The organism is Acinetobacter yuyunsongii, assembly GCF_041021915.1.
Lineage (GTDB): Bacteria > Pseudomonadota > Gammaproteobacteria > Pseudomonadales > Moraxellaceae > Acinetobacter.
Genome location: NZ_CP157435.1, coordinates 346,030 through 461,372, shown reverse-complemented (window position 1 = coordinate 461,372; position 115,343 = coordinate 346,030). Strand labels below are relative to the sequence as shown.

Below are 115,343 nucleotides of genomic sequence, written 5' to 3'. Positions count from 1 at the left end.
AGTGAATTGTAATCAAAGTCACTAAGTCTTGATCGGGTGTCTTGTCAATTTCTGATATCGAAATTGGGTCAAGTACATATTCTTCTAAGAACTCCCCAAGAGCACCGTGTTTACGTGCCAATTGCTTGACCAAATCAAAGTCTTTAACACGGCGTGACCAATCTTTCGTTTTATAGTTATTTTCCAGTTGTTCCGTCAAGGCATCCAACGCCAAGCCAATACAGACTTCAACATGCTGCTGCAATACATCGAGCTGCATCAAAATTAAAATCGCCTGTTGCGGTACTTTGCCATGTCGCTCTAAACGTTGGCAACGGGCTTCGATATCAGGTAATTGAATCAGCTCTTGCGCCAACTTACTGGCACCCACATCGCCCACGCCATCCCAAAGCGTCAGGAAACGCATCCAGGCTAAATCATCTTGTGGGTTAACGCTGACCCGAAGTAAGCTCAATACGTCTTTAACATGTGCAGACTCAAGCAGTTTTACCCCGCCAATAAAACGATAAGGGATATTGGCTGCAATTAAAGCACCTTCCAAATAACGCCCACTAAAGCCCGAACGCAACAGAACCATGTGTTCCGCCCACGCTGCACCCTGTGTATAACGCTGATTCAAGTCTTGAATAATCCAATTGGCTTCTTCAAACTCATTACTCAAGATATGCAGTTGTGGCTTTAAACCTTTACCTCGATAGGCCTGTAGATGCTTGTCATATTCAATTTGGCTCTGCTCCAGCAACCAATTGGATAAATCTAAAATGTCTTGGGTCGAACGATAATTCATCTCCAAAGTCAACACTTCGGCATCAGGCACACGTTCTTTAAAATGGTGAATATTCTCAAAATCCGCTCCACGAAAGCCATAAATCGATTGGGCATCATCCCCGACACAAAACAGTTTTACTTTGCCAACTAAAGGCTGAAGCAAAGCCCATTGCAAGGGATTGGTGTCCTGCATTTCATCGACCAATAAGGCGGAACAAAAACCAGTGACCCATTGCACTAGCTCTGGTGAACTTTGCAGATGTACGGCAACAATAGATAGGATGTCATCATAATCCAGAAAATTACGTTCTTGCTTGCGTTGCTCATAGGCTTTCATCAATTCAGCAATTTGGGCTTTATACTCAAGCGCTTGGGGTAGCTGCTCAACTAAAGCATCCGATAGTTTGGTTTTGGTATTACGAGCATAGGAATAGAGATCACACAATTCGGCCGCTTTAGGTAAGACATTGCCCTTATCATTGCCTCGTAGTAAACGAAACATCAGCAATTGATCATCCCGATCAATAATACTGAACTGGGTTAGACCAAACGCACGTGGATTACGACGTAGTAAATACATACAAAAAGTATGAAAGGTTGATGCGCGTAAACCTTTGGCCTGTGCGCCCATATGCTGCTCAACCCGCGTCACAATTTCACTTGCTGAACGTCGGGTAAAAGTTAGAATCTGAATTTGTTGTGCTGGCAAACCTTGATCAATTAAGTATGCTGCTCTTGCCACAATGGTTTTGGTTTTACCACAACCTGCTCCAGCCAAGACCAGACAATTTTGTGCTGTCGTTGTTGCTGCTTGTTTTTGTTGTGGATTCAGTTCATCAATTAGCTTGGCAAGCGTCATACAATCGGTCAATTAAAAGCGAAATGCTATTTTAGCAGACTCAAGCCATTGAAATGTTTCTCGCTACAAAAACAAAAAGAGCATGTAAAGACATGCTCTCTCACTCTCAGCCTGACCCGTTAGATGGTAGTTGAACTATGGGGTAACTGCTTAATTGCACTCGCAAAGGTTAGATAGTTAATTCCTTGAAATAAAATATCAATTGCAAGGAACATTCCCAATACCCAGAACGGTGAATCAGGTGATGATAAGATCAGGGCACCTGTTAACAGGGTGAGTATGCCCGAGAAGAGTACCCACCCCCAACCTGAAATTGGTCTCAGGATAAATGCATTTACGCTACGAATAATCCCCGCAATAATTAATGCAATCGACAAGAAACTGGTGAGCATCACTGCAGTAATCACAGGTGTGGTAAAAGCAAAGTAACCAGCGGCTAGATATAGCACACCAAACAAAGCCCACAACCAACGTGTGCCTCCTTTAAACACCATAAATGCGGCAACAAAATGCAGAATACCACCCAACATCATTAACACACCAAACAACAAGACGGCAGATAATGTTGCAAATGGTAACGCTGCTAAAAGCGTTAGGCCAAAAATAACCAATAACACACCCAATAACAGATACCATTTACGATCAGCGTGTAGCTGATTGCGAACCAGATCATTACCCACCGTTTTCATCATGATTTACTCTTTTATCATCAATGTGCTATGTATATATTGAGCGTGTTTTAGACCTAACTCTGTATAAGGCATGTTGACAATTCATGACAAAATGTTGAAAAACCAGTGTTTTATTTCATAATTTTTAATTTAGTCTGTTCTTTTTGGGGCTATGGATAAATCGGAACTTATCCACAATTTACTTGATCCAGCCAATTTCCTGCGCGGTCAGCACACTAATCACGGTTTGTTCCAAGTCATTTGGCATTTTACTTTTATGCTCTGAAAGTGGGATACGCCCTCCCATGATTTCCGCCTCAGTTTGTGGATACAAAGGTTGCTTATCCGCCTGTGCATAACCAATCGGGAAAATAGGTTCACCATTGTTCAAATTATATTTATCGGTCGCGCCAAAACCGTGCAATAACTCATGCACTAACACTACATTATTTTGCTGTGTCTGTTTAGCTGAGGCAAACAGATTGACTGAACCAATTCGTCCACGTTCCAGCGCAGTTGAGTGCTTGAGTTCCCGATTTTGCTTCGGATCATAGAAATTCAGATATAGAGTTAAACTCGGTGAACCATCAATCGATTGATGCTGCTTCCATGCATAAAAGCGAAACTTTAGGCTCCATAGAATATTATCCAGAATACTTGGCTGCTCAGACATCTTCGGTGGAGTTTGTTTTAACTCACGTCCGATTTGAACCATAAAGTAGCTGCTTTGCCCTCGATATTGCTGGCTATTTTTTTCTAGATACTGCTTCACCTCAGCAAAATCATCTTGCTGCAATGTTTGAATATACTGCTGTGTTGTAGGCAACCCATCGGCATTAATCGGATGCAACAATACATTAATCGGCTGATTCCAATCCTGATTTTGATCACGATAAGCATTGACTGCAACAATCAACAACACCAGTAGTAAGCAAGCGACTCGAATATTTTTCCACATGCATTTCACCCCAATCAAAATTAATTTTTCTTTTTATTTGTTCAATAAAAAATGCCAGCAATCGCCAGCATTTTTTAAACTTTAATGTTTAAGCTTCTACCCATTTCCCATCTTGGAACACCAGACTCCACTTGGTCTGCTTGCCCTCAGCAGTTTCAGAACCCACATATTGTGCCTGATTCTTACGGCTGAATTTCACCACCGTTGGATTGCCGTCAGGATCAACATCTGGTGCTTCTAACAAGAACTGATACTTCGGATCAAGCTGCTCAGCCACACTACGTAATTCAGCCACTTTCGGTGCACGTGTTTCACGAATTTTCGGAAATTTGCTGGCTGCTAAGAACAAACCTGCCGCACCATCACGTAACACGAAGAAATCATCATGCTTGGCTGAACGTAGATGTTCCATTTTGATTGGATCAACACGCGGTGGCGCGGGTTGACCGCTCTTTAATACTTTACGGGTATTGTCACAGCTTGAGCAGGCAAAGTAAGGACCAAAACGACCTGTCTTTAACTGCATTTCACCATCACATTTATCACATGGAATGGTTGGACCATCATAGCCCTTAATCTTGAATTCGCCTTCCTCGACTTCGTAACCATCACAATCTGGGTTATTACCACAGACATGCAATTTACGACCACCATCGACTACATAACTGTCCATTGCTGTACCGCATTTAGGACAACGGTGTTTCGACATCAAATCAGCAGTTTCAGCACCATCATCATCCGACAATGCCGCCAAAGACTCGACTGGTGTTAAGTTGAGTGTGCCTTTACAACGCTCTTTCGGTGGCAGGTTATAACCTGAACATCCTAAGAATACACCTGTAGTTCCTGTACGAATCTGCATTGGACGCGAACATTCAGGGCAAGATACATCCGCCACTTCGACTGGCTGATTACGGCGCATGCCGCTTTCACCCTGTGCATTGGTTAAACGTTTCTTAAAATCACCGTAGAATGTATCCAGTAACTCTTTCCAGTTACGCTCACCCATTGCAACACGGTCTAATTGACCTTCTAAATCAGCGGTAAAAGCATAATTCATCAGATTATTAAAACTTTCATCCAAACGGTCTGTAACGATCTCCCCCATTTTCTCTGCAAAGAGACGACGGTTTTCCAGTTTTACATAACCACGTTCTTGAATCGTTGAAATAATTGCAGCATAAGTCGATGGACGACCAATCCCTTTTTTCTCTAATTCTTTCACCAAAGATGCTTCAGTAAAGCGTGCAGGTGGCTTGGTAAAATGCTGACTCGGATCAAGTTTTTCCAACTTAAGCACTTCACCCACTTTCACCGCAGGCAATAAAATATCATCATCAGATTTATTGGCACCACGAACGCGGGTAAAACCATCAAATACCAGTGTACGACCTTTAGCCTTTAACTCAACATTTGCCGCTTCAACTGTTAAGGTTGATGACAGATATTCTGCTGGTGTCATTTGACAGGCAACAAATTGACGCCAAATCAAATCATATAAACGCTGTGCATCACGCTCTACGCCCGCCAGTTTATCGCCAGTCAAACCAACATCTGATGGACGAATCGCCTCATGCGCTTCTTGTGCACCCGCTTTATTGCCATAACGGTTTGGCTTGGCAGGAACGTATTTTTCACCAAAATTTTGCTGAATATGATTACGCACCATATTCACCGCGTCATCGCTCAAGAAAGTTGAGTCGGTACGCATATAGGTAATAAAACCACCTTCATACAAACGCTGTGCCAGCATCATGGTTTTCTTCACAGAGAAACCTAAACGCGTACTCGCCGCTTGTTGTAAGGTTGAAGTGATATACGGTGCACTCGGATTAACTTTGGTTGGTTTGTCTTCACGCAACGCCACTTTATATTCAGCATCTTTTAATACACTGAGTAGGACATCAGTTTCAGCTTTATTTTTAAGCTTAAGTGTTTTACCTGCTTGCTTAACCGCTTCTAAGCGAATGCCTTCTTTCTTGGAAATGGTATCTGCAAAAACTTGCCAGTATTCTTCTGGGATAAATGCACGGATTTCACGTTCACGTTCAACCACCAGTTTCACAGCAACTGACTGCACACGTCCTGCCGATAAACCACGGGCAATCTTTTCCCAGAGCAATGGCGACACCATAAAGCCCACCACACGGTCGAGGAAACGACGTGCTTGCTGAGCATTCACACGGTTTAAATCAAGTCGTGTTGGCTGTTTAAATGCTTCTTGAATGGCATTCTTGGTAATTTCGTTAAAGACCACACGATGGTAGCGACTATCATCCCCACCAATCACTTCTCTTAAATGCCAAGCAATTGCTTCCCCTTCTCTATCCAAATCCGTTGCGAGATAGATTGCATCTGCATCTTTGGCGAGTTTTTTCAGTTCAGCAACCACATGTTCTTTGCCTGGTAGCACTTCGTAATGTGCAATCCAATCATGCTCGGGATCGATACCCATACGATTAATCAGTGCGGACTGGGCTTTTTCGGCTTTCTGTTCATCCGTCAGTTTAGTACGAGTTGCGGGCTTCTTTTCAGTCGATTTCGCCCCGCCTCCTGTCGGTAAATCACGCACATGACCCACCGATGATTTCACCACATATTGTGAACCCAAATATTTATTAATTGTTTTCGCTTTTGCAGGCGACTCCACAATCACTAAGGCACGTTTCTTTGCAGCAGGTGTAGGAGCTGCTGTGCTTTCTGAAGCAGAGCGTGGAGTATTCGCCATAATAAATCGTTTTTCCTATAATTAATCAAATAATTAGCGCTGAGCTAATTCATGTAAATATGCTTTCATTACTTCAAGCTGAGTGGCTCTTAAATCAGTTTCTTCATCCCAATATAGCCCGACACAGTTTGCCTGCATATCAATAGCATAAACTCCTTTTAATGCAATGGGTAAATCATTAAATTTCTGATCACCCTGCACCACCTGAAGTTTTCCATCAACCACGCGCGCCCGCATAAGTGCTAAGCGAGCATCCGGAATAAGCACACTATAATAAGCAACCATGCTGGCACGCTTTTCCGATGCCATTGGAATTTTCGTCCACTCAGGCGCAACGATGAGTCGTGGGTGTAATCCCATTTTGCGAGCTTGATCGCGCATTAAACCGAGTGCTTTTTCTCTTGGACTCACACGTAAGCCAAAAATAGAGCCAAGTACAAATAGCACAATGGCAACAGTTATCCAAATTCCAACATTACTCATTAAAGGTGCCCAAAACTTCCTTTTATTAGCGTTACATAAGTTGAATGAAAAAGGCAAGTTCCAAATTTAAGGCATCAACAATCTTGGGCTATATTCAATCTCTCTCTGATTCACTTTTAACCATTGGTTATGTTCTAAACGATTCAATAAGTCTTCAGCATTTTGTTCAGGAAAATTTTGTTTTAAGAGCAAAGTAAAGCCCGCCACATATTTAGGACGTAAGTGTGCAGCAACATTTAATCTTCTCGCTAAAGTTAAACGAATATTTTCCAAATCAAATGAAGTATGGTCTTTCTGAATGATTGGCAATAACATTTGGTTTTGCCCAACTTGCTCTTTTTTCTTTTCATTCTCAATCATTTCTGGCAGAACCAAGTTCGCCCATACCATTAGATTTTTTTCAAAATAAATGACTTTTAAATCATCCTTTTGAATAATTTTATAATTCATCAATAAACTAAAGATTAAATTTTCATCAACCTGTTCTCCTTGTACTTTTGTTCGAATTGTATTTTTTAAACTCTCAATTTTTGTTGGTTTATTGGTTGGAATTTTTGATAAATATTCACAGAATTTTTTAAAAACAACCAAATGTGGACGTTGAGAAAATTGTTCGACATCAGGAATGACTGTTGTAGGTTCTTCAAGTGAAACTGGTTTTAATATTTCTCTTGACTGTTCAATCACTGTTTTTAATTGTGTTGCCTGAAAACCCATAACTTTCAGTAAATCAACAATATATTCTAAAGCCCCATCATTAGACATAACATCAAAACAAGTATTTTTCTTATCCATTTGAATTGAAAGTTGCCCGGCTAAAAATGCTAATCCAAAATCGGCAGCATCTTTACCAACTTTAGGCATTTTAATAATAACTAATTTCTTTTCTACAACAAAAGGGGAAAACTTAATCAGTGCATCTAAACTTAAAGTCACAGGTGATTTTGCGTAAACTAAATATACACAAGCATAAGTTTTCAATAAGTGTAATAGCTCTTTTTCAGTTTTATGAATATTCTCAATATCCAAAAGCAAAATTTTTTTCACTTGTATCCTTAAAATATAAATTCCCCCAATTTCATCACTCTAGCCTGTCATGTCTATCTTTTCAATAATGCGGTGGTTTGTTACTCATTGGATCAAACGGTGCAATTCCTTCTGACAAGTCTGAAGACTCAACGCGTTGGTATAAAAGCTGCATTTGTTTCTTCAAAACTGCAATTTCTTGTGTCTGAATTGCGAGCTGTTGATTTAATTGTTCAACTAAATCGTCTAAAAATGCAATTCGGACTTGCAAATCTTCAATGGGTGCGGACAATGACGCGTGATCATCAAATTTTTGTGGTTTAGTCATTTCAGACCTCATCTGAACTCTTAGGAAACATTATGGCCTACATTACTTTAAGGGATGTCCATCTCGCATTTGGCGGACCTGCCCTACTCGACGGCGCGAACTTTAACCTAGAACGTGGCGAACGAGTCTGTTTAATTGGTCGTAATGGCGAAGGCAAGTCTACTTTATTAAAACTGATTGAGGGAAGTTTATTACCTGATACAGGTGAAGTTTCGATTCAAAATGGTTTAACTGTTTCAATGTTAGCCCAAGACGTGCCGATGGATTCAGGCAAAGTGGCCGATATTGTCGCTGATGGCGCAGGAGAAGCTGCAACCGTACTCAAAGCCTATCATGAAGCCAGTGATGCCTGTGTATTAGGCGATATGGAAGCCTGCGACCATATGGGCATGTTACAACACAAGCTCGATCAGCTCGATGGTTGGGCACTTGAAAACAAAGTAAATACCATTTTAGGTAAAATGGGGCTAGATCCAAATGCAGATTTAGCGGACCTATCAGGTGGACGTAAACGTCGTGTGCTCTTGGCACGTGCCCTACTTACCCAACCTGATGTGTTATTACTGGACGAACCGACAAACCATCTGGATGTTGAAAGTATTGAATGGCTAGAAAAGTTCTTACTTGATCAAAATAATCTAACTCTTTTATTTATTTCACATGACCGTTCTTTCGTAGATAGCATTGCAACACGTATTGTTGAACTCGATCGTGGTGTTTTACGTGGTTATGAAGGCAATTATTCACGCTATTTAGAGCTCAAAGCTCAGCAAATGGAAGCTGAAGAAAAACAAAATGCTTTATTTGATAAAAAATTAGCAGAAGAAGAAGCTTGGATTCGTCAAGGGATTAAAGCACGCCGTACCCGTAACGAAGGCCGTGTCCGTGCCTTAAAAGACTTACGTGAACAATCTAAAGCGCGTCGTTCACAGCAGGGCAAAGTCAGCATGGCGACACAAGAAGCTCATCGTTCTGGTAAGCTGGTGTTTGAGATTGAAAATCTAAGCGTCAGTTATGGTGAGCAGCCGTTAATTAAAGACTTCTCAGCAATCGTATTACGTGGTGATCGTATCGGTTTAGTCGGCGATAATGGTGTGGGTAAAACCACCCTGATCAAAGCGATTTTAGGTGAAATCGAACATAGCGGTGCGGTGAAAACAGGTACTCAACTGGAAGTGGCTTATTTTGACCAACTGCGTAATGCACTTGATCTTGAAAAAACCGTTATGGCGAACGTGTCGGAAGGCTCAGACTTTGTCGATGTAAATGGTAACCGTCGTCATATCTATAGTTATTTACAAGACTTTTTATTCTCACCTGAACGTGCACGTACACCTGTGAAAGCTCTTTCTGGTGGTGAGAGAAACCGTATCCTATTAGCAAAACTGTTACTCAAGCCATCGAATTTGATCGTGATGGATGAGCCAACGAATGACTTGGATATGGTGACACTTGAGTTGCTTGAAGAAATGCTGTCTGACTACAAAGGTACTTTGTTACTGATCTCGCATGACCGAGCCTTCATGGACAATGTTGTGACTTCGACTTGGGTATTCGATGGTAAGGGCAATATTGATGAGTACATTGGTGGCTATCAAGATTACTTGGAACAACGCCCTGACCAAAAAGTGGTTGATCAGAAAAGTGATGTGAAAAAAGCACAAGCCAAAGCTGAAGCAGCGGCTGCCGCAGCATCAGCACCAAAGAAGGTCAAGCTGAGTTACAAAGATCAGCGTGAGTTAGAACAACTCCCTGCTGAGATGGAAAAGCTAGAAAAAGAACAAGCCGAACTTTCAGCAAAACTTGCAGATGGTTCTTGGTTTGTCTCTGACGCTAATGCTGCAACTTTAGCGAGTCAACGTTTAGCAGAAATTGAAGAATCTTTGCTTGAGAAATTGGAACGTTGGGACATCTTAGAAAATATGTCGAAAGGCAATTAATCAGATGATGAGCATCTATCATTATATGGATAGATGCTCTATTAAAATCCAATGAATGCTTAGATTTCAAAATCATCTTTTAATGACTGATAAATATTAAAATTTTCATCATCAAAACAAACAAAAACTACTTCTTGGACTGACTGACTTTGTTTTAACTCGTCATTAATCACTTTAAACGCGATTTGAGCAGCAAGTTGTTTAGGAAACCGATAAATTCCTGTTGAAATATTTGGAAAGGCGATTGTTTTTAAACCCAGATGATCAGCGAGTTTAAAACTATTACGATAAGCATTTTCTAATAAAATTGGTTCGTTTTTCTCACCATTTAACCATGTTGGTCCAACAGTATGAATCACATATTTTGCTGGTAGATTTCCCGCGGTGGTTATCACAGCTTCACCTACTGCACAACCACCCTGTTTGGCACGGATTTTTTGACACTCTTGCAAAATCACGGCACCTCCAAGACGATGAATTGCACCATCCACCCCACCTCCACCTAAAAGTGAGGTATTTGCTGCATTGATGATAGCATCCACTGCGATTTGGGTAATATCTCCCTTAAGTATGCTTATCTGTTTCAACATGGTCTCCTGATCAAAATATTTATTTATCTATACACAAAAAGGCTGTGCTTTATCTTTTAGATTTAAAGTCGTAAAACTGACTTCATGTTACACTGCTTCAAAATTCAATATCATTCATATTTCTAGTTTATGAGCCAACAATCGTCTTATATTCCTGGTGAGTTTCAATGGGAATTTTTACTCCCTAAGTATTGGAAAATCTGGATCGCCATCACTTTTCTCATGCTCTTAGCAATCTTACCTTGGGCAATTCAATGGCGATTGGCACATGGTTTAGCCTCATTATGCTGGCACTTGCTCAAATCACGTCGAAAAACCACAATCAGAAATCTGGAAGTTTGCTTCCCAGAATGGTCTCCTGTTGAGGTTGAAGCACAAGCAAAACAAGTGTTTGTCGACATGATGTTGGGTGTATTTGAAACATTGAATGCTTGGTATTGTCCAAATTGGTTTAAAGGACGCCATAGTATTGAAGGGCTAGAGCACATCAACTCAGCCAAAGCTCAAGGCAAAGGTATCTTATTGCTAGGTACACACAGTACTTTATTGGATGCCGGTGGTTATATTTGTGCTCAATATTTTGAGCCTGATGTGGTCTATCGTCCTCAGAATAATCCGATGTTGGATATGCTGATTTATCGTTGTCGCGCAACCATTTATCAACAGCAAATTGATCATGATGATATGCGAGGCTTAGTTCGTCGCTTAAAAGATGGCGGTGCGATTTGGTATAGTCCAGACCAAGATTTTGGCTTAAAACAAGGTGTGATGGCGCCTTTTTTTGGTGTTCCTGCTGCAACTGTTACTGCACATCGTCGTCTATTAAAAATCTCCAAATCTGTTGCAATCCCGCTTTATTTTTATCGTTATGGTGATGTTCGTAATCCACAATACAAAGTTTTGATTGAGCCTATTGTTGAAAATATGCCGAGTGAAAATGAACTCGATGATGCAATTCGGGTGAATAGAATCATTGAGGCTCAATTGCGTATCGCACCAACTCAATGGATGTGGTTTCACCGTAGATTCAAAACCCGAGCAGAAGGTTACGAAAAAATTTATTAATATTTAGAGAAAATTAAAACCCGAGTTTCACATCCTGCAAAACTCGGGCAAATGAGGTTGTGCTTTCACATCTTTGTTATTATCTTGCTTCCATCGCATGCATCATATCCATAATGCATTTTCCATCTCAGCGTCGCTATCCTTAAACGGAAATCCATTCCTGCGTCCATGTGCTGATGTATTTAGAATAAATCTTTTGATCAAACTCGACTATTCGCCGTAGACTTAAATCAATGTACGATATTGCTTACATCACGATATTTACCATTTCATTCTATTGAGTCACTTATAAGGCTGAGCCAATTCATCAACAACTTGCTTGTGCTCTTGTTCTGCTTTTTCTATACCATCCCGAATCGCTTCTTGAGCCTCTTGTTCATCTTCAGCGCTTTGTTCTAGTTCTTCCTGCTGTTGCTCAAAAATACGACCCGTCTGTAAAACGACATAAATTGGAAAATGATCAGAACCTATATGAGATAAACGTTTCATTTCCACTAAGCCAAAGTCGGTACTATGAAAGATATGATCTAAAGACCAACGTAAAAGCCGATAATCTGCGTGAAAAGTATTCATGAAATAGCGACCTACCCGTGGATCTAGCAAACCACTGATTCGTTGAAATAATCGCGTGGTGCGTGACCATGCCACATCATTAAGATCCCCCATGACAATACAACTTTCATCCAAATCTTTTATTCGATCGCCAATAATTAAAAGCTCGGCATCTCTTAAAGTTGAATCTTTAGCTTCAGTTGGGCTTGGTGGTTTAGGGTGTAAACAATATAACTGTACTTGGATACCTGAACGTAATGTTACCGAAGCGTGTATAGATGGAATTTCATCACTTAAGATAAATTTCACTTCTGTATCGTGCAATGGCAAGCGACTATATAGATGCATACCATATAAGTTATCTAAAGGTACGGGCACGCGATAAGGATAATCTTGTTCAATGTGAACTAACGCATTTTGCCAACTTGAATCTGACTCTAATGTCAGCACAACATCAGGTTTTAATGTGTCTATATGCTCAAGTAATAAATGATATTTATCATTTGGCGTCAACACATTGGCAACCAGCAATGAGATTTGCTGGTTTTCATTGATTTGCTCAGGCTTAACTTTTTGAACTTGTTTTTTCCAAATCGGGGTATATGGAAGAACCATTTTCAACTGATAAGCGATTGCTGCGACCAGTCCAACAAACAGCAACTCGGTAGTCAAGGTCCATTTGGGAATGGCAAATAACATTGCAAAAAAGGAGAAGAGACCGAGTGCCAGAATCTGTAAGCGCGGAAAGTCTGCACCTCTAAACCACCACTCACCTCTGGGGATTAATGACCAAAACGAAAGCCATATAACCAATACTGCACAAATCTGAATCCATATCATGTTCATTTTTCTCGAGGGGATGTCTTAGATTCTCAATAAAGTTATGGCTTTATCAATTTTCTATCTAATACAAACAAATTATTTCACTCAATTAAATTATCGTTTTATTTACGTAAAGCTTGCAGTTGTGGTCGCTTTTGATACACTCAAACCCCTTAAAATTTTTTTGAAATACCGAGGCACAATGACATGAAAGTAGGTCTGGTCGGTTGGCGTGGGATGGTGGGTTCTGTCCTTATGCAACGTATGGTTGAAGAGAATGATTTTGCTCATATTGAGCCATTCTATTTTTCTACCAGTAATGCAGGTGGCGAAGCGCCTTCATTTGGTGGTAAGACTGCACCAGCACTTATGGATGCGTCAGACATTAACAGTCTGAAGCAAATGGATGTCATTTTAACCTGTCAAGGTGGTGATTATACATCTGAAATTTTCCCTAAGCTAAAAGCTGAAGGTTGGGATGGTTACTGGATTGATGCAGCATCTACACTACGTATGGCAGATGATGCGATCATCGTACTTGATCCAGTCAATTTAAACGTGATTAAAGATGGTTTAGTCAACGGCACTAAAACTTTCGTTGGCGGTAACTGTACAGTTTCTTTAATGTTGATGGGTTTAGGCTCTCTGTTCCAAAATAATTTAGTGGAATGGGCAACTTCGATGACTTATCAAGCAGCTTCTGGTGCGGGCGCGCAAAACATGCGTGAATTGATCACTGGAATGGGCTATTTATATAACAATACTAAAACGTTATTGGATGATCCAAAATCTGCAATTCTTGATATTGACCGTCAAATTGCCGAGTTGCAACGTGGCGAAGGTTTTCCAAAGTCTAACTTTGGTGTGCCATTAGCAGGTTCATTGATCCCATATATCGATAAACAGCTTGAAAGTGGTCAGTCAAAAGAGGAATGGAAAGGTCAAGTTGAAACCAACAAGATCTTAGGCAATCAACAGATTGTTCCTATTGATGGTCATTGTGTTCGTATTGGTGCAATGCGTTGTCACTCTCAAGCCATTACTTTGAAGTTGAAAAAAGATGTTGCGCTTGATGAAATCGAAGATATGATTCGTCAATCAAGCCAATGGGCGAAAGTAGTTCCAAATACCCGTGAAGCCTCTATGACTGACCTTACTCCTGTTGCTGTGACGGGTACTTTAACAGTTCCAGTTGGTCGTTTACGTAAGCTCAATATGGGTAAAGAATATTTAGGTGCATTTACAGTAGGCGATCAGCTACTTTGGGGTGCTGCTGAACCTTTACGTCGTATGCTTCGTATTTTGGTTGAATACAAGAACGCTTAAGCAAAAACATTTAAAAAACAAAAGCCGATCACATTTGATCGGCTTTTGTTTTTTATCAAACATGAATATTTTACAATTCATTTACATCACGGTAATGTATACTTTTGAATTGACTAAAACATCACTTTTTCATGGATCGAGATGACTGTTTATAACAAATTAAAAGTTGCCATTTTAGCCATCATTTCTTCGCAACACCTTTATGCGATTACACTCGATCCATTGCAAATCCAATCTGCACCTGGTGAATTACTCTACGCAGAAATGAGTTTTCATCAAGCTGATCCTACCGCAAAATTAGATGTAGGCTTAGCAACACCTGAAGATCTTTTAATGATGGGTGCTGCTCATCAGCCTCCGAGTGGCCTAAATTTTTATACACGTCGCAATTCACAAGGTGAAGGGGTGATTGTGATCACTTCTACACGTCCAATGACAGACAGTGAACTTAATATTATTCTTAAAATACAAGAAAGTGGTGCATCACATTTAAAGCATATTAAGCAACCTATAGGACAAAGTTCGAGAGCGATATCCGCTAAAGCAGCTGCGAATGAAAAAACACTTTCACCTAAATATATTGTCAGTGAAAAAGATATTGCGCTCAATTTACCCGAAAGCACTCGCTTCAGTTCACCGATTGCAACAAATGTAAAAGAGCTTAATTTAAAGCAAGAAAATTTATTAAATGTCTCCTCAGCTTTACCACCCATATTAAATAGCTCACAATCAAAGCAAAGCTCTCCAGTAGCAATATCCGTTGTTACAACGCCGATACCAAGCCAAAATCAGGACACTGCAACTGCAAAAATTAGCCCTAAAATCGAAACAAATAATATAAATACGACTGCACCAGTAAAAGTTGAATCAAATCCAACGCCTACCATGACTAAACAGCCTATTGTTCAAGTCGCAGCTCAGCCAGTTCAAACTGCGAGTCAACCACCAACACCAATCGAAAAAAAATCAAAACCACTCGATACAAAGCCAGCCGAACCACAAGAGAAATTTAAAAAACAACAACCTACACAAACTGCACAACAAGCTAAAAAGAAAGCACCTGCCACAAATAGCAATTCCATGACTGCATCTAATAACTCAGCTCAACAGCATGTCGTGCAGCGTAATGAATCTTTGTGGAGTATTGCGCAACAAATCGCATCACAAACACAACAGCCTGTTGCTAAAGTTATGAATCAGATCAAAGCACAGAATGAGCATGCTTTTATTGGTGGCAATGCAAATCATTTAAGACAAGGGTCTCGTTTAAATTTCAATCTAAATACAACACCATCTCGTCAGAATACAGCTATAAATCAAATAGCAGCACAGACAACACATCCTCGATCAGGTCAAGCCAAATATCGCCTGCAGCAAGCTGAAATGTCACTGGTCGCTGAAAGTAACCAAGATTCAAGCAATGGAAGTGCGAAAAAAGACACATTACAGCAAAAAACCAGTGCAGATTTATCATTAAAAGTTATGACAGCACGAGAAAAAACCGTTACATTACAAAGAAACGTAACACAGTTAGAATTGGCATTACGCAATAAGGAACAACGTATTCAGCTATTAAATGCTCGGCTTGCAGAGTTACAAGATCAGTTGAAAGTGCAGCAGGAAACTAAAAAGCCAACACGCTAGGTTACGAGAAGATTCTCATAAATTTGCAACAAAGCGGCTCTATCTTTAAGGGGTATAGATCATGTCAACTATAATAATTGTACTGCTAATCGTCGTATTAGTTGTTGCAATCGTTTTAAAAAAACGCAGTGACAACCAAACTACTGCAACATCTAAAAAAGGTGCTACAGCAAAATCAGCGAAGAAAGCAGCTACAACTAAAACTTCACGTACGACATTAGCACGTGAAGAACAAGAATCTGTTCCAGCCGCCGCAACCGCGATTCCAGAGTCTTTACGCCAGAAAATTGAACAGCAAATTCAAAGCGGCAATTATCAAAGCGCAGAAGCACAAATCAATCAGATTTTAAAACAAGATAACTCCCAACATGAGTTATATTTATTTCTCCTTGATATTCACTTAGCTCAAAAAGATGATTTTGCAATTGATCAATTGATCAAACATATTCATGCTTTGAAACTTGATGATATTGCTCAAGCTGCTGAAGCAAAACAACGTGAATATGAAAAAAATAAACAACCTGATGCAATTAAGTTCAATTCAGGCTCAAGCCATTTCCTGCAAACCATTACATCAGATAGTTTAGCAAAAGAGCAAAACAACGCAGATTTTGACGCATTAGCGGCATCAAAAACGTCACAATCATTTGATGATTTACAATCTGGATATGTTGCACCAGCAGAAGAAGCTAAACCAGTTGAACCAGTCCCAGAAGTTCAGCCATTAGATTTTAATTTTTCCTTTGAGAAAAAGGAAACAACCGAAGCTACGCCAACAATCGAGCAACAAGAGAATAAAGAGCCTGCTCCTTTAGAATTCTCATTCAATTTAGACGCTGCACCTGCAACTTCTCCTGTAGTTGAAGAAGCAAAGCCTGAATTAGATTTCAATTTTTCAAACTTAGAAGTTACAGAACAAAAAACTGAAGCAGCGCCAACGTTAGATTTTAGTTTTGAACCGACAGAAAACAAGCAAGTTGAAGTTACAGAAACAGTTACAGAATCAGTTGTTGAACTTGAACCTGTTCAAACCTCGCTTCAAACTACATCTGTTGCAATCAATGACCCTCTTGTACAATCATTTCCTGATTTACAACAGCTTGATGAAGCACAGCTCAATTTAGAACTTGCTGAGCAATATATTGAATTGGGCGCTTATGATTCTGCACGTGAATTATTAAAAAATAGCCCGTCATTTAATGCAGAGCAACAACAACATTCACAAAGTTTACTGAATAAAATAGCTTCCTGAATTTGATCGGTCTAATATAAGCAGTCTCTCAGACTGCTTTTTTTATGATGAAAAAAATCGCTTTAATTTATATGGGTGGGACGTTTGGTTGCGTTGGCGAACCATTGATGCCGATGCCAGAACAGGATTTTCTACCTTTACTAGCTAAGATCATTCCACCTCATTTACAGGTCGAATGCTTCGCTGCGCCTAGTATCAAAGACAGTAGTGCCTGCACCGCAACGGATTGGCTAAAGTTGGTACAACAAATCCAGCAATTGCAACTCAATGGTTTTCAACATTTTGTCATTATTCATGGGACAGATACTTTAAGTTACGCTGCAGCAACACTTGCTCGTTTCTTGGGACATTCTTGTCATGCCATCATTACAGGTAGCCAATACCCATTATTGAATGTTGAAGGCAATGATACCCGTGAATTTACAGATGCCACAGGCAACCTATATTTAGCATTAGAGCAAGTCCTCTCTTTGCCAACGGGTGTTTATCTGGCGTTCCATGAACAAGTTTTTCACGCACAAACGACCTTAAAAGCACATACCACTGAGTTGGATGCTTTCGTCGGTGTTAAAGCAGATCAAAGATGTCAAACCACAGCAGATTTTCTTGTTGTTCAAAATGAATATATTCAGCAAGCAACTGAACTCAGCATCCTAAATTTGATGTTGCAGCCGATTGCAAAAGAACAACTCATTCTACAGTTAAAAAATATTCTGCTTAACCCACCAAATTTCTTGATTCTACAAGGATTTGGCACAGGCAATATTGCAGTAAATGACGAAATTCTGATACTGTTTGAGCAACTGTATCAAAAAAAATGTCTGCCTATCATCAGCACCCAAGTGACCTTTGGGCAACTAGATCAACGCTATGCCGTCAGTTCATGGATTCAATCTGCCAAAGTTTTAATCAATGATTGCCATAGCCATGCTGATTTATATGCAAAAGTCTTGCAAATCTATTTAAAATATCCGAGCCACGAACAATGGTTCGCGAATTGGCATCAGCATTAATATTTGAGGTTAAAACATGCAACGTTATGCAATCGGTATTGAATTTTGTGGCACGCAATACCGTGGTTGGCAAACCCAGCAGCCTGGCGTTGTAACTGTTCAAGAGACCATCGAGAAAGTACTGAGCCGTATTGCCAATGAGCCCATTATTTTGCATGGTGCTGGACGAACTGATGCTGGTGTACATGCAACCAATATGGTGGCTCATTTCGACACCGAAGCCATTCGCCCAGAGCAAGGTTGGATTCGTGGCACCAATAGTCAACTTCCAAAAGATATTTCAATTCAATGGATTAAATGCATGGATGAGAACTTCCATGCACGGTTCAAAGCCACTGCACGACGTTATCGTTATGTCGTCTATAACGCACCCACCCGTCCTGCACTATTGTATAAACAAGTCACTCATCTTTATCAAAAATTAGATGTACCGAAGATGATTGTCGCTGCAGCAAAATTTGAGGGAACGCATAACTTCGAGACCTTCCGAGCTGCTGCCTGTCAATCCAATCAACCCATACGTCATGTAAAACACTGCCGTCTATTTGAACATGGACGCTATTTAGTATTAGATATTCAAGCCGATGGATTTTTACATCATATGGTACGCAATATCATGGGATGTTTACTAGAAATCGGACAAGGTATGTACGAGATTGATCATATCGATACCATGTTTGCCGCAGAAGACCGTACAGCGGCAGGCATCACCGCCCCACCTGATGGTTTATATTTTATTCAGTCCTATTATCCTGATGAGTTTGATTTACCACAGCTGCCTTTAGGTCCCCAATGGTTAAATCTGCCTGAATAAAAAAAGCCTTATCGGGAGATAAGGCTTTTTTCTTAGAAAAATTAACGCTGTTTACGCTTACGATATTCGACAGGGGTTTCATTCGTCCAACGCTTAAATGCACGATAGAACGTACTTGGTTCAGAAAAACCCGTTAAATACACAATTCTTTCTACACTTTCATTGGTATTCGCCAATAATTTCTTCGCTAGGCGGCAACGATAATCTGAAAGGATTTGCTGGAAGCTTGTATTCGCCTCGCTAAGCTGTGTTCTTAAGCGTCGTGGCGTGATGCTTAATTGAGCTGCAACTGTTTCTAACGTAGTTTCACCACTTTCTAAAGTTGAACCAATGGCACGGCGAACTTCACCAACCAAATCATACCGTGCAAGCTCTTGTAATTTCTCAATCGCTAGTTGTTCATGTAATTGTAGTAGTTCTGGTTCAGCTTGCCATAATGGATAATCAAGCACGGCATCATCAAAATAAAGGCGGGTTTCTTTTTGACCCAGACTGACAGGACAGCCATATACTCGGAAATATTCATCATCATCAGCACCATCACTAAAATTAAAGTCGATGTAAATTGGCTGAAACTGACCTTCAGTAATAAATTTAAAGAAACGTAAGATGCCCGACATCGCACATTCAGAGAAATGGCGATTGACTAAATTATCTGACCAAAACTGTTCACCGTTGGTGAGATAACAACGACCATCTTCAACTACGAGTTTTGCATCAAAAGCATCACTGATCAAACGCTGATAAGCTAAAGCTCGTTTTAGACCCTCACCAAATGTTTCACTACTAATAAATAGATGCTCAATCACCTGACCACGATAGAGTGGTAAATGCTCACCTAAATGCAATCCAATATCAGGATCATTGCTGACTTCCTGTGCAGCAATCCAAAATGCATTTTGCGCACTTAATGGCGTTCTGGCATTGGTATCAATTTGATTTAGCGCTACCCCTGCTTTTGTTAGAATCTCTTCAGTTGGCAATCCCGCTTTACGAATTGCCTGATAACCAAAGCGCAATACAACTGATGCATCTGTTAACTGACCCACTCAGTGCCCTTCCCTGTAGATACGTTCTTGTAACAATAACAACAATTTTAGATTAACGTTGATTGACCAAACTGACAACAATATTCTGCTTCTTTTGTTAAAAAAGATTGTCAATTGTCCGACAGTTTTTATGAATAAAGATCTAAAAGGTTTACATACGCTTCACCTTGTAAAATTCAAATAAATTGACTATAATTTGCCCCTTTCCAATTTGATCATCAGGTAGGCTATGGCCAATAAAGAGGAACTCATTGAGTTCGAAGGCGTTGTCACCGAAACGCTTCCTAATACGATGTTCCGTGTACGTTTAGAAAACGGTCACGAAGTTATTGCTCACATTTCTGGTAAAATGCGCAAACACTATATCCGTATTTTGACGGGTGACAGTGTAAAAGTAGAAATGACACCTTATGACTTAACAAAGGGTCGTATCACTTATCGCGCGCGCTAAGAGATTCGTGAATGCAAAAAAGCCACATTTTGTTTGTGGCTTTTTTTATGCTTGATTCTTATTACTCACTCAAACGTGTTGTTTTACACCCTACCGTTTGACACTCACGTAATCTTTCCTCTAACCAATGATTACGCTCTTGTGTCGTCGTAAGTCTACATTGCACGCTTACGCTATTTTTTTGATCATCAGTACATTCTGCATCTCGATGATGAATCCATGCGAGCTGGGACTTTTTAAGAATCTTTTGTTGTGTCTCATTGAGTTGGTGACGTAATTGCTGGTAATTTTTATTTAAATCAGCATCAGCACTCGCATAAATTTTATTCGTGCAATAAATATCATCATACGTATTGCGTGCCTTATCACAATTATCTGCATGACTGAATGTTGCTAAAGCGCCACACATCAGTCCAAATATAAATTTGTGCATCAAGTTTTCTCAATCGCTTAATATCCTATCTATCTAAGCACATTTGAACTCAATTGAATATTGCCTAAAAATAGACTAGTTTGTATATTTTTATCAATTCACACAAATGAACTCGACACCAACATAATTTAAGGATTGAATAAACATAGATGAGAGGATAAGGATTAATCAAAATAAAAATTTAAGTATTTGTTATTTCTAATCATATTATCTTTACAAGCATGTACCACTGCATACCAAAATCGAACCAGCCTACCTGATTATTTACAACTTTTTATCGGGCAATCTGCAACCATAATCCAACAGCCGTTCGATTTAAAACCTCTAGGTTTTCAGACTATCGCCCAACCAATCAAACAAAGCAATCAGCTGATTTACACTGTCATTCGCCCAATTCGTATTCCTATTCCTATCGCTCAATCGGCTGAACTTGGTGCTCAAAATATACCAATTCAAAGTGCTGGCAATACAGATAGTACTTATGATCTCAATTTAAAATGTCACATCATTTTTGAGCTAGACCAACAACAAATTGCTTGCTCTATTCGCTATGAAGGCAAGGCTTGTTAGTTCGCCCATATACATTAAGTTATAAAAAAACGCAGCCCAAGCTGCGTTTTTTATTGGCTATAATTCTTAGTTTAGTGCTGAAACTACAGCTTCACCCATAGCATCTGTACCAACTTTTGTCATGCCTTCAGACATAATATCTGCTGTACGCAAACCTTGATCTAATACTTGACCCACAGCATCTTCAATTGCTTTTGCTGCAGCTTCTTCACGGAAGGTATAACGTAACATCATCGCAACTGAAAGAATAGTTGCCAATGGATTAGCAACATTTTGACCAGCAATATCTGGCGCAGAACCATGACATGGCTCATACATGCCTTTGCCATTTTCATCTAAAGATGCAGAAGGCAACATGCCGATCGAACCTGTCAACATTGCTGCTTCGTCAGATAAGATATCACCAAATAAATTACCTGTAACGATCACATCAAACTGCTTTGGTGCACGCACTAACTGCATCGCGGCATTGTCAACATACATATGCGAGAGTTGAATATTTGAATATTGTGCTTGCTGTAAATCAGTAACCGTTTGCTTCCACAATTCAGTCACTTCCAATACATTCGCTTTATCAACCGAGCATACTTTGCCACCGCGCAAGCCTGCTAGCTCGAATGCAACTTTGGCGATACGCTTGATTTCACTTTCTGAATAAACATCAGTGTTATAGCCTTGTTTTTCGCCATTTTCTAATTCGCGAATACCACGTGGTTGACCAAAGTAGATCCCCCCCGTTAATTCACGAACAATGAGGATATCCAAACCAGCAACGATTTCTGGCTTCAAACTTGAAGCATCAGCCAATTGTGGATAAAGAATCGCAGGACGTAAATTTGCGAATAAATTCAATTCGCTACGAATTTTAAGCAAACCACGTTCTGGACGAATCGAACGTTCAATGGTATCCCACTTAGGACCACCAACCGCACCTAATAAAATGGCATCAGCATTTTTAGCTTGTTCGCTTGTTACAGCTGGATACGGTTCACCGTGAGCATCAATTGCTGCCCCCCCCAGTAAACCTTGTTCCCATGTCAAACCTAAATTAAATTTTTGATTCACCTTAGTTAGTACTTGCTCAGCTGCACCAACAATCTCAGGACCGATACCATCGCCTGCTAAAATTAAAATATGTTTAGACATTTATTCTTCCAGTTTCATATATGCAGCGTTCATACTGCAAGCCGATTAAATCTTTTTCTCAACAAATTCACCCAAACCTGTGCTCACATCATATGGGCGACAGAATCGACGAATAGTATGCTGTTCTTGTTGCAAATCCACACATAAGGGTTCAGGTATAGAAACATTTAATAAACTACCCGAACGATATGCACGGTCTCGGTACATTTTAAAGGTATAGCTTTGATGCGGCTTGAACGCATGAATCACATGGAAGGTTTCAGCTCGGTCTGGTGAAATAGGATAAAAGCGAATGACTACTTCATATTGTTTGGCTGGTACATTTAAGTAGACTTGTTGTTTTCTACTAAAAACCGAACCATGCAATCGTACAATCCCTTGCTCCATCGCCTGTTGGCTAATACGGTGCGATTTGGCATCGATCACGGCAATATCATTGATTCGTTCAAACTCACAATTTTCGACGCCTGAACAATACAAAGTTGCATTTTCTGCTTGATTGCCTACTGTATTTTGGGCAATACGAACCTGATCAACCATATTCGTAGAATTCTGACATGCGGTTAATGTCATACCAACACCTAAACACAGCAAAATACTGCGAGGGAGTCTTCTTTTCATTATTCAAGCCCAGTCCTATATCATGCAAACATGCAAGCGAATATATCTACTCGCATGTTAACAAGAGTTCCATGTCCGCGCTATGGCTATATTTAAAATGTACTAAAACATTAAGCTATGTTTATATTGATGAGATATAAATAAAACTTAAGCTTCTATCTCTTGAAACACCCAAGGACGCGCCTGTTTGGCTTTTTCTTCATAGGCACGAATATCATCTGCCACTTGCAAAGTTAAGCCAATATCATCCAAACCATTTAATAAGCAGTGCTTACGGAATGGATCAATTTCAAATTTAAATGCCGGACCTGTTGGCGTGCGTACTTCCTGTGCCTCTAAATCGATGGTCAATTGATAACCTTCTGTTTCAGCACATTCCTTGAATAACTGATCAACAATCTCTTCAGATAAAATCACAGGCAACATGCCATTTTTAAAGCAGTTATTAAAGAAAATATCTGCAAAGCTTGGAGCAATCACCGTACGGAAACCATACTCATTCAAAGCCCAAGGTGCATGCTCACGGCTAGAGCCACAACCAAAATTCGTGCGTGCCAATAAAATCGTTGAACCTTGATAACGCGGTTTATTCAATACAAATTCAGGGTTAATTGGACGTTTGCTAATATCTTGCCCTAAATAACCTTCATCTAAATAACGCAATTCATCAAATAAGTTATCGCCAAAACCTGTGCGCTTAATTGACTTCAAAAACTGTTTTGGAATGATTAAATCAGTATCAACATTTGCACGATCTAAAGGTGCAACAATACCTTGTTCTACAGTGTATTTTTTCATGATTTTGCTCCTTTAGAATGAACGTACATCAACAAAATGACCTGCAATTGCAGCCGCTGCAGCCATTGCTGGGCTTACCAAATGTGTACGACCACCGTTCCCCTGACGACCTTCAAAATTTCGATTCGAAGTAGATGCACAATGTTCACCTGGTTGTAATTTATCAGCGTTCATTGCCAAGCACATTGAACAACCTGGTTCACGCCACTCAAAACCAGCCTCCAAGAAAATTTGATCCAAGCCTTCTTGTTCTGCTTGTTGCTTCACCAAACCTGAACCCGGAACGATCATCGCCTGTTTAATACTAGATGCAACTTTACGCCCTTTCACGACATCTGCCGCAGCACGAATATCTTCAATACGAGAATTGGTGCATGAACCAATAAAGACACGATCTAATTGAATATCAGACAACGCTTGACCAGCAGTTAAACCCATATATTGATAAGCACGAGTCCAGTCATTACGCTGAACATCATCTTTTGCTTGTTCTAAAGTCGGTACTGCTTGCGAAACAGGGATCACCATTTCTGGAGAAGTTCCCCAAGACACTTGTGGCTCAATCTCAGCACCATTCAATACGACGACTGCATCAAATACAGCATCTTCGTCTGAGTGTAAGGTATTCCAATATTCTACGGCTTGATCCCACTGCTCACCTTTAGGCGCATAGTTACGATCTTTCACATAAGCGATGGTTTTGTCATCAACAGCAACCATACCTACGCGCGCACCCGCTTCGATTGCCATGTTACATACGGTCATACGCCCTTCGATCGACATATCACGGAACACTTGACCACCAAACTCAATGGCATAGCCTGTACCACCAGCCGTTCCAATTTTGCCGATAATCGCTAAAACAACATCTTTCGACGTCACGCCTTTGCCTAATACACCATCAACACGAACAAGCATGTTTTTCGATTTTTTCTGTACTAAACATTGAGTTGCTAACACATGCTCAACTTCTGACGTGCCAATACCGTGTGCTAAACAACCAAATGCGCCATGTGTAGCTGTGTGTGAATCACCACAGACCACGGTCATACCCGGCAAAGTTAAACCTTGCTCTGGTCCTACCACGTGGGCGATACCTTGACGAATGTCATTAATACCAAATTCAACGATATTAAAGGTCTTACAGTTATCATCTAAAGTTTGGACTTGGATACGAGAGGTATCATCTTCGATTCCAGCAATGCCTTGTTCACGCTCTTTTTTAGAGGTTGGAACGTTATGATCAGGTGTTGCGACATTGGCACTTAAACGCCATGGCTGACGATCAGCAAGTTGTAAGCCTTCAAATGCTTGAGGGCTAGTCACTTCATGTAATAAATGACGATCAATATAAATCAAGCTTGAACCATCATCACGTTGCTTAACTAAATGGTCATCCCATAATTTGTCATATAATGTCTTGCCTGCCATGTCGTCGCTCTCCAACGTGCTTGTCATAGGACTGGGTAACTAAATCTTAAATTTATTATAGCAATGCTTTCACATAAATCTAATTTATCATTTTTATTAGTTATCAAACTTTTTGGAATACCTAATTCATTTGTGCATCAATTTTTTTCAATAAATAGATAAATGCTTATCTATCTAAAAGTTCGATCATCGAGAGTAGAAATTTCTTTTTTACTTTTTAAATGATAATCATTACTATTTAATTAAATAGGATTTGAAATGGTGAGCGATATGGCAAACATTCAGCAATTCGTGATTAACAATCGACGGACTTTAAAAAAAACCTTGAGTTACTACATCATGCATATTAGTGTTGCGATGATAGTTGCCTATATGATTACGGGAAATTTAATCATGGCTGCAACCTTAAGTTTAATTGAACCAACCGTACAAGCTTTTGCCTTTTTCTTCCATGAAAAAGTTTGGAATTATTTCTAATTTTCAACATCAATATCTGAGCACATATTTTAAAGTTATTTGAGTAAGCCTGTATGAATCTTGCTGCATTTGAAGCATTTTTAAAAGTGATGGAAACGGGATCAATTTCGATTGCAGCAGAACAATTATTTATTACTCAACCTGCGGTGACCAAACGAATTCATACGCTTGAAGAATATTTTGGAGTAAAACTATTTGAATCCGCAGGACGCGGTATTCAACCTACCCATGCTGCCCATTCTTTATTACCGAAAGTGAGAACATGGCTCAATGAATTAGGTGAAATTCACCATACACTGAGTCATGAGCAGAATCAGGTACAAGGTCGTTTAAAAATTGGGACGAGTCATCATATCGGATTGCATCATCTCGCAGACCCACTGAAAGCTTTTGTGCAATCTTTTCCACAAGTCACTTTAGATGTGCATTTTGTAGACTCAGAACAGGCGCATGAACAAGTTTTAGCAGGTGAACTCGAACTGGCCTTTTTAACCCTCCCTCCAATTGGAGATGAACGACTAAGCTACTTGACGATTTGGAATGATCCTTTGGTTTTTGTGACCTCACCTTTTCATCCTTTAGCACAACAATCACAACTTAAATTAGAAGATTTGATTGCTTATCCTAGCCTTTTACCCGCAGCACACACTTATACCAGTCAAATCACATTAGCAGAGTTTGAAAAAAAGAGCTTAAAACCTAAAATCAGCATGAGCAACAATCCTTTAGAATCAATCAGGATGTTAGTTTCTATTGGTTTAGGTTGGTCGGTATTACCTAAAACGTTGGTGAATCAAGATTTAAAACAACTTGATTTGAATCTCGATATGCAACGTCAACTGGGTATGGTGTGGCATCCTGCACGGATTCAATCTAAAGCAGCGGAAGAATTAATCAATATGATGCAACTTGGCTAGGCTAGCTAAAGCTAAGTTAGTCACCGCCTCCGCCACAACTGCTACAGCTACTGCCACAACTGGATGAAGATGATGATTGATCTTGCATATATTTTGCAAAATTTTTAGTCATTTGCGCCAGTTCAAACGATTGTCTATTTTCCCAACCCAACACCTGATCAACCGCAAATAGTCGTGGCAATTGCATCGTATTGCTTGGATTATATCCATGTAACATACAGCTATATTTCCAAGCTTCAAATAATTGCTTTGCTTGTTCTTCAGGTCTCGTTGTTCCGTCATAAGGGCTATGATTCAACGTTCGACCTATGGTTTGCTCACATAATTGCTGATACTGGATCGGATATTGCAACATCACATGCCATAAAGCATCGACTGCATGTGAAGGCATGGCATAGGCTTGTTTTTGCATCACGTGTAATGCCAAATAATCCTTAAAGCCCAGTTCAATCAGTCGACATTGTTTTAAGTTCAGTTCGGGATACTGTTGTTTTAATTTATTCCAAAATATTGGTTCAATGTTGAGTTGCTCAATCTTCTCTAATTTATTCCTTCGAGTCTTGGCGATCAAAACATGGTTTAAAACAATAATTGTCCATATTAATGGGAGTAAAACCCAAGCTGTAAATATCTGCTGTTGCCAACTATACATGAGCAGTAAGACTAAAATCGGCAGAATAATCCAGCGTGTTTTTATGATCGGTTGCTGGCGTTCTAATTTGAGTAATGCATTAAGCATGTTGGAAGTATGTTCTTCCTGATTTGTTTTTATTTTCATACTGTCATCTTAAGAACAAAAGATGACAGTTATATGACATTAAAACCTCCCAATAATTATGGGAGGCATCGATGATATAGATTATCCTATTTTTAACAAACGGCGAATTTGTTGCGTCACTTGACCCACATCCAATTGCTGATTTGGAAGTGTCATCGTCAATAGCTGATCTGAACGCAAAGTTCGATCCACTTCTAACATCACATGCGTTTGATGTGCTTCTGCAACAAATGACACTTCGACCTCATTAAAGCCACTGAACAGATGTGAAGAAACAAACTCTAATTCTTGGTAGCAACCAATGGTTGATCGAAAATTACGTGCCGTGAGTTGTCCTTTTTCTACATCGACACTCGATAAGACAAAACCACATTGTTGCATTGCTTGTAAAAACACTTGCATGGTTGGTGTGGGTAACACACTTAAATAATCACGATCAGTTGCATCTAGCCCCCAATCAACATCCATATGTGTATTGATCCAAACGCGAGTCCCATTACGGCGACAAGAAACTTCAGTGATAGGCGTTTCATATGGGATTTGCATCGTAAATGGAATATGATGGGATTGATGTGCAGCTAATAAAAAATTTGAACTGATTAACCACTGATCCAAAATCAAAGGTTGATTAAATTCATGATCCCCTGACTCAACTTCGGCGATGGTCATCAATTGTAAATACAAACTATTGATTTCTTTATCAGATGAGCCGCCTTTAAAACTAATTTCCCCTTCTAATGTTCCACCCGCTTGTAAAGTTGGATTATGCAAATGCGTTTCTACAGTTACCCCTTGAATACCTAAACTTGACATCATTTTTTTAAACATGTTTCGACCCTTTTGAATTATTTCGTTAAATCTATAACTGGCTACTTATTTTTAAAGTGCTTCATCCCCAGCGATTTGAAGCTTGCCATCTGCTATTTCGTTCATAAATTGCTGATAATCATTCAAATTGCGCTCAGCATATCGCATGGCATACTCTTGCAAAACATCTACAATCTTGTTGCCTTCACCTAGATAGCCCATCAAAACATCGGCATTACCAGATTTTGCATGTGCATGCGCCAACGATAAGCCACAACTTTCAGCATATTCATAAAAATATTCGTCATCCATATCTGTTAAATCCACAGAAATCTTCATATCTCTAAGCTGACGGATGTAGAAATGTTTATCTAATGTAGAAAATCCTAAGAAGATATCACTAGCAGCCTGCATTAATTGTTGACCATGAATGACTCGCTCACCTTCATGTTCTACCTTATCTTTGAAAAGTGGACTAAGTATTGAAGGATTCGCTTCTTTCATTTGTAATATCAATGGCTCTCGATCTGCATCTTGAAACAGCGCAACAGCAGAGCGTGTGCCAACACTTCCAACCCCAACCACTTTGAGTGCAACGTCTGTGCGTTGATAACGATCAAATAAAACTTGTCGATCAAATTTCAATGAATCTCGATAACACGAAAAGAATTGATCAAGATTGTGGGCAAAAGGTTCATTTGTTTGGGGGTGCCATAAAAGTGGTTTGTCATCAATAAAATACCTGAAACCCGTATCCTCATTTTTTTCAGTTAACTTTGGTAAAATAGAATGTGCATTTCTTTTTTGTGCTGAATCAAGATGCTTCTCTCGCTTCTTTCTCAGTTTTCGACATTCCGTATTTTCTAACAACGTACTGGCATCGACTTTGTCATACCAAACTTGTAGCGGTGATAATTCAGTATTTTGCAGTAGATGTTGGCGATAACTATTCAGCATAGTTTTAATGGCTTTTAAACCGACTTTATCAGCAAGATCAATATCACGTGCTGCAATCACAAAACTGGTTGCTAAACGTTTTAAATCCCACTCAAATGGCGCAACTAAAGTTTCGTCAAAATCATTAATTCCAAATAACAGATTACGTTCAGGACTGGCAAAACCACCAAAATTGCTTAAATGACAATCCCCACAAATTTGCTGGAATAAACCTGAGTTAAACTGCTCCCATGCTTGATCAAACAACATTAAAGAAGGCATACCACGATAATAGGTAAATGGAGAAACACTCATACGCTTGGCACGAATGGGCTTAAGCTGCTCTAAACGTCCTTGGTTACTCCAATCATAAATATTTAAAGCCGTTAGACCTTTAGGTCGTTGCGATAGTTGTGACAACTGTTCACGTGAAACTTTTTGACGTTGCGCTTTTCCTAATTTAAAACCTTCGGTTTTTGTCAGTAACTTACCTTGATAACTATGCCGAGTAAGATCAATGCAGTCTTCTGTCCAAAGTTGTTTTGGCAGTTTAACTTGTTGTTTTTTCATAACACCCCCGACATAAATTCAGTAGTGTTATAACAATAAATTCAATGGATCAGATAAATATTTTTTATTTTTTCACAAATTTCCTAACAACATAATAAAGCAGCATCACAAAGGGTAAAACCAAAAATAATGCGCCAAATCCAAACGTTATGCAGGCAAAAATAATGCCGCCTATTGCACCCCCAAATAAAAGGATAATCAAGTAGAATAACAATTCACTAATCAAGGCATCAAAACCTTGGCTAAGGAACTGTTCACCCCAATCTGAGCGGCGATATCGTCTACGCTCTGAATTCTTATTATTCACGATATTTCCGATTCACATAATACCTATTCTTCTAACATAATAAGTACTATGTGAGCAAAGTAAAGATTATACGGATACGATCGACCAGTCTTGAATATCCCAATCTTGATCTTGCGCCAATTTTTCTAAACGATCATCAGGATTCACTGCAATTGCATGGGTTGCATATTCAAGCAAAAAACGATCATTAATCGAATCTGAATACGCCCAAGACTCATCAACTGCTCTTCCCTCTAACCATTGATCTAAACGAGCAAGCTTACCTTTCTGATAACAAGGTAAACCTGTCACCTTACCCGTATACTTCCCATCAAGAACTTCGGCATTGGTGGCAATAATTTCAGTAATACCAAATTCACGAAAAATCGGTGCGGTAATAAAATCACTGGTTGCAGTAATCCCAACAATCGCATGACCTAAATCTTGATGCTTTTTAATTGCATCAAAACCTTTCGGACGCATTTGGGGACGAATCACTTTTTGCATAAACAACTGGTGTAGTTCAGTTAAATAAGTATTGTCATGCTTGGTCAAAAATTCAAAGACAAATTCGTTATAGGCAATCGGATCAAGTTGTCCTACCTTATAGTCCTCGTAGAATTTATCATTCATTTGACGATGATGAACTGGATCAACCAAACCTTCATTCACTAAAAACTCACCCCATGAGTGGTCAGAATCGGTATTTAACAGGGTGTGATCTAAATCAAACAAAGCCAATTTCATATAAATGCTCATTTAAATGCAAAATAAAGAAAAAAAACGTAAATCTATTTCCGTAAGTGACTAAAAATTCGTTAAGATCATAGCAATTTTAAACATTTTACTTTGACCTTTTTCGAGTTGGACGTGAAGAGTGACTGTCCCCGAGATCAAAGTCAACGATATAGAGAAAATTTAGGTAGCCAAATGATCGATTCAGAAGGTTTCCGACCCAACGTCGGGATCATTTTGGCAAACGATGACGGACAAGTTTTATGGGCAAAACGCATTGGTCACAATGCTTGGCAATTTCCACAAGGAGGGATCCAATTTGGAGAAACCCCTGAACAGGCACTTTATCGTGAACTGAGAGAAGAAGTCGGTTTATTGCCCGAACACGTCCAAATAGTAGCGCAGACTAAAAGTTGGCTGCGTTATCGTTTGCCACATCGGTACATTCGGTCAGATTCTGATCCGGTATGTATTGGACAAAAGCAAAAGTGGTTTTTACTGAAATTAACGGCATCGCCGCATCATATTCAGTTAAATCTATCAGACCCACCCGAGTTCGATCAATGGCAATGGGTGAGTTACTGGTATCCATTAGGTCAAGTAGTGAACTTCAAAAGAGATGTTTACCGCAGGGCCATGATGGAGTTGTGTTTACAATTACCGTAGCATTAATCGTCAACAAATCATCACTTTAAGCAATGATTTTTGATCATAGAGCTGTTATAACTAGACCGATAACGATTTATAAATTGGAGTAAACATCCATGTCAAACATGCAACTCGACACGCTTAGACGCATTGTGCAAGAAATTAATGCGTCCGTCAGTTTGCATGATTCTTTGGACATTATGGTCAATCATGTGGCTGAAGCGATGCATGTCGATGTATGCTCCATTTATTTATTGGATGAACGAAATAAACGCTATGTGCTCATGGCTTCAAAAGGTTTAAAACCTGAAGCTGTTGGACATGTTTCTTTGAGTGTTGGTGAAGGTCTCGTCGGTTTAGTCGGTAACCGTGAAGAAATTGTAAACTTAGATAACGCACCTAAGCATGAACGCTTTGCTTATTTGCCTGAAACAGGTGAGGAGCTATTTAACTCATTTCTTGGCGTACCCGTGATGTATCGCCGTAAAGTGATGGGCGTTTTAGTTGTTCAAAATAAAGAACCTCAAGACTTTAGTGAAGCGGCTGAATCATTTCTCGTTACTTTATGTGCGCAACTCTCAGGGGTAATTGCCCATGCACATGCGGTCGGAAATATTGATGTTTTCCGCAAACCAACCAGTGGTTCATCTTACAAAACCTTCCAAGGGGTTTCAGGTGCTGGAGGGATTGCATTAGGTCGCGCCATCGTGCTCTATCCCCCAGCCGATCTTGCTGCAATTCCCGATCGTGAAGCTGAAGATATCAGTGATGAACTCGACCTATTAGATCAAGCGATTGCTGCGGTACGTTTAGAGATCCAATCTTTAGATGAGAAAATGCAAGATTCATTGATGTCAGAAGAACGTGCGTTATTTAGCGTGTTCTTGCGGATGTTAGATGAAAATGCCTTACCAAGTGAGATTAAAGATCACATTCGTGCAGGCAGTTGGGCACAAGGTGCGGTGCGTAAAGTCATCGACAAGCATGTGGCGCTATTTGCTCAAATGGAGGACGATTACTTACGTGAACGGGTTTCTGACCTTAAGGACTTGGGACGGCGCATTTTGGCCTGCCTACAGGAGGCGGATTCCAGCCATCGTGAACTTAGCCCAGACAGTATTTTAATTGGTGAAGAAATTAGTACGGCGGCTTTAGTTGAACTTCCTGTTGATAAAATCGCTGCGATTGTGACTTCTGAAGGCGCTGCCAATTCACACATGGTAATCGTGGCACGCGCTCTGGGGATTCCAACCGTTGTGGGTGTCACCGAATTGCCAATCAACACCCTTGATGACATTGAGATGATTGTCGATGCCTATCAGGGACGTGTTTTTGTTAACCCACCACGTCGATTACGTCAACGATATAAAGAAGTCCAGAAAGAAGAAGAGCAAATCGCTAAAGATTTGAAGCAATATGAAACCAAAGATGCGATTACACCTGATGGTATCTCTATTCCTTTATTCGTAAATACAGGTTTGATGATTGACGTTGTTCGTGGCGTGCAACGTGGTGCGAAAGGTGTTGGTTTATATCGCAGCGAAATTCCGTTCATGCTACGCGAACGATTCCCAGGTGAAGAAGAACAACGTGCCATCTATCGTCAGCAGTTGAGCCATTTTGCCAATAAGCCCGTGATTATGCGAACTCTCGATATCGGTGCGGATAAAGATTTGCCTTATTTTAGTATTGAAGAAGAAAACTCGGCATTAGGTTGGCGTGGTCTACGCTTTACTCTGGATCATCCTGAAATTTTCTCAGCGCAAATCCGTGCCATGCTAAAAGCTAGTATTGGTTTGAATAATTTGCATATTTTGTTACCGATGGTGACAAGTGTCAGTGAAGTGGAGGAAGTCCTTTATTTGCTGGAGCGTGACTGGATTGCGGTTCAGGAAGAGGAACAGGTAAAGATCACCAAACCTAAAATCGGCATCATGGTTGAGGTTCCAAGTGTCCTGTTCCAGATTGGTGAGTTTGCGGAGCTAGTCGACTTCTTTTCAGTTGGTTCCAATGACTTAACCCAATATTTATTGGCTGTTGATCGTAACAATCCTCATGTAGCTAACGTATATTCGCACTTTCATCCGTCTGTCTTACGTGCTTTAAACCGTTTAGTAGAAGATTGTCATATCTATCAAAAACCAGTCAGTGTCTGTGGTGAAATGGCAGGAGATCCATTATCTGCCATTCTACTGATGGCGATGGGTTTCAATACACTTTCCATGAGTTCAAGCAACATCCTGCGGGTGAGAAAGGCAATTTGCCATGTCTCAATGGCAGATGCAAAACAGCTGCTGGACAATGTCCTACAAATGAATAACCCATTAGTCATTAAAAGCTGGCTTGAGCACTACTTTAAAACCCACGGCTTGGCCGATATGGTAAAATCCAATCGTTTGGTCAGTGCCTAGAAAATAACTAGGGTATCCTTTCAAGCATGCCTTTACATAACTGCAACAGGTGAAAAACCTCCTGTTTTTATATATGAGCATACAAGCTGAATTTGGGAGTTGATTATACAATTACCCTTAACGAACTATTCAATTCCCTTTAATTGGTTATTTTAATGGGACTTTTTCAAATTTTAACAATTTATTGCTCAACAATTCTCATTGCCACATTTAAGATTTAAACAGCTTCAATCGGATAAAGCATTTATGACATCAACTTTAATCCATTGGAAAAAAAACTTTCATCAATCTAGAGTAAAAATACAACGGATGTAAACCCCATCATTACAAATCAATTTAGGCATCTTCATTTTTGATACCCATTTTGTAGCTGATACGGTTAAACATTCATATCTTTGAACGGTCAAACAGTTCGGATGACCCAGCTCACAGGTCATCTTGATGGAGATAGAACATGAGCCAAGACGATAAAAAATGTCCTTATAGCCACTTAACCACTGATTTTGGTGCACCCGTGGTGGATAATCAAAATAGTATGACAGCAGGTGCTCGGGGTCCTTTATTAGCCCAAGATTTATGGCTAAATGAAAAACTTGCCAACTTTGTCCGTGAAGTGATTCCTGAACGTCGTATGCACGCTAAAGGTTCTGGTGCATTCGGTACATTTACAGTTACCCATGATATTACTCAATATACTCGCGCTAAAATCTTTAGCGAAGTCGGCAAAAAAACAGAAATGTTTGCTCGTTTTACCACGGTTGCAGGTGAACGTGGCGCAGCGGATGCTGAACGAGATATTCGTGGTTTTGCCTTAAAATTTTATACTGAAGAAGGTAACTGGGATATGGTAGGTAATAATACCCCTGTATTCTTCTTACGTGATCCACGCAAATTCCCAGATCTCAACAAAGCAGTAAAACGCGACCCAAAAACCAATCTACGCAGTGCTACCAATAATTGGGATTTCTGGACTTTATTGCCAGAAGCCCTGCATCAAGTCACGATTGTAATGTCAGATCGCGGTATTCCTGCTAGCTACCGACATATGCATGGTTTTAGTAGTCATACCTATAGCTTCATTAATGCAGCCAATGAACGTTTCTGGGTGAAATTCCACTTTAGAACGCAACAAGGAATTAAAAACCTAACCGATGCAGAAGCTGGTGAATTGGTGGGTCAAGACCGTGAAAGCCATCAACGCGATTTATTCGATGCCATCGAACGTCAAGACTATCCAAAATGGACGCTTTTCGTACAAATCATGCCAGAACAAGATGCCGAGAAAGTTCCATATCATCCATTCGATTTAACTAAAGTTTGGCCTCATGGCGACTATCCACTGATTGAAGTTGGTGAGTTTGAACTCAATCGCAACTCTGAAAACTTCTTCCTAGATGTTGAACAATCTGCTTTTGCACCAAGTAACTTAGTACCAGGTATTAGCGTTTCACCTGACCGTATGTTGCAAGCACGCCTATTTAACTATGCGGATGCGCAACGTTACCGTTTAGGCGTGAACTATCAACAAATTCCAGTGAATGCTGCTCGCTGCCCTGTTCACAGTAATCACCGTGATGGTCAAGGTCGCATTGATGCCAACTATGGTGGTTTACCACATTATGAACCTAACAGCTTCGGCCAATGGCAAGAACAGCCGCAATACAAAGAACCACCATTGAAAATCAATGGCGATGCAGACTTCTGGGATTATCGTGAAGATGATAATGACTACTTCAGTCAACCTCGTGCCTTGTTCGAGTTAATGACACCTGAACAGCAAGATGCCTTATTTGGCAATACAGCACGCGCGATGGGTGATGCGTTGGACTTTATCAAGTATCGTCATATCCGAAACTGCTATGCTTGCCACCCTGCTTATGGCGAAGGTGTTGCAAAAGCACTCGGTATGACTGTTGCTGATGCGCAAGCCGCCCGTGAGACTGACCCTGCTCGTCATTTACCAAGCTTTCTTTAAACCCTAAAACATCCAAATAAAAAGCCATCTTCGGATGGCTTTTTACATTGAATTAGGCGACAATTTAGTCAAGCCATGACATGAATAAGCATTTAATCCCGTCGTGATGAATATTGCATTAGGGAGTCTTTCGCTGATTTCAATCTGGTGCCTCAACGCAAAGACTCACACTAAGCCCGAATGAAATGTCCTTCACGAATACAATAAAATGGATTGACTAATTTAGATGAAGATTTCATTGCTTGTTGTAACTCATGTTCAGGAGCATTGCGATCTTCATCAGTAAGTTGGAAAGTTCGAAAATGAATGGCCAATGAACGATGCGCATGCAAATCTAAATGCGCGTGAAAAGCATCTTGTGGATTCATATGCACATATCGCATTAACTTTCGTGGCTCATAAGCACCTATGGGTAATAGTGCAATACGTGCATCACCATATCGCTCATATATTTGTTTGAAGTGCCCTGCGTAACCTGTATCACCCGCAAAGAAACAATGTCCTGTCTTTGCTAGAAGCGAAAAACCACCCCATAAAGCTCTATTTTGATCCCGTACCCCACGTCCAGAAGCATGTTGTGCTGGGGTATAGGCTATCTTGATTTCGTCATGAAAAGGAATCTCTTGCCACCAATCCATTTCAATCACATGTAAATGTTTTGCTAAGTAGTAACCATTACCTAAACCCGTATAAATCGGCATTTTAAATTTCTGATGCAGCCACTCCAACGTTGCCAAGTCCATATGGTCATAATGATTATGGCTTAGTAGTACTGCATGAATCGTTGGAAGCTTTTCTAAAGCGATGCCTGCTGGGCAAACTCGTTGCGGGCCTTGACCTTGCTTTGGGCTCACATAGTCACACCAGACAGGATCGGTTAAGAAGTTGTAAGGGCCTATTTGGATGAGAACGGTTGCATGTCCTACAAACCAAATCTGCCAATTATTTAAATCTGCGTGTGGTCTATTTTGTGGTAACTCAAGCATTTGATTACGCAAATTAGCTTCATGTGCGCGATCAACATTCCAAGTATAAGATTTTCGTGTCGCTAGCCATTTAAATAAACCTTTACGGTCAAACGGTGTAAGCGGTTTTTCTAAATTATAAAAACGATCAATACCACAATGATCAGAAGGCTCATGTGGAAATGGAGGTTTCCCCCAAGTATGGCTCAAGCAAGATTGGGTCGGCAATTGATAGGTTAATGTCGGCTTATCTTTCATGTACTTCTTCTTTGCTGGAATTGAATCGCACAAAATTCCGATAGAATTGGGATAATGAGCAGTCCTTTACTCTAACTTTTAAAATCAATCTAATTGTATGATTTTTTTAGAGGGTTTAACTGCCTCTAAACAATCGAACTTGATCCTAACATAAGCTTGTTAGTTATGCTGATTTTATCCAATCGAGTCAATACAATTTTAGGGTACGTATCAAACTTTTCCACTATTTAGCCTATATAGTTTTTTTATTTCTCTAATACATTTTTTATATTTTAAGAGAAAGTATATTGTTTACAAAAACAGCTATTATATAATGCACACCGAGAAGTACTTTCTAACACTCATACTTTACAATAATAGTAAGACATATTTGGATCAGTCTAATGGAATTACGCCATTTACGTTACTTTATTACTGTTGCTGAGGAATTAAGCTTCAGTAAGGCTGCGGTAAAACTGCATACAGCTCAGCCCTCTTTAAGCCAACAAATCAAAGATTTAGAGGATGATATTGGTGTTCAATTATTTTATCGCACCAAACGTAAAGTTGAATTGACTGAGGAAGGTCTGGTTTTTTTAGAGCAAGCACGCTTAACCTTAACCCAAGCGGACAAAGCCATTACTATGGCGCGACAAGTTGCGGCAGCAAAAGTACAATGTCTAAGAATCGGATTTGTACCTTCTGCTGAAATTAGAATTTTTCCCTATATTTTCCCTAGGTTACGTGTCAAAACACCTAAAATGCAAATCAACACATTAAACTTAAAAGAAAGTGATCAAATCGCAGAATTAAAAAAAGGTGATTTAGACATTATTTTTATTAATCAAGACTTTCAAAATGAATATTTTGCCAGTCAATTGGTTTTGAAAGAACCGTTAATTTTTATCTTACCGAAACAGCATCCTTTAGTGGAGTTTAATGCATTAAATATTGAACAACTGAATGGATTAGAACTGACCATCCTATCACATAAACTTTCTCAACCATTGGCTCAAACGATTCTGAAATACAGAGATCAGCATCAAATTAAATTTAAATCGGTCCACGAGACCAACACGATCGCTGAATGTATTCAAGCAGTACAGAGTGGTTCGAGCTGCGCGATTTTACCTTCTTATATGCAAGCGCTTGCGACGGATCAAATCGCTGTTCGTCCATTAAACCACCCTCTGCCGAGTCTCGATGTATTTATGAGTTTCCATCGCACCTCACCAAGCCAAGCAGCAGAACAATTTTTGGAAGAAATTAGACAAGTTTTCGAACTAGAACAGTTAGCACTTTATGCAAGCTAAGAAAAAAGCCGATTTAAATCGGCTTTTAGTTTGTCTACTTAGGCTGGTTCACTAAAAAACGCTACAAATTTTTGATAACTTTCACGCTGTTTTACATTGTCTAAATATTGTTCTATTACAGGATGAGTCTGTATTTGACCAATTTTCAACTGCCAAAATAACATTGCTGCAACCATCACATCTGCTGTGGTAAATTGTTGCCCGCATAAATATGGATCAGCCTCATTTAAGCCCTGAATAAAGGCATGATAAGCTTCTTGATAATCACCATAGCCAACAAACATTTTCTGATCAGATTTTATCTCTACACCCAACATTTTGTTAGTCGATGCTGCTTCCCAAGGTCCAGAAATAAACATAAGCCAACGATAGTACAACCCTCGCTTAGGATCATTGAGTGCTGGTGCTAAGCCCTTATCCGCGAACTTATCTGTCAAATATGCACACACTGCTCCAAGCTCATAAATCACTATATCTCCATCGACTAGAACAGGAACTTTTCCAAAAGGGTTTATTTTTAAATATTCTGGTGCCTTCATTTCTGTCTGGTAAGCCACTTCTATTCGCTCACAGGCAACCCCCAGTTCAATGAGCAACCAATCAACAACCATACCGCGCGACTGAGTATTTGTATAAAATTTAAGTGCCATTTTTCATATTTCCTTGTTTATTGGTGTTATTAAAATTTAATCGTTCTCATTGTCAGTTTTTGTCAGTAGTCGAACGGCATACTTCCTGAGTCCACCATTGTTGAAAAAGTTGTTGTTTGAATTGTGGATAGAGCTCTTGGCTTAAACTTAGATTTTGCATACGATCAAGTCGAAAATTTCGAAAATCATTGCGTAATTCACACCAAGCAGCGAGCACAATCTTGTCATTAAAATAACCAAGTGCAAATGGCCAAACTGTTCTCGCACTGGTACGTTGCTGTTCATCAACATAATCAAAGAAAATTTTAACTTGAGATCGAATCGATACTCTGACTTGCTCTACCAATATTTGATTGACAGGTAACCACACATTAAATGCTCTTAATGTGGTTTGCTGTAATAAACTTTGTCGATGTTCAGGTAATACCGCATTTAATTTTGCTAACACTGAAATTGATGCTTCATTCAAAGCTTGGTCAGGAATACTTTTGAGCCAATATAGAGCTAAAAACATCGCTTCAATTTCATTTTCATTCAAGGTCATTGGAGGAAGCAAAAAATCTTCTTTGAGCTGAAACCCCAATCCTGCCGCTGCATCAATTTGAACGCCTTGTTCACGCAAAGAGTCTATATCACGATAAACGCTACGCTGACTAATCTGCAACCGTTCAGCCAAAACTTGTGCGGTGACTGGATAACGATATTGTCGAAGTAGTTGTAATAAACTCAGTAATCGAATAGAACGACTCATGCTATCCCTATTGTTATTATTGATGATGAGAAAATCAGCTTTCTCACCATCTTATCTTTGCAAATAATGTGAATCGCTTAACTTTCAGTAATCGCTGCACGTTCCAATATACTTTGTAAATAAGCATGTAAATCCTGCACATTACGAGCAATCGTTAAAGGCTGGTATTGTTGCAAAGTTTCAATACTATGCACCCCATAGCTGACACCAATACGTGGCATATTCAGATTTTCTGCCATTTCTAAATCGTAACTGGTATCCCCCACCATAATGGCGCATTCAACTGCTACATCCAACTCAGCAAGAATCTCCTGCAACATCAATGGATCAGGTTTAGACTTGGTTTCACTAGCTGCACGGGTAATATCAAAAATCTGATGACTATTGGTTTGACTTAATACACGATCTAAACCTTTACGACTTTTACCCGTCGCAACTGCAAGCTTGATCCCTTGTTGTTTTAAGTCAGCCAACAACTCTGCTACACCACTAAACCATGCATCGCCTTTTGAATTTGCAACATAATGATCTGCATAACATTGCAAAATATCTTGCTGCAAATCTGGAACCTGCGGAAATAAGATTTGCATGACTTCAGGCAAACCCAAGCCAATGATACTTTTTGCGGCATCATCCGTTAAAGGTTGTTCAAATTGCTGTGCTGCATATTGCAGGCTTGCTACGATTTGTCCAACCGAATCGAATAAAGTGCCATCCCAATCAAAAATCACAAGTTCGATATTTTGACTCATTTCTGTTTTCTCAATTCATTGATCACTTGTTGCATATCTTCTGGCATTGGTGCTTCAATGCTTGGATAGTTTGGAATGTCTAAACGCATGGCATGTAGGCATAAACGACGTGCTTCAGGGCCTTTATAGTCTGTGTTATGTCCATATTTATCATCCCCAACTAAAGGATGGCCAATACTTAAACCATGTACACGGATTTGATGGGTACGTCCCGAAAGCGGTGACGCATGCACCAAAGTCGCTGTCTTAAAACGTTCAACCACTTTCCAGTCAGTCTTACTCGGCTTACCGTCTTTGGTCACACGGACACGACGTTCGCCATTCGCCAACTCATAACGCAATAAAGGTGCATCAATCAATTGCTGATCCAAACTGACTTGCCCTTTGACAATCGCCGCATACGTTTTTTGAATTTTATGCTCGCGTAGTAAATCCTGAAGCAGTTTTAAGGTACTACGTTTCTTACTGATCATGACCAAGCCTGAAGTATCTCGATCGATACGATGGATCAGTTCCAAGTATTTTTTACCTGTCGCGGCACGCAAGGCTTCGATTAAACCATAAGCCACACCACTGCCGCCATGAACAGCAATCCCAGACGGTTTATTCACTACTAATAAGCCTTCATCTTCGTAAACCACACGACTAAGCAGGCTTTGCGCCACGCCATCACTCACTGGTGCCGCGCTTTCATCCTTTTGTTCATAACGAATTGGTGCGACACGAATCTGATCGCCAATATTCAAACGTGTTTCTGCTTTTATTCTTTTTTTGTTGACACGTACTTGTCCTTCACGAATCAAACGGTAGATTCGACTTTTCGGAACACCTTTTAATCGGGTAAATAAAAAATTATCTATTCGCTGCCCGTCTTGATGCTCATCCACGTCAAACCAAGTGACACTTTGCCATTGTTGTGTAGAATTCATACGCTCGATTAATCCAAGATTTGCTAAATATGATTAAAAATTGATCATTTAGCTAAGTTATTTCACAAGAAACCTAAACTTAGCCCATAGGCAGATGCCGCAAGGTTTGATATATTCAGCGCACGGATACCACCGTAAGTGAGCATCAGATCAAAAATTTTATTTAGATAAAATTTTAAATCGACGAGATACTCACCAATAACTCGGATAGGTCCTAAAGAATTATGCCGACGCCGAAGGCTTATTATATCGGCAAAATGGCAAACTGTTGCGTTTAATTGTGCATCAGCACATACAGTTTGTTCAGAAAAAATATGTTGCCAACAAATTTGTTGGTTATTAAACGTAAACTGATCCACATCAGACAATTTGCTCCCTGATGTCGCATTCAGGCTAAAGCGTTGATGCATTGGAACTGCTAAGCAGAGATACGATGATCATTCCGTATCACGAGACTTCCAGGTGGATCGACTTCAATGCTTAATGACAGTGAAAGTCACCATCCAATGCACCGCTCACCCGCCAGTGAAGCGTCTAGGAACTTTGATTATGCTGGGTCTAACGATATTTCACAGATGCAAAACATGGATGAAATATCATTAGACTGAAGATTAAGGCACTATTGCTGACATCGAAATAAACGTATCAAAGCACAAACTGAATATTTACAGTCAGTGGTTTCAGAGCATCATGTACAAAGCTGCTTCTGAATCTTGATCGCGCCAATTTGATGTTTGCTCAAAAGTATCGGGCTGATTGTTTGTGTGCATCACTATTAGGTGTCACACCCATGAAACGTATGTTGATTAATGCAACCCACGCCGAAGAAGTTCGCGTTGCACTGATTACTGGTAATCGTCTTTACGATTTCGATTTAGAAAATCGTACTCGTGAACAAAAAAAATCAAATATTTATAAAGGTCATGTCACTCGCGTTGAACCTTCTTTAGAAGCAGTTTTCGTTGAGTACGGCGCACAGCGTCAAGGCTTTTTATCTATGCGAGAAATTGCAAACTCGTATTTCAAAGCGGATCCTCGTCAAACTTCAAATATTCGTGAACTCATCACTGAAGGCACAGAATTATTGGTTCAAGTCGAAAAAGAAGAGCGCGGCAACAAAGGTGCTGCGCTTTCTACTTTTATTTCTCTTGCAGGCCGTTATTTAGTACTTATGCCAAACAACCCGAAAGGTGGCGGTATTAGCCGTCAGATTTCAGGTTCTGTGCGCGAAGAACTCAAAGAAATTCTATCTTCTTTAAATGTACCTCGTGGTATGAGCGTCATTGTTCGTACTGCGGGTATTGGTCGTACACAAGAAGAATTGCAACTTGATTTGCAACATTTACTTGACCTTTGGGCTCAAATCCAAGGTTCAGCAGGTTCTGGTCCATCACCAATGTTAGTTCACCAAGAAGCAGGTGTAGTGACACGTGCGATCCGTGATTACTTACGTGATGATGTTGCAGAAATCCTGATTGATAGTGAACAAGCTTATAACGAAGCCTATAACTTCGTAAAAGCAGTCATGCCACGCCAACTTGATAAGTTAAAAACTTATACCTTGAATGAGCCTCTATTTGCTCACTTCGGTATCGAAAGCCAAATCCAAACCGCTTATGAACGTGAAGTTAAACTTCCGTCTGGTGGTTCAATCGTGATTGATCAAACTGAAGCTTTAGTTTCAATCGATATTAACTCGGCGAAATCAACACGTGGTCATGATGTTGAAGAAACTGCGTTAAATACCAACTTGGAAGCAGCTGAAGAAATCGCACGTCAACTTCGTTTGCGTGATATTGGCGGTTTAGTCGTAATCGATTTTATTGACATGACCAAAGACCGTAACCAACGTATGGTTGAAGCGAAATTACGTGAAGCAACGCAAAGCGATCGTGCGCGTATTCAATTCGGTCAACTGTCACGTTTTGGACTCATGGAAATGAGCCGCCAACGTTTACGCCCTTCTTTAGAAGAAGCGACTGGCTACGTTTGTCCACGCTGTCATGGCACAGGTATGGTACGTGACTTACGTTCACTCTCACTTTCAATCATGCGTAAAGTTGAAGAAATTGCTTTACGTGAGCGTCAAGGTGAAGTTCAAGTTGAAGTTCCAGTTGAAATCGCAGCATTCTTATTAAATGAAAAGCGTCACAGCCTGGTATATCTGGAGCAAACTTCCAATGTGCGTGTCACCATTTTGCCGCATCCACATTTAGAAACGCCACACTATGAAATTCAGTACAATCCAGCAGGCTTTGCGCCTTCAAGCTATGAACGTACTGAAGCGACCCGTGACAGTGAAAAACAACTCGGTTATGAGTCTTCTGAATGGCATTTAGAAGAAGCAGAGCATCACCATGCAGCACCTGCACAAAATAATGCAGCTGCACAGCAAAAGAAAGCCACTCAACAACAAGCTGCTCAACCTAAGCAAGCACAACAAGCTGTTGCACAAAAATCAGCAAGCCCTTGCGCATGGTTAGAGAACTTATTCGTTCAAAAGCAAGCACAAACGATTGATCAATCACGTTCTGCACAAAATGCTGCCGCAGCAATTGAACAAATGATTAATAACGGTGCAGTCAGCCGTGGTCAGTTTGGTCAAATGAATACACCTGCTGCTATCACTGAGACTGCAGCACCAACCGTCAATAATGCTTATATTTCACAATCACCGGTGAAACAAGAAGCACGCGAAACATTTGAGAAAGATGAAAAAGCTCATCGCCCAAATCAATCGCAAAATCCGAAGAAACGTAAACATAAAGAACAACGTGAACATCATTCACATGCACATGAACAACAAAATCAAGTGCAGGAAGAAAATGTTCAAGTTTCTTCTCGTCAAGAGCAACCATCACGTCAAGAACAACGGGAGTTAAAGCGTCAGCAAAAACGTCAGCAACCACAAGAACATCAAAACCAACAGCAGCATCAAGATGCTGGACATGGTAATGATACAAGCGCGTTGCCACGTCGTGATCGCAATAACCAACAGCGTCCAAATCGACCAAACCGTCATCGTGACCAAAGTGTTTTAAATGAAACTGCTGCCGCTACACATGAAACTGTAGCGAGTCCTCAACAAATTAAAGTTGATGTGATTGATGCACCTCGCGCAGAACCAATCAACACAGCATTGATCGTAAATATTGATCAAGGTCAAAGTGAAATTGTTGCATTAAATCAACAACAGGCTAAGCCAGTTACAAAAACTGAAACAGTACCTGTTGCTGTAGAGCAAACTGAAGTCCTTGAACCTGTTCAAATAGAAAAAGTGGCTACAGAAGTTGAAGAAGTGACATCAACTGAAGCTGCTCCAGCACCTGTAAAACGTGCTAGCAATGATCCACGTTCACGTCGTCGTCATCGTGATTCACAATCATCACCTAAAGCCGTTGTGCCTAAAGTTGTACCGTCACAAATTCCAACATTAGCTCAATACACGATGAGTAGCCTGATTCGTCATGTATATGGTGAAGATTGTACTATTTTGATTGAGCAATTCGGCTTAGTGACAACATTTAATCGTGCATTACAAAAGTTTGCTGAGCAATATGCAAATACTTTAGTGCTTGAAACTGTTGCTGAAGAAAAACGTCCCGTAACCCGTGATGCTGAACTTCCAACTCAAAAGCAAACTGAAGAAGTTGAACCTGCACCTGTATTGGCACTAACTCCACCTGAAGCACCTGCTACTCGTGTTGCAAATGATCCACGCGAACGTCGTCGCTTGGCTAAACTTGCCGCTGAACAAGCTAAGGAAGCTCATATCGCTGCAAATACGACTGCTGCACCTATTGAAAGCACTGAATCGAAAGAAGAAGTGCCAGAAACAGTCGTTAATATTGTTGCAGATGAAACAGTAGCCACCACTCCAGCGCAACAACCACTAGAACTAGACAGTACTGATGTTACGCCAGCAGAAGCTGCACCAGTTGAAGCTTCCGAGCCAGTAACATCGACTGAAACAGCTGAAGTTGAAATCGTAGCTGTAACTGTTTCTGAAAATACTGAAACTGTTCAAGCTATTGAAAAAGCTGAGCCAACTGAAGCAGAACTAGAGGATGAAGCAGCGAAGGCAGAAAAGGAAAAATCTAGCCGCCCTCGTCGCCCTCGTGGAAGACCACCTAAAAAGAGCACAACTGGCAATGAATAATTTGCTAAATTGCACTCAATAAGGCAAAGCCTAGTCATTTCGATGACTAGGCTTTTTTGTTATTTTGTCAGATTAGGTTGATTGCTCTAGGAAATTACCAGTAAAAACAGCATCAACAACAATGATGTTAATGGTTTTGTTCTAACAGATAGCCATTTTTGGACTGGTCGAAAAATAAATAGGATTGATATGAGCCAAACTACGCAGACCGATATTATTACCCTTAGTGATGTTACTACTCGACTTCCAAACTTCATCACCAAAGTACCTCATATCCTCAATGGACTTAAACAAGCATATATACGAACGCCAACTTCACCTGCTGGTTTAGGCATTGCCTTTGAAAAAGCAGTCAAGCGTAACCCTCAAGGCATCGCTCTGTTATTTGAAGATCAAAGTTACAGCTACCAAGCACTAAATGAATGGGCCAACCAAATTGCGCATTACTATTTATCGCTTGGTGCTAAAAAGGGTGATGTCATTGCAGTGATGGTTGAAAACCGTCCTGAACTGATTGCTACGATTGTTGCTTTAGCTAAAATTGGTGTCACGATCGCACTCGTAAACACATCACAAGTCGGTAAAATCCTCTCTCATAGCATTAATTTGGTTAATCCAATTGCAGTGATTGCAGGTGAAGAAGTCCGTGCTGCGATTGATGAAGCTCGCACAGAATTAAAAGTTGCTCAAGATCGTTTCCACTGGTTTGCTGATCTAGAAACACGAAAAAATGCAGGGATTGCACCACAAGGTTATGTGAACCTTGCGCAACAAATTGACCAATTTCCAAAATTCAATCCATCGACTACCCGCACCGTGACAGGTAAAGATGGTTTGTTCTACATCTATACCTCTGGTACAACGGGCCTACCAAAAGCTGTTATTTTCACACACAGCCGTTGGACTCTAGCTTACGGCACCTATGGACATATCCTTAACCTCGGTAAAGATGATGTGATGTACGTGACCCTCCCGCTTTACCATGCAACGGGAGTTGTGGTGTGCTGGTGTGGTGTGATTGCAGGTAGCGCAACCCTTGCCGTACGCCGAAAGTATTCAACCAGTGCATTCTGGAAAGATGTACAGAAATTCAATGCCTCTGCTATTGGTTATGTCGGTGAACTGTGTCGTTACCTCATCGATGCGCCTGCAACTGAACAGGATCGTGCTCATCGTGTTACCAAAATGATTGGTAACGGTATGCGTCCAAACATTTGGGGTAAGTTCAAAGAACGCTTTGGCGTGCAAGAAGTACTTGAACTTTATGCATCAAGTGAAGGCAATGTTGGTTTTAGTAATATCTTTAACTTTGACAATACAGTTGGCTTCTCTCCAACACCATACGCGATCGTTGAATTTGATAAAGAAAAGAATGAATTAGTTCGCGATAAGAAAGGTCACTGCAAGAAAGTCAGAACAGGTGAGGTTGGCTTACTGATTGGTAAGATCACCAACCGTTCACCATTTGATGGCTACACCGATCCAGAAAAGAACAAATCTGTGATTTTAAAAGATGTGTTTAATAAGGGCGACTCATACTTCAATACGGGTGATCTGGTTCGTGATATCGGCTTTCGTCATGCGCAGTTTGTAGACCGTTTAGGCGATACTTTCCGTTGGAAAGGTGAAAACGTTTCTACAACTGAAGTTGAAAACATAATCTGCGAATATGAAAAGATCGCGGAAGCTGTGGTATATGGGGTAGAGATTCCAAATACCAATGGTCGTGCAGGTATGGCAGCAATTACTTTGGTTGATGGTGCAGAGCTTAACGAAACTGATCTAAGCGCTATGGTAAATGTATTTAAAAAATGCTTACCATCTTATGCAATTCCAGTATTTTTACGCATTCAAGCCAAAGTAGAAACCACTGGAACATTTAAATACCAAAAAAATAAACTGAAAGAAGACTCATTTAATCCGAGCAAAACATCTGAACGTTTATTGGTTTTATTACCAGGTACAAACAGCTATAGTGATGTAAATACTGAAATCTTTGATAACATTCAAAGCTATCAGTACCGTTTCTAGTTTATTTTTTAGCTAAACAAGAGGAAATCGTGCTTTTTATAAACAATCATGCAGATGTTTTTAAATTTCCTCTTGTGTTAGCTGAATAAGTTGCTAGAATACGCAACATCAAAACGAGATGGGTCGTTAGCTCAGTTGGTAGAGCAGCGGACTTTTAATCCGTTGGTCCCGCGTTCGAGTCGCGGACGACCCACCATTTAATGTTTTGAACCCCTATGGGTCGTTAGCTCAGTTGGTAGAGCAGCGGACTTTTAATCCGTTGGTCCCGCGTTCGAGTCGCGGACGACCCACCAAATTCTAAAAAACCTCTCAACTTTGAGAGGTTTTTTTATTTCAGCTTTTTATTATTTTCTAAAAATCACAATAAACACATCCAAATCACTCTGTGATTCACAAATCGTCTGCTCAATGAGTCTCTGAACTTGCTGCTCATTAAATCCTCCTGTTCCAGCCCCAATCAATGGAAAAGCAATAGAGCGAAAATGATGATGCTCTGCTAATATTAAAGCTGATTGTACTGATTTTCGAATAGAATCTTCCGTTGCACACCAAAATGCATTAATACCTGCAACATGAATAATACCCTTATAAGGCAACTTTCCCGCCTCGGTTAAAACAGCCTGCCCTATAGATAACATGCCATATTTCGATAATGCCCTAAATGGTGCATAACCTGCTTGCTTTTTTATTGCGCCAGACACACCTTGAGGTAATAGTAACCACCATGGAATAAAGTTGCGATTCCATGCATTCACAATCACATCTACAGGTTGTTGAAGTAAATCACCATAAACAATATTTATTATTGGCATCAAATATTTTTCCTAATTTTTAAAATTTCATAAAAAACTTTCCAACACCGAATTTAAAAAGATATGTCCCTGCTCTGTGCAAGCAATTCGACTCACATCTGCGACCAATAGTTTTTTATCACGTAATTCTTTCAGGCTTTTATTTAAATCGCTTAAATCTAATCCTGTACGCTGAGTATAAAATTCAGCAGCAACCCCATCATTTAAACGCAAAGCATTCATCATAAATTCAAATGGCAATTCATCTGCTTCGATACGTTTCATTTGCACATGTTCAGCAGGTACCTTAGCCAAATAATCTTTTGGCAGCCGTGTCTTTTGAAAACGATAAATACCCTCTGGGCGAGTCACTTTGCCATGTGCTCCTGCGCCAATCGCCAAGTAATCACCAAACTTCCAATAATTCAAATTATGTGCTGAGGGTTTTTCTTTACGCCATGCTGAGACTTCGTAATTGATAAAACCATTCGCTTTTAAATAAGCCTCACCCCATTCTTGGATATGTTCTAAAACTTCATCTTGTGGCAATACGGGTTGGGTTCTAAAGAACACCGTATTTGGCTCAATGGTCAGTTGATACCAACTAATATGTGTTGCACCCTGTTCTACAGCTAATCTAAGGTCATTTAAAGCCTGTTCTTGCGTTTGCTGTGGTAAACCATGCATGAGATCAACATTAACGCGTTCAAAGCCTGCTTGACGCGCTTGTTGGATCGCATCTAAAGCATTATTCGTAGTATGAATACGACCCAGTCGCTGTAAATGCTCAGGATCAAAACTTTGTACACCTAATGATAAACGGTTGATGCCAACGGCAAGATAATCTGCAAATGGATCATGTTCAACCGTTCCAGGATTGGCTTCCAATGTGATTTCACAATCTACCTCAAAGTCTAATCGCGCCTTTAATTGACTAAATAACCACTGATAGCCTTGTGCTGAAATTAAAGACGGCGTTCCACCACCAATAAATACGCTATGAATTGACCGACCTTGCGCCATTTCAATTTGAGTCTCAAAATCAGCTACCAGTGCCTCAAGATATTGTTGCTCTAAATCCACAGACAATTCCCCATCAGGAACAGCATGTGAATTGAAGTCACAATAAGGGCACTTACGCACACACCAAGGCATATGGATATAAAGTGAAAGTGGAATATTTGCTGGATTTAAATGACTCAAAATAGAAGCTCAACAACAGAACCCTTTTATTTTAACATGACTCTATCAATCCGCTTATTATCATCACTTCACTATTCGGTTAGACTGAGACAATGAAGAACAATTAGACCGATAATATGATCAAAATTACCAGCCAATTGCTATTTATTCTTCCTCTTGCATTAGGTGTCGGTATTGCAATGGCATTTCAAACTGCAATTAATTCACAACTTAGAGAACATTTACACTCACCTCTTCAAGCTGCCTTACTCTCTTTTTTGGTAGGAACAATTGTGCTTGCATGTATGGTTTATTTTCAAAGCACAGCAAAACCCAGTCTTGGAGAACTGTCTCAAATTCCATGGTTTCTATGGGTCGGTGGATGTCTTGGGGTTTATGCTATCAGCATGAGCATTTATACTGCACCCAAACTAGGTTTTTTAACTTTTTCAGGCTTAGTTATTTTCGGCCAATTGGCCATTTCAATGTTACTTGACCATTTCGGCTGGTTAGGTACAGAAAAAACACCTGTCAATTGGCAACGTCTTGTCGGCAGTATTGTCATTTTTATTGGTGTTATATTCACTCTACAACGCTAATTCTCCCTCAATCAATAAGAGTATTTTTTGTGTCTGACGCGACAACCAAGCGGTTTGAACTTAAGCAATTATTTCATTTAATGTTTCCGATCTTGATCACCCAATTTGCTCAGGCTGGGCTTGGTCTTATTGATACCATCATGGCAGGTCATCTTTCTGCTGCTGATTTGGCAGCAATTGCTGTCGGTGTTGGTCTATGGATTCCAATTATGTTGTTATTTGCAGGAATCATGATCGCAACAACACCTTTAGTCGCTGAAGCGTGCGGTGCAAGAACACCAGAGAAAATTCCGACTATTGCACGTCAATCCTTATGGGTTGCGGTCATCCTCGGCATCGTTGCTATGTTGATTTTGCAATGTATGCCGATGTTTTTACCTCTCTTTGGAGTACCTGCAAGCTTACTACCCAAAGCAAGCCTATTTTTACATGCGATTGGCTTTGGTATGCCTGCGGTGATGATGTACGCAGCATTACGTAGTTATTCTGAAGCCTTAGGACATCCACGACCTGTGACTGCGATTAGCTTAATTGCCTTATTGGTCCTGATTCCACTGAACTTTATTTTTATGTACGGTTTTGGACCTATTCCTGCTTTAGGGAGTGCGGGTTGTGGCTTTGCAACAGCAATCTTACAGTGGCTGATGTTTATTACACTGGCGATTTATATTTCAAAAGCTAAGGCTTATAAACAAGCGCCCATTTTCACAAAATGGGAAAAAATTGATCCTGTATGGGTAAAACGCATCTTAAAGCTGGGTCTGCCGATTGGTCTAGCTGTATTTTTTGAGGTAAGTATTTTCAGTACAGGCGCGATTGTCCTGAGTCCACTCGGTGAAAATGCGATTGCGGCGCATCAGATTGCAATTTCTGTGACTTCACAATTGTTTATGATCCCATTATCTCTTGCGATTGCACTCACGATTCGTGTGGGTACTTATTATGGAGAGAAAAATTGGTATGCGATGCGCCAAGTTCAAAAAGTAGGGTTAATTAGCGCAACCATTTTTGCTGCTTTGACCATGACACTGATTGCTGTAGCGCGCCCCTATATCGTGGCAATCTATACCAATGATATTCATGTTATTCCTGTCGCGATGTATCTGTTGTGGTTCGCGATGGCGTATCAACTAATGGATGCATGGCAAGTAAGCGCTGCAGGCTGCCTACGAGGCATGCAAGACACGCAAGCACCAATGTGGATTACCTTAATGGCATACTGGGTCATTGCTTTCCCAATAGGCTTATATCTGGCACGTTATACGATTTGGGGTGTTGCAGGTGTTTGGTTAGGATTGATTATCGGTTTAAGCATTGCCTGTGTATTCTTAATTGGTCGTTTATATTTAAACAATAAACGTTTAGGGCAACACATTAATCTCAACTCATAAGAACTTAATGCTGATTTAATTTTTTAATTGAAAGATGACAAGGATGTCATCTTTCAATTTGATCAAAATGTGCGATCAATCTAATAAAAACTTTGGCTAAATCTTAAAAGATCGGGCTAGATTACATCTAAAGATTCCAACCAATAGATGCCCAATACATCCTGTAAGATCTAATCCATTCTCAATATCTACTTACATCCCTTAACATTTCCATCTAGGCAATTTAAGTTTTGTCGCCTATGATCAGGATATCACTTTGAAACTGAATCGAATGAGGTCAAGCGAATATGGCAAAACATGCAAGCTCTCCCAGTAGACGTTTTTTAAAACTGGCTGGTATGACCGCAAGTATTGCCAGCAAAAGCGTTGCCAACTCCATTCGTAATCTCACCGCAGATGAAGAACAAAAAAACGCAGCACGCAGCCAACTATTTCAAGATATTGGCTTACAGATTGCCGATACATTGGGTGAAATGAAAGGTGCTGTGATGAAAGTTGGGCAAATTGCCTCACAGTATAAAGACATCTTTCCACCCGAAGTGGCGAAAGCAATTGCTAAGTTACAACGCCAAGCCCCTGCCATGCCTTTTGCTGCGATACAACAGCAAGTCGAAAAAGAGTTAGGCAAACCCTTAAACCAAATTTTTAGCTCTTTTGAAACCGAACCATTTGCAGCAGCTTCGATTGGTCAAGTACACCGTGCGGTACTTCCAAATGGGCAAGCAGTTGTGGTGAAAGTACAATATCCAGGGGTTGACCAAGCTTGTGAAAGTGACTTAAAGCAAGTCCGCCTCGCATTACGCTTAATGGGCGTACTTAAGATTGATAAAAAGCTACAAGATCAACTATTTCAAGAAATTCAGGACAGCCTTTCTGCTGAATTGAACTACGAAATCGAAGCACAAAACCTCGAGGTTTTTAAAATTTTTCATGAGAAGTTGGATGATCAAATCATCATACCAACCGTCTATAAAGATTATTCATCTCGCCGCGTACTAACGCTGAGCCTTGAACAAGGTGATTCCATTGAAACCGCAAGTACATGGTCAGTTGAAACCCGTAATCAAATCGGCCGTCGTTTGATTCGCGCTTTAGGACAAGAAATGTTTTTCTTGAAGCGTTTTCATTGTGATCCACATCCGGGCAACTTCGCTTTCCGTGAAGATGGCAGTGTGATTATTTATGATTACGGTAGCGTCAAAACACTATCCCCTGAAATCATTCAACACTTTAAAGCATTGGTCAATGCAGCTCGCCAAGAAGATATTGCTCAGGTTGAAGATTTACTGGTTGAACTGCATTCGATTGCTGAAAAGCAGAAATTTCCAACTGAATTGTATACACAATGGATTGAAATTCTATTACGCCCGTTAAGTACACATTATGACTTTGCCGAAAATTCATCGCATCACGATGGAATGCGACTTGTTAAAAAATCGCTGAAATATTGGGATGTATTTAAACCTTCTCCAGATACGCTCATGGTCAATCGTACGATTTCAGGACATTATTGGAACTTGATTCACCTTAAAGTTCACGACAACTTAAATGATTTATTTGAAGAGCTTGTTCCAAATTACTAAAAACCACCCCCTTTATTTTGAATAAAGGGGGTGAAATATTTTACCTACAAGTTATAGATCACTCACTTGAAAGCATTAGAATTGACTCCATATATTGTTATGTTATAACACACCATAAAAATAGGAGTCATTTAAAATGCGTAAAGATATCCATCCTGCTTATCAACAAGTCTTGTTTCATGATACCAATGCTGATGCCTACTTTTTAATTGGTAGCACACTCCAGACCAAACAAAGCAAAGAATATCAAGGCAAAGTCTATCCATACGTTACCCTAGATATTTCAAGTGCATCGCATCCGTTTTATACAGGTGAAGTACGCCAAGCAAGCAATGAAGGTCGTGTTGCCAGCTTTAACAAACGCTTTGCACGTTTTAATCGCAAAGGTTAATCTTGTTTTAAGTTTCATTCATTAAGCTATTAATATTGGAAGTCTAAGGCTATATCTCCTCCGCTTAGACTTCTTTTTTTATGTCTAGATTCTATACATCCTAGCGATCAGTTGATTTACCCACCACGCCAAACTCAATCGGTGTTTTCACATAGAATAAAGAAATCTCTTTAAGATTCAGATAACTCAATAATTCGATTGCTTGTTCAGAGCTTACTGAAAATTGAATTTGTATAGGTCGATCCGCGAATCCAAAGAAACGAGCAGAATGAAATAAACCCTGATGATCAACACCCTCCAAACCCGCTAATACTGTCGCCCCACGCAAATTCATTTGACTTGCGACTGCCAACAATCATTCACTAATCGATTTTCCCTAAACATTATGGTTTTGTGTCGTACAAAAAGTAATTAAAAATCCATTCATTTCATCACTTCTTGGCTATGTGGCACTCAGCCATTGATGCAGGCCCATACCTAAGATGGTAAACAGCAATGATCCAAGCACATGAATCAAAATCGCAGCACAGGCATAACCCAATTTACCACTTTGTAATAAGGTAATAATCTCAGCCGAAAATGTTGAGAACGTGGTCAATGCACCACAAAAGCCCGTGATCACGAACAGTTTGTAATTGGGGCTGAGAGAGCTTTGAGAAAAATAGGAAATTGCAAAGCCAATAATAAAGCCACCAACAAAGTTGACGGTGACCGTTCCTAAAGGAATATTGGGGAAAATAGGATTCAGCTTTAAACCCAAAAACCAACGTAACCATGCACCTAATACCGAGCCAAGTGCGATTGAGAGTAAAGGATAGTACATGATTTACTCCATACACTGCGCTGGAGCTAAAATGATATTCAGCATGAGTTTATAGCTAATTTTCTGAAAATTTGTCATCTGCGAACTCCAAAAATGGGAACAGAGCACGCACAAACCTACGCTCCCTGTTCAGGGTAACGTAGGCATCATTAGCCAAAACGGCGGTTTGTAATAGGAGGAATGCCATCTCCTTTGCTCTAAAATAACATAATTTTTAGACAACTCAACTGCTGTGTATAAACATAAAGTTATCCACAATTTATTGAGATTCTGGCAATACTTTTTCTCCCACCACATAAAAATCCAGTTTAGGAACCACAAAAGTAAAAGCTGCGGCATCGTCATCTAAACCAAATTGTTGCAACAATTGAGGAGTCTGTAATTTATCGATCTCAGCAGCCTGAATTTGTTGAAATTGCACAGACATATTGATATCCCCTTGCGACATCTGAGTCGGTTGGTCAACCCATTCAGCCCACGCATGATCTTGATCCACCAAAAATTGAACGGCCTCATCCCATGAGGAAAATAAGCTTTGCCAAGCCTCAGGTAAACGTTTCTGCATGGTGATGTGTATATCACTGCTAAAAGAATAATCTTCATCCACGCGAATACGAGTATGAATCGTGTTTCCATCTCGTTGATGCTGAAAATTTGGCGCATATTGCGCAGGCATCACATCACTGGCGAGGCGACCACCGATCACATACAGAGCTTGATCAACGATCACTTGTTCAAAGATTACGGTCTTGGGCTTTGATTCATCTAAATAAAAGCGCCAATTACTCTGCCGAGGTGAAGGCATTAGCTGGCGTAGTTTTCCAAGGAAATTAAAGCCAAAATGCTGGTGCTGATAAGTTAAAATAGTAAAGATGGTTTTGCCCTGCTTTTCCCATAAAATAACAGGATCTGGATAACGCTGGCGAACTTGCTCAACATCCACCAACCAAGACAAATAAACCACATTGCTCACCTGACTTTGTAAACGCATAAAAGGAAGTATGCGCATTACCATACGACGGAGTTGCAAGACAAAACGACAGCTTAATATCGGCGCGAAAAATCGCAATGTAGACCATGGTGAGGACCACCTTAAACGGTGTCTATTCATTCTTATTCAAAAGATTGATACTTGCTTTGAGCATAAACTGCCAAGATTACAACGTCCAGTTCAAATACGATGCTGTATTTAAATGTTATGATGCGGGCATTACTTCACCAAATATGGAATTTTGAAATGGCTCAAAGCTTATTGGCACAACTTAAAGATGGTTCAGCAAAGTTTGCAGACGTATTGGCATTTATTGAAGCGCGTTATCAACATACGCCAACAGCCTTTCAAAATGGCGCACAATCAAATGCTGAAACCGAAAACCAAGGCAGCGCAAAAGTACTCAGCTTTGCGCAAATCGAAGGCTTAAATCAAGCGGAGACGCTCAGTTTATTTGCGGAACATTATGCATCTGTATTGGCGACACCTGAAGCAACAGATCATCAAAATATCCGTCAGTTTATGCAAAATGGTTGGGATGGCGTGAAGTTTGAAGGTAAAGCACTGACTGCAAAATAAGATAAAGGAGGTCTTTAACCTCCTTTTTTATCATCATTTTCTATTGTAATGTTGGGTCTAACCAGTTTAGATAAATTTGTTGTTAAACTATAAAAATCGCCACCCATTTTCCCAACACTATCGAGTTGCTGCTGATCAATCATCTGCCCATCCCATAACCGATCATCAACATAAATCGATTTGACATCCAGCAATACGACTGTACCTCCAGATGCTAAGCTACTGAGCTGAATCACCTCTCTTAATTGGCATTCATAACGCACTGGTGCATATTTTACTGCCAAGGCTGCGACCGCATGGCTTGGTTCAGACTCAATCTCAGCAAAATCAAACTCACTTTGCTCTGGAGGCAATACTGCACAAGATAAATTCATCTGTTCAAGCAGTTGTGAATTTACAATATGAATCGCACATTGTTGCGTCTCGATTAAATTTCTCAAAGTATCTTTATCTTGCCCATTTCTTGGATTGACTTGTGAATACCAAAGGATGGGAGGATGACAACTCGCAACGTTAAAGAATGAATAAGGGGCTATATTGGCTACGCCACTAGCAGAAATGGTACTGATCCATGCGATGGGTCTAGGCGTAATTCCCCCAACCAACAAACGATAGATCTGATTTGCATCTAACTCAGAGGTTTCAAAAATCATAATGCTTGCACTACCTACTTATGGGCGTTCGATATATTGTGGTAAATCATCTGTAATGCAGTCCCATTCTGCTTTTGACGCCGCGAAAATATGCATGCTGGGTTTTTGCTGTAAAGGTGTATCTAACGTACCAATTCTTAAACGATACAATTCTGGCTGCGCATCACGTGAGCTAATGAGTGGTGAACCACATTCCCCACAAAACCAGCGATAAACACCTGTAACAGCAAATTTTTTAACGAGGTGCTCACCTTGTACAATTTTAAAATCTCTACTACTAATCGGTGCATTAGTGGCGTAAGCCGTCCCGTTCGCTTTACGGCAACGCTGACAATGGCACTGAACTATCTCACCAATTTCACCCTGAATTTCGTAGCGGATGCCCTGACATAAACAACTCCCTTGATATACTGGCGATTGTTCAGACATATCATCATACATCCTATATTTATTGGCTACTCAAAACTAACACTATTCGCATATCAAACAAAGTACAAAACAGCGTATTTATCTGCTTAAAAAATGTTGTACGCCTTGCCCTGCTGCTCGCCCTGTGGCAAAACAAGCCGTCAGCAAATATCCACCTGTCGGTGCATCCCAGTCCAGCATTTCGCCACAGCAAAACACATAAGGATTAGATTTCAATTGCAATTGTGGAGATAAAATATCTTGCTTGACCCCGCCCGCACAGCTAATCGCTTCTTCGATTGGACGGAAGCCATCTAAAGAAATACTGAGATGCTTGATCTGCTGCACCATTTGCTTGGCATCTGACCATAAGCTTTTATCAACGATTTCCCGAAGCAGATTAATTTTGACCTGATCCAAGCCTGCTTTACGCCAAAGATTGGTAAGAGACTGCTTCTTATTGCCTTGTAATTTCTTTTCTAATTGTTCAATACTGATGTCTGGAAGTAAGTCTAGGTGAAGTTTTAGGTTTTTCTTTTGGCTCAGCTGTGTTCTTAAATCACGTCCCAATTTATAAACCACACCACTTTCAAAACCATAGTGCGTAATGATGATATCACCATGTGTCTTTCGCTCAGTTGTAACCCACGCATCAACTCGTTTGAGTGGCTGACCGAAACAATCTTGCATAAACGGCGACCATTGTTTCAGCACCCCAGCATTGCTAGCCTGAAATGGTTCAATTTCATCGGTGGAAAGCCATTGCTGCCACGCCCCATCACTGCCTAATTGTGACCATGACACTGCTCCGCAGGCCAAAATAATCGCATCATAAGTTGCACTAAATTGCTGAGTCTGATTCTCTATCGTGAGTTGATTGTTGGATAAATCCACACAACGATGACGATAATGGAATTTTACGCCCTTCTGAATCAATCGCTTTAACCAAGCACGAAGTAACGGTGCTGCTTTCATTTCTACTGGAAACACACGCCCTGAACTGCCGACATAGGAATCGATCCCAAGACCTTGCATCCAATTTTGAATCCACTGAGCATCCCATTGTTTCACCCAAGGGCTCAACCAATCGGTACGATCATAGCGTTGGATAAATACGTCTACAGGCTCAGCATGTGAGATATTTAAACCTGTTTTGCCCGCCATTAAAAACTTGCGCGCTGCAGAAGGTTTTTGTTCAAACACATCAATTTGATAGTTGTATTGACTCAACACTTCAGCAGCCATCAAGCCCGCTGGACCTGCACCAATAATCGCAATGCGTTTAGACATCAAGGTTCTCTTGAATATTCTGCCCTTGCAATGGTGCAAAATCATCAAAACGGGTTGTATAGCCTTCTGGTTTTCGAATGATCAATTGTTGGCACAATTCACCACGTTCTAAGTACTTAATTTCAAAATGAGTACGTGCAGAATCTACTGCAATTTTCTGCTTTTCATATGGCAGTTTCCATAGCTCAATCAACTGCTGTTCAGCTTCATCAATATATTCAGGAATATTGCTTGCGAGCGTAATCGAGCCATTGGGCTGAAGACGAGAAAGTAAGAACTCAAAGAATGGCATATTCAGCCAACGTTGTGCAGGATTATGCGGCTCTGGATTTGGATAGAGAATAAAAAATTGTTCGACCTGTGCAGGATATAGGGCATGCACAATCCAAGGTAAAGCATCGGCATGAATCGGATTGAGATATTCACGCGGTTCTAGTTGATGCTGTTTTTGCATAGCCAGAAATTTTTCTTTGGTTCGTTCAATCGCATACAACGTGGTGTGTGGATTTTGCCCCGTAAACAACAAGGCATGTTTGCCTTTTCCAGCACCAATTTCGACACAAATCGGTGTACTAGGAATGGCAATAAAATCACGAGGGGCTTGCATACGTTGTGCTTGAAATTGACGAATCGACATAATCTCATCAAACTATCTAGAAATCGGCATAAGTCTAACAACTCACTTTACTTTTGCCTAATCTATTTGTTTTATGTTTTAGGAATTTTCTATGCCACGTACATTTCCCTGCCCTCGTTGTGGTGAAGCCAGCACTTGGGAAGGTAATGAATTTCGTCCGTTTTGCTCAGAGCGTTGCAAACTAATCGATCTTGGGGCTTGGGCGAGCGATGAATACAAATTACCTACTCAAGATGCCCCTCAATCAGGCTTGCAACGCCAAGAAGATGATTACGAGGACTAACCTGCTTTACTTGCCACAAAAGGATTGAACTGCTTTTCATAGCCGATGGTACTCATCGGTCCATGACCTGAGATAAACTGAGTTTCATCAGGCAAGCTAAAGCATTCACGCTGAATTGAATCAAGTAATTGCTGATGATTACCTTTTGGAAAATCAGTACGCCCAATCGAACCTTTGAACAATACATCACCGGTCCATAGCAAACCATGTTTGGCATTATAGAACATCACATGACCAGGCGTATGACCAGGCGCAAAACGGACTTCAAATTCATCCTCACCCAGTTTCAACGTTTCGCCCCCCTCTAACCACTGATCAACTTTGACAGGTTGTGGGATCGGGAAACCATAGCGTGCTGAGACTTCTTGGATCATATCAAGCCAAAACTGATCTTCTTTATGCGGCCCAATCACTGGAATATTCCATGTCTCAGCAAGTTCACCCACCGCACCTGCATGATCAAGATGCCCATGCGTTAACCAAAGTGCTTTAACATTTAAACCGAGTGCTTCTACTTGTTGTTTGAGTACAGCAGCATCACCACCTGCGTCAATCAAAACAGCCTCTTTACTTTCACTATCCCAAAGAATAGAACAATTTTGGGCAAATGCAGTAACGGGTACAATTTTGACTTGCAGCATAAAAACCTCTGGCGAAATAAAACGTCAATTTAACGATGGGCTAAGGTATGAGTAAGGGCATCAAGATTAGCCTGAACTAGACTAGCAAGCAAATCAATATGCGCTTGATCGCTGTTCAAAGCAGGAATATAAGCATATTCCCCACCACCCGCATGTTGAAACAGTTCTTTATTCTGGATGGCCAACTCTTCCAATGTTTCTAAACAATCCGCCGAAAATGCAGGACTCAATACTTGCACTGATTTAACTTTTTGCTCACCCCATTGCTGTAAAATCACATCCGTATATGGCTTAACCCATTCCTGCTTACCAAAGCGAGATTGGAAACTAATAGCCCATTCATGCTCATTTAGGTGCAATGCTTCAGCGACGAGTTTCGCTGTCATACGACAACGATCAGCATAAGGATCACCTTTATCCGCATACGGCTGCGGGATACCATGAAAAGACATCAATAATTTTTCAGGTTTACCATATTGGGCTTGATAAGCGACAACACTATCCGCCAATGCCTGAATAAACATGGGATGTTGATAATAATCTTTGATTAACGTCAGACCGGGTAAATGGCGTTGTTTAGGAATCCATTTTGCAAAAGCATCATAAAGGGGTGCTGTTGATGTTGCGGAATACTGAGGGAATAAAGGTAAAAGGATAACGTGCTCTTGTGGATTTTTTTCAAGCTGCTCAAAAACACCATATATGCTGGGTTGCCCATAGGTCATAGCTGGAACAACCGTCAAATCAAAAGGCTGATTTTCCGATTGTAAGCGTTGCTTCACCAATTCAGTTTGCTCAAGCACAATTTCTCGCATTGGTGAATCTTTTGACCATACAGAAGCATAAGCTTCAGCCACTCTTTTAGGACGGAATGTCAATACAAATAAATGTAAAATAATCCACCAAATCGGTTTCGGGATTTCAATTACACGTGTATCGGATAAAAATTGTTTTAAAAATCGACGTACTGCTGGCACAGTGGCCTCGTCTGGCGTACCTAAATTTGCTAAAACCACAGTCACTTTTGGTTTTGGTGTAGCTGACATAGATCGCTTCCGCTATAGCTAAATTTCTTCAATTACTTTAGCAGTTTTATGATTATTTTTTAAATTGAATTAATGCATGGTCTTAAATTGAAAAACCCGATTACTATCCAGAATGTTACTTTCTAATAACTTCTGCCCTTTTGAGGTCAATTGCCATAACATCCGTTGGCGATCATCACGGCCAGTTGGCATAATCCATTCATTTTGACGCATTTGTGTTTTAATTTCATGCAGTGCACGAATATTGATTTGCGCGCGAGAAACAGCATGCGCGCGTGGCATTTCCTTGCGCGCATCATCCAGACCCGTTTCATTTAGATATTCATTCATACGCTTGGAAAAATATTCTTCAGGTGTTGGAATCACAAATGATGAACCAAGCACATTCAGTAATTGTGCCCATGTCATTTTACGGAATGGTTTAACTTCTTTGAAATTACCATCTTGATAAGCATGCATACGATATTCAAATGAATAAATCTCATGCATTGATACCTTTGGAACAGTTGCAATCGGATCGACTTCTCGACTTCCAACTTCAGTTTCAAGTTGTTTTACTTTTGCACGCAAACTGTCAATTTCATCTTGTAAAACTTGCGTATTTTGCGGACGCACCCAACCGACCACAGGATAACGCTCTAACATTTGTGGCATATTCGAACGTACCGCAAGTTCTAAATCACGCAAAGTCCGATAAGTAAAAACTTGATCAACTTCATGTTGAAGCTGTTTTCTAAACTCTTTGAATTTTTCTCTCAATTCTAATTTATGATCATGTAATACAGCATCACGTGATTCAGGATCTTCATGCATGAATACAATCACAGGTTTCTGCTTCGTCATGGCGTAAATATATTCCAGATGCATGTAACCGACACCTGAAACGGATTGTTCGCCATACTGGCTACCTAATAAGATTACGACGTAATCACAGTCATCTATTTGACGACGAGCAATAGAGGTACTTAATGGTGTGCGCTGTTCTAAGCCCCACGAAAAGAAACCCATCCCAACCAAAGTTTGAGTCAAGACTGCTCGCTCTGGTTGCATTTCATTGCCAGACGTAGAAATAAACACTTGATAACGGGTATCTTGCATAGGCTAAGCCTCAATTCACTGATCAATAATTTTAAGCTATTTTGCTTAAATTTTATTAATAGATAACCTAGACCAAACCACAAATATGATTAGATTTTACGCACTTAAGCAGTAATTTCATCCAAATTGCGAATCGTCCATGTTATTTGTTCTGGTACTAGATGTTTGAGCACTAATGATAACTCAATCGCATTATTACCACTGACATAACATTCAATACGTGTAATATTATGACTTATTTTGTCACATAATAACCTATTTTTTATTAAAATATATGCTGTTTGTCGTGCAACCGCTTGCCCAGAGTCAATTAACTTTAACTTTTCACCAAAAACCTGACGAATCGCATCTTTTAGGAAGGGATAATGGGTACAACCTAACACTAAAAAGTCAGCACCTTGAGCAACAACAGGCTGTAAAATTTCTTGCAATACATTCAAACAACCTTGACTCATTTGTTGACCTGACTCTACAAAAGGTACCAGTTTCAAACTGGTTACAGCGAGAACTTTCACCCCAGCAGGTTCAGCAAATTTGAGCATGACATCTTTAATCAATTGACCACGAAAAGTTGCTGGTGTTGCTAACACTGCTACAACTTTAGATTGGGTTTGGATCACAGCAGGCTTCAACGCAGGAACTAAACCTACGATTGGAAAACGCTCACCATAATAATCTCTCAAATAATCCAAACTAAAAGCTGAAGCAGTGTTACAAGCGACAACTGCAATTTTGCAACCTTGTCGATACAACCACTCAATTGCTTGAGCAGTAAGCTTGCGAATCTCTTGATCTGAACGCGCACCATAGGGAACATGCGCTGTATCTGCATAATAAAGAATGCGTTCATTCGGTAAATGTTGTGCAATTTCTTGTGCAATCGATAATCCACCAATACCCGAATCAAAAACCCCAATTGGCGCATCAGCAGATGCGTGTGGCATAGGATCCAATAAGAGAGGCATAGGTTGAACAACTGTCATACACACGTGAGCACTAATTTATCTAATCTTTTAAGCTTAAACCTCAGGTGCTCAAATGCAAGATCAAATCACCACTTTTTAACGTTAAAACAGCCTCACCTTGAGCATTTTCAGACAAAGAACCATAGTTCACGAGATGATAAAAACTTTGTCTCTGGATTAAAGCATTGATACCAAAACGTATATGTACATAGGGACGTAATTCACCTGCATATTCACGCATAAAAATAGGGTGTGTTTCATCCACAATCACGACGTCCTGATTGGTTGTAGAGACTTGCAAATAAGATTTTCCATCGATTTCAATTTGATACACATGATTGATTAATAAAGGCTCATCTTCTACCTCAATTTCAATCTGCTCTACAGGTGTTTTAAGATAAAATTTACCCTCTTCTTTCCAAAGTACTTTAGTAAACAAATCCAATAGCGCCTGCCGCTTGATCAATTGACCTTCGTGCCACCATTCACCATTGGCTTTTACTTTCAAATCCATTTTGCCACAATGCTTTGGATGCCATTGGTCTAAAGGTGGAATTGACCTTTTGTGACTTTGCTGTACATCTTTTAAGTATTGTGAAATGTTCATTAAGTTTTTATCATCAGAAAACATGATTTTTCCCTGATTTTCTAAAGGGTTTTGTGGAGAATCATTTTCATTTATCATAGTTTATGCCTTGCTGACGAGAAAATATGACCGCTCAGCCAATTGGCGAGCCCAAGGTTTAAAACTATACTATCCCAAACGTTTGCAAGCACAATAGTAGCATTTGTGTTTGGCAATTCAGAACACTCATGGCAGCACCGAATCGCAATATTACGGTTGCCACCCTTAAAAATATGAGGAGTCCTACATGGAACACATCGAACGTGAAGCGATGGAGTTTGACGTAGTGATCGTAGGCGCAGGGCCTGCGGGTTTATCTGCTGCGATTAAAATTCGTCAATTAGCGATTGAAAACAACCTACCTGATCTTTCAGTGTGTGTTGTTGAAAAAGGCTCTGAAGTAGGTGCGCATATCCTTTCTGGTGCTGTACTTGAACCACGTGCCATGAATGAATTGTTCCCGAACTGGAAAGAAGAAGGTGCGCCACTCAATGTACCTGTAACGGGCGACGAAACCTATTTCTTATTGTCTGATACCAAAGCACAAAAAATGCCGTATTGGATGGTACCAAAATCAATGCACAACGAAGGAAACTATGTTATTTCCCTCGGTAATGTTGTGCGTTGGTTAGGTCAAAAAGCTGAAGAGCTTGAAGTTTCTATTTTCCCTGGTTTTGCTGCCTCTGAAGTGCTTTACCATGAAGATGGTACTGTGAAAGGGATTCAAACAGGTGATATGGGGATTGGCAAAAATGGTGAGCCAACACATAACTTCACGCCTGGTTATGAACTCCATGCAAAATATACGCTATTTGCTGAAGGTTGCCGTGGTCACCTCGGTAAGCGCCTAATTGCTAAATATAACCTAGATAAAGATGCTGATCCGCAACATTACGGTATTGGTATTAAAGAACTTTGGGAAATTGACCCAGCTAAGCATAAGCCTGGTCTAGTGATGCATGGTGCAGGTTGGCCATTATCTGAAACAGGTTCTGCGGGTGGTTGGTGGCTATACCACGCTGAGAACAACCAAGTAACTTTGGGTATGATTGTGGATTTATCTTATGAAAATCCAAATATGTATCCATTTATGGAAATGCAACGTTGGAAAACTCACCCAACCATTAAGCAATTCCTTGAAGGTGGTAAACGCATTTCTTACGGCGCACGTGCAGTTGTAAAAGGTGGCTTTAACTCTTTACCTAAACTGACTTTCCCAGGCGGTTGCTTGATCGGTGATGATGCTGGTTTCTTGAACTTTTCAAAAATCAAAGGCTCTCACACTGCAATGAAGTCAGGTATGTTGTGTGGCGAGGCTGTGTTTGAAGCAATCGCAGCGGGCGTCGCAAAAGGTGGTGATCTTGCAATTGCTCGCGTTCTTGAAGGCGACGATCATTTTGCTAAAGAGTTAACGACTTATACAGATAAGTATAATAACTCTTGGTTAAAAGAAGAGTTATATCAAGCACGTAACTTTGGTCCAGCGATGCACAAGTTTGGTACTTGGATTGGTGGCGCATTTAACTTTATTGATCAAAACATCCTTAAAGTGCCATTTACGTTACATGACTTAAAACAAGACTTTGCTGCACTTAAAACTGTAGATGCATCGACGTTCAAACCAAACTATCCAAAACCAGATGGTAAGTTGACCTTTGACCGTTTATCTTCAGTATTCGTATCAAATACAGTGCATGAAGAGAACCAACCTGCTCACTTAAAGCTAACTGATCCATCAATTCCAGTGAATGTAAACTTACCGAAATGGGATGAGCCTGCTCAACGCTACTGCCCTGCTGGTGTTTATGAAATCATGGAAAATGATGATGGTTCTAAGCGTTTCCAGATCAACGCAGCAAACTGCGTACACTGTAAGACTTGTGACATCAAAGATCCATCACAAAACATTACTTGGGTAACCCCTGAGGGTGGCGGTGGTCCTAACTATCCAAATATGTAAATTTTTGATAAAAACCAAGTTTCGGCTTGGTTTTTTTATTTCTTAGGTTTAGCGTAACAATGAAAGTGCAATCATCCACATCACCACACCAATGATCCCATCAAGCAATTTCCATGCTTTCGGATTGGCAAAAACTGGACGTAGTAGACGAGCACCAAAACCTAGACTAAAAAAGAACAAGAAAGACGCAGAAACCGCTCCTGCTGCAAACGCCACTTTATCAGTATATTGTGCTGAAATTGAGCCGAGCAACACCACCGTATCCAAATAGACATGTGGATTTAACCAAGAAAAACTCAAACATAACATCAAAGTTTGCGCCAAAGTTGTAGTTGGTTGTGCTGAGGCAACGAGACCACTATTGGCTTTATAGGCGTTATAAAAACTACGTAAGCCGTAAATAAATAGGAAGGCAGCACCAAAATATTTCATGACTTGAATCAGCCCTATCTGCTGACTCAAAATCGATGCAAAACCGAAGACACCAAAGCAAATCAAAACTGCATCAGATAATGCACAAACAAGGCAAACCCAAAACACATGTTGCTTTAACAATCCCTGTTTCAATACAAAAGCATTTTGTGCGCCAATCGCTAGAATTAAAGAGAAACCTAACAATAAACCTGAAATATATGTAGAAACCAAAACTTAGCCTTTTTGCACTAAGTAACGATATTCGGTATGACTATTTGCACCAAGGCTTTCTTCTTTAAGCAGTAACTCATGCCCAAGATGCATACAAAATTTTGGAATATCCCATGAGGTAGAAGGGTCTGTGGCAAGTACCTCAACAATATCACCTGATTTTGCTTTACGAATCGCTTGATGCAACATCATGACTGGCTCAGGGCAACGCAAGCCTCTGGTATTCAGTTGAACCGTAGGAAGTTGAGGTTGTTCAGACATCATCATACTCATATATTTTAAGATTCACATTTTAACATAAAGTAAGTCGATAAAAATCATCAACAGCTTTTTGAAAAACTGTACATTTTTCGCATCGTTTTATTGATGCATATCCGTTTTTTCTTCGGTATGATGAAAATCATCTAATTGATATAGAGAGTCTTTAGGAAAGATCATGGTCGAGGAATCCAGTCAGTCGTGGGGTATGCGTGGCTTAAGAAAATGGTTAGGTACTGCACCTGAAACCCGCGATGAATTACTCAGGTTAGTTCAAGACTCACGTCGTTTTTTAGAACCAGATACTGTTGCTATGCTTGAGGGTGTTCTCGATCTACCAGCAACAAAAATTCGGGAAGTCATGACGCCACGTACAGCAATTATCAGCTTACAGGAAGATGACCAGTTACTTGATATTCTGCATGTGCTGATTGATTCAGCGCATTCACGCTTCCCTGTGTTTTCAGCAGATCAAAGTGACAATGTAGTGGGTATCCTTTTGGCCAAAGACCTATTGCCTTTCTTAACTGAGCGCAATGTCAAAGTCGATATTCGCGCTCTGATGCGCCAACCTTTGTTTGTACCTGAAAGTGCACGTTCAGACCAAGTGTTACGTATGCTTAAAAACACCCAAACACATATTGCGATTGTCATCGATGAATATGGTTCAACTTCTGGCCTAGTCACCCTTGAAGACATTCTCGAAGAGATCGTCGGTGAAATTGAAGACGAACACGATATTGCCGATGAAGAAGCACTATATATCGTACCTGACAATGATCCCACTACAGCCAATACATGGATTGTGCAGGCACTTACACCAATTGAACATTTCAACACTATTTTAGATGCTGATTTTTCTGATGATGAAGTTGAAACTATGGGCGGTTTGCTGCTGCAAGAGATTGGTTTAGTGAGCGATTTACAAGGTCAAACCATTGAGCTTGGAGATTGGCAATTTACCATTATTGAAGCAGATGCACGCACTATTCATCTGATTCGAGCTGTACGTCAATGAGAGCCTATTTTGAAAAGCTGTTAAAAACTTCTCAACCGCAAAAACAGTTACCCTTTATTTTCCCTCTTTTGATTGCACTCATTTCAGGTGCAATCTTTAGTTTAGCTTTAGCACCTTATTATTTTTGGTGGCTAGCGATTCTATCACCAGCATTGCTTTATGCGGTGTTACGACAGCGTAACCCACTCCAAGCTTTTGCGCTAGGTTGGGCCTATGGTTTTGGTTTATGGTTTGTCGGCGCGTTCTGGCTCTTCACCTCTATCCATACTTATGGTGATACCAATGCATTTTTAAGCATTTTGATGATTGCCTTTATGGCAGCAGCCATGGGTTTATTTACAGCTTTTCAAACATGGCTGTACCGTAGCTTTTTTCCAGAAACACCACTCACCTTTGCACCACTCTGGGTACTATTTGAGTGGGCAAAAACTTGGGTATTCACAGGTTTTCCGTGGTTGTTTGCTGGATATGCATTTACTGAACGGCTACTGGATGGCTATGCGCCTTTATTTGGCATTTATGCAGTTTCATTTGTGGTCATTGTGTTGGCATGTGCTTTGGTCGAAATTTTAAATCGTCGTTGGTTCTGGGCTATTCCTTCTGCACTACTGATAGCGGGTGCATGGGGTGCTGGATTCATCCAGTTTGTTCAGCCAAAAGCTGCCAAGCCACTGAGTGTGTCTCTGATTCAGGGCAATATTCCTCAAGACCTGAAATGGCTGACTGAGTATCAAATTAAAACCTTAGAAATTTATGCCACTTTAACCCGTGCGGAATGGGGTCGTGATCTTATCGTTTGGCCTGAATCATCAATTCCCTTATTTCAAACGGATATTCCAGACTTTTTAAAAGCAATGGATATTCAAGCAAAAAAGGCAGATAGCGCTTGGGTGACTGGAATCCCTTACTGGGATCTACCAAAGTCTCAACAAGTGGGCGAACCCTTATATTACAATAGTATTATGGCGTCAGGCAGTGACTCGCATGGCTTGTATAAAAAACAACGTCTTGTTCCATTTGGCGAATATATTCCTCTTTCAGGAATGCTGAAATGGGTTTTACCTGCGATGCAAAATGATATCAGTATGAGTGGTTTTTCACGTGGAGAAGCCAACCAAAAGCCCCTAACCATCAAAGGACATGCGCTTGCTGCTGCCATTTGTTATGAAGTAGCTTATCCTAATCTGACCCGTCGTAATGCGATGAATAGTGACTTTTTAATTACTGTTTCAAATGATGCTTGGTTTACAGGTACAGCAGGTCCTTGGCAACATTTACAAATGGTACAAATGCGCGCCAAAGAAAATGGTCGCTGGTTTATTCGTGCTACCAATACAGGCGTGACTGCGTTTATTGACCACAATGGCCATATCGTGAAACAAGCACCTCTGGATGAAGAGTTCGTATTACGTGGTGATTTACCTGCAATGCAAGGGCAAACGTTATATAATCGTTTGAGTGATTATCCAATCTTGATTTTCTCACTATTATTGTTAGTGATGGGATGGATTTATCGCCCACGTAAAGTCGATGTTTCCTTTAAGTCACGGCGGTAAGATGAAAAGAGCGTTTGAATCAACGCTCTTTTTTTATAACGGGATTGATCTTTGAGTTACAAGGCCAATGGCAATTGCACGGATAAATATGCAACCAGACTCGATAAAAACAACATCGGAATATAACGGTAAGCCTTAAACAACAATTGCTCATATCTGGAAATCATCTCCTGATTATCCCATACGGTTGTTTTTAAGGCACTTAGAAAACACAGTACAAACCATGCACTCAACATGCTTAATGCAAAAAAACCAATCATGATCTGGCTGCTACCTTCTGTAGCATGCCATAAACTTAAAGCCCCTTCTGTAATCGGCAATAACATTAAAATCAGTAAGACAGATTTAAGCATTGCCCAATGAAACTGATTCAGTTCATCCAACATAAAAAATGCTTTCATTTGCTCACTCCATGCCTGATTTAAATGGTCTGAATTTATTATGCAAAGCTTTGATTTAAAGGAAAAGTCTATTTACCTACATAATTCATTGTTTCTTGTAACGATTAAGCATGGGAATAATTCTTATTATAAATCTCACATAGTTAATATTTTATTTTTACATATTTTTCAAAAACTTATATAAAAATTATTAATCAATAAACATTATCACTTCACTCTTGATTTATTTAATCAAAAAAATGAAGTGATATTTTATTCAAGCATTATGGCTGATAATAAATATCGGCATCATTACCCTCGCCGCCTTCTTTACCATCCGCACCAAACGAATATAAATCAAACGCGCGACCTTCACGGCCAGGAATCACATATTGAACATCATTTTCCCAACTGTCTTTTGGATAACCACCTTTAACATAACCACCTGGCAACCAGTTTTTAGCGGCCGCAGGTTTGTTGACCAAAGCATCTAAACCACCATCTTGCATCGATGGATAACGACCATTATCGAGCTTATATTGATCCAAAGCACCAGCAATACCTTTTAAGGTAATACTGGTGGTATCTACTTTGGCTTTTTCACCACGTCCCATCACATTAGGTACAATCAGCGCAGCCAATACACCTAAAATTACAATCACCACCATCACTTCGATCAGGGTGAATCCTGAGGAAGGATTAAGTCGAGCAACGCTCGACCCTGCCACAAGGCGAGAAGCCGTGCTTCGAGTGGCAGAATTAAGATTATGCTTAGAATGCTGTTCACTCACTGAATTATTCATTTTCATCTCAAACATCAAATTTCCTAGATCATATTATTCATATTAATAATTGGCAACATTACTGCAATCACAATCACCAATACAATTGCCGCCATAAAAATCAGCATCAAGGGTTCAAGCAAGGCCAGTAATGTAGAAATAAAGGTCGTCACCTCGCGATCCTGCATCGTGGATGCACGATCCAACATGCGGTCCAGTTCACCTGACGCTTCACCACTTCGAATCATTTGTACCATCATGGGTGGAAAATAACCGCAACGCTCCAATTGTGTTGCTAAATTACCACCTTCTGTTACACGTTCCATCGCCACTTCAATCGCATCGCGAATCACCCAGTTATTACTGACTTCCGCACCAATTCGCAAGGCTTCAACCAAAGGTACGCCAGAACGGGTCAGAATCGACAGCGTACTGGCAAAACGTGCTGCATTGATACCACGCGAGAGTTTACCAAACAGAGGCAACTTGAGTGTTAAACGGTCAAAGGCATAATGCCCTGCGGTGGTTCTTAGAAACCGTGTAAACAGAATGATTGCAATCACAGCAAGGATCAGCATAGCAATCCAAGTATGCCGAATAAAAGCACTGGCTTTCATCAAGGCAACCGTAATCCATGGCAAGGCTTCTTTACTTTGCTCAAAAGTCTTGACGATTTCAGGCACGACATAGGTCATTAGACCCATCACAATTCCGAAAGACATCAACATCAGTACAATCGGATAAATCATCGCGCCCTGAATTTTCTTTTGCATAGCAAAACGATTTTCGGTGTAATCCGAAAGCTGATCTAGAATCAGATCAAGATGGCCTGAACGCTCACCCGCAGCAACCGTTGCAATATAAAGCTCAGGGAAACGACCTGCTTGTTGCATACTTTGTGCTAATGAATGCCCTTCCAAAACCTTGGAACGCACAGCGATCAATAAGTTTTGTACATGAGTCTTTTCACTTTGTTTACTGACCGCACGTAATGCTTCTTCCAATGGAATCCCCGCAGCAACCAAAACTGAAAGTTGGCGCGTCATCAGGGCAAGATCATAGGCGCTAAAGCTTTTTTTAAACCATGAGCGTTGTTGCTGTTTGTCTTTTTGCTCAACGGCATCGACCGCAATGGGTGTCCATGCTTTATCGCGTAACTGTTGACGAATTTGGCGTGCAGAATCCCCTTCCAGCACACCTTTATGTTGCTTTCCAGAGGCATCAAGCGCAGTAAATTGATAAGCAGGCATGGTTCTGTTCTAATTGTCCCAAAATAGTTGTTGTTACAGTTGCATCCGTGTTTGAAATGAAACCTGAGAGTTTCACAAGAAATTCATCGACATAACACTTCGCACTTTAGCATAATTCCATGACATGCAGTCATGCCATTTTACCCATGAATGAAGCCTATATGCCTACCGAAAATTCTAACGCGATTCTGTACCGTATTCGAGTTGCAATACCCGTTTATGTTTACGACACGTTTGACTACACGGTCAGCGCTGAACAATACGCACAAGCTCAAATCGGTGCACGTGTCGCGATTTCTTTTGGTCGGCAAAATCTCGTGGGAATCATTACGGAGAAAGTTGATCCAAACGAAGTATTTATAGGGCAATTCAAACTTAAGGCAATCACAGAATTACTCGATCAGGAATCGATTTTAGACCAACAAGTTTTAACTTTGTTGACATGGTCAGCCCAATATTACCAATTTCCGATTGGTGAGGTGATGCAAAGTGCCCTGCCTACTTTGTTAAGACAAGGTCGCGCCTTAGACATTCTGTTTCATTTATGGAAAATCATCCCTCACAATGACCCCAATGCCTTATTAAAACGCTCTCAAAAACAATATGATGCCCATCAGGTTTTGAAGCTTCATCCACATGGAGCCACCGAGAATATACTTAACCTGAGTGGTGTAGAAACCTCAACTTTAAAGGCATTAGAAAAAAAGGGCTTGGTTGAATGCTGCCTAGAACCGCATGATTTCACCCCTACACCTGTGCAATTGGCTCAAGTGCCTTTAACACCGAACGAAGATCAAAAGAAAGCCATTCAACAGATCCTCAAAGCACAACATCACTATCAGGCATTTTTACTCGATGGTTTGACTGGCAGTGGCAAAACTGAAGTTTATTTGCAAGTCATGCATGAGGTGTTAAAACAAGGCAAACAAGTATTGGTACTGGTGCCTGAAATTGGCCTAACCCCGCAAACGGTCGCTCGTTTTAAGTCTCGCTTTCACTGTGATGTGGCCTTGCTGCACTCAGGCTTAAATGACTCAAAACGTTTACAGGCATGGCAACATGCACAAACGGGCAAAGCTTCCATTATTATTGGCACACGTTCAGCAATCTATACCCCAATACCGCATTTGGGCTTAATCATTCTAGATGAGGAACATGATCTCTCGTTTAAGCAGCAAGAAGGTTTCCGCTATCATACCCGTGATGTCGCGTTGTATCGTGGCCATTTGCAAAACTGCCCTGTCATTCTCGGTTCAGCCACCCCAAGTATCGACAGTTATCACTTGGTAGAATCGGGCAAGTTACATTTGCTTGAGTTGAATCAGCGTGCGGGCATCGCTGTACTGCCGAAAATGTATGTGGTGGATTTAAAAATCGCAAAAAAGAAGCACGGACTCAGCCAAACCCTGATCGAACAGATCAAACATACTTTAGAACGTAAAGAACAAGTGCTGATCTTTTTAAATCGACGTGGTTATGCGCCGATCCTGATGTGTGAAAGCTGTGGTTGGCAAGCCAACTGCCCACATTGCGATGCGCATTTTACTTTGCATTCACAACCCTACCATTATTTGCATTGTCATCATTGCGGCACCATCAATCGCCTGCCTGATCATTGTCCTACCTGTCAGAAACAAAGCTTAAAAACGATTGGGGCAGGAACAGCAAAACTTGAAGAACATGTACAGGAGCTTTTTCCACATCATGAAGTGATTCGGGTCGATCGTGACAGCACCAGTCGAGTCGGTAGCTGGCAAAAAATCTATGATCGCATTCAGCAAAATAAACCGAGCATTTTGTTGGGCACTCAAATGCTGGCCAAAGGCCATCATTTTCCGCATGTTACCCTTGTTGCGATTTTAGATATTGATGCAGGACTGCTCAGTGTTGACCCACGTGCACCTGAACGAACTGCACAGCTGATTGTGCAAGTCGCTGGCCGTGCTGGTCGTGGTGAGCATAAAGGCAGTGTTTATTTGCAAAGTTTGCGTCCAGATCATCCGATGCTGACCACATTGATTGAACATGATTATCGTACTGTCGCCAAACAAATGCTGGCTGATCGCAAAATTGCCCTGCTACCACCTTATCGTTATGCAGTATTGGTTCGGGTTGAATCTAAAGACAGAGATTATAGCCAACAATTCTTGGCAGATATTGCACAACAATTACGTACAATGGCTGGAGATTTAGTTGATATTTGGGGGCCCATTCCCGCACCGATGGAACGTAAAGCTGGTCGTTATCGGGCGCATATGGTGATTTTATCCACTGATCGCGCCAAACTGCACTTTTATTTACGTCAATGGTGGCAACAAGTGGTACATTTACCGCGTCAGCATCTGCTCAGACTCTCGATTGACGTTGATCCACAAGAGTTTAGTTAAATCAGTGGTTTATTAAATTTTGTGATATTAAAAATCATTTCCAAAAAATAAAGAAATCAAACTATTCGTAATAAACATTAACTTTATAAATGAAAATGATTATAATTAGCATTTCTGCAAGATCATTATTTCACCATGCGATTCCATACATCCTCCCTCGCTTTTTCTATACTTGCTGTCATGGCAACCAATACCTTTGCACAATCTGAACAACAGGAAGATACCGCATCTTCTACCTCAACACAGGTCTTGCCGAAGATTAAAGTTCAGGCAGAAAAACAAGAAAAAAATAGCTATGCAGCAAAGACTGCCACAGCTGTGCTCAGATCAAATGCCCCTTTATTTGAAACAGCCCAATCAATTAGTGTGGTAACCAATCAGCAAATCGAGCAGAAACAAGCAAAAACCGTTTCCGAAGCTTTAGAAGGCGTGGCTGGTGTTAGTTCTGGACAATATGGTCGTCGTGGTTGGGATGATTTTATTATTCGTGGACAAATTTCAAGCTCACAAACCTATATTGATGGTTTACGAGTACAGACATCAGACAATGTACTAAGAGCAGAAGATATTTCAGGCTTAGAATCGATCGAGGTCGTCAAAGGTCCTACTTCTGTTGGCTTCGGTTTTGCTTTACCTGGTGGTTTAGTCAACCTAACCACAAAGCGCCCACAGGCAGAAACCGCTTATCGGGGAACTTTAAGCTATGGTAGCTACAATCTCAGAGAAGGCACTTTTGATATTAACTATGCACCGAATAACACAGAGAAAGGTGCTTTCCGTCTCGTTGGTCGAGTCTCTGATCAAGATGATCCAACCGATTATGTGTATTTCAAAAACTATTACATTGCGCCGTCTTATAACTTTGATTTAGGTGAAAAGGACGATTTATCTGTTATTGCCAGTTATCAGCACCGTGAATATGTTCGCCAACAGGGCATTCCACATGGCAATAGTTCAACCTATAAGAGTTATTCACACAATCTTTTCTTTGGTGAACCAGATCACGGCTATAACGTTGATGTCTATCGTGCTGGAGCAAACTATGCACATTATTTTGATAATGGTTGGACCTATAAACAAAACTTTGCTGTCACCAAAACAGATACTCAAGGTGATGCCGTTTTAGCTACGAGCAATACCACATTGCCAACCATTAAACGTGCAGTTAACAATCAAGATAAGCAAGATATCAACTATGCGTTGGATAGTAATTTGCAGCGCAACTTTAATTTTGGACGAGTCAATTATGATGTCATGGTTGGCTTGGATATGATGAAAGAGCGTAGTGATTATTACCGCAGAACAGATACTATTAATTCATTCAATGCGGATAATCCAAGTTATGGTATTACCAGCGTAAAACTGGGTACACCAACTCAAGAGCTGACTTATAGTCAATATGCAGGTTTATATCTTCGCAATACGGTTAAGATTGATGACAACTGGATTATTGGCTTATCTGGACGCCATGACTGGACTCAAGTTGAAATTGACAACATCTTAAAAAACACCACGACACAGAACTCTGATCAAGCCTTTACAGGTAGTGCCTCTGTCATGTATCGCATCAATGATATGTTTGCGCCTTATATCAGCTATGCGACTTCATTTATGCCAGTGACAGATACAGGTGCAAATGGCGAATTACTCGATCCTGAAGAAGGTAAACAAGCAGAAATCGGTATTAAACTTCAAGCCTTAAATCAACGCTTGCAAGGTTATGTTGCTTATTATGACCTCACACGTAAAAATGTAACTGAATCAGATGCCAGTGGTGCTTATTCCATCCAAACAGGTGAACAAAAAACCAAAGGCTTTGAAGCTGAAATGGCAGCATCTTTGACGGATCAATGGAATGCATCTGCCACTTATAGTTACATCCCAACTGCGAAAGTGATGCAAAGTGTAACGGAAAGTGAAATTGGGGAAAGAGCCAACCATGTACCTAAAAATGCGGGAACATTATCGACTCAATATTATTTTAGTCCTGACAAACTAGGCTGGAATATCGGTGCAGGCATTCGCTATCAAGGTTTACGTACCGCACAACGTGGAACAGCCTATATTGAGTTACCAGGCTATACAGTGTTTGATGTTAATGCAGGTTATGAGGCAAAACATTGGGGAGCTGGCTTAACGATTAAAAACTTCTTTGACCGAGAATACCTAGCAGGTACGACACCAAATGCGCAATTAGTGAATTGGGGTGATCCTCGTATGATTCGTTTGAATGTGAAATTTAAATACTAAGCCACTGCCTCACATTTATTGTTCTGAGAATAATAAGTGCCTATTTTCATATGAATGAGCCATGCATTTTCTGAGTGGCTCATTCAATTGATGCTTCTGTGAAATGGTTATTGCGCCCAACAACATCATCTACTTTATAAATACTGCACCTCCATGAAACTCACGTGATATCGTTTGACATGGAGGCGTACATCTCAAGAGCGTTTAAAAATAAAAATCCAAAAGAAAAATTCATATTTCCCTTACAAACTCACCCAATTTTTAAGTTAATGTAACAGCTGAAAGAAATCAGCAGATCAAGGCAGAACATGTCATTCCTACCACAAGCTATTGTTTTACTGGCGGCAGCTTTAATTTTTGCTCCATTAGCGAAGCGTTACACAGGCACGACTGTCTTGGGTTATCTGATTGCAGGACTTTTACTTGGTTCAAGTGTTTCTGGTTTGATTGAAGATCCTGAATTGATTAATCAACTGCTGCATTTCGGTATGATTGCCGTGATGTTCTTTATTGGCTTTGCTTTTCGCCCGCTAAAACTATGGGGAGAACGCAAAGGCATCCTAAAAAATAGTGGCCTACAATACTTCATCATGACGATCCTTCTAGTTGGAGCATGTTTCTTACTGCTTGATCAAGTGTGGCTCAGTATGATTCTCGGATGTGCTTTAGCGCTCTCCGCGTTGATTCTTCCACAACAACTACTCCAACAAAAACAACAAAGCAACCATAAATTAGAACAAGCTACTTTAGCCACCTTACAATTGCAGGCTTTTATTACCGTCATTCTGATTGCACTCTTTCCTTTGCTAGAATACACAGCCTCTACTCGACACGGAATCGCCTATTTTGCAGCGCTCATCGCTACGATTTCAGGTCTATTTTTAGCCAATCGTTATTTAGTTCGTCCTATATTTCGTTTCTTAGTACATAAAAAAAGTCTCCATCTCATTGCTGTGCTCAGTTTATTCATCCTGCTTTCAGTCATCCTAATTATGGATATTTTAAATCTTCATATTTTGATCGCTGCATTTTTAGCTGGACTTTTACTTGCTGAGACTGAATTTAAAGTTGAAGTTGAGCGTATTCTAGAACCCTTGAAAGATACGGCGACAGGCTTGTTTTTTATGGCGATTGGCTTAGGTCTTTCATTGACACCTTTAAGCCAATCTCCACTCTTGATTCTAGGTTCAATCTTTGCATTGGTCTTAATCAAAGCAGTTGTGATCGGTGCGATCAGCTATTATCAACAACGCAATGCCAAATTTAGTACCTTATTTGCCGTAAGCTTGGCACAAAGTGGTGAACTCAGTTTAATTCTACTCAAGCTAGCTGAAAGCGAAAATTTAGTTAGCACAGAATTATTAGCACCGACATTTCTCATTATCTTGGGTTCGATGCTATTCACACCTTTACTTTACGCACTGTTTAATCGGAAAATTTTACCGATGCTGCAAAAAAATAAAGTTGCTGTGGCTGATGCTGATATCCCACAACATCCAATTCTCATTATTGGATTTGGCCGTTTTGGGCAAGTCATTGCACGTGCTTTACATGCGCAAGGCAAACACTTTAACGTGATTGATAGCAACCAACCTGATGCTGACTTTATTGAACAATATGGACATCATTTTATTGATGCCGATGTTACACAAATCGAAAACCTACGCGCTACAGGTATTGAATACTGTAAGTTACTGATTATTGCGATTGATGATGTCGAGGACAGCATGAATCTAGCACGACATCTGCGTTTAAATTATCCAGATTTAACCATTTTGGTTCGTGCTCGAGATCGTCATCATGCACGATTACTTCATGATTTAGGTATCTCACAGATTTGGGGTGAAACCTACGCATCTGCTTTAAGTATGGCGCAGCAAGCCTTAGTTGAAACAGGCCTTCCCGAAGATGAAGCACAAAATTTGATGATGCATTTTAAACAAGAAGATGAACGGCTTATGCAGCAACATTGGAATTCTAATCAACAAGAGATCATTAAAAACCATCCAAGTGCTATTGCCGAGCTTGAGTATTTATTTGCAAATACAAAAACTTTGATTTTAGATCGTGCGAGCAATGATCAAAACACACAATGTGATGCAAAATCACTCAATGAAACATCTTGAGTTTTGGCAAACTGACACCATTATTGACTGCATAACCATGCACCTCTTTATAAATTCTGAAGTGCGTTACAAAGCAAAGCGTTGCTTTGCGCTCCCTCGAAGGAGCACTGGAGAAAAATATGTCTGATTTACGCCAACGCTTTTTTATTGAAGACTGCCCTGTTCGTGGTGAAGTGGTTCATTTGGAAGAAGCACTACAAACCATTTTGGCGCAACGTGAATATATGCCTGCGGTACAAAGTCTCTTGGGTGAAATGCTGAGTGCAACCGCCTTACTTGCAAGTACACTCAAGATTCGTGGTCGTATTAGCTTACAAATTCAAGCAAGTGGAACATTTAAATGGGCTATGGCCGAATGCAATCACTTAGGTGAAGTTCGTGCGCTCGCAGATTACGAAGAAGATCCGCGCTTCGCAGAAGGTAAAGATAGTCGTACCGTGCTTGCTGCCCTGAGCAACCCTGTGCTGTTCATCAATATCGAACCTGAACACGGCGAACGCTACCAAGGTATCGTACCATTTGATCAACCGACATTAGCAGGTTGTTTAAAGCAATATTACGATTTGTCTGCACAGATTCCAACACATATCGTACTGGCAACTAACGACAAACGTTCGGGTGGGCTACTGATTCAGTTGCTGCCGCGCAATGATGAGGAAGAGCAGAAACTGGTGGATGAGGATTTATGGCCACGTCTGACCATGCTGACTGAAACCCTTAAACCCGAGGAATTGACGGATCTTTCAGCCAATGAAATTCTCTATCGTTTGTATAACGAAGAAGAGGTTCGTTTACCTGAAGTTGAGCAGTTAAAGTTCGGTTGTACCTGTTCCAAGGAACGCTGCGCCCACGCTTTGATTCAAATTGGTGTGGATGCAGTTCATGAAACACTAGAAGCACAAAATCCAATCCAGATGGATTGCCAGTTCTGTAATACCCGCTATGAGTTTACTGCCGAAGAAGCGTTGGGTTTATTTGGTGAACATTTGAGTTAATTGATTTTCCTCATAAAAAAAGACGGGCTACCGTCTTTTTTTATTTGATATGAATGTCTACTGGATAAGGCATTTATCCAAAACTCTATCTCAATTAAAGTTATAGCTCAATGGATATCATGATCGGTGTCAGCTAAGCCAGAGGGCTGGGATTTTTTCCAAAACAACAAAACAAGTCTTATACAATCCAGCCTATTGAAATCTTGCCAATTCGTTTCATAATGAAAGAAACATCTCATTATTATATTTAAGATCATGGCAAAAAATTATTATGAAGAGCTAGGTGTTTCAAGAGATGCCTCAGCAGACGAAATCAAGAAAGCCTATCGTAAATTAGCAAAGAAGTATCATCCAGATATTAGTAAAGAGGCAGATGCTGAAACCAAAATGCAGGCGATTAATGTCGCCTACGATACCTTGGGTGATGCCACGAAAAAAGCTGAATATGACCAGATGCTGGATCATCCACAGGGCTTTGCAGGCTTTAGCCAAGGTACAGGTGGATTTGGTCAAGGTACGGGTGGTTTTGATGGTTCCCAGTTCTATCGCCAAAGTTCAGGCGATGGGGGTGCAGACTTTAGTGGTTTTGAAGACTTATTCGGCCGTTTTGGCGCAGGGTTTGGTGGCGGACAACAACGTTCGCAACGTCAACAACGTAGCTATCGGGGTGAAGATCAGCATGCCAGTATTCAAGTCGATTTAGATATTGCCTATCACGGTTCAACCCAACAGATTACCTTGCAAATTCCAACTTATAACGTCTATGGTGAACCTGAAGTCCAGCGAAAAACCTTACAGGTTAAGATTCCAAAAGGAATGAAAGAAGGCCAGCAAATTCGCTTAAATGGTCAAGGACAAAGTGGTATCAATGGCGGTGAAAATGGTGATCTTTATATTGAAATCCAATATAAAGATACCGACCGCATTCGTATTGAAGGGGCTGATGTCTATCAAACTATTGATGTGAGTCCGTGGGAAGCAGCTCTAGGACAAAACATTGAAGTCAATACTCCCGCAGGGCAACTCAAAGTCAATTTACCTAAAAATGCCAAAAATGGACAACAACTACGTCTCAAAGATAAAGGAATACCAAATAAAACCGCAGGGCATTTATATCTAATTATTAATATTGTTTTACCACCAGCACACAGTGAGCAAGAACAACAGGCTTATCAACAGTTTGCCGAAGCCTTCTCCACTTTCCGACCTCGTGCCTCATAAGGAGTAAGATCATGACAACTATTCAATACAAAGAAATTCAATATGACGGTCACTGCCAAGTTGAAATTATTGATGAACAATTGGCACTTGATCTCGAACACTTTGCAGAAGCATGTGGCCAAAGTACAGATTGGGTTTTAAAACTGATTGATTATGAAATTTTACAAATCCAAGTCGATCCACAAAGTTATCAGTTTATCGGTGAAGATGTCGCCCGAGCACGTCGAGCCTATCGTTTACAACGTGACTTTGATGCCAGCCTATCTGCGGTTGCGGTGATGCTGGACCTGATTGATGAAGTGCAGCAACTCCGCAGGCAATTAAAACATTTTCATTAATTGAAAAATAAAAACTGAAATATAAGCCATGATGCTTATATTTCAATCAATTTCAAGTCTGGTCATTTACTTAACTGATTGAACAGTGCTAATTTTTGAAAGGTTTGCATACTGGTTGCATTCACAATATCAATCGCTTCACGTTTCGGCGCATAGTCAAAAGGCAGTAAATAACCAGTTTTTGCCGCTGTATTTTGATAAAAATCGGTATTTTTAGTATTTAAAGGGGCTTTGTTGCACAAATAGACGAAAGGTAGAGTTGTTCTAATCTTCAGATATTTATGCAACAGCCACCGTTTTAGCTGTACCAAGTTGAGTAAATTTATTCAAAATATCGACTCTTATTTGCAAGTCAACCATCTGACGATTAAAGCATCGACTAGATACACCTTGTCCAAGTCGTTTCAAGGCAAACATTTTAGCCTCTATTCTGGATCGTCGATGATAACCAATATCTCGTTTCCACTGCTTTTGACCCTTGTCCCAACAGCCTTGTACTGCATGATTCCTTGCTTTACCAATTTCATTTTCTGCCCATAAAGCAGCATTGGAACGAGGAGGGATAATTACATTTGCTTGCCGTTTCAAAATCGCATCATAACAATTCACTGTGTCATAAGCACCATCAGCCGTGACAGATGCAATGGGTTCATCAATTTGATCTAAAAGAGGTTGGAGCATTTCAGCATCACCATATTGGCAGGTGGTGACTTCAACCGCTTGTATTTCTCCACTGTTTGCATCTGTCGCAAGATGTAATTTCAGCCATTGACGATGTTGGTTTACGCCATGTTTTTTACGCACCCATTCCCCATCACCTGTAACTTTGATCCCTGTGCTATCAACTAAAATATGCAAGTCTTCCTGTGGATTTTTTGCTGATTTATGTAGAAGTGGCTGGAGCTTATCTGCTCGCCGACTCAATGTTGAGAAGTCTGGAATATTCCAGTCGAGGTGAGCCATTTGAAAAAGGCTTTGAATGAAACCTTGTGTTTGGCGTAAAGCCAGTTGGAACAGGTTTCGTATCGTCAGGGCAAATTGAATTGCTATATCAGTGTAGGTAGGTTGACGTCCTTTTTTTCCAGTAGGTGTTGCAGACCATTGCATTTGGGGATCAAACCAAATGGTGAAAGCACCCCGTTGACGTAAAGCCTGATTGTACTCAGACCAGTTCGTTGTTTTGTATCGGCTTTTTGATTCTGTATTCATCTAACATGTATGGGGATGAAATTTATTTATGCAACAAAGCTATTTAAAGGTAATAACACTAACGACTGTGACTGAGGGATAGCTTTGATTTGCTTCTGCTGATTATATACAGTTCCTGCCTGATCTTTAAAATACCGATATGCACCTAACGAATTGTTTGGGTTATAGGGTCGAGCAACCGAATGTAAACCCAAGATTGGTTTAGAGGTAGATTGATCATGTCCCGTCAATGGTAGATAAAGTACATTAAATTTTTTCCAAAGTTTATCATCAGGGCTGCTCGTATAAGGGAAGTTGAGCGAGTAATCCCAGTTGCCATCAGGTAAGAATGAGTTGCCTGATGAAAAGATAACTTTTTTCATTTCATCATTCAGCACCTGATAACGATCTTGTTTATCATCTTTTGAACTTGCCCAAAATGCCCATTTCGATTCTAAACTTGGTGCAATCCCTGAGTCTTTTGATATATACACACCATCGTTATGGTTTTTATCCACTGTTCCAAGCCATTGTGGCGTGGGTTGTACTACCCAGGCACGCCCATAAATTGTCTGATATGCACCGAACATTTGTATAAAGACCAAAGTCGCTTTGTCTTTTCCTTGATCCTGAGGATTAAAAATATATACAGGATACCATGGGGTTTGCATTGGGGTATTTTTATACAGACTCAAAGGATTTTGCCCTCTGTCTCGATAAGCCACAGATTGCATGACTTTGTTGCCGTACTTATCATCGTTATACGCTGAAATATCTGCCCAAATGGCCAACTCAGGCTCGCCATTCGCCTGGATACGGAGTGGCATATATCCCCCAGATCCCTCCGACCAGACTTTACCTTTTACAGGGTCTAACAATGTTCTCACATAATCATAATATTCAGGTGTTCCCAATTCTTCATACAATTTACCTTGATAAATATTGGCATTTTCCGCTGTCTTCGCAATCTTACCAAGCTGATCCAGCATCCAACCATTCAAGATATTCGAGTTCACATCTACACCAGCGGTCATTGATTGGATTATGATTTCATAAGCCTTATCTGCGGCATTGCTATAAAATTGACTGAACTTTTGACTGAGTTCAGATGAAACCTGACTCACAGGTAAAGTCGATAAGAAACTTAAATAACTATTTAAACGTCCAAGTTTTTCCAGCTCTATCATTAAAGTCTGTAAATTTTCATATCCCTCGAACGTCTGTTCTGTTTCGTCAGGAATTTTCAAATCTGGGCGTAACTGAGGGATGACCTCATCATAAGCACGTAATTCAAAATCATTGGTAAATGTACCTGGTACTCGTACATTATTACCATTGTCGTCTGCATTCAGCGCAAACAGTAACGGTTTTTGCTCCGCTTGTTTTTGTTGATCTCTTGCCTCATTTAAAGCATTCAGCTCTTTTTGAAACTGTTGATAGAGTGTTACAGAACTATTGAGTTGAGGTTGAGGTTGTCCCTGCTCTACTTTTGCTTGTGTTGTTTGTGCATCTTTTTCTGGATCTGTTTTTTTATAATATTTTTCCCATTCATCCAAACTCTTAAACAAATGGCTAGGGGGCTGTAATTCTTCTTTTGGCTTTTGAAGTTCAGTATCAGGAAATTTGATGTCTACCGTTTTTGGCAGTGTACTTGCTGTAGGAAGTACAATAGCCTTCCCTGCTTCTACACTTAGATTATTCATCCAATCTCCGAGTTCTTTTCTCCATCCAGAAATATCAATTGAATTACCAATTGAATCAGGTTCAGCTGTCACGGTGATGTTAATGTTTTTAAATATATCTGATTTTGCCTTTCTTAAAGATTCAGTAAACTCAGCGGAGACTCCACCTCCTGCGCCAATACCACTATAAGATATGGATAATCCACCTCCGTTATAATGCTCTGAATTACTACTGTTGCTACCAAAACTTAGTTTTCCCTCACCAATCGCACGATTCATCACTTCAACTTTTGTGACAAAAGAATCGCCATTCTGCTTATAAAATGTTTGTATCGCTTCAATAATGTGCTTACGCAATTCTCGCATATTGACCACTAACGTTTGACGAGTTTCAGCATCATTACATTGATTATATTGTGTTTGAAGTTTTGCAAAAATAGTCTGCATTTTTGAAAGCACTTGAATACTGCCATAGATGTTCCCTTTATCCAACGGTTCACCATCAATATGAACGGCTTTAATATAATGACATTCGCCTACACTCGCAGGTTCAACCACGGTATGTACTTTCTTTTCAAGCTCTTCTTCAGTCAGTGCTGTTCCAACTAAATATGCAGTAAAGTTATCACCACTATCATCCATACTCACAGTGCCGATTGTAATCGTCTTACCCGCACCCACTTGACGCATAATCGCAGAAACACTTCCTACCGTACTGGCTGTGGCATTCGCTTCGGCATGATGATATTTCGCTGCAACTTTAAAACCGAATCTTTTAATATTTGCAGAACCGCCAACCGACCATTGCTGATCTCTTAAACTACTGCTTGCACTACTCTTAATCTCAAAACTATCTGTTCTTGAAGACTGGGCATCATCGACAAACAAAAGATCGTCTTTTTTCAGTGCAGCCAAATTAAAAACCGAACGCATCACATAAGTCGCTTTCTGGGTATCAACTGGATAGCCAATATTGAGTGACTTAATATTCTCTGGTTTGGTTAGATCACGCACTCCTATGCTGTCCAAGCCAGTGTTTAAATAAATATTAAACTCACTTTCATCCATGTCTAAATATTCAGCCAGCGTTGGGTATTGCGCCATCAACGATGAACCCGATGGGGTATGCTCATTCAAACTTGATTTATTTTGATCTTCATTTTTCAGCTCACATCCCATCAACGGCAGCAAAAGCAGCAATGTTATTGATAAACGGTATGACATTCTATTTCTCCCTCTTATATTTTAGACTTGAATTATAAATGATCATTTTTTGTAGCAACATCACTGAAATTTGGTATTTTTATTTACCTTTCAATAAAATAAAAATCATTAGAATCTCAAATAAACCTATAATTTTATTAAAAAAAATAAAGCATAAACCTACAAATATAAAATGTTAACGAGATAAAATTAAAGCTTAAAAAAATAATAAAATTGGCTCAGTTCTATACAGCCATTGGTTACTTAAATTTAGTCATTTTCTCAACCTCTTTGAGGGTTTGCTTAATTGGTTCATAGTCTAAGAACCAAAGTAAATTTAAATTTCGTTGTTTATGCTGTTGCGCCAATAAATCAATTACGCTCCGTTCACCCCGCCCTACTAGATGTTGCTGGTAAAAATAGTACAACAGTGCCACCGTGCTCATTAACATGACTGCAAGCATAATCCAAAAACCAACAGGTGACTTTAATCCTGGAATAAACTCAAAGTTCATTCCGTAAATTCCCGTCAGCAAAGTCAAGGGTGCAAATATTGCCGTAATAATTGCCAAAATCCGCATATTTTCATTGGTTTGATTCGCAATAGCTGAAAAATGTAAATCAATCGCCGATTGAATCGCATTTCTTAAACGCAAGGTATGTTTTTGAACACGCTCTACATGGCTCATTAAATCATTGAGACGAACCAAGAGAATGTCTTGATTCTTATGTTTATGTTCCCCCATCACATGATGATAATTATCCACCAGTTCATCTCGGAACTCCTGCAAGGTCTCTATTTGTTCCTCACATAAATTTTCAATTTGCTGGAAAGCCATATCTTCATGAAACAATTGATGCCACTGTTTAAAACGGCGATTGCCCTGCAAAAGTTGCTGTTGCCAATATTCAACACGACGGGTCAAGGGCGTACGTAAATTCAAATAGCCATCAATCATGCTGTTCAATAAGCGTAAGCATAAATCGGCAGGTGTACTGGCTAATTTTCTCGGCTTATTTTGTTCAGCAATCGGACGACCCATAATTACTTGAATACGTTGAATATAGCTTTCGATTGCTTTATTTCCCTGCTCCCTCACACTCACCAAAATGTTCGGCGTTAGAATAAAACCCATCGGTGTAGTTGCTAGGCCAAAAATACTTTCATGAGATTCTAAAGCATTGTCACTTTCATAAATCTGGTCGTCTGGGCTAATCAGTTTGCGGAACACCAGCAGGTCATATTCCTCGACACTGTCGAAAGCACAAGGATGTTCGATATTGAGCAGGTCGCGCATATGAAATTCGTTAAGCACCACACCTGTATGCTCATAAATATTTTTTTGCCAAGAATCGGTATGATTAACCAAATCCTGTCTCAAACTATCAACCCATAAAAACTCAAGCGTATGTTCTGTTTGTTGTTCCACGCTAATAAAAATCGTATTTTCACTGTTATGACGATAAAAATAATAAAGCTGCATAGAGTCGAGATAAGTTTGAAAATCTATAGAAATGCTGCCATGAAGCACAATAAAAAGCTATGTATATTCTATTATCAAAATCAAATGACATGAAAAAGCCTCGTATGCGAGGCATCGAGGCTTTTTCAAATTAAGGAGTATTAAACTTCTTTGTTTAGTACCACACCATGCTTTAAGGCTTGGTCGAGTTGCTCTTTATCTAATGCCTTATCCCATTTTGCAACAACAATTGTTGCGCAAGCATTACCAACTAAATTAGTTAGAGCACGGCATTCAGACATAAAACGGTCAATGCCAAGGATCAATGCCATTCCCGCAACTGGAATCGCAGGAATAACCGAAAGCGTTGCAGCCAAAGTAATAAAGCCTGCGCCCGTAATCCCCGCAGCCCCTTTAGAACTGAGCATAGCCACCAATAAAATTGTCATTTGTTGAGTGAGTGTCAATTCAATATTACATGCTTGTGCAATGAATAATGCCGCCAATGTCATGTAAATATTAGTACCATCTAAGTTAAATGAATACCCTGTCGGAATTACTAAACCTACAACCGATTTTTCACAGCCTGCTTTTTCCATTTTCGCCATCAATGATGGGAGTGCTGCTTCTGATGAACTTGTACCAAGAACCAACCACAGTTCATCTTTGATATAACGGATCAGGTCGATAATCGAAAAACCGTTATAACGAGCGACTGCACCCAAGATAACAATAACGAAAAGTAATGCGGTGATGTAGAAGGTTGCGATTAATAACATCAAGTTCCCAATTGAATTAATCCCATAAGCGCCAATGGTAAATGCCATCGCACCAAATGCACCAATAGGTGCAAACTTCATCAACATGCTCACTAAAGTGAATACAGGATTGGTTAATTGTTGTAAGAAGTCCGTAATTGGACGGCCCAAATCACCTGATTTAGCAAGTGCCAAACCAAATAATACTGCGACAAACAAAACTTGAAGAATTTGACCTGATACAAATGGACTTACCAATGTATCTGGAATGATATTCATCAAGAAACCTGTAATAGTTGACTCATGTGCTTTAGCTGCATATTCATCAACTTTAGTGCTGTGTAACGTACTTGGATCGATATTTAACCCATGACCAGGTTGAATCACATTCCCAACAATTAACCCGACGACTAATGCCAATGTTGAAAAGGTCAGGAAGTAAATCATCGCTTTACCCGTGACTCGTCCAACGCTACCGAGATTTTTCATCCCAGCAATTCCTGTCACAACAGTCAAGAAAATTACGGGTGCAATAATCATTTTCACCATTTTAATGAAGGCTTCACCAAGTGGTTTTAAGCTTTCACCAAATTCAGGAAAAAAATGACCTAACAATATCCCTGCAACAATTGCGAAGATCACTTGTACGTAAAGAATTTGATAAAACTTGGGTTTCTTTGGTGGCTGCTGGTCATCTTGACCTGTGGCGGCATGATCGATATGCATGTGCAATATTCCTTCATATTGGGATAACAAATAGACTTCCGACAGTCTATCTAAAACGGCAGGAGCGGAAATTTGGGGAATTCTACGTTAATTGTAATCCTCACAATTTAAGCACTCGACTAATGTCTAATATAAAATATTTTTATGTTTATTGTTTCGCCAATTTATATTTATAGTTTTCATATAGTTAATAAAAAAGCGCATTGTAAAAACAATGCGCTTTTTTTAATCAAAAGTATTGCTATTATTGAGCTTGCTCAATATCTTTCATTGTCAACTTGATACGACCACGGTTATCAACATCCGCAACCTGTACTTTCACATCTTGACCTTCTTTCAATACGTCAGTCACGTTTGCAATACGCTCATTTGAGATTTGCGAAATGTGAAGTAAACCATCAGTACCTGGCATGATATTTACAAACGCACCAAACTCAACGATACGGATTACTTTACCATCATAGATCTTACCTGGTTCAACTTCAGCAGTAAGCGCTTGGATTTTTGCAATCGCAGCACGGGCAGCAGCTTTAGTTTCACCAAATACACGAACTGTACCATTGTCTTCGATATCAATCGCAGCTTTAGTCTCTTCTGTAATAGCACGAATCGTTGCGCCACCTTTACCAATGACATCACGAATCTTGTCTGGGTTAATGCTGATCACTTCAAAAGTAGGAGCATGCATTGAAATTTCAGGACGAGCACGTGAAATCACTTTGTTCATTTCATTCAGGATGTGCATACGACCAGCAAATGCTTGGTTTAACGCAACTTCCATAATTTCTTCAGTGATCCCTTCAATCTTAATGTCCATTTGAAGCGCAGTAATACCGTTTGCTGAACCTGCTACTTTAAAGTCCATATCACCAAGATGATCTTCATCACCTAAGATGTCAGAAAGAACTGCGAAACGCTCACCTTCTTTCACTAAGCCCATTGCAATACCAGCAACTGGCGCTTTAAGTGGAACACCTGCATCCATAAGTGCAAGAGATGCACCACAAACAGACGCCATAGAAGATGAACCATTTGATTCAGTAATATCAGATACGATACGAAGTACGTAAGGGAAACGATCAACAGGTGGAAGAACCGCTTGTACACCACGACGTGCTAAACGACCGTGACCAATTTCGCGACGCTTAGGACCTGATTCACGACCCGTTTCACCTACAGAGTAAGCTGGGAAGTTATAATGCAACATGAAGTTGTCAGTTTTCGTACCCGCTAAGGTATCAACCATCAATGCATCACGTGTATTACCTAAAGTTGCAGTTACAAGTGCCTGAGTTTCACCACGGGTAAACAATGCTGAACCGTGGGCACGGTCCAATACGCCCACCTGAACATCGATACCACGAACGGTTTTGGTGTCACGACCATCAATACGTGGCTTACCAGACAAGATGTTGTCACGTACAGTACGGTATTTAAGGTCTTCAAACAGGAAGTCCACTTCGTCAGCGATGCCATCCACATCTTCTTCAGGAACGAATTGCGCTTTCGCTTCTGCATACAGTGCATCCAAAGCTGCATAACGATCTTGTTTCACTGCAATGGTATAGGCTTCTGAAATTTTTGCTTCAAAAGCTTCTTTTAATTTCGCACGTAATTCTTCGTTGTGTGTTGGAGCAACCCAAGTTGATTCAACTGCGCCAGCGGCAGCAGCAAATTCTTTAATGGCTTGAATTGCAATTTGCATTTCGTCATGACCGAAAAGTACAGCACCCAACATTTGGTCTTCTGAAAGTTCTTTCGCTTCAGACTCAACCATTAATACTGCTGATTCTGTACCCGCAACAACTAAATCAAGATCAGATTGTGCAAGTTGTTCAAAGTTCGGGTTTAAAACGTATTCGCCATTGATCAAACCAACACGAGCACCACCGATTGGACCACGGAAAGGTGTACCAGCGATTGATAATGCAGCTGATGTACCTAGCATAGCGGCAATATCAGCATCCATCGTCTTATCAGAAGAAACAACAGTCGCTGTTACTTGGATTTCGTTGAAATAACCTTCTGGGAATAACGGACGAATTGGACGGTCGATTAGACGTGAAATCAAAGTTTCAGCTTCAGATGCACGACCTTCACGTTTACCGTAACCACCTGGAATACGACCCGCTGCATATTGTTTTTCTTGATAGTTAACAGTCAACGGGAAAAAATCTTGACCTGCTTTTGCTTTAGGTTGCGCAACAACCGCAACTAAAACAGTTACACCACCCATAGTGACTAAAACTGTATTTGCTTGACGTGCAACGCGACCCGTTTCTAAAACAACTTGGTGTTGACCAAATTGGAATTCTTTACGAACTATATTAAACATAGACATGTATTGTATTTTCCTAATTTTATTCTAGTGAGACCCCTAAGGTTTGGCATTCAGACCACAACTGCTGTGTAGATAAATGACAAAGCTTAGAAGCCATCGCACTAGATCAAATATTTAAAAAAGTTAAACGCAAAGAAGGAGCGAACAAGCGCCCCTTCTTAAAATCACCTAAAATAAATTAGATGAAACTCTCTTTTCAGCGATAAAGCATAACAACATGCGAAATAGCGAAAACAAAGTAAAATCGAATTAACGACGTAAACCTAATGCGCCGATCAAAGCAACATAACGACCGTGATCTTTACCGTTTAAGTAATCAAGTAATTTACGACGTTGGTTAACCATACGAATCAAACCACGACGGCTGTGGTGGTCATGTTTGTGCTCTTTAAAGTGACCTTGCAAATCATTGATTTGAGCAGTCAACAAAGCAACTTGTACTTCTGGTGAACCAGTGTCATTTTCAGCACGAGCAAATTTAGCGATGATCTCTGCGCGATCAGTATTAGTTAAAGCCATTCGATTTCTCCGAGATGCTTAAAAGTTAAATGATAATGATCAGTTGCGAGCAACCGACTGCCGTGCATCACTACAGCAAGGTGCTATTTTAAGTGATCTATCGTTATATTGCAAAAATGTTTTATGTTTACTGGCAATTCGGCAGCTGACAGCGTTGAACAAAAACGGCACACTAGGATGAATCTGTTTTCAATTTATAACAGAAGTGAAAGAAAACGAAAAAATTCGAGGGAATCGTGAAAATTTTATCTACCAATACCTGTTATGTTCCAAAAGACCTGAATCAAGTTATTCGCTCCAAAGATGAGGTCGCAGCTGAATTGGGTGGGATGACGGAACGTCAAATCCAAAAAATTTGGAATAGTGTCGAACAACTTTATAAAACAGGTAATTACCCGCTTGTAACCCTGTGCTTACGTCGTAATGGACAGATTCTACTCAACCGAAGTATTGGCTATGCACGGGGAAATGCGCCAGAAGGTTTAGCTGCTGATGCGCAAATCGGAACACCAGATACTCCAATTTGTTTATTTTCAGCATCGAAAATGGTCACAGCGATGCTCATCCATATGTTAGATGAGCGTGGTGATCTAAATTTACTAGATCCAATCAGCTACTATATCCCTGAATATGGTGTCAACGGAAAGCGTCGTGCCACCATTTTTCATCTACTTTCTCACCGTGGTGGAATCCCTCGTATTGATCAAGAAGTAACACCAGAACTTCTGTTCAACCAAGATGAAGTTTTAAAGTTACTTTGTGCTGCTAAACCTGTTTCACCATCAGGTACTCACCTCGCCTATCATGCAGTTACCGCAGGTTATATCTTGGGTGAAATCGTTAAACGTGTAACAGGACAAAATGTTCGTGACTTTTTGGCTGAACAAATCGAAAAACCAATGGGGCTTAACTATTTTAACTACGGTCTCAAACCAGAATATCGTGCCGATGCGGCATTAAACTATGCCACAGGAATCCATCCAAGTTTAGGGACGGATCACTATCTACACCACGTATTAGGTGGTGGACTACAACTTGCAGTTGATGTGACCAATGACACCCGTTTTATGGATACCATTTGTCCTGCTGGGAACATTTATACCAGCGCTGAACAAGTCGGTCGTTTTTTTGAAATGTTACTCAGCGGTGGTGAGTATCAGGGTAAAGAGATCATGAGCGCAAAAACTGTATTTCGCTCAACCCTACCAACATCAGGAACAAGCATAGACCGTACTCTACTCGCCCCAATGCGTTATGCGTTAGGTCCAATGCTTGGTAGTAATCCAGTCGGTTTATTTGGTCCAATGACTGGCCAGGCTTTTGGGCACATTGGTTTTTCTAATATTTTATGTTGGGCAGATCCAGAGCGTGATATTAGTGTATCGTTGCTTACCACAGGAAAATCTGTCGTTGGGACACACCTCCCTGCTCTTGCCAAAACATTATATCAAATCTCAACAAACTGCTCGAAGATTCCAAAGAATCAACGTCGTTCATTATTCGCAACAGATCGACACGAGGCAGACATCGTCTAATTCAATTTGATCGCAGCAAAAAAAGAGCCCAAGTCAGACTTGGGCTTTTGCGCGTTATTCAAGGTTCTTTTCATTTTTCTATTATTATTCTTTATGTTTCTTATTAAGCTACTTTCAGCCCCTCTGAACGTATTTTACACATCACTTCTTATGTTTTGCTTTCAGTGTGTATCTTCTTTATACCGATTATTCTGTCAGAACCAATTGTGGAGAAAAATGGCATTTTTCTTATCTCTATGTAAGCAAAAACGTACGGGGCTGTATAACATTTAACTTAATAATGCATAAAAATTGTCAAACAATCATATTTTTAATTTAAACTTTTGGTTAAAAATTTTTATAGAAAAATTAATGTTTGCTTCACACAGTTAGAGGTAGAGATTCTTCATTAAAATCATTTTGATTAAAATAAATACAATAACTATCATGACATTAGGGCTTGTTGAGAATTAACAAAGGCAACTGATTAATTTATAATAGTACTATGGATTGCCCGTACAGGCAGTCCATGGCGTGATCTACCTGCTCATTTTGGTAAATGGAATACCGTCTTTAAAAGATACCGTGATTGGGTGAAAGCTGGTGTATTTGAAGCTATTTTTGCATCTGTAAATGAAGATGTTGATTTGGAATACGCCATGATTGATGGAACGATTGTTAAAGTTCATCGACATGGCCAAGGTGCAAAAGGGGGACTTTCAAACAGTCTATAGGTAAATCTCGAGGTGGAATGACCTGTAAAATTCTTGCCTTAGTGGATAGTCTAGGCAACCTCATTAAGTTTCGATTAATGCCTGGTCAATATCACGATTTAGTAGAAACCAAACCTTTAATCGAAGATGTTGATTTTCAAGCATTACTAGCGGATAAAGCATTTGATGCAGATTGGCTCATCCAAGAACTCAATGAACGTAAAGTGAAAGTGGTGATCCCACCTAAATCTAATCGAAAAGTAATGAGAGCATTTGATACGATTATGTATAAATGGCGTCATCTCATTGAAAACTATTTCTGTAAGTTAAAAGAATTTAAACGTATAGCGATGCGTAGTTGTAAAACAGATACGAGTTTTGAAGCCATGATTCAATTGTGCGCGAGTTTAATTAACTCTCGGTAATTCTCAACAGACCCTAGTAAGATTAAAGATTAAAAATAAAAAAGCCCTGTAGTCTCTCCCAAAACTACAAGGCTTAGCGGCTGTAAGTTTCCTCTTTTATCACTTACCTCACTGTAAGTTCGCTGTCTCATTGACTTAATTATTATATTTTTGCGATTTACCTAGCTTTCCGTGCCAGGCTCTTTGTGTGTACATGATCTCAAAAACATTTATTTCACTCTAGCGACAATATCTCGAATCTTTGTAAGCTTTTACTTACAGAACAGTGAATTTTAAAGAATAATTTCACAATCCCTCTAAATTGATCTTTTGCACTAAACCACTTCGACGAACGGTTCTAATCATCAATGACTGTTGTAATGCCTTCCGATCAGCAAGAATACTCACTACTTTTTTAGCGCGAGTGACTGCGGTATAGATCAATTCCTGACTCAATAGTTTCTCAGCATGTACATCCAAAACAATCGCGGTATGGGTAAATTCCGAACCTTGTGATTTATGAATGGTTAAAGCAAAAGCGGTTTGCATACTGCGTGGCAGTCGGTGCGCTGCAATCCATTTATTTAAGCTCGGGAAAAATACTTCGAATTGCTGTGACTGGGTGCGATGTTTAAAACAAATGCCAATATCACCATTAGAAATCCCAAGCTGATAGTCATTATAGGTCATCATTACAGGACGTCCGATATACCAGTCTCCAACAGCGATTTGTTTCAATTGCTGATTGAGCCAATGCCCCGCATAACGATTCAGTTGCTCGATTCCCAACGGGCCATGTCGAACTGCCGTTAAGATTCGATAATCATCAAAGGCTTGAATCACGTTCTGAATCTGTTCGACAGGTTCATCTGCCTGTATATAATGTTTCAAAGCTTCAATATAAGCTTGAAATCCAGCCATTAGCTTCTGTTGATAAGGTTCGATCTCCACATCCTGCTGCTCGGGTAGATATTCCAACTGGATCAGATCAGGCATATCTTTATTTAAAGAAATCGTTTGCAAAGGTGCAGCCTGAACAATTTCCGTCTCTAGTTTTGATAAAACTAAATCAGGGCTGCTGAGACCTTGCTGGGCCTGAATAAATCGTGCGAATTGACCAATCTTGGCTTCACCAGAGAAACGACGGCTAGTCTGTAGCTGGACTCGATTTTCAGTCAATGCCTGTACTTGCTGTAAATCAGCCAAAACCGAGCCGACATCAACCGAAGCCAACTGATTGGCATCACCCAGCAAAATAAGTCGACATTGTTCTGGGACTGCCTCGAATAACAGGGTTGCCAAATTCAAATCCAGCATTGAGGCTTCATCCACCACAATCACATCATAGGGCAGAGGCTGTTTGGGATGAAAGCGTGGTATTTGTCGATTGCCCATACCCAGTAAACGGTGCAAGGTTTGCGTGGTTTGATTACGCAACTCATCGGTGATGAGTCCTGATTCCAATAATTTTGGATCATTCAATGAGTTCTGCAACGCTTCCTGCATGCGTTGAGCGGCTTTACCTGTCGGTGCCGCCATAGCAATACGAATATCTGGAATGGTCTGGTTGAGGGCTGCAATAATACGCGCCAAAGTATAGGTTTTCCCTGTCCCTGGCCCGCCTGTAATAATGCTCAGGCCTTGTTGCAAAACCATTTTCAGTGCAGCCTGCTGATGTTCATCACTGAGTAAGTCTTGATACTGTTCGGCATCAACAGCCTGAATCGTTTGTCGCTTTAATCGACAAATCTGCTGTGCGAGACGTTGCTCTAGGTGCCAATATCGGTATAATGCCAAGCCCTGCTGATCATAGACACAAGGGGCAACCTGCGTGGTTGCGATTTCGCTGGAAACAGCCAAATCCGCCAATGCCGCAATCTGGCTTGGCTCAACCTCGATACAACTGTCACCTTGTAGGCTGGCTTCAACCAGTTGTTGTAGTACCTGTGCAGCGTTAACGGTTTGAGTAGATTGAGAAAATGGTGCTTGTGAGAGGTAGTTACTCCACATATTTAACCATGTCATTTGTGCTGACTGATCATCAACTTGTTTGTCCACAGAGTTATCCTCAAACTTACCCACACGCTTGTCCACAAGGTTATAAACAGAGTTATGCACAAGCTAAGCTTTTGTTTAATTTAAAATCACGCACTTTATCTACACCATTTTTCCAGCTTTGTCCTCAGAAAAATATCCAAGTATTGCATCCAAACGCAAGATAAACTCATCCTCAGGCTTCCAATAGTAACAACCTTGCTGCGCCTGCCCATTCATGCCGCGCAAATACAGATAAGATGCGCCGCCTAAATGCTGCTGCATATCATAATCCTGCAATTTCACCGACAGATAACGATGTAGTGCCACAAGATATAACGCTGCTTGTAACCAATAACTCGACAGAGACATACTTTCTGCAATCTGAGGTTGCTGATAATCCAGTTGCTCTGCCCCCAGATAATTACTCTTATAATCGGCAATATGGTAACGCTGACCATCGAAGTACACCAAGTCAATAGAGCCATTCAAGTAACGGGCAGATTTAGCCTCAAGTAACTCTGGCATTTCGATGCCATATTCCTCAAACAGCTGCTGTACACGCTGCATCGCCAACACTCGATCTGATAAAGCCAGATAGAAAGGACATTCAGACAAGTATTGTCCTGCAGCTAATTGCTTTAACTGAAAACCCTGATTGAGTGGCGTGTGTAATACCTCACCAAGCCAATCAGCAATCCATTGATACAGTTGTTGCTCGCTATTTTCTTGTTCAGGGAAATGCTGTTGATATTGAAATAGTAGCTCTGACCATAAACTTTGATAGCTATTTTTAAAACGACGGCGAATTTCTTCTACCCACATGTGGGGTTGCTGAAAATTAATCTGTTCAAAAATCTCATGCAGGAAATTTCCAGCCAGCGTTCCTCTCGGAAAGTGTTGTTTAATCCAGGCAATCGGCTGAGCTGTGGCTGTATTTTTCGATTCTGTAAGATTCAGCTCATCTTCTGCTTGCTCAAAATCAGTGTTTATATTGGCCAAGCGATCAGCCCGAGTCGCTTTGTGCTTTAAATGTTGTGCCAGATAACTAAAACTGGTTTTCCCACGCGAATAAAAACGTTGTGTCGGCAGTGTTTGGGCCAACAGTACGCGCTGTTGTTGAGTTTGTTGCATCTGTAAGGCTTGTGGTCGCGCTAAGATCAGCTCAGCATCGGCACTATAGGGATGTTGAAAGTGATCGCCCTGATTCTTCCAAAAAGCCAAACCTGAAAATTTATTTTTATCGCCTTTTTCTGGTTCAAACACCGCATAGACCCGATGACTGGCACGTGTTAGTGCCACATACCACAACCGATTTTGTTCCGCTAAAGCGCGTTGCTGATGTTGATCCAGCTCATTCTGTTGCAGAAAGTTTTTATCCGCAATCGCCACCACACGCTGTGTTCGTGTTTGCCCTGTTTCTGGCAGCTGGATTTCTGTGGTTGAAAAATTTAAAGCCTCTTTTTTTGAATCTGGTGCTGCTTTATTTGCTCCAAACAAAAAGACGATTTTAAATTCCAGACCTTTTGACTGATGGATGGTCATCAACTGCACCCCAGCTTCACTAGAAAGCTTATGTTCAAGCTCCCAATCGCGATCACTTGGAGAATTGAGTTGCTTTAAATACCAGTGATACAGGTTTTGCATCCCTTGTACATGTTCACTGTGTTGACTCAAAAGATCAGTGAGGTGGCGTAGATTGACCACGGCACGTTCATTGTCCTTGCTTTGCGTTGCAACCAGTTGCTGCCAGATACCAAACTGGTTTAGGCAACGTTGCCATGCCACCAAAAATCCCTGATTCAGCCACATTTCACGGATGTCATCGAATTGCTGAATATAATGGCTCAAGCCTTCTGCACTTTGTTCTAAGGCCAACAGTCGAGCCAGATCAAAGCCAAATAAACGGCTAAGTAAAGCCCGTTTGAGCTTGGCTTCATCATAAGGATGAAGCAACGCCGTGAGCAGGGCCCCTACATCCTGTGCAATGCTGGAATCAAACACACTGCGTTTCGAAGTTCGGTTGACCCGAATCCCCATACGTTCCAATACATATTGCACTTCATCCAGTTGGCGATGGCTACGCGAAAGAATGGCAATATCATCTTCATCAATCGCAGTCGGAACATCCCTCTCTAAGTACAATTGCTTTAAATAGGCTTGGTTGAGTAAGTGCTGAATCTGCCACGCCACTTGTGTGGCCTGTTCATTGCCCTCTTGCAAATGCAACCAGCGTAAAGGCATTGGATTGGGTTGGGCATTTTCAACCAAGGCAGGATGTGGACGCGAACCAGCCTGAATCGGGTCATAGATCACCTGCTCGCCAAAATCCATTTGCCGTTGAAACAGCACATCCACCACTTCAACCAGCTCTTTCACCGAACGGTGGTTGTGGATCAGTTTATATTCACGCCCCTGCTTCGCCATAATATCCTGATAGGCATTCAGGAAGGTCAGCATATCACCACCACGGAAACCATAAATCGCCTGCTTACGGTCACCGACCATAATCATGCAGCCCTTTTGATAACGTTGCGGATGGCGCCAGATACTGGCCAACATATCATCTTGATCTTGGTTGGTATCCTGAAACTCATCCACCAGAATCAATGGATAGCGTGACTGTACAAATACCGCAAAAGATTGTCCTTGCTCGCCTTTTAAAGCTTCAGACAACGTCTTGATTTGCTGAGCAAAGGTGGTCTCGCCTTTTTGCTGCAACACTTGAGGCAAACGCTTTTTGACTTGCTGACAAAGATGAAACTGTAAATAGGTATTGAATTGATCTAAATCATTTTGAATTTTAAGTTTCATCTCCCAAATATCTTTTAATAACTGAATCAAAGGATGCTGGTAAAAACAGTCCTGAATGCTTTGATCACATTTATTAAAAATACTACTTCGAGCTTGTCCTTTGGAATCTAAAAATAAAACATCGACGTCTTTGAACGCCTTTTGATCAAAATAAATATCTATACCCTGCTTTTGAATTTGCTGAGCCAGCCGAACTAAGCCTGTTTGAAAAATGAAATGAAAACGATCTTTTGCAAAAGCCTTTTTATTAATAAATTTATAATATGCACCATCGAGTAGATAATAATCCTGTAACTCTTGTAAATATTGTGATGAACTTGCTGCGAACTGATGCAAGCATGATTCAAATTCAACTGTGCTAAACACAGGCAAATCTACTTGTTTCAAATGTGCTGAACTAAAATTCAAACTTTCTTCAACCACTTTAATATACTGATCTACGCTCTTTAGTTGCTGACTCATATATAAAAAATCAATCACTTGCTGTGGTTGGGTCTGAATCCATTTCCGTAACACATCATGAATCAATTGACGGGTGTAGCTTTTGGCATCCTCAGTAATTTCTGCGCGTTCAATTTTTCCACTTTCAAAGGCAAACTCACGCAATAGCTTTTGGCTAAAACTGTCCAAGGTTCCAACAAATAATTCATCCAATTGATCGATGACCAGTTTGAGCCGTTCACAGGCATAGGCAATTCGTGGCGCAAAGTTTTTTAAGACCTGCTGTTTTAACGGATCAGCCTCCTGTAATGCCTTGGTCTGAATATCTTGTTCCAATACATCACGGAAAGGCTCTAAAAATTCAAGGATTTCGACCAGACGCAAACGAATACGCGTTTTGAGTTCTGCGGCTGCAGCACGGGTAAAGGTGGTGGCAATCACCTGATTGGGCAAATATTTCTCTAAGAAAATCCGCACCATCAAACTGGATAGCGTATAGGTTTTCCCTGTCCCTGCGGAGGCTTCAATTAAATGCAGCCCTTCAAATTGAATATCACCAATCGGCTGATAAGATACGGGATACTTTGAGTTCATGTCTTACTCCACCCGTAAAAATTCAAAAATCGGTTGATACAACGAATAGGAATAATGATCACAGGCATACTGTAATAAAGCGGTTGTATCTTGCTCTTGCAAAATGAACTGCCAATCGCGGTGCAATTTACAGGCTTCATTCTGAGTCATATCAAAACCCGAGAAATCCCCCGTATCATTCCAGTCCTTCAATACTTGCTTTTGACTCTCTTCAGTTAAAACCTGAGTTGAATCCAGCTCAATCCACTCATATTGCTTGCCTTTTTCCAAAGGCTTTAACACTAAGGCAGCAGGCAAGACCACAGGCTGCTGCTGTGCATCGTGCCAAAGCTGTAACCACGCATTTAAATAATGCTGCGCCTGTTGTGAACTTAGGCCTTCACAAATCACCGTCTGATCACTAAACACCACAATTCGGCGCTTCTCTGTAGCAGCGTCACTCTTGATTAGCGCCAGCCAAAGCAGATATTCCAGCCAGACTTTGGCAAAGCGTTTGGCACGTGCACTGGAAGCATCCAAACTGACCCAATCTTGAGTCAGTTGTTTCGGGGTCACACAGGCGATTTGTAATTGTTTCGAGACCCGCCAAACCCGTTGCGTGGTTTCAGTCGGCGCTGGGGCATACTGCTGCAAGCGCTCCAACAAGCGTTGCTGCTCTAAGCGACTTTGCTGCCAAGCACTGTGCTGAACTTTGCCAACAGGCAACTGATCTTGCAACAGACTCGGATAGAGCTGGTCATCCTGCTGCTGTAAAAAATGCCGAATGGCATATTTACCGAGACCATCGAGTAATAACGGTTCAGCTTGATCGACCAATTCTTTTGCGGTTAAATTTTCCACACCTAAGGTCTTTAAGTACAGCCGCGCAGGGAAACTGATATCTTGAATCCATTGCTGACTCTCCAAAATGATCATTTCATTTTGTTCAACGGGATAGGCGGTATTGACCCATGCTTGCCGCTCACCTTTCATCTGCTGAATCTGTGAAGCGACCTTAAACCATTGGTCTTGAAAGCGCACAGGCCGATTCGAAACAAAGCCGAGTGGATCAAAAGGCTGTAACCGATGTAAATGATACAGCGGATAAAGCTGTGTAGGGACTTGCAAAGCATCCAATCCGGCTAAATCCGCTTCGGATAAAGGAGGCCTATCTTCACTGCTAGTCGGTTTTACAATCAACGCCAAATGCTCGCGGAAGCCCTGCAACACACTGGATGGCTCTCTGACTTCGCCATCATTGAGATCAAAGCCATTATAAAACAGCCAAACCTGCTCTTGTGCCAATAAGATGGCATCCAAAAATGCCCCCTGATCATCTTCCAAACGAGAGCGATCACCCAATTGCTGACGCAGTGCATCCATCAAGTCAAACGGAATATGACTGTCTCGATTTGGAAATTTACCCGTATCCAAGTTCAACATCACGATCAAGCGATAAGGAATCGGACGAATCTGTCCAATCTGACTAAAGGTGATTTGTCCTGTCGGTTCAACTTGCGCAGACTGGCTTTCTAAAGTGAGTTGAATTTCCTCAATAATATAAGGCAAAGGCAAGGAAATTTGACGTAACTGGGTTTCGGTATCTTCATAATAGCTGGCCAAAGTCAGCATACGTTCTTGCTTCTGAATAATTTCACGGATTGCTTTTAAAGCAACCACATCGGCTTGCTCAAACTCCTGTACATCCGCCTTGATTCGCTGTAGCCAAAACTCGACCGGCAAACGTTGGCCTTGTTCATGTGCCACCAACCAATCTCGACGCGCTGCTAAATCTAGATAGATCTGAATCAGAATACCAATCAGTTCAAAATCACTTGGCTGCACCAAGGCATAACTGAGCATATCCTGCACCATCACATGGGCAGGCACAGCAATTCCTAAAGCCAAACGGTCCAAAGCAAATTTAAAACTATAACGGTAGTCTTGATCTTCGTCACTCAGACTTTGCTTTAAGTGCTGTTCGTCTAAACCACGTTTAAAGCCAGCATCATTGAGCAAGGCTAAAATGCGTTGCACCTGCGTATAGTCCAATCCATAACACTGCTGCGTCGCGTAAAGATTAAGCCAATCCGCAAAATCATCCTGCGTAAAACGCCCCTGTGTCAGTTGCAAACGTCCAAGTACAGCACGCCATGCGTTTAAGGCATCTAACTGCGCCACCCCTGCAATTTTAACAGGTAAAAATATCTCATGTTCATTCGCAACTGCAGGAAAGACACTGCGAATTAAAGGCTCAAGCTCGGCTAGATTCGGGGTCAAAACCAGCACATCACTTGGGCGACGCGGTGTCGTATCTGCTTGAGATAACCAATGGAGCAACTGTTCTTTTAAGACTTCCAACTGTCGCACACTTGAGTGGCAAACATGAATCTGAATTGACTCGTCCTCAGGCGCAAGTTCATATTGCTGCGACTGTGGCTCTGCTAAATAGAAGATATCGGATTGAATTTTTCCCAGTAGCGTTTCAGGAAACTGCTCCACAAAAGCATCGACCCACTTACCTTCATCTCCAGTTGCCAGTTGTGACAACAGTGAAAAGTGGTCACGTGCCTGCTTGCCCAAACGTGTCAGTAAGGGATGTCGGGATTCACGACTTAAGGCATTAAACCCCAAACTAAAACTGTCGAAGAATGCGGCAATGTCTGCATCACTGGCATTGGGATGTTTGGAAATATAGCGCTCTTTCACCCCCAAGTCATAACGCTTCTTCCAGAGTGGATCGACACTGTCAGCCCAATATTCTTGTGATGGGTTATAGTGCAAAATTACCACATCTAGATATTGCCCCAAACGACGTAAAAATTGCAGTTGGCTCGGTGGTAAATCTAAAATCGTAAATACAATCACCTGACTTGGCAGTTGTGCCAAAGCTAGGGGTCGTGTCTGCTGATCGTCTAGAAGTTGCCAAAAATCAGCATCAATGCTTTGTATTTCAACAAAATCATCATGAAAGTAGTTTTGCCACAACCAACGCTGCCAAGCTTCTAATTGTTCGGTTTGTTGTAGGCTAAAGGCTGAAGTTTGTTGATCTGTTTGAGCAATCAATTGTTCGATATTTAAGGCTTTATTCTGTCCCCAAGTCGATAGCCAATTCCCCACACAGGTACAATTGCTTTGGCAGCCGCGTTGACAATGACCGCGATAAATCATGTAGTTACTAAACAGCTGCGAAACTTGCTCCGCCACCCAATACAGCATACTTTGTTTTTTTAGTTGTTTTTCAGTGCCTTGTTGCAGTTGATCGGCGCTGTCGTAAATCCGTTGCACAATTGAATATAAAGGGTGCTCATTCACAACAGTATTCTGTTCGGGTTGAATAAAAGGCTGTAAAGCCTGATGAATACGCCACTTTAAAATCAAACGCGGAATATTGGCTTTACGCACTTGTTCTTTATTTTCTAATACTTGCTGGTATGCATACCACTGAAAACCACGAATGCGTTGATGAAATTGATAGTTGGCAGTCATGCCTTGTTGTTCGGCAATTTTCTGCGTCAACCATTGTTCTTGTGCAGGACTGGGAACAATAAAATGCTGAGTTTGAAATACCTGAAATGGAGAAGAACTCGGTTGGGTGATTGATGCCATCACACCTTGTAATAACACTTCAAGGCTTTGACTTTGAATAACATGAATACCCATCTACAAATATGACCTCATCAGGAATGCTTATTGTATTGCACGAAAACATACATATTTATCACTATACAACTTCATGTAACTATGTCACGTTAAACATACAAGGAAATAAATAAATTGTTTTGAAATTCACCACTCAATCCGATTGAATGTACTATCGAGGGATAGGCTTTAGGTATAACTTTATGAAAATTGAAAAAATTCCTGATTCGATTGATCCAAACTTAAACTTGGAGCAAATTCGCGAAGAGTGTTTAGCACTGACAAAAAATCGTGCATATTGGTCTGCAGGTGCAGCGATTGTACCCATCCCATTTTTTGATGTGGTCGTTGATTTGGGCATGCTCACTCAAATTATTCCTTATATTAATACGCGTTTTGGTTTAGCACCTGAACATATCAGTGTCTATGATCCTGAAACCAAAAAAGTACATTGGGATGAGCTACGTAAACGTGGTTTTGAATTTTCAGGTTTGGTGGTGGCGCGCACAGCCATGAAAAAGTCTTTTAATGGTTTTTTCACGAAAATTGCCACCAAGCAAGTGACCAAGTTTATTCCTTTAGGCGGACAATTGGTTGCTGCAAGCCTCGGTTATTTTATGATGCGTAAAATTACCGAAGCACATATTCAAGATTGCTATAACCTTGCTAAACGCATTCAACAAAAAAGTCGTAGTACCATTGTGGTTTAATCATAATATTTGATGACGACAAGGCGGTTTAATCCGCCTTGAGTTGTTTTAAAATTGCCTTTAAAACTTCGATCCGTGCTGTATTTTTATCATCCGTAGCGATTACATACCAAGGCGCATAATCTGTGTTGGTTCGTTCGAACATGTCTGCAGCGGCTTTTAAATAATCGTCCCATTTATCACGATTACGCCAATCTTCTTCAGTAATCTTGAAACGCTTATGTGGAGTTTGTTCACGATCTTTAAATCGAACTTCTTGTTCATCTTTACTGATTGCAAGCCAAATTTTTACAATCACGGTTTGACTATCAATCAAATTTTCCTCAAACCGATTAATTTCATTATAAGCACGTTGCCATTCAACGACTGATGCAAAACCTTCGATCCGCTCAACCAAAACACGACCATACCATGTACGATCAAAGATGGTAATTTTCCCGCCATCATTCAGCTTATTCCAAAAACGCCACAAATAAGGACGGCGTAATTCATAACGTTCAGGTGCAGCAATACTATGAATTTCATATTCACGTGGATCTAATTTTTTAACAATTCTTTTTATTGCTCCCCCTTTACCTGCGGCATCCATACCTTCAAAAGCAACAATCACTTTTCGTTCGTCATAACGTAATGCATCAGCTACTTTTTTGGTTAATTTGTTCAATTCTTCTTTGTAGTCATCTTTATCTAGGCTTTGTTTTGACGGTTCTAACAGTGCTGTGGGAATCTGTGCTTGTTGCCATTTTTCGGTGACTTTAGTTTGATGGTCAGGCAACTCTTGCAATGTTTGTAATATGTATTGAGCAAAACATTGATCACGTAGAGCTTCATCTTCACCGTCAATCACAAACCAATCATCGGTAAATCTTTGGCTTAACTCCTGCAAAGTATCGTATTGTTTTTTATTGCGCCAATCCAAACCATGTAATTTATGCCAATGCTGTTCCGAAGCATCAATTTGGTCTAAGCGTTTTTGTAAGGACTTCCACGATAAATCAAACCAAACTTTGACCACATGCACATTATTATGTTGTAAATCATGTTCAAAAGAACGCATCTGTTCGATATAAGCATCAAACAATGTTTCATCCAATGGTTTTGACACATGCATGGCGGTTGAAAGCAAGTCACTGTACCAATTCCCAAACATCACCACGATCTGACCTTCGGCAGGAATAAAACGCGTATAAGACTGCCAAAAAGTTTGATAGGTCGTTAATAACCGTGGTGCATCTGCTTTAACTCTTAAATAGCGTGGATCTAACCATTCACGTAATTGCTTAACCGCCTCGCCTTTCCCTGCTAATTCAATCCCACTTACTAAAATCAGAACACTTTTTGCATTTTTTTTATCTTGGCTATCTTTTAAGGCATATTGTGCTTCAATCAAATCTAAAGACAATGCATCTTCATCACGTAATTCAAATTTGGGTTGTTGTATACTCATATTCAGCTCTAAATGGCTCATTATTAAGAATAAGTATAATGAAATCTATTTCACTGCATGCAAAACCCTTGTACAGTTTCTGTAGAACTCAATCCGTGTATCAACATACTGACCGATTGTTAGACATTTAGAGTTTATGCTGTCATGGTTCTTCGTTATGATGCAGCCTATGATTTTCTGGTTTTATTTTATTTGAGTTCGAATATGTCAAAACTCGCTGCATTTGATCATCTTTTATTACAATACCAAACTCTGAATTACCACCAAAATCCAGCACTTAAGCAACGTCTGCATGAAGTACAAGCGTGGATGAAAGCACGCATCGCAGAAACCCATAAAGAATTTTTTGCTCTGCCTGAAAATCAACTGATGGCACAGTATTTTCTCAATCGTTTGTATGGCGGTCCTGATTTTGAGGCAATTGCACAGCAAATCGAACGCCTGTTGAAATATGCACATAAAGCAGAAAGCTTACTCCCTGAAAATGCAATTAAAACAGGAACAAAATCGGTCAGTCTTGCTGTACTTGCCACTCAACTCGATGAACAAGTCGCAGAACAACTACTCAAAGATTATCCTTTGGAAACACCACTCACTGATGAAATCATGCGCCAGACCTTAGTCAAACTCGATCAAGGCGATGTACGTTATGAACAATTACAATTACTTGACGAGCTTGGTCTCACATTAGATAAGTATATGCGCTCTACGATGATGTATGCGGCTTTTAAAATGTGTAAAGGCATTGCAACCAAATATCAATTTGAACCTATGTACGATTTTATCCAAGAAGGTTTTGCTGCAATGAAACCGATGAAGTCTGCTGCAACGTTTATCAAAACATTTACGGCAAAAGAACGTGAAATCATCGAAAAAGTCCACGCTGGTCACCCAAACCCATTTCGTGACTAAATTGAATTGATAGCCATCCCTCTTCGTATTAGGAGGGATTATTGAATTCCAAAACAAAAATTAAAAATGCTTTTGAGCGTGTGACTTTCTGTATATTATTCATAACAATGATATGCTAAACCCTGTAAAAAAATACAAAATCTGTCATCATGCTTGCTGATTCGTGCCGCTAGAGCGAAAGTTTAGGAGAAAACAATGTCTAACGAAAACCAACAGCCTACCCCAGAAGTTGAGCAAAACCCAAGTTCAGACAAAGTCAGTCCTTTCCTCAGTTCTCCACTTCCTCAAGGAGCGCCTCAAGGTCAACAGCAATCGTTACAACAAGGTTCAACATCAACACCGAATACATCAGTACCAAAATATAATTTGCCACGTGGTGCCAACACGGGAAATGTTGGAGCAACCACTCACTTTGGCTATCAAACTGTAAACAGTGATGATAAGGCACAAAAAGTTGCTGAAGTTTTTCATTCAGTTGCAAGTAAATACGACATTATGAATGACCTGATGTCATTCGGTATCCATCGTATTTGGAAACGTTTTGCGATTAATATGTCAGGTGTTCGCCGTGGTCAACATGTACTGGATATTGCTGGTGGTACAGGTGACTTAGCAAAAGTATTTAGCCGTGAAGTCGGTCCACAAGGTCATGTCGTACTCTCAGACATCAATGAATCCATGCTAAATGTAGGTCGTGATCGTCTGATTGATGCAGGCTGTACTAACGTTGATTTCGTACTTGCCAATGCTGAAACTTTAGAACCCTTTGCCGATAATAGTTTTGATTTAGTGACTATCAGTTTTGGTTTACGTAACGTGACGGATAAAGATGCCGCACTACAAGCCATGTATCGCGTACTTAAACCAGGTGGTCGTTTATTGGTTCTCGAATTCTCTAAACCTGTGTTTGAACCATTTTCAAAGCTCTACGATCTTTACTCATTCACGGCCCTGCCAATCATGGGTAAACTGGTGGCCAATGATTCTGAAAGCTATAAATACCTTGCTGAATCGATCCGTATGCATCCAGACCAACGTACCCTCAAAGGCATGATGGAAAATGCAGGCTTCCAAAGCTGTGACTACCATAACCTCACTGGTGGTATTGTTGCAGTTCACCGTGGATTCAAACTTTAAGGCTTAAGATATGTGGTCGATTTTAGCACTGGGTGCAGTCGAACGTATCATTCATCAGGTGATTGATCTGGATGCGATTACCCGTATTCAGCTCAATCAGCTACAAAGTCAATTGTTGCGGGTTGTGATCGATCATCCACAGCTCTCGGTTGATGTTTTTTTTGATGAAAATAAAGTTCGTCTGGAACCTACCGTAACTGGACACAGTCAAACCCCATCAATATTTGAACAGCGTCCCTACGATGTTCAAAATAAAATTACAGATGCCACAGCCACCCTGCATGTCGCTAATGTGGTCGAATTAGCCAAACTCCTGCTCAGTGATATGGACCAGATTGGCAATATTCCACTGCAAGGTGACTATCATTTATTGCAGGATATCCAGCGTATCATACAGCAGGCAGAACCTGACCTTGCCGCACATCTGTCTCCGTGGATTGGTCCTCAGCTGGCGCATGAACTGGGTAAGATACAGCTTGCACCGAAGCAGCTCAAACGCTCATTGCAAAGCCACCTGTTCTTTGTTGAAGATGCCCTAAAAGAAGATAGCGGCTTATTTGCCCCACGCTGGCAAATGGATGACGTGAATCGGGAGACCCGCCAACTCAATCAGGAAGTAGACCGTCTGGAAGCCAGATTCCAGCAATTACAGGCCCAATTCAATTCACACCAGCAATCCACACAAAACTAGGTAAGATTTTATATGATTCCGCATGTTAGACGGTTATTTGAACTTTGGCGCATTGCAGCACATTATCGCCTTGACACTTTATTTCCTGCGGAAGAATTACCTGTAAAAGCCCAACATGCCTTGGGTGTGATTAAAATGCATCCTGCGGCTTGGTCAAGCCGTGAGAAAAAGAATCCGCTCAAGCTCAAAGAAGCTTTAGAGGATATGGGACCCTTAGCGATTAAACTGGGTCAGTTACTTTCTACTCGTCGTGACCTGATTCCGCCAGAAGTGTTGTCACAACTGGTGTTGTTGCAAGATCGCGTCAAACCCTACGACACCCAGTTGGCCAAACAGCGGATTCAGGAATCCCTCAAGGCAGATGTTGGCACCTTGTTTGCCCGTTTTGATGAACAGCCACTTGCCGCTGCCTCAATTGCACAAGTACATACCGCTGCATTACACGATGGCCGTGAGGTGGTGGTCAAAGTCACCCGTCCTGATATTCGCAACCAGATTCTTCAGGACTTTGAAATTTTGGCATGGCTGGGTGACTGGCTGGAAAACCGTCTAGAAGCTGCCCGTGCGCTGCACCTGTCCGAGATCATTCAGGACTACCGTCAGATCATTTTAAATGAGCTTGACCTGAGTCTGGAAGCGGACAACACTCGCCGTATGCGCCACTACTTTACAGGCTCCAGCATGATGTATGTGCCTGAAGTCTATATGGATAGTAAAGACGTGATGGTGGCGGAACGCATCACGGGTGTGCCAATTTCTGATATTGCTACTTTTGATCGTTTGGGTATGGACCGTGCGGACTTGGCAGAAAAAGGTTTGACCATTTTCTTTACCCAAGTGTTCCGTGACAACTTTTTCCATGCCGACATGCACCCTGGCAATGTCTTTGTCGAAACCATTAACCCAAGCAATCCACGCTTTATTGCGCTGGACTGCGCTATCATGGGTGAGTTGTCGAAATCGGATCAGATGACAGTGGCACGCTTGTTGCTGGCTGTGATGAACAGCAACTTTATACAGTTGATTCAGATTGTACATCAGGCTGGATGGATTCCACCTGGAACCGATCAGGATGCACTGGCGCGTGAAATGCGCCGCACTGTTGGTCCAATGGTATCAAAACCGATGGATCAATTGGATTTTGCAGGCATCCTGATTCAGGTGATGGATATTGCACGGCGTTTTCATCTGGAAATTCCACCACAGCTCATGTTGCTGTTAAAAACCCTTGTTCATGTTGAGGGTCTGGGTACTGACCTTTACCCACAACTGGATATCTGGAAACTGGCAAAACCGATTCTCACTGAATGGGTCAAGGCCAATATGAATCCAGTGAAAAATTTCAAGGAAATTGGTCAGCAAATTCCTGATTTATTATTGGGCGCACAGGATTTACCGAGCCTGTTGATTGACAGTCTCAATGGCTTAAAGAACCAGTCCGCCTGGCATGATAAACAGCTTAAAGAAATTCAGCAGATGCGTTTGCAAATGCAGCAGCAACAACGTCGTAGCTGGATGTTTGGCAGCACCATGTTGATTTTGCTGACCATTGCCATTATTACCCCATGGTTTGTCTCGATAGTTTTAATCGTATTAAGTGCACTGATTGCAGTTTGGCGAATTATGAAATAAGTTCAAAAATCCCTTGCTCTGACAAGGGATTTTGGTGGTGTTTCAAAAAGTATGCTGAAACAAAGCAGGTTGAATTTTGATAAAATAGAGAAATGCGAATAACTCTAGAAATCAAATGTCCAACCTGCCTCAGTGACAGTATAAAGAAAAATGGCATCAAAGTAGATGGGAAACAAAACTATCAGTGCAAAGACTGTAAACGTCAGTTTATTGGTGACCATGCTCTGAGCTATCTAGGATGTAATTCAGGCATTACTCGAAAAATATTACAGTTGATGGTCAGAGGTAGTGGTATACGAGATATCGCTGAAGTTGAGCGAATCAGTATCGGTAAAGTTTTACGTACTTTAACCGAATCGACCTACCAAATTCAGCCTAAACAAAGTCATTATGAGTCTCTTGAAGTTGATGAGTTTTGGACTTTTGTGGGAAATAAAAATAATAAACAATGGCTTATTTACGTCTACCATCGAGAAACAGGTGAGATTGTTGCTTATGTTTGGGGTAAAAGAGACTTAGCTACAGTTCAACGATTGAAAACAAAGCTTAAACAATTAGGTATTCACTACACCCGAATTGCAAGTGATCATTGGGACAGTTTCATAACTGCTTTTAAAAACTGCAAGCAAAGTATTGGTAAATTTTTTACTGTAGGTATTGAAGGTAATAATTGCAAAATAAGGCATCGAATTAGGCGTGGTTTTAGAAGGAGTTGTAATTTTTCAAAAAAGATTGAAAACCATTTTAAAGCTTTCGACTTAACCTTTTTTTACATCAATAATGGCTTCATTTAATGTCAGCATACTTTTTGAAACACCACCGGGATTTTTTATAACGTAAATATTTCATTTTTAAACCCACAAATAATGTATTTAATAATCGTGAGTAAAATAATAAAAATCTCGTGATTTAGCTCTGAGTAAAGCCATTTAAAAATAAAAAATGAGATATATGTCACAAAATCAAGCATATCATTTAGATATGAACACTTATTAAACTGATAAATGAAATTTAACTAAATAATACAAGAAATCTATTTAGATTAAATAAACAAACTGTTTATTATGTCTTATATTGATACATTTTTACTTAAAAAATTTAAAAAAGTCATTATCACATCTATAAAACTTTGCTATAACTACACAGGAATCAATTAAAATACCGATATTCGGGGAATAATATAATGTTTAAATCAAAAAAACTGTCATTGAGCTTGCTGACTTTATCCGTTTCTTCAGCCCTTTTACTCACAGCTTGTGGTGGAGGCAATGGGGGATCATCTGGAGGTAACCCTCCAGCGGCAGCAACACTGACAGGACGTGTGGTAGATGGTCCTATTGCCAATGCAACCGTTACATTTACTGATGAAGCAACTGCATGTAAGGATAAAACTGCGACTACAGATGAAAATGGGGTATTTACTTTCCCACAAGGATGTACTGCAAGCGCATTGAAAGTGACAGGTGGACAGGATACGACTACAGGTCTGCCATTTACAGCTACACTACAAGCACCAAAAATTTCTTTGACAGATACTCAAGGTATCGATGTTGTTGTTACGCCAATCACAACCCTCGTTGCAACGGTAGGTGCAGATAAGGCAGCAGCTATTGCAACGGCTTTAGGTTTACCAGGAACAAATTTACTAACTGCTGACCCATTAAACAGTGCTGCATTATTAGCTAAAACCACAGCTGTTCAACAACTGAATGAACAAATCAGCACAGCGGTTACAACACTAAATACAGATGGTAGTTTAACCAGCACTATTATTCAAAAAGCAATCACCGCTGCATTAATCAGCCAATTAACCTCAAGTACAACCACTGTTGATTTAGGTAATACCAATACAATTAATGCGATTATTCAGGCTACTGTCAAAGATGCTGATGTAAAAGCAAAACTTCCTGCTAGTCTTCAGAGCAATATTGATAACGTTGCAACTAACCTTGCTGCCTTAACTAGTGCTAGCATTGCAGCCAATGTAAAAACGGTAGAAACCACACTTGCTGCACTTCCTGCAACACAAATTAGCTCTGCGGCAGCATTAAAAACAGCTGCACAAGAAAAAATTCTGACCGAGAAAAATGACAGTACTACTGTCAATCTGATTCAGGGATTAAGCCAAGTCTTGGCAACGGATAGTACTGCGATTGAATCTGCTCTCAAAGATATCGCTGAAGCAGCAACAACTGGTGGTGCGGCAACAGATAAATTAACTGGTGCTCTCGCTGTCATTAAAGATAAAACAGGCATTGTTGTACCGACTGAAACCATTACTGAAGCAAATAAGTTTACAAATTATTTACTATTGAATGGTCTTGGTTTACAAGGCACAAGCTATACACTCGACCAATTAGCAGCATCATTAATCACTCCAATTAAAGTCTCAAGCCTGAACAATCTGCTCGTACCTCTTGTTGCAAGTGATAGTTATAAGTCTTCAAATCAAGCTGTTGCCGCAGCATTAAAAGTTGAAACAGCAACCAAAGCGCTACTCATTTCTGCTAATCAGCTCAACCTAACATATACCAATGGTACATTGACGGCAGCAACATTACCAAAAGGCTCTACCGTAGGTATTACATCAACTACTTCTGAACTCAATACCAACCTTACGTTAGGTACTGATATTGATGTATTGTCCAACGGTCAAATTGCTTTAAATAGCACAACTTTAGGTAAAATCTCTGCTAGCTTAGTCAGCTCACTGAACAAATTTAACAGTGAAAAAGGCACAGCAACGGTTACAGCTGTGGTAGCACCAAGTGAGGGGCAAATCATTGCAGCGACATCTAAGTCTTTTGCAACAAAATACACTGTATCTGTATTGAGTAAATCTATAACAGGTTACGGCACAAGCGCTAAAGTTACGGTTGAATAACTTTATGATTAAACAAAGAGAGCTGCTTTCATAGTGGCTCTTTTTTTATTGTCTATTTAATGGAATCATAATGAAACATTTAAATTTACTATCAGCTTCGATACTTCTCCTCTCTCCATCATTGCTCCACGCTGCACCGAATGATATGTTCCTGCAAGCCAACTCACTTTCAGGAAAAACACAACCCTTGAATGTAGATGTTGCCATTGATGCCGTCAATAAAACCATTGACCTGTTCGATGTCCGTGCCAAAGAAGGTGCAACTTCAGAAAATGCAGGTGATTATTTAGGTGGACATATCGTTGGTAAATATCAACTTTATCCAAATCTTGAACTAGAAGCTGGTTTTTGGCAGCGTGAAATTGATTATTCAAAAGATACCAATAAATTACAAAGTTGGTTGGTTGCCACAACCTATACCCCAAATTTAAATCTACAGAAAAACGATTTTCTGGATTTACGTTTTAGCTTATGGGGCAACTACGCAGATCAGCTCAAGAAAACAACACCGACAACCATCAACAACAGAACCTTTAATTATGTTCGGGTCAATGATCCATCTGATATACAGCTACAGGTTGATGCAATTTTTTCAAGAAAACTCGATCCTATGAATCAACTCAATGCGTATGTCAGTACAGGCTATAGCAAAGTGAAAGTTGACAGCTTAAAGACCCAAGCCAAATATCAGGGTTGTTTAGTCAACTTGAATATTAATAAAAACAACCATTACACTGGTTCTCTAGCTGAACCGTGCCAGATTGACAATGCGATTATTAATGAACTCAATATTTCAGGTTCAGCATCCGATTTCAATCTGGATGTCGATAAAGATTTAAATTACGATGCTTATTACGCCGCTATTGGAGGTTCATGGAATTGGCGCTATCAACAATTTGAAAGTCAGCTTGCTTATCAATATCAGCGTTTATGGCGTAGTGACATTGATGATCGCGTCAATCATTTTGGCAATAGTGCATTGAAAGATAATCATACTTTTTCCGCACGTTTTAGTTACGACGTTACACCGAATATTACGCCTTTCGTTGAAGGTTATTTATTTAAACGCAATTTTGTAGGTAATATTCCCTTTCTTTATAACGGGGTGACTGCTTCACGTTTAGATCGTAAATATGGCTATGCCTCTTTGGGTGTGAATTTTCATTACTAATGAAAACACCTCATTTTGCCATTATTGGTGCAGGTACAGCAGGACTTACAACGGCGATTCTTCTTGCGCGAGAAGGTCATTACGTTACGATTTTTGAACAAATTGACAGACTCTCTCCTGTTGGTGCTGGTTTATTGCTACAACCTGCGGGCTTAGCCGTTTTTGAACGTCTTGGCGTATTAGATGAAGCCCTCAAACTGGGTGCAAAAGTGACAGGACTTGAAGGGCAACTCGCCAATAAATAACTTTTGGTCAATAGCCATTACCATCAGGCAGCCCCAAATCTGTATGGCTTGGGGATTCACCGCCCTACCCACAGCTTTTATTGGATGAACAAAATCAACCACTGTGGCTCTCGGCACAGTATCGTGATGTGGTGATGCCTCGATATGGACAAGGTCGAATCGGTGTGATTGGTGATGCTGCACATGCCATGAGCCCACAACTCGGGCAAGGGGCAAATATGGCACTTTTGGATGCGTGGGCTTTTTCCCAATCATTACAAACTGCTCAGAAAAATCAACAAATTGACTGGTCGATATTATGGCAACACTATCACCAACAGCGTCGCTCCTCGACTCAATTCTATCAGTTCCTTAGTCGTTTACTAACTCCACTTTATCAATCTGATCATTGGTGGGCGGGTAGCATACGTGATCTTACTTTTCCGTGGATGTATCAAATTCCCTATTTTCGTAAAGAAATGGCAATCACCATTTCAGGCTTAAAAAAAGTACCTCTTCAACAAATGAGTTATCAGCAAATTGCTGAGTATCAACACCATGAAAATCGTTTGATTACAAATAATCAATCCTTACCTGAATGTGAATAAAAAAAAGAGTTAAATTAAATATGAAAATTAGCCATTTAGACCATTTTGTTTTGACCGTTGCTAATATTGAAATCACCTGTCAGTTTTATCAATCAGCCCTGAATTTTGAAGTCATTACTTTTGCCGAAAACCGAAAAGCACTGCAATTCGGCAATCAAAAAATCAGGTGGTGTTTCAAAAAGTATGCTGACATTAAATGAAGCCATTATTGATGTAAAAAAAGGTTAAGTCGAAAGCTTTAAAATGGTTTTCAATCTTTTTTGAAAAATTACAACTCCTTCTAAAACCACGCCTAATTCGATGCCTTATTTTGCAATTATTACCTTCAATACCTACAGTAAAAAATTTACCAATACTTTGCTTGCAGTTTTTAAAAGCAGTTATGAAACTGTCCCAATGATCACTTGCAATTCGGGTGTAGTGAATACCTAATTGTTTAAGCTTTGTTTTCAATCGTTGAACTGTAGCTAAGTCTCTTTTACCCCAAACATAAGCAACAATCTCACCTGTTTCTCGATGGTAGACGTAAATAAGCCATTGTTTATTATTTTTATTTCCCACAAAAGTCCAAAACTCATCAACTTCAAGAGACTCATAATGACTTTGTTTAGGCTGAATTTGGTAGGTCGATTCGGTTAAAGTACGTAAAACTTTACCGATACTGATTCGCTCAACTTCAGCGATATCTCGTATACCACTACCTCTGACCATCAACTGTAATATTTTTCGAGTAATGCCTGAATTACATCCTAGATAGCTCAGAGCATGGTCACCAATAAACTGACGTTTACAGTCTTTGCACTGATAGTTTTGTTTCCCATCTACTTTGATGCCATTTTTCTTTATACTGTCACTGAGGCAGGTTGGACATTTGATTTCTAGAGTTATTCGCATTTCTCTATTTTATCAAAATTCAACCTGCTTTGTTTCAGCATACTTTTTGAAACACCACCAAAAATCAATCTACATCAAGTTGGCAAAGAATTTGAACCTAAAGCATATCGTCCAACCGCAGGATCAGCCGATTTATGTTTTATTGCGGATACACTGCTCCATGAAGTGATTGCGCACCTTCAGGCACAGCACATTAAAATCATTAAAGGTC

At 40.4% G+C, this 115,343-nt stretch carries 99 protein-coding genes, 2 tRNA genes, 6 pseudogenes and 1 riboswitch (2 of these 108 only partly in view); of the genes and pseudogenes, 50 read left to right on the top strand and 57 right to left on the bottom strand.

Annotation, left to right across the window (positions count from 1 at the left end; translation table 11 throughout):
• The 7 genes from ABLB98_RS02190 to ABLB98_RS02160 all read right to left on the bottom strand — a co-directional run.
• Positions 1–1,627: the 5' portion of an ATP-dependent helicase gene (locus ABLB98_RS02190; RefSeq protein WP_348882681.1), read on the bottom strand. It extends 353 nt beyond the left edge of the window; the window shows 1,627 of its 1,980 coding nt (coding positions 1–1,627); its start codon is at positions 1,625–1,627; its stop codon lies off the left edge, out of view.
• A 119-nt stretch (positions 1,628–1,746) separates the two neighbouring features.
• A complete protein-coding gene (locus ABLB98_RS02185) occupies positions 1,747–2,319 on the bottom strand; it encodes an HdeD family acid-resistance protein (protein WP_348882680.1) in 573 nt (190 codons plus the stop codon).
• Positions 2,320–2,497: 178 nt separating this feature from the next.
• Complete coding sequence (locus ABLB98_RS02180) at positions 2,498–3,256, bottom strand: hypothetical protein (RefSeq protein WP_348882679.1); 759 nt, start codon at positions 3,254–3,256, stop codon at positions 2,498–2,500.
• An 88-nt stretch (positions 3,257–3,344) separates the two neighbouring features.
• A complete protein-coding gene (gene topA / locus ABLB98_RS02175; RefSeq protein WP_348882678.1) occupies positions 3,345–5,984 on the bottom strand; it encodes a type I DNA topoisomerase in 2,640 nt (879 codons plus the stop codon).
• A 33-nt stretch (positions 5,985–6,017) separates the two neighbouring features.
• Positions 6,018–6,467 (bottom strand): ammonium transporter, encoded by a 450-nt coding sequence (locus tag ABLB98_RS02170; protein WP_348882677.1) that lies wholly within the window; start codon positions 6,465–6,467, stop codon positions 6,018–6,020.
• A gap of 66 nt (positions 6,468–6,533) precedes the next feature.
• Positions 6,534–7,514 carry a PIN domain-containing protein gene (locus tag ABLB98_RS02165; RefSeq protein ID WP_348882676.1) on the bottom strand — a complete coding sequence of 327 codons (981 nt, stop codon included), beginning with the start codon at positions 7,512–7,514 and terminating at the stop codon, positions 6,534–6,536.
• A 61-nt stretch (positions 7,515–7,575) separates the two neighbouring features.
• Positions 7,576–7,821 carry a SlyX family protein gene (locus ABLB98_RS02160; protein ID WP_087536336.1) on the bottom strand — a complete coding sequence of 82 codons (246 nt, stop codon included), beginning with the start codon at positions 7,819–7,821 and terminating at the stop codon, positions 7,576–7,578.
• 32 nt (positions 7,822–7,853) lie between these two features.
• On the opposite strand from ABLB98_RS02160, the gene ABLB98_RS02155 reads away from it, so the two are divergent.
• Positions 7,854–9,761, top strand: coding sequence for an ATP-binding cassette domain-containing protein (locus ABLB98_RS02155; RefSeq protein ID WP_348882675.1), 1,908 nt, complete (start codon positions 7,854–7,856; stop codon positions 9,759–9,761).
• Positions 9,762–9,820: 59 nt separating this feature from the next.
• On the opposite strand, the gene ABLB98_RS02150 is transcribed toward ABLB98_RS02155, so the two are convergent.
• Complete coding sequence (locus ABLB98_RS02150) at positions 9,821–10,351, bottom strand: O-acetyl-ADP-ribose deacetylase (protein ID WP_348882674.1); 531 nt, start codon at positions 10,349–10,351, stop codon at positions 9,821–9,823.
• 129 nt (positions 10,352–10,480) lie between these two features.
• Here ABLB98_RS02150 and ABLB98_RS02145 point away from each other — a divergent pair, with 129 nt between their 5' ends.
• Positions 10,481–11,416, top strand: a complete 936-nt coding sequence (locus tag ABLB98_RS02145) for a hypothetical protein (RefSeq protein ID WP_004659087.1) — start codon at positions 10,481–10,483, stop codon at positions 11,414–11,416.
• A 282-nt stretch (positions 11,417–11,698) separates the two neighbouring features.
• On the opposite strand, the gene ABLB98_RS02140 is transcribed toward ABLB98_RS02145, so the two are convergent.
• On the bottom strand, positions 11,699–12,808 hold the full coding sequence (locus ABLB98_RS02140) for an endonuclease/exonuclease/phosphatase family protein (protein ID WP_348882673.1): 1,110 nt from the start codon (positions 12,806–12,808) through the stop codon (positions 11,699–11,701).
• 189 nt (positions 12,809–12,997) lie between these two features.
• Here ABLB98_RS02140 and asd point away from each other — a divergent pair, with 189 nt between their 5' ends.
• The 5 genes from asd (at position 12,998) to truA (ending at position 18,839) form a co-directional block, all read left to right on the top strand.
• Positions 12,998–14,116: an aspartate-semialdehyde dehydrogenase gene (gene asd / locus ABLB98_RS02135; RefSeq protein WP_004659097.1), complete on the top strand. Its 1,119-nt coding sequence runs from the start codon at positions 12,998–13,000 to the stop codon at positions 14,114–14,116.
• Positions 14,117–14,257: 141 nt separating this feature from the next.
• A complete protein-coding gene (locus ABLB98_RS02130; protein ID WP_348882672.1) occupies positions 14,258–15,760 on the top strand; it encodes a FimV domain-containing protein in 1,503 nt (500 codons plus the stop codon).
• Between the two features lie 61 nt (positions 15,761–15,821).
• Positions 15,822–17,012, top strand: a complete 1,191-nt coding sequence (locus ABLB98_RS02125) for a FimV domain-containing protein (RefSeq protein ID WP_348882671.1) — start codon at positions 15,822–15,824, stop codon at positions 17,010–17,012.
• A 44-nt stretch (positions 17,013–17,056) separates the two neighbouring features.
• Positions 17,057–18,025: an asparaginase domain-containing protein gene (locus ABLB98_RS02120; protein ID WP_348882670.1), complete on the top strand. Its 969-nt coding sequence runs from the start codon at positions 17,057–17,059 to the stop codon at positions 18,023–18,025.
• 16 nt (positions 18,026–18,041) lie between these two features.
• Positions 18,042–18,839 (top strand): tRNA pseudouridine(38-40) synthase TruA, encoded by a 798-nt coding sequence (truA, locus tag ABLB98_RS02115; protein ID WP_087542941.1) that lies wholly within the window; start codon positions 18,042–18,044, stop codon positions 18,837–18,839.
• Between the two features lie 41 nt (positions 18,840–18,880).
• On the opposite strand, the gene ABLB98_RS02110 is transcribed toward truA, so the two are convergent.
• A complete protein-coding gene (locus ABLB98_RS02110; RefSeq protein WP_087542943.1) occupies positions 18,881–19,888 on the bottom strand; it encodes an AraC family transcriptional regulator in 1,008 nt (335 codons plus the stop codon).
• A gap of 229 nt (positions 19,889–20,117) precedes the next feature.
• On the opposite strand from ABLB98_RS02110, the gene infA reads away from it, so the two are divergent.
• A complete protein-coding gene (infA, locus tag ABLB98_RS02105) occupies positions 20,118–20,339 on the top strand; it encodes a translation initiation factor IF-1 (RefSeq protein WP_001284370.1) in 222 nt (73 codons plus the stop codon).
• Between the two features lie 61 nt (positions 20,340–20,400).
• On the opposite strand, the gene ABLB98_RS02100 is transcribed toward infA, so the two are convergent.
• Positions 20,401–20,772, bottom strand: coding sequence for a lysozyme inhibitor LprI family protein (locus ABLB98_RS02100; RefSeq protein ID WP_004659107.1), 372 nt, complete (start codon positions 20,770–20,772; stop codon positions 20,401–20,403).
• Positions 20,773–20,961: 189 nt separating this feature from the next.
• Between ABLB98_RS02100 and ABLB98_RS02095 the strand changes: the two genes are divergently transcribed.
• Positions 20,962–21,342, top strand: coding sequence for a hypothetical protein (locus ABLB98_RS02095; protein WP_348882669.1), 381 nt, complete (start codon positions 20,962–20,964; stop codon positions 21,340–21,342).
• 66 nt (positions 21,343–21,408) lie between these two features.
• On the opposite strand, the gene leuB is transcribed toward ABLB98_RS02095, so the two are convergent.
• The 4 genes from leuB to leuC all read right to left on the bottom strand — a co-directional run bounded on the left by leuB (position 21,409) and on the right by leuC (position 25,338).
• Positions 21,409–22,488, bottom strand: coding sequence for a 3-isopropylmalate dehydrogenase (gene leuB / locus ABLB98_RS02090; protein WP_005218467.1), 1,080 nt, complete (start codon positions 22,486–22,488; stop codon positions 21,409–21,411).
• Between the two features lie 45 nt (positions 22,489–22,533).
• The gene (locus ABLB98_RS02085) at positions 22,534–23,109 is read right to left on the bottom strand and encodes a hypothetical protein (RefSeq protein WP_348882668.1); all 576 of its coding nucleotides are present in this window, start codon (positions 23,107–23,109) and stop codon (positions 22,534–22,536) included.
• A 147-nt stretch (positions 23,110–23,256) separates the two neighbouring features.
• Entirely contained in the window at positions 23,257–23,907 is a 651-nt protein-coding gene (gene leuD / locus ABLB98_RS02080) for a 3-isopropylmalate dehydratase small subunit (protein ID WP_348882667.1), read from the bottom strand.
• A gap of 12 nt (positions 23,908–23,919) precedes the next feature.
• A complete protein-coding gene (gene leuC / locus ABLB98_RS02075; RefSeq protein ID WP_005218472.1) occupies positions 23,920–25,338 on the bottom strand; it encodes a 3-isopropylmalate dehydratase large subunit in 1,419 nt (472 codons plus the stop codon).
• A 270-nt stretch (positions 25,339–25,608) separates the two neighbouring features.
• Between leuC and ABLB98_RS02070 the strand changes: the two genes are divergently transcribed.
• Together ABLB98_RS02070 and ABLB98_RS02065 are read left to right on the top strand one after the other, a co-directional pair.
• A complete protein-coding gene (locus ABLB98_RS02070; protein WP_087536325.1) occupies positions 25,609–25,815 on the top strand; it encodes a DUF2061 domain-containing protein in 207 nt (68 codons plus the stop codon).
• Between the two features lie 53 nt (positions 25,816–25,868).
• Positions 25,869–26,732 (top strand): LysR family transcriptional regulator, encoded by an 864-nt coding sequence (locus ABLB98_RS02065; RefSeq protein ID WP_087536324.1) that lies wholly within the window; start codon positions 25,869–25,871, stop codon positions 26,730–26,732.
• Between the two features lie 16 nt (positions 26,733–26,748).
• On the opposite strand, the gene ABLB98_RS02060 is transcribed toward ABLB98_RS02065, so the two are convergent.
• From ABLB98_RS02060 to ABLB98_RS02040, 5 genes are all read right to left on the bottom strand, one after another.
• Positions 26,749–27,510, bottom strand: coding sequence for a hypothetical protein (locus tag ABLB98_RS02060; RefSeq protein ID WP_348882666.1), 762 nt, complete (start codon positions 27,508–27,510; stop codon positions 26,749–26,751).
• A gap of 81 nt (positions 27,511–27,591) precedes the next feature.
• Complete coding sequence (locus tag ABLB98_RS02055; protein WP_348882665.1) at positions 27,592–28,338, bottom strand: sporulation protein; 747 nt, start codon at positions 28,336–28,338, stop codon at positions 27,592–27,594.
• A gap of 51 nt (positions 28,339–28,389) precedes the next feature.
• The gene (locus ABLB98_RS02050; protein ID WP_348882664.1) at positions 28,390–29,823 is read right to left on the bottom strand and encodes a DUF2252 domain-containing protein; all 1,434 of its coding nucleotides are present in this window, start codon (positions 29,821–29,823) and stop codon (positions 28,390–28,392) included.
• Between the two features lie 64 nt (positions 29,824–29,887).
• Positions 29,888–30,130: a hypothetical protein gene (locus ABLB98_RS02045; RefSeq protein ID WP_004916632.1), complete on the bottom strand. Its 243-nt coding sequence runs from the start codon at positions 30,128–30,130 to the stop codon at positions 29,888–29,890.
• A 66-nt stretch (positions 30,131–30,196) separates the two neighbouring features.
• Complete coding sequence (locus ABLB98_RS02040) at positions 30,197–30,856, bottom strand: HAD family hydrolase (protein ID WP_348882663.1); 660 nt, start codon at positions 30,854–30,856, stop codon at positions 30,197–30,199.
• Positions 30,857–31,039: 183 nt separating this feature from the next.
• Between ABLB98_RS02040 and ABLB98_RS02035 the strand changes: the two genes are divergently transcribed.
• The 4 genes and pseudogenes from ABLB98_RS02035 to ABLB98_RS02020 form a co-directional block, all read left to right on the top strand.
• The gene (locus ABLB98_RS02035; protein WP_005162709.1) at positions 31,040–31,510 is read left to right on the top strand and encodes an RNA pyrophosphohydrolase; all 471 of its coding nucleotides are present in this window, start codon (positions 31,040–31,042) and stop codon (positions 31,508–31,510) included.
• 98 nt (positions 31,511–31,608) lie between these two features.
• A complete protein-coding gene (gene ptsP, locus ABLB98_RS02030; RefSeq protein ID WP_348882662.1) occupies positions 31,609–33,903 on the top strand; it encodes a phosphoenolpyruvate--protein phosphotransferase in 2,295 nt (764 codons plus the stop codon).
• Between the two features lie 454 nt (positions 33,904–34,357).
• On the top strand, positions 34,358–35,878 hold the full coding sequence (locus ABLB98_RS02025) for a catalase (RefSeq protein ID WP_348882661.1): 1,521 nt from the start codon (positions 34,358–34,360) through the stop codon (positions 35,876–35,878).
• An 88-nt stretch (positions 35,879–35,966) separates the two neighbouring features.
• Positions 35,967–36,062, top strand: a pseudogene (locus ABLB98_RS02020) (DoxX-like family protein); the annotation flags it as partial.
• Here the strand turns inward: ABLB98_RS02020 and ABLB98_RS02015 are convergent.
• On the bottom strand, positions 36,049–37,101 hold the full coding sequence (locus ABLB98_RS02015) for an MBL fold metallo-hydrolase (protein ID WP_348882660.1): 1,053 nt from the start codon (positions 37,099–37,101) through the stop codon (positions 36,049–36,051). The pseudogene ABLB98_RS02020 and the gene ABLB98_RS02015 overlap by 14 nt on opposite strands.
• 383 nt (positions 37,102–37,484) lie before the next feature.
• On the opposite strand from ABLB98_RS02015, the gene ABLB98_RS02010 reads away from it, so the two are divergent.
• Positions 37,485–38,393, top strand: a complete 909-nt coding sequence (locus tag ABLB98_RS02010) for a LysR substrate-binding domain-containing protein (RefSeq protein ID WP_348882659.1) — start codon at positions 37,485–37,487, stop codon at positions 38,391–38,393.
• Positions 38,394–38,431: 38 nt separating this feature from the next.
• Here ABLB98_RS02010 and ABLB98_RS02005 read toward each other — a convergent pair whose 3' ends face one another.
• The 5 genes from ABLB98_RS02005 to ABLB98_RS01985 all read right to left on the bottom strand — a co-directional run bounded on the left by ABLB98_RS02005 (position 38,432) and on the right by ABLB98_RS01985 (position 41,885).
• A complete protein-coding gene (locus ABLB98_RS02005; RefSeq protein ID WP_348882658.1) occupies positions 38,432–39,043 on the bottom strand; it encodes a glutathione S-transferase family protein in 612 nt (203 codons plus the stop codon).
• Between the two features lie 52 nt (positions 39,044–39,095).
• Positions 39,096–39,794, bottom strand: a complete 699-nt coding sequence (locus ABLB98_RS02000) for a YafY family protein (RefSeq protein ID WP_348882657.1) — start codon at positions 39,792–39,794, stop codon at positions 39,096–39,098.
• A gap of 77 nt (positions 39,795–39,871) precedes the next feature.
• Complete coding sequence (locus ABLB98_RS01995) at positions 39,872–40,546, bottom strand: HAD-IA family hydrolase (RefSeq protein ID WP_348882656.1); 675 nt, start codon at positions 40,544–40,546, stop codon at positions 39,872–39,874.
• Complete coding sequence (locus ABLB98_RS01990) at positions 40,543–41,475, bottom strand: RluA family pseudouridine synthase (protein ID WP_087536311.1); 933 nt, start codon at positions 41,473–41,475, stop codon at positions 40,543–40,545. The genes ABLB98_RS01995 and ABLB98_RS01990 overlap by 4 nt, the downstream gene beginning before the upstream one ends.
• Before the next feature lie 62 nt (positions 41,476–41,537).
• Positions 41,538–41,885: a hypothetical protein gene (locus ABLB98_RS01985; RefSeq protein ID WP_087536310.1), complete on the bottom strand. Its 348-nt coding sequence runs from the start codon at positions 41,883–41,885 to the stop codon at positions 41,538–41,540.
• Positions 41,886–42,265: 380 nt separating this feature from the next.
• On the opposite strand from ABLB98_RS01985, the gene ABLB98_RS01980 reads away from it, so the two are divergent.
• From ABLB98_RS01980 to ABLB98_RS01965, 4 genes are all read left to right on the top strand, one after another.
• Positions 42,266–45,634, top strand: coding sequence for an Rne/Rng family ribonuclease (locus ABLB98_RS01980; RefSeq protein ID WP_348882655.1), 3,369 nt, complete (start codon positions 42,266–42,268; stop codon positions 45,632–45,634).
• 189 nt (positions 45,635–45,823) lie between these two features.
• Positions 45,824–47,665 carry a long-chain-acyl-CoA synthetase gene (locus ABLB98_RS01975; protein WP_348882654.1) on the top strand — a complete coding sequence of 614 codons (1,842 nt, stop codon included), beginning with the start codon at positions 45,824–45,826 and terminating at the stop codon, positions 47,663–47,665.
• A 120-nt stretch (positions 47,666–47,785) separates the two neighbouring features.
• Positions 47,786–47,861: transfer RNA gene (locus tag ABLB98_RS01970), tRNA-Lys, on the top strand.
• A gap of 21 nt (positions 47,862–47,882) precedes the next feature.
• A tRNA-Lys gene (locus ABLB98_RS01965) sits at positions 47,883–47,958 on the top strand.
• A gap of 51 nt (positions 47,959–48,009) precedes the next feature.
• On the opposite strand, the gene ABLB98_RS01960 is transcribed toward ABLB98_RS01965, so the two are convergent.
• Both ABLB98_RS01960 and hemW read right to left on the bottom strand, forming a co-directional pair.
• A complete protein-coding gene (locus tag ABLB98_RS01960; RefSeq protein ID WP_348882653.1) occupies positions 48,010–48,477 on the bottom strand; it encodes a macro domain-containing protein in 468 nt (155 codons plus the stop codon).
• A 27-nt stretch (positions 48,478–48,504) separates the two neighbouring features.
• Positions 48,505–49,659, bottom strand: coding sequence for a radical SAM family heme chaperone HemW (hemW, locus tag ABLB98_RS01955; protein WP_348882652.1), 1,155 nt, complete (start codon positions 49,657–49,659; stop codon positions 48,505–48,507).
• A gap of 116 nt (positions 49,660–49,775) precedes the next feature.
• On the opposite strand from hemW, the gene ABLB98_RS01950 reads away from it, so the two are divergent.
• The 4 genes from ABLB98_RS01950 (at position 49,776) to ABLB98_RS01935 (ending at position 53,602) form a co-directional block, all read left to right on the top strand.
• Positions 49,776–50,237 carry a DMT family transporter gene (locus tag ABLB98_RS01950; RefSeq protein ID WP_287692151.1) on the top strand — a complete coding sequence of 154 codons (462 nt, stop codon included), beginning with the start codon at positions 49,776–49,778 and terminating at the stop codon, positions 50,235–50,237.
• Between the two features lie 29 nt (positions 50,238–50,266).
• Positions 50,267–51,628 (top strand): MATE family efflux transporter, encoded by a 1,362-nt coding sequence (locus tag ABLB98_RS01945; RefSeq protein ID WP_348882651.1) that lies wholly within the window; start codon positions 50,267–50,269, stop codon positions 51,626–51,628.
• 287 nt (positions 51,629–51,915) lie between these two features.
• Positions 51,916–53,211 carry an AarF/ABC1/UbiB kinase family protein gene (locus tag ABLB98_RS01940; RefSeq protein ID WP_004659160.1) on the top strand — a complete coding sequence of 432 codons (1,296 nt, stop codon included), beginning with the start codon at positions 51,916–51,918 and terminating at the stop codon, positions 53,209–53,211.
• Between the two features lie 136 nt (positions 53,212–53,347).
• Positions 53,348–53,602, top strand: coding sequence for a type B 50S ribosomal protein L31 (locus ABLB98_RS01935; protein WP_005218504.1), 255 nt, complete (start codon positions 53,348–53,350; stop codon positions 53,600–53,602).
• Positions 53,603–53,702: 100 nt separating this feature from the next.
• On the opposite strand, the pseudogene ABLB98_RS01930 reads toward ABLB98_RS01935, so the two are convergent.
• From ABLB98_RS01930 to ABLB98_RS01920, 3 genes and pseudogenes are all read right to left on the bottom strand, one after another.
• A pseudogene (locus tag ABLB98_RS01930) lies at positions 53,703–53,969 on the bottom strand (DUF190 domain-containing protein).
• A 75-nt stretch (positions 53,970–54,044) separates the two neighbouring features.
• Complete coding sequence (crcB, locus tag ABLB98_RS01925) at positions 54,045–54,425, bottom strand: fluoride efflux transporter CrcB (protein WP_348882650.1); 381 nt, start codon at positions 54,423–54,425, stop codon at positions 54,045–54,047.
• Positions 54,426–54,558: 133 nt separating this feature from the next.
• Positions 54,559–54,625: riboswitch (Fluoride riboswitch) on the bottom strand.
• 59 nt (positions 54,626–54,684) lie between these two features.
• Entirely contained in the window at positions 54,685–55,536 is an 852-nt protein-coding gene (locus ABLB98_RS01920; protein ID WP_348882649.1) for a DUF2071 domain-containing protein, read from the bottom strand.
• Between the two features lie 126 nt (positions 55,537–55,662).
• Here ABLB98_RS01920 and ABLB98_RS01915 point away from each other — a divergent pair, with 126 nt between their 5' ends.
• The gene (locus tag ABLB98_RS01915; protein WP_005162753.1) at positions 55,663–55,995 is read left to right on the top strand and encodes a HopJ type III effector protein; all 333 of its coding nucleotides are present in this window, start codon (positions 55,663–55,665) and stop codon (positions 55,993–55,995) included.
• Between the two features lie 14 nt (positions 55,996–56,009).
• Here the strand turns inward: ABLB98_RS01915 and ABLB98_RS01910 are convergent, their stop codons facing one another.
• The 4 genes from ABLB98_RS01910 to ABLB98_RS01895 all read right to left on the bottom strand — a co-directional run bounded on the left by ABLB98_RS01910 (position 56,010) and on the right by ABLB98_RS01895 (position 58,983).
• Entirely contained in the window at positions 56,010–56,648 is a 639-nt protein-coding gene (locus tag ABLB98_RS01910; RefSeq protein WP_087542980.1) for a flavin reductase family protein, read from the bottom strand.
• Between the two features lie 18 nt (positions 56,649–56,666).
• Positions 56,667–57,077, bottom strand: a complete 411-nt coding sequence (locus tag ABLB98_RS01905; RefSeq protein WP_249570162.1) for a GFA family protein — start codon at positions 57,075–57,077, stop codon at positions 56,667–56,669.
• 78 nt (positions 57,078–57,155) lie between these two features.
• The gene (locus ABLB98_RS01900) at positions 57,156–58,346 is read right to left on the bottom strand and encodes a TIGR03862 family flavoprotein (protein WP_348882648.1); all 1,191 of its coding nucleotides are present in this window, start codon (positions 58,344–58,346) and stop codon (positions 57,156–57,158) included.
• Positions 58,339–58,983, bottom strand: a complete 645-nt coding sequence (locus ABLB98_RS01895) for a tRNA (guanine-N(7)-)-methyltransferase (RefSeq protein ID WP_249570164.1) — start codon at positions 58,981–58,983, stop codon at positions 58,339–58,341. The genes ABLB98_RS01900 and ABLB98_RS01895 overlap by 8 nt, the downstream gene beginning before the upstream one ends.
• A gap of 91 nt (positions 58,984–59,074) precedes the next feature.
• On the opposite strand from ABLB98_RS01895, the gene ABLB98_RS01890 reads away from it, so the two are divergent.
• Positions 59,075–59,266 carry a DNA gyrase inhibitor YacG gene (locus ABLB98_RS01890; RefSeq protein ID WP_005162768.1) on the top strand — a complete coding sequence of 64 codons (192 nt, stop codon included), beginning with the start codon at positions 59,075–59,077 and terminating at the stop codon, positions 59,264–59,266.
• On the opposite strand, the gene ABLB98_RS01885 is transcribed toward ABLB98_RS01890, so the two are convergent.
• From ABLB98_RS01885 to ABLB98_RS01865, 5 genes are all read right to left on the bottom strand, one after another.
• Positions 59,263–59,907 (bottom strand): MBL fold metallo-hydrolase, encoded by a 645-nt coding sequence (locus ABLB98_RS01885; RefSeq protein ID WP_050042095.1) that lies wholly within the window; start codon positions 59,905–59,907, stop codon positions 59,263–59,265. The two genes, ABLB98_RS01890 and ABLB98_RS01885, sit on opposite strands and share 4 nt — an antisense overlap.
• Before the next feature lie 29 nt (positions 59,908–59,936).
• Positions 59,937–60,953, bottom strand: a complete 1,017-nt coding sequence (gene hemH / locus ABLB98_RS01880) for a ferrochelatase (protein ID WP_005162777.1) — start codon at positions 60,951–60,953, stop codon at positions 59,937–59,939.
• Between the two features lie 69 nt (positions 60,954–61,022).
• A complete protein-coding gene (locus ABLB98_RS01875) occupies positions 61,023–62,051 on the bottom strand; it encodes a DUF4062 domain-containing protein (protein WP_087542990.1) in 1,029 nt (342 codons plus the stop codon).
• A gap of 104 nt (positions 62,052–62,155) precedes the next feature.
• The gene (gene murI, locus ABLB98_RS01870; RefSeq protein WP_348882647.1) at positions 62,156–63,034 is read right to left on the bottom strand and encodes a glutamate racemase; all 879 of its coding nucleotides are present in this window, start codon (positions 63,032–63,034) and stop codon (positions 62,156–62,158) included.
• A gap of 43 nt (positions 63,035–63,077) precedes the next feature.
• Positions 63,078–63,701: a DUF1285 domain-containing protein gene (locus ABLB98_RS01865; protein WP_348882646.1), complete on the bottom strand. Its 624-nt coding sequence runs from the start codon at positions 63,699–63,701 to the stop codon at positions 63,078–63,080.
• Between the two features lie 187 nt (positions 63,702–63,888).
• Here ABLB98_RS01865 and ABLB98_RS01860 point away from each other — a divergent pair, with 187 nt between their 5' ends.
• A complete protein-coding gene (locus ABLB98_RS01860) occupies positions 63,889–65,601 on the top strand; it encodes an electron transfer flavoprotein-ubiquinone oxidoreductase (protein WP_005162789.1) in 1,713 nt (570 codons plus the stop codon).
• 48 nt (positions 65,602–65,649) lie between these two features.
• Here ABLB98_RS01860 and ABLB98_RS01855 read toward each other — a convergent pair whose 3' ends face one another.
• Both ABLB98_RS01855 and tusA read right to left on the bottom strand, forming a co-directional pair.
• Positions 65,650–66,246: a LysE/ArgO family amino acid transporter gene (locus ABLB98_RS01855; RefSeq protein ID WP_178882979.1), complete on the bottom strand. Its 597-nt coding sequence runs from the start codon at positions 66,244–66,246 to the stop codon at positions 65,650–65,652.
• Between the two features lie 3 nt (positions 66,247–66,249).
• A complete protein-coding gene (tusA, locus tag ABLB98_RS01850; protein WP_087536926.1) occupies positions 66,250–66,507 on the bottom strand; it encodes a sulfurtransferase TusA in 258 nt (85 codons plus the stop codon).
• A gap of 175 nt (positions 66,508–66,682) precedes the next feature.
• Between tusA and ABLB98_RS01845 the strand changes: the two genes are divergently transcribed.
• Positions 66,683–67,522, top strand: a complete 840-nt coding sequence (locus ABLB98_RS01845; RefSeq protein WP_348882645.1) for a CBS domain-containing protein — start codon at positions 66,683–66,685, stop codon at positions 67,520–67,522.
• Entirely contained in the window at positions 67,519–69,078 is a 1,560-nt protein-coding gene (gene lnt / locus ABLB98_RS01840) for an apolipoprotein N-acyltransferase (protein WP_348882644.1), read from the top strand. The genes ABLB98_RS01845 and lnt overlap by 4 nt, the downstream gene beginning before the upstream one ends.
• A gap of 56 nt (positions 69,079–69,134) precedes the next feature.
• Here lnt and ABLB98_RS01835 read toward each other — a convergent pair whose 3' ends face one another.
• From ABLB98_RS01835 to gspF, 3 genes are all read right to left on the bottom strand, one after another.
• Entirely contained in the window at positions 69,135–69,479 is a 345-nt protein-coding gene (locus ABLB98_RS01835) for a hypothetical protein (protein WP_005162813.1), read from the bottom strand.
• A gap of 263 nt (positions 69,480–69,742) precedes the next feature.
• Positions 69,743–70,276, bottom strand: coding sequence for a type II secretion system major pseudopilin GspG (gene gspG / locus ABLB98_RS01830; protein ID WP_348882643.1), 534 nt, complete (start codon positions 70,274–70,276; stop codon positions 69,743–69,745).
• Positions 70,277–70,284: 8 nt separating this feature from the next.
• Positions 70,285–71,490 carry a type II secretion system inner membrane protein GspF gene (gene gspF / locus ABLB98_RS01825; RefSeq protein ID WP_348882642.1) on the bottom strand — a complete coding sequence of 402 codons (1,206 nt, stop codon included), beginning with the start codon at positions 71,488–71,490 and terminating at the stop codon, positions 70,285–70,287.
• 146 nt (positions 71,491–71,636) lie between these two features.
• Between gspF and ABLB98_RS01820 the strand changes: the two genes are divergently transcribed.
• From ABLB98_RS01820 to ABLB98_RS01795, 6 genes are all read left to right on the top strand, one after another.
• Positions 71,637–73,877: a primosomal protein N' gene (locus ABLB98_RS01820; protein WP_348882710.1), complete on the top strand. Its 2,241-nt coding sequence runs from the start codon at positions 71,637–71,639 to the stop codon at positions 73,875–73,877.
• A gap of 135 nt (positions 73,878–74,012) precedes the next feature.
• Entirely contained in the window at positions 74,013–76,127 is a 2,115-nt protein-coding gene (locus ABLB98_RS01815; protein ID WP_348882641.1) for a TonB-dependent siderophore receptor, read from the top strand.
• Between the two features lie 308 nt (positions 76,128–76,435).
• Positions 76,436–78,253 (top strand): cation:proton antiporter, encoded by a 1,818-nt coding sequence (locus ABLB98_RS01810; RefSeq protein WP_348882640.1) that lies wholly within the window; start codon positions 76,436–76,438, stop codon positions 78,251–78,253.
• A gap of 119 nt (positions 78,254–78,372) precedes the next feature.
• Complete coding sequence (locus tag ABLB98_RS01805; RefSeq protein WP_348882639.1) at positions 78,373–79,248, top strand: Hsp33 family molecular chaperone HslO; 876 nt, start codon at positions 78,373–78,375, stop codon at positions 79,246–79,248.
• 255 nt (positions 79,249–79,503) lie between these two features.
• On the top strand, positions 79,504–80,469 hold the full coding sequence (locus ABLB98_RS01800; protein WP_348882638.1) for a DnaJ C-terminal domain-containing protein: 966 nt from the start codon (positions 79,504–79,506) through the stop codon (positions 80,467–80,469).
• An 11-nt stretch (positions 80,470–80,480) separates the two neighbouring features.
• Positions 80,481–80,807 carry a chaperone modulator CbpM gene (locus ABLB98_RS01795; RefSeq protein ID WP_004680669.1) on the top strand — a complete coding sequence of 109 codons (327 nt, stop codon included), beginning with the start codon at positions 80,481–80,483 and terminating at the stop codon, positions 80,805–80,807.
• Positions 80,808–80,869: 62 nt separating this feature from the next.
• Here ABLB98_RS01795 and ABLB98_RS01790 read toward each other — a convergent pair whose 3' ends face one another.
• The 7 genes from ABLB98_RS01790 to rpsO form a co-directional block, all read right to left on the bottom strand.
• A complete protein-coding gene (locus ABLB98_RS01790) occupies positions 80,870–81,094 on the bottom strand; it encodes a hypothetical protein (protein WP_348882637.1) in 225 nt (74 codons plus the stop codon).
• Positions 81,087–82,016 (bottom strand): IS5-like element ISAba10 family transposase, encoded by a 930-nt coding sequence (locus tag ABLB98_RS01785; RefSeq protein WP_057692912.1) that lies wholly within the window; start codon positions 82,014–82,016, stop codon positions 81,087–81,089. Before ABLB98_RS01785 ends, ABLB98_RS01790 begins: the two co-directional genes overlap by 8 nt.
• 26 nt (positions 82,017–82,042) lie before the next feature.
• Complete coding sequence (locus tag ABLB98_RS01780) at positions 82,043–84,901, bottom strand: hypothetical protein (RefSeq protein ID WP_348883687.1); 2,859 nt, start codon at positions 84,899–84,901, stop codon at positions 82,043–82,045.
• Positions 84,902–85,140: 239 nt separating this feature from the next.
• A complete protein-coding gene (locus tag ABLB98_RS01775; RefSeq protein WP_348883686.1) occupies positions 85,141–86,364 on the bottom strand; it encodes a magnesium transporter CorA family protein in 1,224 nt (407 codons plus the stop codon).
• Positions 86,365–86,504: 140 nt separating this feature from the next.
• On the bottom strand, positions 86,505–87,827 hold the full coding sequence (locus tag ABLB98_RS01770; protein ID WP_348883685.1) for a dicarboxylate/amino acid:cation symporter: 1,323 nt from the start codon (positions 87,825–87,827) through the stop codon (positions 86,505–86,507).
• A gap of 244 nt (positions 87,828–88,071) precedes the next feature.
• Complete coding sequence (gene pnp, locus ABLB98_RS01765; protein WP_348883688.1) at positions 88,072–90,162, bottom strand: polyribonucleotide nucleotidyltransferase; 2,091 nt, start codon at positions 90,160–90,162, stop codon at positions 88,072–88,074.
• Positions 90,163–90,417: 255 nt separating this feature from the next.
• Positions 90,418–90,687 (bottom strand): 30S ribosomal protein S15, encoded by a 270-nt coding sequence (gene rpsO, locus ABLB98_RS01760; protein ID WP_004656162.1) that lies wholly within the window; start codon positions 90,685–90,687, stop codon positions 90,418–90,420.
• Positions 90,688–90,923: 236 nt separating this feature from the next.
• Between rpsO and ABLB98_RS01755 the strand changes: the two genes are divergently transcribed.
• The 4 genes and pseudogenes from ABLB98_RS01755 to ABLB98_RS01740 all read left to right on the top strand — a co-directional run bounded on the left by ABLB98_RS01755 (position 90,924) and on the right by ABLB98_RS01740 (position 93,339).
• Complete coding sequence (locus ABLB98_RS01755; protein WP_348883684.1) at positions 90,924–92,222, top strand: serine hydrolase domain-containing protein; 1,299 nt, start codon at positions 90,924–90,926, stop codon at positions 92,220–92,222.
• Between the two features lie 473 nt (positions 92,223–92,695).
• Positions 92,696–92,767: pseudogene (locus tag ABLB98_RS01750) on the top strand (hypothetical protein); the annotation flags it as partial.
• Positions 92,768–92,794: 27 nt separating this feature from the next.
• Positions 92,795–92,935, top strand: coding sequence for a hypothetical protein (locus tag ABLB98_RS01745; RefSeq protein ID WP_369028920.1), 141 nt, complete (start codon positions 92,795–92,797; stop codon positions 92,933–92,935).
• Entirely contained in the window at positions 92,932–93,339 is a 408-nt protein-coding gene (locus ABLB98_RS01740) for an IS5 family transposase (protein WP_201704282.1), read from the top strand. Before ABLB98_RS01745 ends, ABLB98_RS01740 begins: the two co-directional genes overlap by 4 nt.
• A 285-nt stretch (positions 93,340–93,624) precedes the next feature.
• Here the strand turns inward: ABLB98_RS01740 and recD are convergent, their stop codons facing one another.
• The 3 genes from recD to ABLB98_RS01725 form a co-directional block, all read right to left on the bottom strand.
• Positions 93,625–95,376 carry an exodeoxyribonuclease V subunit alpha gene (recD, locus tag ABLB98_RS01735; RefSeq protein ID WP_348883632.1) on the bottom strand — a complete coding sequence of 584 codons (1,752 nt, stop codon included), beginning with the start codon at positions 95,374–95,376 and terminating at the stop codon, positions 93,625–93,627.
• A 99-nt stretch (positions 95,377–95,475) separates the two neighbouring features.
• The gene (locus ABLB98_RS01730; RefSeq protein ID WP_348883631.1) at positions 95,476–99,201 is read right to left on the bottom strand and encodes a UvrD-helicase domain-containing protein; all 3,726 of its coding nucleotides are present in this window, start codon (positions 99,199–99,201) and stop codon (positions 95,476–95,478) included.
• A gap of 3 nt (positions 99,202–99,204) precedes the next feature.
• Entirely contained in the window at positions 99,205–102,843 is a 3,639-nt protein-coding gene (locus ABLB98_RS01725) for an exodeoxyribonuclease V subunit gamma (protein WP_348883630.1), read from the bottom strand.
• Positions 102,844–103,025: 182 nt separating this feature from the next.
• Here ABLB98_RS01725 and ABLB98_RS01720 point away from each other — a divergent pair, with 182 nt between their 5' ends.
• Positions 103,026–103,532, top strand: coding sequence for a hypothetical protein (locus ABLB98_RS01720; protein ID WP_348883629.1), 507 nt, complete (start codon positions 103,026–103,028; stop codon positions 103,530–103,532).
• Positions 103,533–103,560: 28 nt separating this feature from the next.
• On the opposite strand, the gene ABLB98_RS01715 is transcribed toward ABLB98_RS01720, so the two are convergent.
• Positions 103,561–104,979, bottom strand: coding sequence for a phosphate--AMP phosphotransferase (locus ABLB98_RS01715; RefSeq protein WP_348883628.1), 1,419 nt, complete (start codon positions 104,977–104,979; stop codon positions 103,561–103,563).
• Between the two features lie 204 nt (positions 104,980–105,183).
• Here ABLB98_RS01715 and ABLB98_RS01710 point away from each other — a divergent pair, with 204 nt between their 5' ends.
• The 9 genes and pseudogenes from ABLB98_RS01710 to ABLB98_RS01670 all read left to right on the top strand — a co-directional run.
• Positions 105,184–105,891, top strand: a complete 708-nt coding sequence (locus ABLB98_RS01710; RefSeq protein WP_178882992.1) for a hypothetical protein — start codon at positions 105,184–105,186, stop codon at positions 105,889–105,891.
• Between the two features lie 195 nt (positions 105,892–106,086).
• The gene (gene ubiE, locus ABLB98_RS01705; RefSeq protein WP_348883627.1) at positions 106,087–107,028 is read left to right on the top strand and encodes a bifunctional demethylmenaquinone methyltransferase/2-methoxy-6-polyprenyl-1,4-benzoquinol methylase UbiE; all 942 of its coding nucleotides are present in this window, start codon (positions 106,087–106,089) and stop codon (positions 107,026–107,028) included.
• Between the two features lie 10 nt (positions 107,029–107,038).
• Positions 107,039–107,719, top strand: coding sequence for a hypothetical protein (locus ABLB98_RS01700; protein WP_348883626.1), 681 nt, complete (start codon positions 107,039–107,041; stop codon positions 107,717–107,719).
• Between the two features lie 12 nt (positions 107,720–107,731).
• Positions 107,732–109,351, top strand: a complete 1,620-nt coding sequence (locus ABLB98_RS01695) for an AarF/UbiB family protein (RefSeq protein WP_348883624.1) — start codon at positions 107,732–107,734, stop codon at positions 109,349–109,351.
• Between the two features lie 92 nt (positions 109,352–109,443).
• On the top strand, positions 109,444–110,145 hold the full coding sequence (locus tag ABLB98_RS01690) for an IS1-like element ISPa14 family transposase (protein ID WP_369028918.1): 702 nt from the start codon (positions 109,444–109,446) through the stop codon (positions 110,143–110,145).
• 389 nt (positions 110,146–110,534) lie between these two features.
• On the top strand, positions 110,535–112,235 hold the full coding sequence (locus tag ABLB98_RS01685; RefSeq protein ID WP_348883726.1) for a carboxypeptidase-like regulatory domain-containing protein: 1,701 nt from the start codon (positions 110,535–110,537) through the stop codon (positions 112,233–112,235).
• Between the two features lie 70 nt (positions 112,236–112,305).
• Entirely contained in the window at positions 112,306–113,406 is a 1,101-nt protein-coding gene (locus ABLB98_RS01680) for a hypothetical protein (RefSeq protein WP_348883725.1), read from the top strand.
• Positions 113,406–114,238 (top strand): annotated as a pseudogene (locus tag ABLB98_RS01675) (FAD-dependent oxidoreductase). Before ABLB98_RS01680 ends, ABLB98_RS01675 begins: the two are co-directional and overlap by 1 nt.
• A 20-nt stretch (positions 114,239–114,258) precedes the next feature.
• Positions 114,259–114,402 (top strand): annotated as a pseudogene (locus ABLB98_RS01670) (VOC family protein); the annotation flags it as partial.
• 28 nt (positions 114,403–114,430) lie between these two features.
• Here the strand turns inward: ABLB98_RS01670 and ABLB98_RS01665 are convergent.
• Positions 114,431–115,132, bottom strand: coding sequence for an IS1-like element ISPa14 family transposase (locus ABLB98_RS01665; RefSeq protein WP_369028918.1), 702 nt, complete (start codon positions 115,130–115,132; stop codon positions 114,431–114,433).
• Between the two features lie 60 nt (positions 115,133–115,192).
• On the opposite strand from ABLB98_RS01665, the pseudogene ABLB98_RS01660 reads away from it, so the two are divergent.
• Positions 115,193–115,343 (top strand): annotated as a pseudogene (locus tag ABLB98_RS01660) (VOC family protein); its annotated part runs 98 nt beyond the window's last position; the annotation flags it as partial.

Excerpts from the sequence above, each read along its gene's own strand:
- ABLB98_RS02185 (WP_348882680.1), bottom strand. The coding sequence starts at position 2,319 with ATGATGAAAACGGTGGGTAATGATCTGGTTCGCAATCAGCTACACGCT.
- ABLB98_RS02180 (WP_348882679.1), bottom strand. The coding sequence starts at position 3,256 with ATGTGGAAAAATATTCGAGTCGCTTGCTTACTACTGGTGTTGTTGATT.
- topA (WP_348882678.1), bottom strand. The coding sequence starts at position 5,984 with ATGGCGAATACTCCACGCTCTGCTTCAGAAAGCACAGCAGCTCCTACA.
- ABLB98_RS02170 (WP_348882677.1), bottom strand. The coding sequence starts at position 6,467 with ATGAGTAATGTTGGAATTTGGATAACTGTTGCCATTGTGCTATTTGTA.
- ABLB98_RS02160 (WP_087536336.1), bottom strand. The coding sequence starts at position 7,821 with ATGACTAAACCACAAAAATTTGATGATCACGCGTCATTGTCCGCACCC.
- ABLB98_RS02155 (WP_348882675.1), top strand. The coding sequence starts at position 7,854 with ATGGCCTACATTACTTTAAGGGATGTCCATCTCGCATTTGGCGGACCT.
- ABLB98_RS02150 (WP_348882674.1), bottom strand. The coding sequence starts at position 10,351 with ATGTTGAAACAGATAAGCATACTTAAGGGAGATATTACCCAAATCGCA.
- ABLB98_RS02145 (WP_004659087.1), top strand. The coding sequence starts at position 10,481 with ATGAGCCAACAATCGTCTTATATTCCTGGTGAGTTTCAATGGGAATTT.
- ABLB98_RS02140 (WP_348882673.1), bottom strand. The coding sequence starts at position 12,808 with ATGATATGGATTCAGATTTGTGCAGTATTGGTTATATGGCTTTCGTTT.
- asd (WP_004659097.1), top strand. The coding sequence starts at position 12,998 with ATGAAAGTAGGTCTGGTCGGTTGGCGTGGGATGGTGGGTTCTGTCCTT.
- ABLB98_RS02130 (WP_348882672.1), top strand. The coding sequence starts at position 14,258 with ATGACTGTTTATAACAAATTAAAAGTTGCCATTTTAGCCATCATTTCT.
- ABLB98_RS02125 (WP_348882671.1), top strand. The coding sequence starts at position 15,822 with ATGTCAACTATAATAATTGTACTGCTAATCGTCGTATTAGTTGTTGCA.
- ABLB98_RS02120 (WP_348882670.1), top strand. The coding sequence starts at position 17,057 with ATGATGAAAAAAATCGCTTTAATTTATATGGGTGGGACGTTTGGTTGC.
- truA (WP_087542941.1), top strand. The coding sequence starts at position 18,042 with ATGCAACGTTATGCAATCGGTATTGAATTTTGTGGCACGCAATACCGT.
- infA (WP_001284370.1), top strand. The coding sequence starts at position 20,118 with ATGGCCAATAAAGAGGAACTCATTGAGTTCGAAGGCGTTGTCACCGAA.
- ABLB98_RS02100 (WP_004659107.1), bottom strand. The coding sequence starts at position 20,772 with ATGCACAAATTTATATTTGGACTGATGTGTGGCGCTTTAGCAACATTC.
- leuB (WP_005218467.1), bottom strand. The coding sequence starts at position 22,488 with ATGTCTAAACATATTTTAATTTTAGCAGGCGATGGTATCGGTCCTGAG.
- ABLB98_RS02085 (WP_348882668.1), bottom strand. The coding sequence starts at position 23,109 with ATGAAAAGAAGACTCCCTCGCAGTATTTTGCTGTGTTTAGGTGTTGGT.
- leuD (WP_348882667.1), bottom strand. The coding sequence starts at position 23,907 with ATGAAAAAATACACTGTAGAACAAGGTATTGTTGCACCTTTAGATCGT.
- leuC (WP_005218472.1), bottom strand. The coding sequence starts at position 25,338 with ATGGCAGGCAAGACATTATATGACAAATTATGGGATGACCATTTAGTT.
- ABLB98_RS02070 (WP_087536325.1), top strand. The coding sequence starts at position 25,609 with ATGGCAAACATTCAGCAATTCGTGATTAACAATCGACGGACTTTAAAA.
- ABLB98_RS02065 (WP_087536324.1), top strand. The coding sequence starts at position 25,869 with ATGAATCTTGCTGCATTTGAAGCATTTTTAAAAGTGATGGAAACGGGA.
- ABLB98_RS02060 (WP_348882666.1), bottom strand. The coding sequence starts at position 27,510 with ATGAAAATAAAAACAAATCAGGAAGAACATACTTCCAACATGCTTAAT.
- ABLB98_RS02055 (WP_348882665.1), bottom strand. The coding sequence starts at position 28,338 with ATGTTTAAAAAAATGATGTCAAGTTTAGGTATTCAAGGGGTAACTGTA.
- ABLB98_RS02050 (WP_348882664.1), bottom strand. The coding sequence starts at position 29,823 with ATGAAAAAACAACAAGTTAAACTGCCAAAACAACTTTGGACAGAAGAC.
- ABLB98_RS02040 (WP_348882663.1), bottom strand. The coding sequence starts at position 30,856 with ATGAAATTGGCTTTGTTTGATTTAGATCACACCCTGTTAAATACCGAT.
- ABLB98_RS02035 (WP_005162709.1), top strand. The coding sequence starts at position 31,040 with ATGATCGATTCAGAAGGTTTCCGACCCAACGTCGGGATCATTTTGGCA.
- ptsP (WP_348882662.1), top strand. The coding sequence starts at position 31,609 with ATGTCAAACATGCAACTCGACACGCTTAGACGCATTGTGCAAGAAATT.
- ABLB98_RS02025 (WP_348882661.1), top strand. The coding sequence starts at position 34,358 with ATGAGCCAAGACGATAAAAAATGTCCTTATAGCCACTTAACCACTGAT.
- ABLB98_RS02015 (WP_348882660.1), bottom strand. The coding sequence starts at position 37,101 with ATGAAAGATAAGCCGACATTAACCTATCAATTGCCGACCCAATCTTGC.
- ABLB98_RS02010 (WP_348882659.1), top strand. The coding sequence starts at position 37,485 with ATGGAATTACGCCATTTACGTTACTTTATTACTGTTGCTGAGGAATTA.
- ABLB98_RS02005 (WP_348882658.1), bottom strand. The coding sequence starts at position 39,043 with ATGGCACTTAAATTTTATACAAATACTCAGTCGCGCGGTATGGTTGTT.
- ABLB98_RS02000 (WP_348882657.1), bottom strand. The coding sequence starts at position 39,794 with ATGAGTCGTTCTATTCGATTACTGAGTTTATTACAACTACTTCGACAA.
- ABLB98_RS01995 (WP_348882656.1), bottom strand. The coding sequence starts at position 40,546 with ATGAGTCAAAATATCGAACTTGTGATTTTTGATTGGGATGGCACTTTA.
- ABLB98_RS01990 (WP_087536311.1), bottom strand. The coding sequence starts at position 41,475 with ATGAATTCTACACAACAATGGCAAAGTGTCACTTGGTTTGACGTGGAT.
- ABLB98_RS01985 (WP_087536310.1), bottom strand. The coding sequence starts at position 41,885 with ATGCATCAACGCTTTAGCCTGAATGCGACATCAGGGAGCAAATTGTCT.
- ABLB98_RS01980 (WP_348882655.1), top strand. The coding sequence starts at position 42,266 with ATGAAACGTATGTTGATTAATGCAACCCACGCCGAAGAAGTTCGCGTT.
- ABLB98_RS01975 (WP_348882654.1), top strand. The coding sequence starts at position 45,824 with ATGAGCCAAACTACGCAGACCGATATTATTACCCTTAGTGATGTTACT.
- ABLB98_RS01960 (WP_348882653.1), bottom strand. The coding sequence starts at position 48,477 with ATGCCAATAATAAATATTGTTTATGGTGATTTACTTCAACAACCTGTA.
- ABLB98_RS01950 (WP_287692151.1), top strand. The coding sequence starts at position 49,776 with ATGATCAAAATTACCAGCCAATTGCTATTTATTCTTCCTCTTGCATTA.
- ABLB98_RS01940 (WP_004659160.1), top strand. The coding sequence starts at position 51,916 with ATGGCAAAACATGCAAGCTCTCCCAGTAGACGTTTTTTAAAACTGGCT.
- ABLB98_RS01935 (WP_005218504.1), top strand. The coding sequence starts at position 53,348 with ATGCGTAAAGATATCCATCCTGCTTATCAACAAGTCTTGTTTCATGAT.
- crcB (WP_348882650.1), bottom strand. The coding sequence starts at position 54,425 with ATGTACTATCCTTTACTCTCAATCGCACTTGGCTCGGTATTAGGTGCA.
- ABLB98_RS01920 (WP_348882649.1), bottom strand. The coding sequence starts at position 55,536 with ATGAATAGACACCGTTTAAGGTGGTCCTCACCATGGTCTACATTGCGA.
- ABLB98_RS01915 (WP_005162753.1), top strand. The coding sequence starts at position 55,663 with ATGGCTCAAAGCTTATTGGCACAACTTAAAGATGGTTCAGCAAAGTTT.
- ABLB98_RS01910 (WP_087542980.1), bottom strand. The coding sequence starts at position 56,648 with ATGATTTTTGAAACCTCTGAGTTAGATGCAAATCAGATCTATCGTTTG.
- ABLB98_RS01905 (WP_249570162.1), bottom strand. The coding sequence starts at position 57,077 with ATGTCTGAACAATCGCCAGTATATCAAGGGAGTTGTTTATGTCAGGGC.
- ABLB98_RS01900 (WP_348882648.1), bottom strand. The coding sequence starts at position 58,346 with ATGTCTAAACGCATTGCGATTATTGGTGCAGGTCCAGCGGGCTTGATG.
- ABLB98_RS01895 (WP_249570164.1), bottom strand. The coding sequence starts at position 58,983 with ATGTCGATTCGTCAATTTCAAGCACAACGTATGCAAGCCCCTCGTGAT.
- ABLB98_RS01890 (WP_005162768.1), top strand. The coding sequence starts at position 59,075 with ATGCCACGTACATTTCCCTGCCCTCGTTGTGGTGAAGCCAGCACTTGG.
- ABLB98_RS01885 (WP_050042095.1), bottom strand. The coding sequence starts at position 59,907 with ATGCTGCAAGTCAAAATTGTACCCGTTACTGCATTTGCCCAAAATTGT.
- hemH (WP_005162777.1), bottom strand. The coding sequence starts at position 60,953 with ATGTCAGCTACACCAAAACCAAAAGTGACTGTGGTTTTAGCAAATTTA.
- ABLB98_RS01875 (WP_087542990.1), bottom strand. The coding sequence starts at position 62,051 with ATGCAAGATACCCGTTATCAAGTGTTTATTTCTACGTCTGGCAATGAA.
- murI (WP_348882647.1), bottom strand. The coding sequence starts at position 63,034 with ATGACAGTTGTTCAACCTATGCCTCTCTTATTGGATCCTATGCCACAC.
- ABLB98_RS01865 (WP_348882646.1), bottom strand. The coding sequence starts at position 63,701 with ATGATAAATGAAAATGATTCTCCACAAAACCCTTTAGAAAATCAGGGA.
- ABLB98_RS01860 (WP_005162789.1), top strand. The coding sequence starts at position 63,889 with ATGGAACACATCGAACGTGAAGCGATGGAGTTTGACGTAGTGATCGTA.
- tusA (WP_087536926.1), bottom strand. The coding sequence starts at position 66,507 with ATGTCTGAACAACCTCAACTTCCTACGGTTCAACTGAATACCAGAGGC.
- ABLB98_RS01845 (WP_348882645.1), top strand. The coding sequence starts at position 66,683 with ATGGTCGAGGAATCCAGTCAGTCGTGGGGTATGCGTGGCTTAAGAAAA.
- lnt (WP_348882644.1), top strand. The coding sequence starts at position 67,519 with ATGAGAGCCTATTTTGAAAAGCTGTTAAAAACTTCTCAACCGCAAAAA.
- ABLB98_RS01835 (WP_005162813.1), bottom strand. The coding sequence starts at position 69,479 with ATGAAAGCATTTTTTATGTTGGATGAACTGAATCAGTTTCATTGGGCA.
- gspG (WP_348882643.1), bottom strand. The coding sequence starts at position 70,276 with ATGTTTGAGATGAAAATGAATAATTCAGTGAGTGAACAGCATTCTAAG.
- gspF (WP_348882642.1), bottom strand. The coding sequence starts at position 71,490 with ATGCCTGCTTATCAATTTACTGCGCTTGATGCCTCTGGAAAGCAACAT.
- ABLB98_RS01820 (WP_348882710.1), top strand. The coding sequence starts at position 71,637 with ATGAATGAAGCCTATATGCCTACCGAAAATTCTAACGCGATTCTGTAC.
- ABLB98_RS01815 (WP_348882641.1), top strand. The coding sequence starts at position 74,013 with ATGCGATTCCATACATCCTCCCTCGCTTTTTCTATACTTGCTGTCATG.
- ABLB98_RS01810 (WP_348882640.1), top strand. The coding sequence starts at position 76,436 with ATGTCATTCCTACCACAAGCTATTGTTTTACTGGCGGCAGCTTTAATT.
- ABLB98_RS01805 (WP_348882639.1), top strand. The coding sequence starts at position 78,373 with ATGTCTGATTTACGCCAACGCTTTTTTATTGAAGACTGCCCTGTTCGT.
- ABLB98_RS01800 (WP_348882638.1), top strand. The coding sequence starts at position 79,504 with ATGGCAAAAAATTATTATGAAGAGCTAGGTGTTTCAAGAGATGCCTCA.
- ABLB98_RS01795 (WP_004680669.1), top strand. The coding sequence starts at position 80,481 with ATGACAACTATTCAATACAAAGAAATTCAATATGACGGTCACTGCCAA.
- ABLB98_RS01785 (WP_057692912.1), bottom strand. The coding sequence starts at position 82,016 with ATGAATACAGAATCAAAAAGCCGATACAAAACAACGAACTGGTCTGAG.
- ABLB98_RS01780 (WP_348883687.1), bottom strand. The coding sequence starts at position 84,901 with ATGTCATACCGTTTATCAATAACATTGCTGCTTTTGCTGCCGTTGATG.
- ABLB98_RS01775 (WP_348883686.1), bottom strand. The coding sequence starts at position 86,364 with ATGCAGCTTTATTATTTTTATCGTCATAACAGTGAAAATACGATTTTT.
- ABLB98_RS01770 (WP_348883685.1), bottom strand. The coding sequence starts at position 87,827 with ATGCATATCGATCATGCCGCCACAGGTCAAGATGACCAGCAGCCACCA.
- pnp (WP_348883688.1), bottom strand. The coding sequence starts at position 90,162 with ATGTTTAATATAGTTCGTAAAGAATTCCAATTTGGTCAACACCAAGTT.
- rpsO (WP_004656162.1), bottom strand. The coding sequence starts at position 90,687 with ATGGCTTTAACTAATACTGATCGCGCAGAGATCATCGCTAAATTTGCT.
- ABLB98_RS01730 (WP_348883631.1), bottom strand. The coding sequence starts at position 99,201 with ATGAACTCAAAGTATCCCGTATCTTATCAGCCGATTGGTGATATTCAA.
- ABLB98_RS01725 (WP_348883630.1), bottom strand. The coding sequence starts at position 102,843 with ATGGGTATTCATGTTATTCAAAGTCAAAGCCTTGAAGTGTTATTACAA.
- ABLB98_RS01720 (WP_348883629.1), top strand. The coding sequence starts at position 103,026 with ATGAAAATTGAAAAAATTCCTGATTCGATTGATCCAAACTTAAACTTG.
- ABLB98_RS01715 (WP_348883628.1), bottom strand. The coding sequence starts at position 104,979 with ATGAGTATACAACAACCCAAATTTGAATTACGTGATGAAGATGCATTG.
- ABLB98_RS01710 (WP_178882992.1), top strand. The coding sequence starts at position 105,184 with ATGTCAAAACTCGCTGCATTTGATCATCTTTTATTACAATACCAAACT.
- ubiE (WP_348883627.1), top strand. The coding sequence starts at position 106,087 with ATGTCTAACGAAAACCAACAGCCTACCCCAGAAGTTGAGCAAAACCCA.
- ABLB98_RS01700 (WP_348883626.1), top strand. The coding sequence starts at position 107,039 with ATGTGGTCGATTTTAGCACTGGGTGCAGTCGAACGTATCATTCATCAG.
- ABLB98_RS01695 (WP_348883624.1), top strand. The coding sequence starts at position 107,732 with ATGATTCCGCATGTTAGACGGTTATTTGAACTTTGGCGCATTGCAGCA.
- ABLB98_RS01690 (WP_369028918.1), top strand. The coding sequence starts at position 109,444 with ATGCGAATAACTCTAGAAATCAAATGTCCAACCTGCCTCAGTGACAGT.
- ABLB98_RS01685 (WP_348883726.1), top strand. The coding sequence starts at position 110,535 with ATGTTTAAATCAAAAAAACTGTCATTGAGCTTGCTGACTTTATCCGTT.
- ABLB98_RS01680 (WP_348883725.1), top strand. The coding sequence starts at position 112,306 with ATGAAACATTTAAATTTACTATCAGCTTCGATACTTCTCCTCTCTCCA.
- ABLB98_RS01665 (WP_369028918.1), bottom strand. The coding sequence starts at position 115,132 with ATGCGAATAACTCTAGAAATCAAATGTCCAACCTGCCTCAGTGACAGT.